General features: G+C 71.4%; 90 protein-coding genes, 2 pseudogenes and 1 riboswitch (2 of these 93 cut by a window edge). Of the genes and pseudogenes, 30 read left to right on the plus strand and 62 right to left on the minus strand.

Annotation, left to right across the window (positions count from 1 at the left end; genetic code table 11):
* The 6 genes from O7595_RS07530 to O7595_RS07555 form a co-directional block, all read left to right on the plus strand.
* Positions 1-721, plus strand: the 3' portion of a protein-coding gene (locus O7595_RS07530) for a class I adenylate-forming enzyme family protein (protein WP_269727954.1). It extends 824 nt beyond the left edge of the window; only the last 721 of its 1545 coding nucleotides appear in the window; the start codon falls outside the window, past its left edge; its stop codon occupies positions 719-721.
* Positions 718-1485, plus strand: coding sequence for a methyltransferase domain-containing protein (locus O7595_RS07535; protein WP_269727955.1), 768 nt, complete (start codon positions 718-720; stop codon positions 1483-1485). Before O7595_RS07530 ends, O7595_RS07535 begins: the two co-directional genes overlap by 4 nt.
* A gap of 128 nt (positions 1486-1613) precedes the next feature.
* A complete protein-coding gene (locus O7595_RS07540) occupies positions 1614-3173 on the plus strand; it encodes a class I adenylate-forming enzyme family protein (protein ID WP_269727956.1) in 1560 nt (519 codons plus the stop codon).
* An 8-nt stretch (positions 3174-3181) separates the two neighbouring features.
* Positions 3182-4126 carry a UbiA family prenyltransferase gene (locus tag O7595_RS07545; RefSeq protein ID WP_269727957.1) on the plus strand — a complete coding sequence of 315 codons (945 nt, stop codon included), beginning with the start codon at positions 3182-3184 and terminating at the stop codon, positions 4124-4126.
* Between the two features lie 117 nt (positions 4127-4243).
* Complete coding sequence (locus O7595_RS07550; RefSeq protein WP_269727958.1) at positions 4244-5608, plus strand: cytochrome P450; 1365 nt, start codon at positions 4244-4246, stop codon at positions 5606-5608.
* Positions 5609-5672: 64 nt separating this feature from the next.
* Positions 5673-7829 carry an MMPL family transporter gene (locus O7595_RS07555; protein ID WP_269727959.1) on the plus strand — a complete coding sequence of 719 codons (2157 nt, stop codon included), beginning with the start codon at positions 5673-5675 and terminating at the stop codon, positions 7827-7829.
* 109 nt (positions 7830-7938) lie between these two features.
* On the opposite strand, the gene O7595_RS07560 is transcribed toward O7595_RS07555, so the two are convergent.
* A complete protein-coding gene (locus O7595_RS07560; RefSeq protein ID WP_269727960.1) occupies positions 7939-9009 on the minus strand; it encodes a helix-turn-helix transcriptional regulator in 1071 nt (356 codons plus the stop codon).
* A 697-nt stretch (positions 9010-9706) separates the two neighbouring features.
* On the opposite strand from O7595_RS07560, the gene O7595_RS07565 reads away from it, so the two are divergent.
* Positions 9707-10741, plus strand: a complete 1035-nt coding sequence (locus O7595_RS07565) for a polyprenyl synthetase family protein (protein ID WP_269727961.1) — start codon at positions 9707-9709, stop codon at positions 10739-10741.
* Positions 10742-10856: 115 nt separating this feature from the next.
* Positions 10857-11015, plus strand: a complete 159-nt coding sequence (locus tag O7595_RS07570) for a transposase (protein ID WP_269727962.1) — start codon at positions 10857-10859, stop codon at positions 11013-11015.
* Positions 11016-11210: 195 nt separating this feature from the next.
* Here O7595_RS07570 and O7595_RS07575 read toward each other — a convergent pair whose 3' ends face one another.
* Positions 11211-11654 carry a DUF3995 domain-containing protein gene (locus tag O7595_RS07575; RefSeq protein WP_269727963.1) on the minus strand — a complete coding sequence of 148 codons (444 nt, stop codon included), beginning with the start codon at positions 11652-11654 and terminating at the stop codon, positions 11211-11213.
* A 238-nt stretch (positions 11655-11892) separates the two neighbouring features.
* A complete protein-coding gene (locus tag O7595_RS07580) occupies positions 11893-12120 on the minus strand; it encodes a hypothetical protein (RefSeq protein WP_269727964.1) in 228 nt (75 codons plus the stop codon).
* 274 nt (positions 12121-12394) lie between these two features.
* Between O7595_RS07580 and O7595_RS07585 the strand changes: the two genes are divergently transcribed.
* Positions 12395-12637 (plus strand): DUF6191 domain-containing protein, encoded by a 243-nt coding sequence (locus tag O7595_RS07585; RefSeq protein WP_269727965.1) that lies wholly within the window; start codon positions 12395-12397, stop codon positions 12635-12637.
* A gap of 225 nt (positions 12638-12862) precedes the next feature.
* Positions 12863-13696: a cation:proton antiporter gene (locus tag O7595_RS07590; protein ID WP_269727966.1), complete on the plus strand. Its 834-nt coding sequence runs from the start codon at positions 12863-12865 to the stop codon at positions 13694-13696.
* Here O7595_RS07590 and O7595_RS07595 read toward each other — a convergent pair.
* From O7595_RS07595 to O7595_RS07630, 8 genes and pseudogenes are all read right to left on the minus strand, one after another.
* A pseudogene (locus tag O7595_RS07595) lies at positions 13605-14296 on the minus strand (IS30 family transposase); the annotation flags it as partial. The gene O7595_RS07590 and the pseudogene O7595_RS07595 sit on opposite strands and share 92 nt — an antisense overlap.
* A 179-nt stretch (positions 14297-14475) precedes the next feature.
* Positions 14476-14691, minus strand: a complete 216-nt coding sequence (locus O7595_RS07600) for a hypothetical protein (protein ID WP_269727967.1) — start codon at positions 14689-14691, stop codon at positions 14476-14478.
* A gap of 421 nt (positions 14692-15112) precedes the next feature.
* The gene (locus O7595_RS07605) at positions 15113-16405 is read right to left on the minus strand and encodes a TIGR02679 family protein (protein WP_269727968.1); all 1293 of its coding nucleotides are present in this window, start codon (positions 16403-16405) and stop codon (positions 15113-15115) included.
* Positions 16402-20541, minus strand: a complete 4140-nt coding sequence (locus O7595_RS07610; protein ID WP_269727969.1) for a TIGR02680 family protein — start codon at positions 20539-20541, stop codon at positions 16402-16404. Before O7595_RS07610 ends, O7595_RS07605 begins: the two co-directional genes overlap by 4 nt.
* The gene (locus tag O7595_RS07615; RefSeq protein WP_269727970.1) at positions 20538-21881 is read right to left on the minus strand and encodes a TIGR02678 family protein; all 1344 of its coding nucleotides are present in this window, start codon (positions 21879-21881) and stop codon (positions 20538-20540) included. The genes O7595_RS07610 and O7595_RS07615 overlap by 4 nt, the downstream gene beginning before the upstream one ends.
* Positions 21878-23428 carry a TIGR02677 family protein gene (locus O7595_RS07620; protein WP_443071580.1) on the minus strand — a complete coding sequence of 517 codons (1551 nt, stop codon included), beginning with the start codon at positions 23426-23428 and terminating at the stop codon, positions 21878-21880. The genes O7595_RS07615 and O7595_RS07620 overlap by 4 nt, the downstream gene beginning before the upstream one ends.
* 464 nt (positions 23429-23892) lie before the next feature.
* Positions 23893-24156: a DUF397 domain-containing protein gene (locus tag O7595_RS07625; RefSeq protein WP_443071581.1), complete on the minus strand. Its 264-nt coding sequence runs from the start codon at positions 24154-24156 to the stop codon at positions 23893-23895.
* A complete protein-coding gene (locus O7595_RS07630) occupies positions 24092-24970 on the minus strand; it encodes a helix-turn-helix domain-containing protein (protein ID WP_269727972.1) in 879 nt (292 codons plus the stop codon). Before O7595_RS07630 ends, O7595_RS07625 begins: the two co-directional genes overlap by 65 nt.
* A 147-nt stretch (positions 24971-25117) precedes the next feature.
* Between O7595_RS07630 and O7595_RS07635 the strand changes: the two genes are divergently transcribed.
* Positions 25118-25588 (plus strand): ATP-binding protein, encoded by a 471-nt coding sequence (locus O7595_RS07635; protein WP_269727973.1) that lies wholly within the window; start codon positions 25118-25120, stop codon positions 25586-25588.
* A 204-nt stretch (positions 25589-25792) separates the two neighbouring features.
* On the opposite strand, the gene O7595_RS07640 is transcribed toward O7595_RS07635, so the two are convergent.
* On the minus strand, positions 25793-27121 hold the full coding sequence (locus O7595_RS07640) for a class I SAM-dependent RNA methyltransferase (RefSeq protein WP_269727974.1): 1329 nt from the start codon (positions 27119-27121) through the stop codon (positions 25793-25795).
* A 116-nt stretch (positions 27122-27237) separates the two neighbouring features.
* Positions 27238-29286, minus strand: coding sequence for an APC family permease (locus O7595_RS07645; protein ID WP_269727975.1), 2049 nt, complete (start codon positions 29284-29286; stop codon positions 27238-27240).
* 293 nt (positions 29287-29579) lie between these two features.
* On the opposite strand from O7595_RS07645, the gene O7595_RS07650 reads away from it, so the two are divergent.
* On the plus strand, positions 29580-30248 hold the full coding sequence (locus O7595_RS07650) for a potassium channel family protein (protein WP_269727976.1): 669 nt from the start codon (positions 29580-29582) through the stop codon (positions 30246-30248).
* The gene (locus O7595_RS07655; RefSeq protein ID WP_269727977.1) at positions 30248-30931 is read left to right on the plus strand and encodes a potassium channel family protein; all 684 of its coding nucleotides are present in this window, start codon (positions 30248-30250) and stop codon (positions 30929-30931) included. The genes O7595_RS07650 and O7595_RS07655 overlap by 1 nt, the downstream gene beginning before the upstream one ends.
* A gap of 122 nt (positions 30932-31053) precedes the next feature.
* Here O7595_RS07655 and O7595_RS07660 read toward each other — a convergent pair whose 3' ends face one another.
* The 7 genes from O7595_RS07660 to O7595_RS07690 form a co-directional block, all read right to left on the minus strand.
* A complete protein-coding gene (locus O7595_RS07660; RefSeq protein WP_269727978.1) occupies positions 31054-31797 on the minus strand; it encodes a DUF3159 domain-containing protein in 744 nt (247 codons plus the stop codon).
* A gap of 3 nt (positions 31798-31800) precedes the next feature.
* Complete coding sequence (locus O7595_RS07665) at positions 31801-32208, minus strand: OB-fold nucleic acid binding domain-containing protein (protein WP_269727979.1); 408 nt, start codon at positions 32206-32208, stop codon at positions 31801-31803.
* A 112-nt stretch (positions 32209-32320) separates the two neighbouring features.
* A complete protein-coding gene (locus O7595_RS07670; protein ID WP_269727980.1) occupies positions 32321-33007 on the minus strand; it encodes a response regulator in 687 nt (228 codons plus the stop codon).
* 50 nt (positions 33008-33057) lie between these two features.
* Entirely contained in the window at positions 33058-35604 is a 2547-nt protein-coding gene (locus O7595_RS07675; protein ID WP_269727981.1) for a sensor histidine kinase, read from the minus strand.
* Between the two features lie 310 nt (positions 35605-35914).
* Positions 35915-36691: a DUF3710 domain-containing protein gene (locus O7595_RS07680; RefSeq protein ID WP_269727982.1), complete on the minus strand. Its 777-nt coding sequence runs from the start codon at positions 36689-36691 to the stop codon at positions 35915-35917.
* A gap of 1 nt (position 36692) precedes the next feature.
* Complete coding sequence (dut, locus tag O7595_RS07685) at positions 36693-37214, minus strand: dUTP diphosphatase (RefSeq protein ID WP_269727983.1); 522 nt, start codon at positions 37212-37214, stop codon at positions 36693-36695.
* The gene (locus O7595_RS07690) at positions 37214-37789 is read right to left on the minus strand and encodes a PaaI family thioesterase (protein ID WP_269727984.1); all 576 of its coding nucleotides are present in this window, start codon (positions 37787-37789) and stop codon (positions 37214-37216) included. The genes dut and O7595_RS07690 overlap by 1 nt, the downstream gene beginning before the upstream one ends.
* 58 nt (positions 37790-37847) lie before the next feature.
* On the opposite strand from O7595_RS07690, the gene O7595_RS07695 reads away from it, so the two are divergent.
* Positions 37848-38330 carry a DUF3093 domain-containing protein gene (locus O7595_RS07695; protein ID WP_269727985.1) on the plus strand — a complete coding sequence of 161 codons (483 nt, stop codon included), beginning with the start codon at positions 37848-37850 and terminating at the stop codon, positions 38328-38330.
* A 50-nt stretch (positions 38331-38380) separates the two neighbouring features.
* On the opposite strand, the gene O7595_RS07700 is transcribed toward O7595_RS07695, so the two are convergent.
* The 4 genes from O7595_RS07700 to O7595_RS07715 all read right to left on the minus strand — a co-directional run bounded on the left by O7595_RS07700 (position 38381) and on the right by O7595_RS07715 (position 41985).
* Positions 38381-39352 carry a hypothetical protein gene (locus O7595_RS07700; RefSeq protein WP_269727986.1) on the minus strand — a complete coding sequence of 324 codons (972 nt, stop codon included), beginning with the start codon at positions 39350-39352 and terminating at the stop codon, positions 38381-38383.
* Between the two features lie 13 nt (positions 39353-39365).
* Positions 39366-39662: a DUF4193 domain-containing protein gene (locus O7595_RS07705; RefSeq protein ID WP_017946571.1), complete on the minus strand. Its 297-nt coding sequence runs from the start codon at positions 39660-39662 to the stop codon at positions 39366-39368.
* A gap of 422 nt (positions 39663-40084) precedes the next feature.
* Entirely contained in the window at positions 40085-41329 is a 1245-nt protein-coding gene (locus O7595_RS07710; RefSeq protein ID WP_269727987.1) for a sensor histidine kinase, read from the minus strand.
* Between the two features lie 2 nt (positions 41330-41331).
* Positions 41332-41985, minus strand: coding sequence for a response regulator transcription factor (locus O7595_RS07715; RefSeq protein ID WP_138052671.1), 654 nt, complete (start codon positions 41983-41985; stop codon positions 41332-41334).
* Positions 41986-42334: 349 nt separating this feature from the next.
* Here O7595_RS07715 and O7595_RS07720 point away from each other — a divergent pair, with 349 nt between their 5' ends.
* A complete protein-coding gene (locus tag O7595_RS07720; protein ID WP_171052881.1) occupies positions 42335-42508 on the plus strand; it encodes a hypothetical protein in 174 nt (57 codons plus the stop codon).
* A gap of 93 nt (positions 42509-42601) precedes the next feature.
* Here the strand turns inward: O7595_RS07720 and O7595_RS07725 are convergent, their stop codons facing one another.
* Entirely contained in the window at positions 42602-43402 is an 801-nt protein-coding gene (locus O7595_RS07725) for an inositol monophosphatase family protein (RefSeq protein WP_269727988.1), read from the minus strand.
* 171 nt (positions 43403-43573) lie between these two features.
* Positions 43574-44716 (minus strand): ferrochelatase, encoded by a 1143-nt coding sequence (locus O7595_RS07730; protein WP_269727990.1) that lies wholly within the window; start codon positions 44714-44716, stop codon positions 43574-43576.
* Positions 44717-44823: 107 nt separating this feature from the next.
* Here O7595_RS07730 and O7595_RS07735 point away from each other — a divergent pair, with 107 nt between their 5' ends.
* Together O7595_RS07735 and O7595_RS07740 are read left to right on the plus strand one after the other, a co-directional pair.
* Entirely contained in the window at positions 44824-46068 is a 1245-nt protein-coding gene (locus tag O7595_RS07735) for an MFS transporter (RefSeq protein ID WP_269727991.1), read from the plus strand.
* Positions 46025-47356 (plus strand): D-arabinono-1,4-lactone oxidase, encoded by a 1332-nt coding sequence (locus O7595_RS07740; RefSeq protein ID WP_269727992.1) that lies wholly within the window; start codon positions 46025-46027, stop codon positions 47354-47356. The genes O7595_RS07735 and O7595_RS07740 overlap by 44 nt, the downstream gene beginning before the upstream one ends.
* Positions 47357-47416: 60 nt before the next feature.
* Here the strand turns inward: O7595_RS07740 and O7595_RS07745 are convergent, their stop codons facing one another.
* The gene (locus O7595_RS07745) at positions 47417-48298 is read right to left on the minus strand and encodes a hypothetical protein (RefSeq protein ID WP_269727993.1); all 882 of its coding nucleotides are present in this window, start codon (positions 48296-48298) and stop codon (positions 47417-47419) included.
* Positions 48299-48733: 435 nt separating this feature from the next.
* Between O7595_RS07745 and sepH the strand changes: the two genes are divergently transcribed.
* Positions 48734-49804, plus strand: coding sequence for a septation protein SepH (sepH, locus tag O7595_RS07750; protein WP_269727994.1), 1071 nt, complete (start codon positions 48734-48736; stop codon positions 49802-49804).
* A gap of 161 nt (positions 49805-49965) precedes the next feature.
* Here sepH and O7595_RS07755 read toward each other — a convergent pair whose 3' ends face one another.
* Complete coding sequence (locus O7595_RS07755; protein WP_269727995.1) at positions 49966-50820, minus strand: sulfurtransferase; 855 nt, start codon at positions 50818-50820, stop codon at positions 49966-49968.
* Between the two features lie 238 nt (positions 50821-51058).
* Between O7595_RS07755 and O7595_RS07760 the strand changes: the two genes are divergently transcribed.
* A complete protein-coding gene (locus O7595_RS07760) occupies positions 51059-51838 on the plus strand; it encodes a VOC family protein (protein WP_269727996.1) in 780 nt (259 codons plus the stop codon).
* Positions 51839-52165: 327 nt separating this feature from the next.
* Here the strand turns inward: O7595_RS07760 and O7595_RS07765 are convergent, their stop codons facing one another.
* The 4 genes from O7595_RS07765 to O7595_RS07780 form a co-directional block, all read right to left on the minus strand.
* Positions 52166-52816 (minus strand): thymidine kinase, encoded by a 651-nt coding sequence (locus tag O7595_RS07765; RefSeq protein WP_269727997.1) that lies wholly within the window; start codon positions 52814-52816, stop codon positions 52166-52168.
* A gap of 56 nt (positions 52817-52872) precedes the next feature.
* A complete protein-coding gene (locus O7595_RS07770) occupies positions 52873-54063 on the minus strand; it encodes an alkaline phosphatase family protein (RefSeq protein WP_269727998.1) in 1191 nt (396 codons plus the stop codon).
* On the minus strand, positions 54063-54656 hold the full coding sequence (locus O7595_RS07775) for a DUF5998 family protein (RefSeq protein WP_093651748.1): 594 nt from the start codon (positions 54654-54656) through the stop codon (positions 54063-54065). The genes O7595_RS07770 and O7595_RS07775 overlap by 1 nt, the downstream gene beginning before the upstream one ends.
* 79 nt (positions 54657-54735) lie before the next feature.
* Positions 54736-57858 (minus strand): bifunctional acetate--CoA ligase family protein/GNAT family N-acetyltransferase, encoded by a 3123-nt coding sequence (locus O7595_RS07780; protein WP_269727999.1) that lies wholly within the window; start codon positions 57856-57858, stop codon positions 54736-54738.
* 175 nt (positions 57859-58033) lie between these two features.
* Between O7595_RS07780 and O7595_RS07785 the strand changes: the two genes are divergently transcribed.
* Positions 58034-58315: an HPr family phosphocarrier protein gene (locus tag O7595_RS07785; protein WP_269728000.1), complete on the plus strand. Its 282-nt coding sequence runs from the start codon at positions 58034-58036 to the stop codon at positions 58313-58315.
* 148 nt (positions 58316-58463) lie between these two features.
* On the opposite strand, the gene O7595_RS07790 is transcribed toward O7595_RS07785, so the two are convergent.
* The 4 genes from O7595_RS07790 to O7595_RS07805 form a co-directional block, all read right to left on the minus strand.
* Positions 58464-59141, minus strand: coding sequence for a GntR family transcriptional regulator (locus O7595_RS07790; protein WP_269728001.1), 678 nt, complete (start codon positions 59139-59141; stop codon positions 58464-58466).
* Between the two features lie 176 nt (positions 59142-59317).
* Positions 59318-60091 carry a M23 family metallopeptidase gene (locus O7595_RS07795; RefSeq protein WP_269728002.1) on the minus strand — a complete coding sequence of 258 codons (774 nt, stop codon included), beginning with the start codon at positions 60089-60091 and terminating at the stop codon, positions 59318-59320.
* A 13-nt stretch (positions 60092-60104) separates the two neighbouring features.
* Positions 60105-60268, minus strand: a riboswitch (cyclic di-AMP (ydaO/yuaA leader).
* Between the two features lie 230 nt (positions 60269-60498).
* Positions 60499-61881, minus strand: coding sequence for a M16 family metallopeptidase (locus O7595_RS07800; protein ID WP_443071827.1), 1383 nt, complete (start codon positions 61879-61881; stop codon positions 60499-60501).
* 17 nt (positions 61882-61898) lie between these two features.
* Positions 61899-63248: a M16 family metallopeptidase gene (locus tag O7595_RS07805; RefSeq protein WP_269728004.1), complete on the minus strand. Its 1350-nt coding sequence runs from the start codon at positions 63246-63248 to the stop codon at positions 61899-61901.
* Positions 63249-63440: 192 nt separating this feature from the next.
* Here O7595_RS07805 and O7595_RS07810 point away from each other — a divergent pair, with 192 nt between their 5' ends.
* A complete protein-coding gene (locus O7595_RS07810) occupies positions 63441-65888 on the plus strand; it encodes a DNA gyrase/topoisomerase IV subunit A (protein ID WP_269728005.1) in 2448 nt (815 codons plus the stop codon).
* Between the two features lie 112 nt (positions 65889-66000).
* Here O7595_RS07810 and O7595_RS07815 read toward each other — a convergent pair whose 3' ends face one another.
* Positions 66001-67083 (minus strand): CobW family GTP-binding protein, encoded by a 1083-nt coding sequence (locus tag O7595_RS07815; protein WP_269728006.1) that lies wholly within the window; start codon positions 67081-67083, stop codon positions 66001-66003.
* A gap of 701 nt (positions 67084-67784) precedes the next feature.
* Between O7595_RS07815 and O7595_RS07825 the strand changes: the two genes are divergently transcribed.
* Positions 67785-69428, plus strand: coding sequence for an ATP-binding protein (locus O7595_RS07825; RefSeq protein WP_269732413.1), 1644 nt, complete (start codon positions 67785-67787; stop codon positions 69426-69428).
* Positions 69429-69785: 357 nt separating this feature from the next.
* On the opposite strand, the gene O7595_RS07830 is transcribed toward O7595_RS07825, so the two are convergent.
* From O7595_RS07830 to O7595_RS07840, 3 genes are all read right to left on the minus strand, one after another.
* A complete protein-coding gene (locus tag O7595_RS07830; protein WP_269728007.1) occupies positions 69786-71378 on the minus strand; it encodes a solute symporter family protein in 1593 nt (530 codons plus the stop codon).
* On the minus strand, positions 71375-71941 hold the full coding sequence (locus O7595_RS07835) for a DUF485 domain-containing protein (RefSeq protein WP_269728008.1): 567 nt from the start codon (positions 71939-71941) through the stop codon (positions 71375-71377). Before O7595_RS07835 ends, O7595_RS07830 begins: the two co-directional genes overlap by 4 nt.
* Positions 71942-72074: 133 nt before the next feature.
* Entirely contained in the window at positions 72075-74192 is a 2118-nt protein-coding gene (locus O7595_RS07840; RefSeq protein ID WP_269728009.1) for a DNA gyrase/topoisomerase IV subunit B, read from the minus strand.
* Between the two features lie 435 nt (positions 74193-74627).
* On the opposite strand from O7595_RS07840, the gene O7595_RS07845 reads away from it, so the two are divergent.
* Complete coding sequence (locus O7595_RS07845) at positions 74628-74858, plus strand: DUF7455 domain-containing protein (protein ID WP_269728010.1); 231 nt, start codon at positions 74628-74630, stop codon at positions 74856-74858.
* 227 nt (positions 74859-75085) lie between these two features.
* Here O7595_RS07845 and O7595_RS07850 read toward each other — a convergent pair whose 3' ends face one another.
* The 6 genes from O7595_RS07850 to O7595_RS07875 all read right to left on the minus strand — a co-directional run bounded on the left by O7595_RS07850 (position 75086) and on the right by O7595_RS07875 (position 84348).
* Positions 75086-75919 carry a S1 family serine peptidase gene (locus O7595_RS07850; protein WP_269728011.1) on the minus strand — a complete coding sequence of 278 codons (834 nt, stop codon included), beginning with the start codon at positions 75917-75919 and terminating at the stop codon, positions 75086-75088.
* A gap of 282 nt (positions 75920-76201) precedes the next feature.
* Complete coding sequence (locus tag O7595_RS07855; protein ID WP_269728012.1) at positions 76202-77773, minus strand: RNA polymerase sigma factor; 1572 nt, start codon at positions 77771-77773, stop codon at positions 76202-76204.
* A 345-nt stretch (positions 77774-78118) separates the two neighbouring features.
* A complete protein-coding gene (locus O7595_RS07860) occupies positions 78119-79006 on the minus strand; it encodes a FadR/GntR family transcriptional regulator (RefSeq protein WP_269728013.1) in 888 nt (295 codons plus the stop codon).
* Positions 79007-79165: 159 nt separating this feature from the next.
* Positions 79166-81157: an ATP-binding cassette domain-containing protein gene (locus O7595_RS07865; RefSeq protein WP_269728014.1), complete on the minus strand. Its 1992-nt coding sequence runs from the start codon at positions 81155-81157 to the stop codon at positions 79166-79168.
* 160 nt (positions 81158-81317) lie between these two features.
* Positions 81318-82076, minus strand: coding sequence for an NUDIX hydrolase (locus O7595_RS07870; protein WP_269728015.1), 759 nt, complete (start codon positions 82074-82076; stop codon positions 81318-81320).
* A gap of 502 nt (positions 82077-82578) precedes the next feature.
* Positions 82579-84348 (minus strand): DUF4192 domain-containing protein, encoded by a 1770-nt coding sequence (locus O7595_RS07875; RefSeq protein WP_269728016.1) that lies wholly within the window; start codon positions 84346-84348, stop codon positions 82579-82581.
* Between the two features lie 112 nt (positions 84349-84460).
* On the opposite strand from O7595_RS07875, the gene O7595_RS07880 reads away from it, so the two are divergent.
* Entirely contained in the window at positions 84461-86632 is a 2172-nt protein-coding gene (locus tag O7595_RS07880; RefSeq protein ID WP_269728017.1) for a RecQ family ATP-dependent DNA helicase, read from the plus strand.
* A gap of 220 nt (positions 86633-86852) precedes the next feature.
* Entirely contained in the window at positions 86853-87482 is a 630-nt protein-coding gene (locus O7595_RS07885; protein WP_269728018.1) for a hypothetical protein, read from the plus strand.
* 293 nt (positions 87483-87775) lie between these two features.
* Here O7595_RS07885 and O7595_RS07890 read toward each other — a convergent pair whose 3' ends face one another.
* On the minus strand, positions 87776-88393 hold the full coding sequence (locus O7595_RS07890; RefSeq protein WP_269728019.1) for a hypothetical protein: 618 nt from the start codon (positions 88391-88393) through the stop codon (positions 87776-87778).
* 103 nt (positions 88394-88496) lie between these two features.
* Positions 88497-89207 carry a ribonuclease HII gene (locus O7595_RS07895; RefSeq protein WP_269728020.1) on the minus strand — a complete coding sequence of 237 codons (711 nt, stop codon included), beginning with the start codon at positions 89205-89207 and terminating at the stop codon, positions 88497-88499.
* Positions 89208-89720: 513 nt separating this feature from the next.
* Between O7595_RS07895 and O7595_RS07900 the strand changes: the two are divergent.
* Positions 89721-90291 (plus strand): annotated as a pseudogene (locus O7595_RS07900) (MFS transporter); the annotation flags it as partial.
* Between the two features lie 104 nt (positions 90292-90395).
* Here the strand turns inward: O7595_RS07900 and O7595_RS07905 are convergent.
* From O7595_RS07905 to O7595_RS07920, 4 genes are all read right to left on the minus strand, one after another.
* Positions 90396-92198, minus strand: a complete 1803-nt coding sequence (locus tag O7595_RS07905; RefSeq protein WP_332328129.1) for a DUF4153 domain-containing protein — start codon at positions 92196-92198, stop codon at positions 90396-90398.
* A gap of 547 nt (positions 92199-92745) precedes the next feature.
* Positions 92746-93654, minus strand: a complete 909-nt coding sequence (locus O7595_RS07910) for an ADP-ribosylglycohydrolase family protein (protein ID WP_269728021.1) — start codon at positions 93652-93654, stop codon at positions 92746-92748.
* 12 nt (positions 93655-93666) lie between these two features.
* Positions 93667-94326 (minus strand): histidine phosphatase family protein, encoded by a 660-nt coding sequence (locus O7595_RS07915; RefSeq protein ID WP_269728022.1) that lies wholly within the window; start codon positions 94324-94326, stop codon positions 93667-93669.
* Positions 94327-94490: 164 nt separating this feature from the next.
* Positions 94491-95096, minus strand: a complete 606-nt coding sequence (locus O7595_RS07920) for a YdbC family protein (RefSeq protein ID WP_269728023.1) — start codon at positions 95094-95096, stop codon at positions 94491-94493.
* A gap of 217 nt (positions 95097-95313) precedes the next feature.
* Between O7595_RS07920 and O7595_RS07925 the strand changes: the two genes are divergently transcribed.
* Positions 95314-95844, plus strand: a complete 531-nt coding sequence (locus O7595_RS07925; protein ID WP_269728024.1) for a TerD family protein — start codon at positions 95314-95316, stop codon at positions 95842-95844.
* A gap of 250 nt (positions 95845-96094) precedes the next feature.
* On the opposite strand, the gene O7595_RS07930 is transcribed toward O7595_RS07925, so the two are convergent.
* Positions 96095-98986 carry a vitamin B12-dependent ribonucleotide reductase gene (locus tag O7595_RS07930; RefSeq protein ID WP_269728025.1) on the minus strand — a complete coding sequence of 964 codons (2892 nt, stop codon included), beginning with the start codon at positions 98984-98986 and terminating at the stop codon, positions 96095-96097.
* Between the two features lie 162 nt (positions 98987-99148).
* Positions 99149-99661, minus strand: coding sequence for a transcriptional regulator NrdR (nrdR, locus tag O7595_RS07935; protein WP_269728026.1), 513 nt, complete (start codon positions 99659-99661; stop codon positions 99149-99151).
* A 524-nt stretch (positions 99662-100185) separates the two neighbouring features.
* Here nrdR and lexA point away from each other — a divergent pair.
* On the plus strand, positions 100186-100980 hold the full coding sequence (lexA, locus tag O7595_RS07940; protein WP_093651710.1) for a transcriptional repressor LexA: 795 nt from the start codon (positions 100186-100188) through the stop codon (positions 100978-100980).
* 166 nt (positions 100981-101146) lie between these two features.
* Here the strand turns inward: lexA and O7595_RS07945 are convergent, their stop codons facing one another.
* From O7595_RS07945 to O7595_RS07965, 5 genes are all read right to left on the minus strand, one after another.
* The gene (locus tag O7595_RS07945) at positions 101147-103147 is read right to left on the minus strand and encodes an ATP-dependent DNA helicase (protein WP_269728027.1); all 2001 of its coding nucleotides are present in this window, start codon (positions 103145-103147) and stop codon (positions 101147-101149) included.
* 64 nt (positions 103148-103211) lie between these two features.
* On the minus strand, positions 103212-105011 hold the full coding sequence (locus tag O7595_RS07950) for an IucA/IucC family protein (protein WP_269728028.1): 1800 nt from the start codon (positions 105009-105011) through the stop codon (positions 103212-103214).
* Between the two features lie 59 nt (positions 105012-105070).
* Positions 105071-105865 carry a GNAT family N-acetyltransferase gene (locus O7595_RS07955; RefSeq protein ID WP_269728029.1) on the minus strand — a complete coding sequence of 265 codons (795 nt, stop codon included), beginning with the start codon at positions 105863-105865 and terminating at the stop codon, positions 105071-105073.
* Between the two features lie 106 nt (positions 105866-105971).
* Complete coding sequence (locus O7595_RS07960; protein ID WP_269728030.1) at positions 105972-107951, minus strand: IucA/IucC family protein; 1980 nt, start codon at positions 107949-107951, stop codon at positions 105972-105974.
* 28 nt (positions 107952-107979) lie between these two features.
* Positions 107980-109356, minus strand: coding sequence for a diaminobutyrate--2-oxoglutarate transaminase family protein (locus O7595_RS07965; RefSeq protein WP_269728031.1), 1377 nt, complete (start codon positions 109354-109356; stop codon positions 107980-107982).
* A 300-nt stretch (positions 109357-109656) separates the two neighbouring features.
* Here O7595_RS07965 and O7595_RS07970 point away from each other — a divergent pair, with 300 nt between their 5' ends.
* Both O7595_RS07970 and O7595_RS07975 read left to right on the plus strand, forming a co-directional pair.
* Positions 109657-110877, plus strand: a complete 1221-nt coding sequence (locus tag O7595_RS07970) for a trypsin-like serine peptidase (RefSeq protein WP_269728032.1) — start codon at positions 109657-109659, stop codon at positions 110875-110877.
* A 74-nt stretch (positions 110878-110951) separates the two neighbouring features.
* Positions 110952-111149, plus strand: a complete 198-nt coding sequence (locus O7595_RS07975) for a hypothetical protein (protein ID WP_443071582.1) — start codon at positions 110952-110954, stop codon at positions 111147-111149.
* A gap of 143 nt (positions 111150-111292) precedes the next feature.
* Here O7595_RS07975 and hflX read toward each other — a convergent pair whose 3' ends face one another.
* The 3 genes from hflX to O7595_RS07990 form a co-directional block, all read right to left on the minus strand.
* On the minus strand, positions 111293-112783 hold the full coding sequence (hflX, locus tag O7595_RS07980) for a GTPase HflX (protein WP_269728033.1): 1491 nt from the start codon (positions 112781-112783) through the stop codon (positions 111293-111295).
* A 258-nt stretch (positions 112784-113041) separates the two neighbouring features.
* Positions 113042-114541 carry a M1 family metallopeptidase gene (locus tag O7595_RS07985; RefSeq protein WP_269728034.1) on the minus strand — a complete coding sequence of 500 codons (1500 nt, stop codon included), beginning with the start codon at positions 114539-114541 and terminating at the stop codon, positions 113042-113044.
* 125 nt (positions 114542-114666) lie between these two features.
* A protein-coding gene (locus tag O7595_RS07990; RefSeq protein WP_269728035.1) for a RelA/SpoT family protein crosses the window boundary here: on the minus strand, positions 114667-115343 show its 3' end. 1444 nt of this gene lie beyond the right edge of the window; the window shows 677 of its 2121 coding nt (coding positions 1445-2121); the start codon falls outside the window, past its right edge — the gene reads right to left on this strand; its stop codon occupies positions 114667-114669.

Consider the following 115343-nt stretch of genomic DNA (forward strand, 5'->3'; position numbering starts at 1 on the left):
GCGCCATGACGTGTCCTCGCTGCGGTGGGGGGTCTCGGCCGCGTCACCGCTGCCCGCGGCGCTGTTGGAGCAGGTGTACGCCGTCCTCGGTGTCGAGATGCTGTTCATTTACGGCTGCTCGGAGGGCTTCTACACCTTCACCACCGACCGCGCGGACATCGAGGCCGGTTCGGTCGGTCGCCGGCCGATGGACGGGCCGGCGGGCACTCCGGCCGACGGACACGTGGAGATCGTCGCGCTCGACGGTACGGGGTCCGTGGCCAGCGGCGTGCTCGGCGAGATCGTGTACCGCGCGAAGGTCCCGGTGCGTTACTGGGGACAGGAGAGCGTGGGTGTCGACGGGTGGTACCACACCGGTGACCTCGGGATCGTCGACGACGAGGGCCGGCTGCACGTTCGCGGTCGGACCAAGGAACTCGTCAACCGGGGCGGTCTGAAGGTTTCGTGCGTCGAGGTCGAGACGGCTCTGGGGGCGCTGCCGGCCGTGGCCGACGCAGCGATCTTCCCCGTCCCCGACCAGGTGCTCGGTGAGGCGATCGGTGCCTGTGTGGTGTCGGCCGATCCGGGCGCCCCGATCGATCTGGAGGGGTTGAAGGCCGCCCTGCGCACGTCGCTCGCGCGGCACAAGATGCCGGACCGGCTGTGGACCGTGGACGCCATCCCGCGGACCAAGCTCGGCAAGATCGACCGGGCAGCCCTCTCCGCGACCGTGGCGTCATGACCGTGCGAACCGACCTTCCTCCCGCACTGCGACGCGCGACCGAGCTGCTCGCCGTGCGCGGGATCGATCCGCTCGTCCAGGACGGCTACCTCGATACCCTTCGGCAACCACCCGGCAGCATCGCCGACGCGGAAGGCGCAGGAATCCAGGCGTTCTGGGCCTCCAAGGCCGGCGCGGGTGTCTATCAATTCGCCCAGGCGCTGGTGCGGGCAGTGCTGAAGGGATCCCGGACTCCGACCGAGTGGCTGGTGCTGCCGTCCAACGGCGTGATCCTCGATGTCGGGTCCGGGCTGGGGCATGTCACCGGAGTCCTGGCCGACAGCGCCGGAGGGGATGTCGTCGTCCTGGGCGTCGACGTCTCCGCGCCGATGCTGGCCAGGGCGGCCAGAGCGTGCACGGACTCCCGGGTCGGGTTCCTGCTGGCCGACGCGGGCCGGCTGCCCTTCGACGACGGCTGCGTCGACGGGGTGGTCTCCACCGCCGTGCTGCAACTCGTCGCGGATCGTGCTGCCGCGCTCGCGGAGATGGTCCGCGTGCTGCGGCCGGGTGGCGTCCTCACGGTGATGATCCCCAGCACCAAGCACGGTCCGGCCAAGCTGATGTCGGCGCTGCCGGGTGGTGGAGTCCATTACTTCGACGACGACGAACTCCCCGGCATGTTCGCGGCACATGGGCTCACCGACGTCCACGTCCGTCGCAAGGGCTCGTTCCAGTGGGTCCGCGGTGCCAAGAACCCAGCGGCCGGAAACGCACCAGTTCGCTGACGTCTCGATGGAACACCGAACCGGTACCTGAAGGCTCGGCCGACGCGTACGGCGGCTGCGCCGGATCACCGGTCTCCGGCTCTTCCCCGAACCGCGGACTTCGAGAACAACGATGCATGGGAGGGATCATGGCGCGCAATCATCGTCTGCTCTTCGACGAGCTGATGGCAGTGCGGCGGGACGCGGAGCCGTGGATCGTCGACCACCAGCCGATCGCGGTGGCGGCGGAGGACGACAAGATCGCCCCGAGCGACATCGCCGACGCGGCGGCACGGGCGGCGACGCTGTTCGAGTCCGAGGGCGTCGGTGTCGGTGACCGGTGCGTGGTATGGCTCGACTCCGTTGTGGATGTGCTGGTGGTGGTCTCCGGTCTGTCTGCGGTGGGCGCGGTCCCGATCCTGATCAGCCCGACCCTGGATGCCGAAACAGTCGGGCACATGCTGGCTCCGACCACGGGCGTCGGCCGGGTGATCACCACGGGCACACGTGTCGCGTCGTATGCCGCTGTCGGGGACGGTCGGCGGCTGGACGACTGGTCGGTGCAGGCCGGGCGGATGGCGACCGTGTCTCCGCGGACGACCCCTGCCGTGGCGCTGCCGAATTCGGCGCCGTACGTGGTCACGCACACGTCGGGAACGACCGGTGTGCCCAAGCTCGTCGAGTACACGAGAGCTGTGATCGACTATCATGGCTGTCTGCGTGCGCTGGGGCACCGAGTCTTCCGCATGAAGGGATACTCCGTCTTCGCCCTGTCGCCCTCGCACGGCGCCACGGTGGTCGCCCTGCTGTTCTCGTTGCGGCGGAATTCTCCGTTGATTCTGCTGGCCGGCACGGATCCGGTGACCGTCAGCCGCATCGTGGGGACGTGGCGCCCGACGTTCCTGGAGACGGTTCCGAACACGTACATGGTGTGGGAGGACCTGGCCGACGCGGGCGTGTTCCGATCGGTCAGATGGTTCTATGCCACGTTCGACGTGCTGCATCCGGCCACCGTGCAGCGCTTTCTGCGCGGCAGCGGTCGAAAGTTCGCTGCCTTCTTCGAGTTGTACGGCCAGTCCGAACTGGGCGCCATCTCGGCTCGTATGCACGTGAAGGGGTTCAGCCGGAGCCATAAGCGCAGTGATCTCGGCCGAAGGATGAAGGGCCATCCCGTGGGCCGGGGAGTTCCCGGTGTCACCCGGATCCGGATCGTCGACGCCGACGGAGCCAAGGTGTCCGCGGGTACGCCGGGGCGCATTCAGGTGCGCACCAAGGCGCTGTTCTCCACCTACCTGAATCGACCGGAGGCCGCGCGCGCCGGGCGCAGCGAAGGCGGGTGGTGGGACACCGGTGACTGGGGCGAGAAGGACCGTTTCGGCCGGCTCACGCTGATCGATCGCCAAGTGGACCGCGTGAGTACGGTGCCGAGCTCGATCGCCGTGGAAGACCTGTTGCTGGAGCGGATGCCGTGGCTGCTCGAGGTCGTCGTGCTCGAGCAGAACGGCCGGATCGTGCCCGTAGCGGCGACCCGGGAGGGCGTCTTCGACGAGAACGCGTGGCGGGAAGCGGTTGCGGATCTGTCGGGATTTGACTCCCCCGTAGTAGTTGATTTCGCGAGTCTGCCGAAGACGGCGACCGGGAAGATCCGTCGCTCGGTGCTCGCCGCCCGAATTGCCGATGTTTCCGGATCTCCGGCAAGCCCGAAGTGAGTGGTGTCGTGACTGTCCCTACCGAAGCAGCGAACCCTGCCCGACCCGCGCCGAAATGGACGACCTATGTGCAGCTTGGAAAGCTGCGTGTCTACCATCGGTTGTACCACTGGATCATTCTTCTCGCGCTGCTGTACTCCGATTCGGTTTCCCTGGACGGGGCGATACCGGCGCTGGTGCTGGTTCCGCTGCTGTTGCTGTCGATCCAGAGCTCGGCATGTGCGATGGACGACATCATGGGCTTCCGGGACGGTTGCGACATAGCGAACTATGGCGCGGCCGACTATCCGACCATGATTCGCAAGCCCCTGGTCGCGGGGCTGCTGACGGTGCGGCAGGCGGTTGGCTTCGTGGTCACCGTCGTCATGGTCGCCACCCTCGCCGTCGTCACCACGGCGCTGTCGTTGGGCATCAATGTCCTGCTGGCACTGGCGGTCTGGGCAGTCGTGATCGGTATCGCGCTGCAGTACTCCGGCGGTCTGAAGTTCAGCTACGTTCCCGGCGGGCTGGAGTTGTTCATCTCCGGCCTCACGGTCGTCGTCACGGTCATCCCGTACCTGATGATCGCGCATACCGTGACCAGCACCGCGGTCCTGATCGGGCTGCTCACTGGCAGTTGGTTCCTGATGCCGGTCTCGTACGGCAACGTGGCCGACCGCGCCGGAGACGGGGCCGCGCACCGCCGGACGCTGGCCGTCGTGCTGAACCCACGGACGTTCCAGGGGGTCATCTGGCTCCTGTACGGCTACAGCGTCGTGCTCACGGTGCTCCTGTTCACGGTGGGAGACCTGAACCCGCTGACCGCGCCACTGCTGCTGCCCGTGGTCGTGATGCACGCTGTGCAGCATCACCAAGGGAACGTCAAAGGCCAGGTTCGGAAGGCCATGAAGTTCGGTTTCCGGTGCATCGATGTCGGGATGCTCGGTTTGACCGCGGCGATTCTCCTGTCGTGAGGGCACGGCTCCGCCCGCCGATGAGGGTCTGGAGCACACACGGACGCCCGCGCCGTACCTGAGCGCCGGGAGGGCATCTCGGGCTCGTCCCGGCACGACCAGATGGAGATCCGCACTGTGACGGCAATCAATGAACGGCAGGCGTCGCGCAGCGCTCCCACCGCTCCGGGGAGCCTGCCGTTGCTCGGCCACGCGCTGCGCCTCGCACGGCGCCCGCACCAGTTTCTGTCGACACTGTCAGCGCTCGGGCCGGTGGTGCGGATCAAGATCGGCGGGTACGTCGGGTACGTCGTGACCGAGCCCGGACTGATACGCAAAGCCTTTGTCACCCATTCCGATCAGGGTGTCCTGGTCGAACGCACCAGGGCGCTGACCGGCGAGGGCGTGATCGTCCTGCAGGGGCAGAGGCATCGCCAGGAACGCCGGCTGATCGCGCCGGCGTTCGCCAAAGCCCGCATCGCCCACTACGCGTCGGTCATGGCACGGCAGGGAGCCGAGTGCTCGCAGACCTGGCGGGACGGCCAAGAGATCCTCCTCAACGAGGAGATGCACGAGCTGGCCGTGCGCACCATGGCGGCGACGCTGTTCCAGGGCACGCTCGGCGCTGAGACGGCCGGGCACATTCACCGGTTGTTGCCGCCGGTGATGACGCTGCTCGTGCGACGAGGCACCCGGCCGGCCTGGACGGACCGACTGCCACTGCCGTCGAATCGCCGGTTCGAGATGATGCTTGCCGAGTTGAAAGCCGTGACCCGCAACATCATCACGAGTCGACGAGCGGAGCTGGCCGCCGATCCCGAGCAGGATCCGGGGGATCTGCTGGGCGCCCTGCTGCAAGCCCGTGATGACGAGTCAGGCGCCATGCTCAGCGACACTCAGGTGCACGACGAGCTGCTCAATTTCCTCGTCGCCGGCACCCAGGCGGCGGCGGCCACACTCGCTTGGATCTTCCACGAACTCAGTGCCGATCCGAACGTGGAGGCGGCGCTGCATGCCGAACTGGACGCAGTGCTCACCAACGGGCGACCGGCCGAGTTCGCTGATCTGGAGCGGCTGGATGTCACCAGGCGTGTGGTGTCGGAGTCTTTGCGGAAGTACTCGCCCTGGTTGACGCTTCGGCAGATCACCGAGCCGACGACCCTCGGTGACGTCGAGATCCCCGGCGGGGTGTTGCTCTTCGCCTGCCCGATCGCCGTACACCGCGATCCGGCCTTCCACCCCGATCCGATGCGGTTCGACCCGGATCGGTGGCTGCCGCAGAACAGGGCACGCATGTCACCCGACACCTACATCCCCTTCGGCATGGGAGCGCGTCAGTGCCCGGGAAACGTCTTCGCGCTCACGCAGATCACGCTGCAGATCGCGACCATCGCCGCGCGCTGGCGCTTCCGGACGATTCCCGGCAGCAAGGTGAAGGAGGTTGCGATCGGCGCATTCATCCAGCCGACTCGTATGCCGATGCGAGCCGAGGCACGATTCTGATCGCCGCATTGCCGCGACACTGCGCCTACCGGTCCGCAGCCGGCAGGGATTCGAAAGAGGAGAAATGATCAACCGTCTGGCAGGATTCGCCATACGCGCCCCGAAACGCGTACTGGCGCTGGTCCTCCTGGCCTTCGTCCTGTGCGGTGGGCTCGGATCGAAGGTCCCCGATCGGCTGTTGGCCGGCGGATTCCAGGACCCCGGCGCGGAATCCACCCGCGCTGCGAACGTACTTGCCGACGAATTCGGCCTGTCCGGCGCACAGTTCCTTTTCACGATTGAATCCGCTTCGGGCGCCACGGATGCCAAGGCCACGGCCCGGGCCAAGGACATCGTCGCTGGAATGCGACACGACTCGCGCGTGCAGACGGTCGTTTCCCCGTGGACCGAGCCGCAGGGCGGTGCGCACCTGATCAGCCGCGACGGCCACGTGGGGCTCGTGGTCGCCACGCTGAAGGGCGACGACAACGCCGCGCAGAAGACCGCCAAGGCCTTGTCCGACCGTTACACCGGTGAAGCCGACGGGGTCACCGTCACCGCGGGCGGTCAGGCCATGGCCTTCTCGGAAATAGCCACGACCTCTGCGCGTGACCTCGGCGTGGCCGAATCGGTCGCGATCGTGCTGACATTCCTCCTGCTGGTCTGGTTCCTGCGCAGCTGGGTGGCGGCCGCGATCCCGCTGGTGGTCGGAATCATCGCCATCGTCTGCACCACGGCGCTGCTGTATCTGCTGACGCTGGTGACCGACCTGTCGGTGTTCGCGATGAACATCACGACCGGGCTCGGCCTGGCGCTGGCGATCGACTACTCGCTGCTCATCATCGGACGGTTTCGCGAAGAAATCGCCCGGGGCAGCGGACAGCAGGAGGCCATCGCGATCGCGCTGCGGCGCGGTGGCCGGGCGGTTGTGTACTCCGGGCTGGTCGTCGGTATCGCGTTGATCGGAATGACGTTCTTCCCCCTCTACTTCCTGAAGTCGATTGGGTACGCCGGCGCGGCGGTGGTCGCTCTCTCGATCGTGCTGACGTTGACCGTGGTTCCCGCGTTGCTGAGCCTTCTGGGCACCCGGATCAACCGCAAGCCGCTGCGTGAGACGGACGCGGTCGAATCCTCGTGGCTTCACAGGGTGGCGGTGTCGGTGCAGCGCCGACCGATCGTGTTCGCCCTGCCCGTCCTCGCTGTGCTGTTGGTGTCCCTTGCACCGGTCTTCGGTTTGCGGCTCGGCCTCCCCGACGACCGAGTCCTCCCGGTCAGCGCGCAGTCGCACCAGGTGGGCGACACGATCCGGGACGGATTCGACGAGAATGTCGTGGGCACGGTGCGGATCGTCGTGGAGGGTGTCGACGATCCGGCCAAGGTCGAGTCGTACGCCACGGCCCTGTCGCGCGTGGAATCCGTGAAATCCGTCGTCGCTCCGGCTGCCACGTACAGCGACGGACAGCGTGTGGGTCCGGGCGCGCCGGCAGCGACGAAGGCGAGCGTGGCCTATCTGACGGTGCAGACTCCGCTGAACCCGTACTCCTCCGCTGCGGCACAGCAATTGGATGCGCTGCGTATGGTTCCCGCTCCGGGCCACACTCTGTTCGACGGCTTGGGTCCGCAGACCCGTGACACCTCCGCGAGTATCGCCCGGGGCATACCCAAGGCACTGGCCTGGATCGCCGTCACCACGTTCGTGCTGTTGCTGCTGCTCACCGGTAGCGTCGTGATGCCGCTGAAAGCCCTCGTTCTCAACGCGCTGTCGCTGACCGCGAGCTTCGGTGCGATGGTCTGGATCTTCCAGGACGGTCATCTCGGCGCTCTCGGCACAACGAGTACGGGCTACACCACCGCCACGGTTCCGGTGTTGTTGTTCTGCATCGCGTTCGGGCTCTCCATGGACTATGAAGTGTTTCTGCTTGCCCGGTTCAGCGAGGAGTGGGAGAAGTCAGGACGTACCAGGGCCGACAACGACACCGCGGTGGCGGTCGGTCTGGCACGGTCCGGCCGGGTGGTGACGGCAGCCGCGGTGATGATGGCCGTCGTATTCGCCGGGATGGCCACCAGCGGCGTCTCCCTCATGCGGATGCTCGGTCTCGGACTTGCGCTGGCCGTCCTTGTGGACGCAACGCTGGTTCGTGTCGTTCTTGTACCGGCGTTCATGCGCATCGCGGGAACCTGGAACTGGTGGTCTCCGCGTCTGGCGCGCGGTGTGCTCGAGCGGCTTCGCCTGCGGGAGTGAATTCGCCGGTTGACCGTTCGGTCGGCCGCGGCGGCGCCCAGGACTGCATTGAGCCCGGGCGTCGCCGCGGCGGGTGCGTCCGCTCGTTACCGATCGGCGGACGAACCGGTCAATTGAGAAGACCCGAACGTGCGGCGACCATTCCCGCTTCGAATCTGGTACTGACGCCGAGTCGTCGCATCAGCGTCGCGGTGGTCCTGCGAAGCGTTCTGGGTGAAACCTGCAGTTCTCGCGCAATGGCGGTATCAGGTCGACCACTGGCCCAAAGACGCAGCACCGTCAGCTGGTCCGGTGCCAGATCCGGTACGCGTGGCCGGCTCACGTCGGCCTCGGGATGCCCGGAGCCACAGATCCCCAGCGTCGGTTGCGCTGCGGAATCGCTGGCAGCGTCCCAGCAGAACTCGAAGACGCGACGCATACACCCGACAAGATGTGGATTCGTGACCAGCAGCATCTTTTCTGGCGGCCCGTCGGCGTCTGTCGAGATAAACGATAAAGTGTCATCGACTACGGTGGCCTGGAAAGGGATCAGAGGTGACGTGCGTACTTGGCAGCCCAGTGATGCGATCTGCCGGAAGTGTGAACGGAATCGCAGACTGGTGTGCAGTTGCTGCTGAATGCATCGGACCGTTACCCCGCGGGTCCGGGCGGACTGGAAACGTTCCAAGTCCCGGTTCATATCGTCTGGCGATCCAAATGCGGGGCGCAACAGCATGATTTCGTCAGCGGGCAGCTCGACGATGCTGTCCTGGATTTCTGCTATCCGATCGGCATCCTTCACGATCTCCTGTTCTGATGCCTGGTGCAGGGGAGGCCACATGCACGACGCCAGTGCGGAAACCTGCCTCTGCAGTGACCGGGTATATTCCGAGCACGATGCTATGGACTGCTCTTGCAACTCGATGAGCCGGAGCAGTCGCCTAATCGGCTCATCGACCTCAGTCGTTGCACGCAATTCTCGCTGTGCGTTGATCATATCCCCCGTACTTTCACGCGCAATGCGGTTCAAAAACAGTTTGATGACTTCAGCTGCGATGACGGTGTGTTGAACTGCGGATGGCTGCGATCGTCGCCGCCGGGTGCGGACTGCGACCGAGTCGTCGGGAGAGGAGCTGAAGCCGCCGCTCGAGCGGCGGGTGTGAGCAGCAGACCGGCCGCGCTGGCCCGTCGTCGAGGCCATCCGTGTGTGGTTCGCACCTCACGACGGCCTCGTCATCCACTGCGCCCTGGCATGTGGGACGTGGACGAACTCGCAGCAGTGGAGCACAACTTCATCACCGGCGTGCGGCTCATTCCTGCCCTCCCCCGAAGCTACTCGGCCGTAGCCCGCTGTGGCCACAACATGTCACGCCGTCAGCCCGGCTGTACACGCGGTTTCCCGTGATCTCGGCCACGGTTGGCTTACACGGCAATGCTCTGCGCGGTCCTGTCCGACCCGGTCTGCCGTGCTCTGTCCGGCCGCACCCCCACGGCGCACCGGCTGCCTCCGGGAGCCTTGCTCCCGAAGGAGGACACCGTCGTCATTGGTCCCCGCGTCACTCCATCACCGGCTACCGGCGCCATGCGAAGTAGCCGCATGACAACGCGACTCCAGTGCATATTCGATAACCGTCTGACCGCTTGCGGCCACGGCCTGAATCGGCGTCATCTGACGTGCAGTTGACACTTGTTGATCTTGTCTCTATCAAGCCTGGCTGATACGGTCCCCAATACCGTCACCAGACGGTCGAAACTCACGCGGGCAACTACTCCGTTAAGGTCGCCGCTCCGGGTGAGCATTGCGCGCGGCGACAAGGCAAACAACAAGGTGATCTCCTTTGTTCACCGGCTGTCGAGGGCACGTCCTCACGTCCGAAGTAGGGGATGAGAGAATCAACGTGAACAGTATTTCCGCGCAACGCGACGCACTGGAGATGATGGCCGAGGCGCGTGAGCTGATCTCCCCCCTGCATCGCGCCACCGTGGCCGCCCTGCCGGAAGAAACCAGCCACATAGTCGGCTACCACATTGGCTGGTGGGACGCGAACGGTCGGCCGTGCGACCAAACGGGAAAATACATCAGGCCGGCCCTTGCCGTCGCCTGCGCTCGCGCGGTAGGCGGCGAGGCCGCGGTGAAGTCGGCCCTCCCTGCCGCTGTGGTGGTCGAGTTGGTCCATGACTTCTCCCTCCTCCATGACGATGTGATGGACAAGGGCACGGTCCGCCGTCACCGGCAGACAGCATGGTCCTTGTTCGGGACCTCCAAGGCCGTACTGGCAGGCGACCTGCTCGTCGCTGAGGCATACCGGCTGCTCGCGTCCTCGGGCTATGACGACCCAGGGCGATTGGTGAAGATCCTGGCGCAAGCCGTCCACGGTCTTTGCGTCGGGCAAGCCATGGACCTCGCGTTCGAGGACCGCGTCGAGGTGACTCTCGCTGAGACCAAGGCGATGGTGTCGGGCAAAACCAGCGCGTTGATCGCCGCCGCTTGTGAACTCGGTGCGCTCACAGCAGGAGCGGACGCCGAAGCCGCGGCTGTCATGCGCGCCTTCGGTGGTCACCTGGGCATGCTGTTCCAGCTGGTTGATGACATTCTCGGCGTGTGGGGAGACCCTCGTGTGACCGGGAAGCCTGTCGGCGCGGATGTGGCATCGCGAAAGAAGAGCCTCCCCGTTGTCGCCGCGTTGGAGGCAGGAACCGATGCGTCGCGCAGCCTGGCCGCCCTGTACCGCAGTGCCGACCCTCTCACCAGCGCAGACGTGGCCAAGGCGACACAGTGGGTCGAGGAGGCCGGTGGGAGGGCATGGGCTGAGGCGGAGGCCACCCGTCTGCGTCAGGCCGCCCAGGACTGCCTCGAACAGGTGGGAGCGGATGCCTGGGCGTTCAATGACCTGCTGTCATTGATGCGTTTTCTCGTGGAACGGAATGCGTAACCGCAGCCCCGAGCGCCCCCTGCCGTGCTCCGGGCGTGAGCGAGGCATGGTTCTCCAAGCACCGCACCCGCCGGCCCACCCGGCGTGAGCTGCGCAGACAGCGTCGATCGAAGCGGTGAAGGAGGAGTTCGACGACTCCGGCGGCACCTACGGCTCGCCGAAGATCTGGATCAGGCTGGCGAGGCAGGGCCGGCGGGTCTCGGTGAACACCATCGCGAGAATCATGTCCGAGTCCGGTCTGGTCGCGCGGAGGGTGCGCAGACGACGGGGCTGACCCGGCCGGGGAAACGGCCGGCCGCCCCGGACTTCGTGCGGCGGGACTTCACCGCCGAGCGCCCGACCTGGTCTGGTGCGGGGACATGACGGAGATCGAAACCGGCCAAGGGCAAGTTCTATCTGGCCACGGTCATAGAACGTCACTTCCCCCGTATCGCCGGATACCGTCTTGCTTTGAGGCTGTGCCAGTCGGTCAGTGCGTGATTGCGGCTCTGTCCGCCGTACAACCCGCCATGCCCTTGCCGAAGCTGCGTGCCGCCAGCCCGAACAGCACGCCGCCGAGAACGAACCAGGGGTTCCACAGGGTGAGCGTCCAGAACTTCTGCGCGGCGCTGATCTCGCCGGTGGCCGAGACCCCGGCGATGAGCAGCACCTCGATGGCAAGCCCCCGGGTCAGCAGCAGTGCGCAGACCGCGACGCCAATCCACCGGAGCACACGCCACCGCCGCCCGCGCACACCGCGCCGCTGCAGCCCGATCGCCACAGCGGCGCCGATCAGGCACAGGAATCCCACTCCCCAGAGGCCTCCGGCCACGAACCAAGTCGGCCGCTCGGACGCGAGACGTTCTCCGGACGAGACGTCCAGCCCCGCTTCCCCGCCGAGAGCCCAGAAGAAGTGCAGACCGGCGAAAGCCACCGCCCAACCGGCAGCAAGGTACCCGTACCAGCGCGACGCACTGAACCGCAACTCACAACCCCCGTTTTGCAACCGCATCGCGGCACTTGCAACACTGCCGAGTCCTTGTCGGCGGCATCAGGGCCGCACAAGCATCCTAGTCAGTTCCCGCCTACGACACACAAACAACTTCCCGCGCTGGGCGTTAAGTTGGACGACGAACCAAGTGTCGTGCTTGTTCTCCGCCGTTACGCGCTCCTCATCGATCGGTCGCCGAAAGCCGTGCCCGCAGAGTCCGGGCGATCTGCGCCAGCACCTTCGGCTCCGTCATCTGATTGTGTTCGCAATCGATCTCGACGTCCGTGATCCGGCCCGTGATCAAAGACTGCCAGCTCAAAGCGAAGTCCGGCTCGCCGGGGTGGGAGCGCCTTGCGGTGAAGAACAGCAGATCGGTGTCGACCGCACGGTCGAACGGCTCCCTCAGCATCGCGGTCTGCCTGCCGAGGATCTCCGGCAGCGCGGCCAGGCTCTGCTCGCTCAGACCGGCCAGCGGGTGGTCGACTCCTGCCGGAGCGGGCCCCGGTTGACGGATAGCCTCAACTCGTCAGCAGGAGGCATATCCGATGTCAGTTGTCTGGAGCGAAGCCCTTCTCCCGGGGCTCGCGTTATTGCTGTTCATATGCTGTGGGACGGAACTGGTCCTGCGCCGCTTCTTCAAGGGACGCACCATCCTCTTCCGGCGGAGCAGTGCACGGCGCCCTTTGACCGGTCACGCATTCGACGAGTTCAACATGATCTTCAACGCCAACAGGCTGGTCGAGATCGAGCAGCAGCAACTGCAGGAAGTGCTCCGCGACGACGAGGGCGACGGCGCCCCGCCGCGGACGCGCATCGACCTGGACCAGGGCATCGCCAGCATCGTCATGCCCAGCGAGGACGGGACTACCGGTCCCCGGCCGACGGCCGAAGACCGGTCGGAGGCCGGAGACGGTCCCGCCCGGTGACGCCGTCGCAGACGCTCCACCCGCTCCTGGGCCTGGCCCTGATTCTGGCGCGTGTTCTGGGGGTGGCCGCACGGGCGTGTGGCCAGCCGGCGGTCATCGGCGAGATAGTCGCAGGCGTGCTGCTGGGGCCCACCCTGCTCGGGGCACACTTCACGGGGTCCTCTTCCCCGCCGAGGTGCGAGCCGCTGCCGAGCGCGCTCGCCGGCGTGGGGCCTGGCCCTGTTCATGTTCGCCGTCGGGTTGGAGATCGACCTCGGCGTCCTGCACGGAGGGGGCCGGGTCACCCTGTGGGCGACCGCCCTCTCGACACTGCTGCCGCTCGGTCTGGGTGCCGCACTCGCGTGGCTGCTGGCGGATTCGCACCGCCAAGGCCCGCTCCCGGCATTCGTGCTGTTCTTCGCGGCCGCCATGGCCGCGACGGCGTTCCCCGTACTCGCCCGGATCATCGCCGACCGCGGACTGACCCACAGCCGGATCCGTACGACCACCCTGACGTGCGCGGCCATCACCGATCTGCTGGTCTGGATCCTGCTGGCCGTGGCGGCTGCCCTGGCCGCGGGGACGCACCTCGACTGGCGTCTCGTGCTGCTGGTGCCCTATGCCGTCCTGATGATCACTGTCGTCCGCCCCCTGCTCCGCAAGGCAGGCGAACTGAGCAGGCGCAGGAAGGCCCAGGGCACGGAATCCGGCGGCTCCGGCGCGAGCAAGAACGTCCTGGTTCTGGTGTTGGCCGGGCTCCTCCTGTCGTCGGCCTGCACCGAGTGGATGGGCCTGCACTACATATTCGGAGCGTTCCTGTTCGGTGCCGTCGTTCCGCGGGACGGCGACAGCGCACTGCGCGACTGCGCGCTGCAGCGGATGGAGTCGCTGTCCAGACTGCTCCTGCCGCCCGTGTACTTCGTGATGGCCGGGCTCAAGGTCGACCTCTCCCGACTCGCCCTTGCGGACCTCGGCACCCTGGCCGCCATCCTCGTGGTGGCCATGACCGGAAAACCGTGCCTCGCTGCCATGGGCTGTGGGGATCGGCGAAGAACACGGGGATACCAGTCTCGACCCTGAACTGCGTATGCGCCGACATCTCCTTGCCCACGGTCCCATGTCAGCGACCGCGTCAGCTGCTCGGGGAGCATCGACATCGTGTTGGCGAGTGCCTTCTTCATAGAGATCGCTCCGTAGCCGGCCAGTGCGGGGCCGTTCTTCGTTCGAGGGATCGTGCCGTGTTCCTCTTCGCGAGGCAGATGAACCAGCAAGGCGAACCGGGTCGACCGCTCGACAGCGGTGCCGATCGCGGAACGCTCCAGCCCGATGATCAAATCCCCTTCCCAGTGGCCGGGGACAGCGCTGTCCTCGGCCTCGGCGGGCCTCTCGCCGATCAACGCTTCCGGCATGACGAGGGCGCCCAGGTCTTGCGCCGTGAACGCGCCCGCGGCGCCCTCAGAGCGCGGCCGGTCCGAAGGCACAAGATGAGTTCGCGTTTCAGCGCCCCGCGGCCCTGGATATAGAGGGCCTGGTAGATCGCCTCGTGACTGATGCGCATGGATGCATCATCCGGGAATCAACCTTGATCCGGTTCGCGATCTGCTCTGGGCTCCATGCCTGAACCCACGCGCGATCCTTGCGATGCGGCTTCCCCTTGGCGATCTCCGTCCAGAACGCCGCCTCGACATGACGCTGATACTTCGCATTCCCAGGAGACCTCAGCTTCGGACGCAGCGCCCGGTCCGCTGCCTGCTGACGACGCACCATCCAACACCTCCATGCATACGAGGTGTTGCGACGACCAGTTGATTTCGCCCTGCGAGCCGCGATCGCTGTGCAGAATGCACCCGTCGACGTATTCACATCGGGCCACGGCGATGTCCAGGGCGGTCACGGCCAGGGGGGGACTTCATCCGCGCGTCGATGGAGTAGCCCACGATCCCGTTGCTGAAGACGTCCTTGACCGCGCAGAGGTACAACTTCCCCTCACCGGTGGCGCGCTCGGTGATGTCGGCGAGCCACAGCCGGTCCACACAGGTCGCGGTGAAGTCACGGCGGACCAGGTCGTCATGCACCGGCGGCCAGCCTTCCTGCCCTTGCCACGCTTGCCGAACACGCTCCACCAGCGGTCGTCCCGGCAGATCCGCCACGCGGTCCGGTCCGCCATCGGCCCCGGCACCACGCGCTTCGTCGGTCAGGAAGCGGTAGCCGAACTCCGGGTCGTCCCGGTGCGCGTCGAACAGCGCGTTCGCGATGTGCCTCCTCCAGCACGGTGTCGGTCACCGGCTGGTCCAGCCCCATCTCAGCGTCGAGATATCGCCCGCAACGCCACAGTGCACATAATGCGCACCGGCAAAGGTCAGGCGCCTTCCCGAACCGGCTCAAGAATAGCCACGCACTCCACGTGATGCGTCATCGAAATGACGTAGCAGAAAGAGGGGGAGAATAATCGCAGGTCAGCGCACGTACGCGGCCGCTCGGAGCGTCGAAAGAGCGTCACGTCGGGCCAGAGGGACACCCCTGCTGAGCCATGCCGGCGAGGTCTTCCAACAACGTTTCAGCCACCAGTTCCTCGACCACGGCGGTACCGTGCTCTGCCATGACCTCGGTCAGCTCAAGGTCCCAGGGTGCCTCGGTGATGCGCCCCGGGTGAGGGCCGCGTGGATTGCGGGCGACCGCGGCACGGTAGTCCGCTGCCGTCATGCGCCAGGGCCGCGCAGGCGTCTTGTCCAGGACGTACGCGGCGATGCGGATGCCTTCGCCGTCGAAGTCGCCGTGGTAGCGCAGAGCCGCGCCGTGGTCCGCAAGCATGCGCAGGAGCTGGATCGCGGCGCTGTTGGGCCAGCCGGACGTACAGACGAGCGGCGGGCAGCAGGACCCGAAGCGACGTAGGGCCAGTGCCAGGACGCTGGGGTTCTCCACGACGTGGACGACGGGTACGGGGGCCTCGGCAAGGATGAACCCGCCCGGGTACCGGACGTGGGCGAGGGTCAGACAGGCGGCCTGGCCGGCCTCCGCGCACGCCGTGGCCACCCGGGCGAGCAGGCCGTCGCCGGCCGGGCGCAGACCGCCGACGAGGACGGTGGCGGACAGCTCGTCGTCGGCGACTCCCGCGCGGGTCCACAGGGCGCGCCGCTGCGCGGCGGACTGCGGGGGGACGGTGTCGTACAGGGTCGCGAGGGCGCGCAGGACGAGTGCGGACAGGGGTGTGCCGTCGTCGAGTGCGTGCGCCTGGCCGCTCAGGACCCGGGCGGCGAAGACGGGCAGGGGTTCTGCCTGGCCGGGCAGTTCGGCGAGCACCTTGAGCGCGTCCGTGAGCAGCGTACGGGTGTGTTCCGCCGAGCCGGAGACCACGCCGGCTGCCCGGCAGGAGGCTGCCCAGTCGGAGAGCACCGGCTGGGCCCTCACCGTCTCGTGCTCGGCCAGCCAGGTCCACAGCCGGGCCCGCTCGTCCTTCTGGCGGCGCCGTTCGCCGGCTCTGTCGCTGAGCGGGCCGACGAGTTCGGTGACGACTTCTCGTACGGTGCGGCCGGACAGTTCGGTGACGGCCTCCTCCAGGCGGGTCAGGGGGACGGAGGGGCGTGCGTCCGGCAGGCGGTCGAGGCCGAGGAGGTCGGCGAGCGCCTCGCGCTGGGGGTCGTCGAGCGGTCCGAGGCGTACCCGTGTGACGGGGCGGCCGGAGGACAGGCGGCTGTGGAGCGTGTCCCAGAGGGGGCGCAGTTCCGGGCGGCGCAGGGTGGCATCGCCCGGGGCCGGTTCCGTGGGGATCGTCGCGTCGGTGCTGGTCATCCCGTTTCCAGGTCGCTGCCGTTCCAGACGAAGCGGGCGCTGGTGACCGCGTCGTCGTCCCCGCCGGTGAGGAGTTGGTGGACGGCGATGCCGGGCAGTTCGCCGTAGGTGCACCATTCGTGGTCGGAGGTGACCATGAGGTCCAGGTCGAGGGCGGTGAGCAGCGCGAAGACCTGTCCGCGGTTGACCGTGTCGACTCCGACGAAGACCTCGTCCAGCAGGATCGGCCGGGGTGCCAGGGGCACGGCCTCGTAGTGGGCGGCGACGGCGGCGAAGAGGGGCAGGTGCAGTGCGATGGCCTTCTCTCCGCCGGAGAGCGCGCCGTGCAGCTTCTTGGTCAGCGGCTGCCAGCCGGTCCCGTTCGCCCGGTCGAGGCGGACGGTGAAGCGGTGCCAGGCGGTGTAGTCGAGCACCTCACCGAGCTGTTCCTCCCAGCTCGCGGCCGTCTCACTGCCCTTGGCCTCCTCGATGCGGGCGCGGAAGAAGACGTGCAGGGCCTCCCGGTCGCTCTCGGTGACCCGGCCGGGGTCCTTGAGAAGCAGCTGACGGGCCGTGCGGGTGCTGTCCGGAAGGTCCGGGCGGACGTCCCAGACGAGTTGGACGGCGACGTTGGAGGCGGTGCGGACCCGCTCCAGGTGCCCGTTCATGCGGTCGACGAGTTCGCCGGCCTGGCGGATGCGGGCCGCGAGGTGGCGGCGGATGTCGCCGGTGAGGATCTGGTCGAACAGGTGCCGTTCGGCGGCCGTGATGTCGTCCCGGCTGCGGTCCCGCTCCTGGGTGAGCGTGCTGAGCAGGGCCGTCGCCCCCACGCACACGCCGTCCAGGGTGGCGGTGAAGAGCTGGATGTCGTCGTCCGGTTCCAGGTCCAGGTCGGCGCGGGCGCCGAGGCGCTGGCGGGCCTCGTGGACCGCTTCGGACAGGCGGGTCGCGGCGTCGCCCAGGTTGCGTGGGGCGTGCGGGAGGTCCGGCCACTTCGCCGCTGTGGCGCGGGCGGCCTCCAGGGTGGCCTTGGTGCCGTCCCCGGCGTCGGGTGCCGGTGTGACGCCGGCGTCCTCGGCCAGTCCGGCCAGGCACAGGTGCCGGTACCGATGCGCCGCCGCGTCCCTGGTCGCGACGGCCTGTTCCCGTCGTTCGGCGTCCTGGCCGCTGGTGGCACGCAGTTCTCCGACCTGCCCTTCCAGGCGCAGCAGGACTTCGGCGGCCCGGCGGGCCTCCTCACGGCAGCGGCGCAGCTCGGCGCGCGCCTCGGCGAGGCGTGCGACGATCTGCCGGTAGTCCGCGCCGACGGTGGCTTCCACTGCCTCCAGGCGCGCTTTCAGCCCCGTTGCCTCCGCTTCGGCGGCGGCCGCGTCCTCGGCGCGTTCCTCGGCGGTCCGGCGCGATCGGTCCGCCTGGGCGGCCCGCTGGCGGGCCCGGTCGGCGGCGGCGGTCGCGGCGAGCCGGGCGTCCACCCAGCTGTCGGCGGTGTCCCGGAACCTGTCGATGGCGTCGGAGAGCGTACGCAACCGGGCGCGGTCGGTGGGCAGTCCGTGTTCGGCGGCTCGGCGGTCGAGCGTGCGCAGAGCGCCCGCCACCGCCCTCTCGCACCGCGCCAGGCGTCCGGCGACGTCACGCACGGCGTCGTCCCGAGCCGCCACGGTGTCCTCCGCGCGGTCCCGGTCACGCCGCCGGGCGTCGGGTTCCAGGTGGTCGGGGCGGGCGGAGCGGTCGGCGTCCAGCCGGGCGCGGCGGGCGGCGAGGCCGCGCAGCCGGTCGTCGAGTCCGGCGAGGGAGGCGTTGGTCTCGCCGATGCGGTCGGCCAGTTCGCCGATCATGCGTTGCCGGGCACGCTGACGTGCCGGGGCGCCGATGTGGGCTGGTTCCGGCTTGCTCCATGTCCCGGTGGCGAGCGCGAGACGCCAGGCGCCGTCGGCGGAGACGGCAGCGGGGTGCCCGCCCGGCAGAGTGGGGCCGTAGGCGATGCCGGCGAGGATGCGGGTCACGGTGCCGGCCGGGACGGGGAGGTCCTCCTCGGGCCTCAGCACCTCCAGCAGGCTGGGCTCCGGGGCGGTCGCGGCCAGGGCGGCCTCGGCGCGGGTGTCGTGACCCGGCAGCGCGATTCCGTCGTAGGGACTGACCCAGGCGTCCAGGAGACCCGACGCCTCCAGTGCGGCCTCCACCGCGGACTGGACGGGGAGCGGGACGCCTTCGCGGAAGGCGACCAACCGCCACAGGGGTGCTCCCGCCGTCGCCGTACGGACGGCGGTGCGGGTGGGCGGGGGCGCGGGCGGCAGGTCGGTCTCACCGCTCAGCCGTCGCAGCTGCTCCTCCAGTCGGTTCCGCTCGTCCCGCAGGCCTTGGCGTGCGGCTCGGGTGGTGGCCTCCGCCGTGGCGATCTCCTGTTCCAGCGGGCGCGCGGCGGCGTCGGTCAGGGCCGTCACCTCGGCCTCCGCCGCTGCTGAGGCAGCGAGTGCGTCGAGGTCGGTGATGCGCAGTTCCGTGCAGTCCTCGGCCCAGGCGAGCAGGCGTTCCACCTGTGCGGCAAGGGCGTCGTCCCAGGCGGTGGACGCCTCGTCCCGCCGGGTGATCGCCTCCGCGAGGCGGGTGCGGGCCTGGTCCAGCAGTTCCTCGGCGGCGCCCCGGTCGCGTACGGCGCGGTCGTGCTCGTCGATCGCCTCGGTGACGAGGGTGACCTGCTGCCGTCGGGCGGTGTCCGCGCCGCGCAGCAGCCGACGGGCTCGTCGCGCGCTGTTCTCGCCCGTCGTGCGGGGGACGCCGCCCTGGTCGCGTCCGGTGCTGTGGGGGAGGGCCACCGCGGGATCCGCGTCGAGGACCGTCCTCACCTCGTGGTGGATGGACTCCAGCCCTGCTGCCCTGGCCGCCCTGTGTGCGTCCCCGGCGGCTTCGCGCGCGTGCTCGCCGAGGGTGCGGGCCTGGTCCGCCGCCTCGTCGGCGTGCCGCCGGTCCTCCTCCGACCGGGCCTGAGCGGCCTGGGCGGCGGTTCGCTGCCTCTCGGCGGCGGCTGCCACGTCCTCGGTGCGGCGGCGGAGCCGGTCGAGTTCCTCGCCCTGCCGGTACGCGTCGCTCTCGCGCAGGCCCTCGACGGTCTCGTCCAGCGCATGCGCGCGCAGCTCCTGTTCCTCGCGCCGGGCCTGGGCCGACTCGCGTTCCGCCAGCGCCTGTTCGAGCTCCTCGGCGCTCTGGCGGGCGACGCGGGTGAGGTTGTCCATCTCGGTGGTGGCCGAGATGAGCGCGGCGGAACTCGCGCGCAGGACCCGCCGCGCGTAGGCACGCTGCCGGGACGCGACGGTCTCGGCGGCCGTCACCTCGTCGTCGAGCCGTTTGAGGTGTTCGCGCTGCCGGTCGAGCCGTTCGAAGCCCTCGGCGAGTTCGGCGATCTCCCCCTCGCCCAGCGGGGGCAGGGCACGGGACAGCAGGGTGGAGAGCAGGGACGGGTCGAGCCGCTCGGACAGTTTGGGCTGACGCAGCTGGAGCAGCGCCGACAGCAGCGACTCATAACGCTGCTCCCCCATGCCCGCGAAGAGTTCACGCCGTACGGCCGTGCGGTAGTCGGAGGCCGAGGCATGGAGGTCGCCTCGGTCGCGCAGGGCTTCGGCGAGGGCGGCCCGGGTCAGTGGCTGTCCCGCGTCGTTGACGAGGAGCACACCGCCGGGACGGGCGATTCCGGAGCCGGTGGTGAAGTAGTCGGCGTGTACCCCGCTGGTGTGCACGCTCGCCTGCAGGCGCGCCCCGCAGCCGAACCACTGCTCGGTGCCGTCGTCGCCGACGCGGCGGAACTCCATCCACACGTATCCGACGCGGGTCTTGCCGGAGGCGCCCTCGCCCAGCAGGTTCCAGTGCATGGTGCGTTCCGAACCGCCGAACGTGGACAGGCGGTTGGGGCGGAGGCTGGCGTCGAAGAGGAACGGCAGCAGCAGTTCCAGGGCCTTGGACTTGCCCGAACCGTTCTGGCCGCGCAGCAGCAGGCGGCCCTGGTGGAAGGTGAACGTCTCGTCGTAGTAGCGCCAGACGTTGAGGATGCCGGCGCGGTGGGGCTGCCAGCGGCTGCCGATGGCATCGGCCGCTCGGGCGGCCCCTGCCACGGCCGGTCCGGTCGGCTCCGGCCGCCGGGGGAAGGGAAGCTCGGTCACGCTCACTGCTGGTCTCCTTCTGCGGCGACACGCTCGGCAGCCGTGCCGCCTGCCGCCCTGGGGGCGGCGTCCCCATCCGGTCCGGGCTTGTCGTCCCGGTCCGGACTCGTCGTCTGTGTCAGGCGGTAGCGGTAGGCGGCCGGGCACGCGACGACGCGGCCCCCGGTCCGGCGGGCCAGGCCGATGTCACGCAGGACGCGTACGGCGTCGTCGGACAGCCGGGCCGCGCCGTCCTCGGACTGGTACGCCCTGGCCCACCGCGGGAAGCGCCGCAGCAGGTCCTCTCCGGCCTCGGCGAGCTGCTCGGGCAGCAGTCCGGCGGGCGCGGCGCACAGCGGCTCCAGGAGGAGCAGCGCGGCGACCCGGGCGGTGGACGTGTCGTCGGGGAAGCGGACGTCGGTGGCGAGCCCGTCCGGGTCCACGAGCAGGAAGCCCTCGGCTCGTTCCTCCAGCAGGAAACCGGCCTGCTCGACGGAGCGGCGCAGGATCTGGCGTCCGGTCAGGGAGGTGACGTAGCCCAGCTCGTCGTCGGTGAGGTCCGTCCGGTACAGCACGGGGTCGTCGAAGAGGCGGCGCAGCACCGAGTGGCGCAGCCTCAGGTTGCGTTGCGCGTCCGTGGCGGCCCGCTCGCCGTGCTCCTCGTCCGCCGTGCCGTCGGCGACCGCGCCGCCGTAACGGCGCTCGCGCACCAGACCGGTGAGGAGTTCCCCGAACCGCGCGGGCACCTCGTCCGGGGGTACGGCGAGCCGGGAGGCGCCGACGGGCGCGGCGGGCAGCCGCATCAGCAGCGTGGTGTCCACCCGGTAGAGGACCTTCGCCTCGGCTGACTCGACGTACGCCTCGGTGGTCCCGTCGACCGCGCGCAGCACGTCGTACGACTCCAGCAGTTTCAGGACGTCGACGAACGCCATTCGCTCCGGCTTGTGCACCGGGTCGAACGCGGTGAGCGCCCGGTCGGCCGCCGTGGCCTGCACGACACGGTCGGCGAGCATGCCGATGGTCGTCATCGGCATGGACAGCAGCTCGGCGGCGGTCACGCACAGCAGCACGTAACGCCGGCGGTCGAACGGGGCCCGGCCGGAACGGGCCCTGCGGGCCGGCCGGGTGCCGTCCGGGTCGGCGCGGACCTTGGTGAGGCGGGCGTAGCCGCGGCGCGGTTCCACCACCAGGCTCCAGCCGCAGGTGTAGTCGAACCACTGGGCCAGCGGCTCGCGACGGCGGCGTACCAGTTCGAAGCCGGCCGGGTCGGTGGCCTCGGTCAGCAGGGGCCGGGCCAGCAGGAGACGGATGGCACGGGCGACCTGCTCCCTTTCCGCGGCGGCGAGTTGGTTGGCGAGGGTGCTCATCCGGCGGCCTCCCGCCGCGCGGCGCCCGGCCGTGGCAGGGCGCTCGCTCCGGCCGCTGTGACGAGCACGAGGTAGTCCGGTCCGGCGAGTGTGCCCTTCGTCGTGCGCAGTACGGCGGTGCGCTCGTCGGGAGGTGGGGACAGCGCGATCTCCACCCGGCCGTCCCCCGTCGTGGCGCGGCGTGAGCCGGTCGTGTCCGGCCGGGCGGCCAGGGCCCGGCCCACCAGGTCGAGCAGCCGCTCGAAGACGGCGGGATCCAGGGTGCCGAAGGAGGACAGGCGCACGGGGCCGTCCGTCTCCAACGCCTGCCAGGCACGCGCGAGTTCCGCCCGCTCCGCGCGGGCCCGCTCCGCGCGTTCGGCCCTGACGGCCGTGACGTCCCGGACCCTGGCCGTGCGGGTGAAGCGCTCCGTCCGTCCGCTGGTGCGCAGCAGCGCCGACACCTCCACGGGCGGGGCCTCGGACCAGGAACGGGACGACGGGATCAACTCCGGGTCCGGGTGGGCGAGGTGGGCGTGGCGCGCCGGGCCGAGTCCGAAGGCGGCCGACCACAGCCGGTGCAGGTCCTCCTCCGCCGGGGCGGCCGCGAACCAGCGCGCCAGTTCCCGGAAGTCCTGCACGGCGCTGGAGGAGCGGCGCCGTGACTCGTTGATCCGCTCCAGGACCTGCAGCAGCGAGACGATGGCGCGCCGGGCGATGTCGTGCAGCTGCTCGATCCGGGGCCGTGCCCCGTCGTCCGGCAGGAACCACGCCCGCAGGCCCGCCCAGCGCGCCCGCCTGCGCTCCAGCCAGCCGGCCGCGGGGTCCTCACCGGCGACCGGGGGCAGTTCGGCCCCGCGCAGGGCCCGCTCGCGCAGCACGGCGGTCCCCCGCTCCTCCACCCGGGCCACGGCGGCGGCGACCGCCTGCCCGCGCCGGTCGAGGTTGACCAGGAACTCCTGCAGATACGCGACAGTGGCGGCCTTGACCTCGCGGAAGACCTCCAGGTCCGCCCCCTCGGCGCGCAGGAGGCGCTGCAGTTCGCCGTTGAACGCCTTGGTGTTCTCCACCAGAGCCTCCAGATGGCCCTCCAGCTCGCGCAGCGTGCTGAAGATCCGCCGGTCGGCGGAGGCGGGTTCGCCGGACAGCAGGCACAGCTCGTCCAGCCGGTCGGCGATGGCCTCCAGCACGGCCGTCTGCAACGCCCCCGTGGAGGCCAGCACCTCGAGCGCGTGCCGCACTCCGGCGAGAGCCGCCTCACCCCGGCGGGTCAGCGAGTACTGGAGGTTGCGCCGCTCGTACTCCTCGGCCGTACGGTAGTTCTCCGCGTGGTTGTGCACGACGTCGAGGAGCTCCCACTTCACGAGCCGGGCGAGCGCGTCGTGCAGTTCCCCGTCGTCGACGTCCGCCACCCAGCCCACCGGGCGCAGTCGCTCGCGCACCGCGTCGGCCCCCAGCGTGGTTTCGAGGTGCTCGCCGGCCACGCCGAAGGCGTCCAGCACCGCCCCGTACAGGTCGGCCTTCTCCCCCGTCGTGAACCGGAACATCTCCGGTGGCACCCTGCGCACGCCTGTCGTCCCTCCCCATCGCCCCGGCGGCATCGGCGATCTCCACCGTAGAGGGCGGCACCGACATCACGGGCCCGGTCACGGAAGAGGGGTGTGCGCCCCGGTCTGGGGAATGGGCGGCGACCGGCCTCCCGCGGGCACGGGCGGTGGTCTAGCGTGACCGTGGACACCGGTTCCGCCCGATTGTGAGGCCCTTCGTGCACATCGCGCCCCTCGGCCCCGACGACCCTTCCGAGCTGGGCGGATACGAGCTGCTCGGCCCGAACGGACCGAAGGTGATCGACTTCGGGCTCGCGGTGGTCGCCGAGTCGAGCGTGTCGCTGACCGTGCCAGGCGCGGCTCGACGCCGAGATCGCCGCGGGCCGCCGAACCCCGCCCGCCCGCGAGAAGGCGAAGGCGTAGTCGGCCAACGCGGCCTGACACAGGTCCGCCCCCGGCATGAGAACCGGGGGCAGACCTCTCGCCTACTGAGCAGCGAAGCCGACGAACGCCGCCCAAGCGGAAGCAGCGACCGAGAGAGCAGGTCGGCTTGTGTCCTTGGAGTCACGGACACGAACGACTCGGGCGCAGTCGGCGACCTCGACGCACTCTCCTCCGGCCCCACCGCTGTAGCTGCTCTTACGCCAGCGCAGTTCGCCCACCGCACTCAGGGTCTCGTTCACTTCACACCTCTCCAAGCAGCTTCTCAACGAAGGCCATTGACTCGCGCGGAGTGAGAGCCTGCGCACGGATGATGCCGTACCGCGACGCGATTCCCTGGACCTCCCGCCGGTCGCTGACCATTGTGCTGCGTCCCTGCGCTTCCAGGTAAGCCACTTGATCGCCACCAGCGCGGTACAACAGGGTAAACGGCCCGTCCACGCCTGCGTTGTCCTCACGGTCGAGCGGCATGATCTGAATCTCGACGTTCCGGTACACGCTGACCAGAATCAACTGCTCCAGTTGACCGCGCATGACCGGCCAGCCGCCCAACGGCCGACGCACAATCGCCTCGTCGATGACGAAGCTCAACAGAGGGGCTGGCCTGCGCTCGAAGACACTCTGGCGCGCGAGCCGGGCCACGACCCGCTGCTCCAAGGTCTCCTCGTCCAGCAACGGCCGCCACATGCCGAACACCGCCCGCATGTACTCCTCAGTCTGAAGCAGTCCCGGCACCGCTTGAGTCGCGTACACCCACAGCTCGACCGCCTCCCCCTCCAACCGCGCCGCATCCCGGAAGAACGCCGGATACTGCGCCCGGGCCACCTCCTCCTTCATCTCCTGGAGGACCCCGCCCGCGTCCAGCACCTCGTCCGCCCGGTCGATGAACCTCGGCGGCGGCACCCGCCGCCCCTGCTCGTACGCGGCGATGGTCGACACCGAGTACCCCGTCAGCGAGCCGAACTCGGGCCGCTCCAAGCCCGCCCGCAACCGGAACCGCTTCAACTGCCGCCCGAAGACCCGCAGGACCCCGGAGCCGGAGCCGGCGTCCGATTCCGGATGCCGCTCCTCACCCTCGCCGCCCCCGGACGCCCCGTCCACCAGCCCCGTAGGTTCACTCATCCCCGTACTACCTCCCTCGGCCAACGCGCCCCCGCGCCGACCGTCACGCTCCGTCCCGCCTACACACGCACACCAGCCACTTACAGCGACGCTCCGTGTGCGAGCCGTATCTGGTCACGCTAGGACGGCAGCGGCAGCGTGGGCCACATGAACAGCCGAATCTCCACCCCCGGGGTGGACGCCCCCGGCGTCGAGGCCGAAACCGCCCATCCCCTGCACGAGTTCGAGATGGCGTTCACCTCCTCTCCGCGCGGCGCCCGCCTCGCCCGCAGACTGGTCTCGCACCGGCTCGACACGTGGGGGCACCCGTACGGCGGCCAGGTCAACGACACGCTCACGCTGATCACCGCCGAGCTGGCCGCCAACGCCGTCCGGCACGGGCGTGTCGCCGGACGGGACTTCCACGTCCGGCTCACCCACGCCACCGGCACCGTGCGCGTCGAGGTCACCGACACCCGGACCGAACGCGTGCCCGTGCTCACCGACACGGAACCGCCGGGCGACGCGGAGTCCGGGCGGGGTCTGCTGATCGTCGCGGGACTGGCGACCCGCTGGGCCGTGGCGCCGCGCGAGGGCGCGCCGGGCAAGACGGTGTGGGCGGAACTGCGCCTGGCGTGAGAAAGGCACGACTTGGCGGCCCGCTCAGCCGCCGGGCAAGCTCCGCACGACGTACGTCATGTGCTGAAGGTTGCCCGCCCGCAGCCACTCCGTGGGCCCGTCGGCCGAGAGCGGGCCGTTCGCGCAGTCGCTGAGCCCCGTTCGCTCGACCCGGTGCAGGCAGCTAAACAGGTCGAGCGAACCATCCAGACCGCAATCCGCGGGTCAGGAGCCCTTTTCGGCAGGCTCAAGGATCGCCACGCACTCCACATGATGCGTCATCGGGAACAGGTCGAACGCCCGCAGCGTCCGCGGCCGGTAGCCGTTCTCGCGGAAGTACGCCAGGTCCCGTGCGAGGGCCGCCGGGTCGCAGGCGACGTAGGCGATGCGGCGGGCGCCGAGGCCCGAGACGTACTCGACGGTGGAGCGGCCGGCGCCCGCGCGGGGCGGGTCGAGGACGACGAGGTCGGCGTCGGTGATGCCGGTGCGGGGCAGGACGGACTCGACCTTGCCCTGCTCGATGCGCACCCGCGGCAGGTCCTGGAGGTTGTGGCGGGCGTCCTCCACCGCGCGCTTGCCGGACTCGATGCCGAGTACCGCGCCCTTCTCGCCGACGCGTTGGGCGATCGCTCCCGCGAACAGGCCGACGCCGCAGTAGAGATCGAGCGCGGTGTCGCCCTTGCGCGGCAGCAGACCCTGCATCACGGCCTCGACGAGCATCTGGGCCGCCTTCGGGTGGACCTGCCAGAAGCCGCCCATGCCGACCCGGTAGGTGCGGTCGTCCGCACGCTCGCGGACGAAGGGGCGGCCGTGGACGCGGTGCACACTGCCGTCGCCTTCGTGGACGCGCAGGACGGAGACCGGCCGGTCCAGTTCCACGATCGGGAGCCGGGCACCGGGCCGCGGGGTGAGGATCACCTGGCGGTCCTGGGAACCCGTCGCGGCGATGGCCTCGATCGAGGCCATGCCCTTCCAGCTCCGCTCCTCGATGCCGAGTTCCGAGACCCCGGGCGCCGCGATCATGCAGTGCTCGACCGGTTCCACATCGTGGGAGCGGTGCCTGCGCAGCCCCGCGCGCCCCTCCGTGTCGACGGCGTACTGCACCCTCGTGCGCCAGGCCGGGACCTGGCCCGCGGGCAGCTTGTCGCCCTCCGCCGGAACGACGGTGCCGTCCCAGCCGGCCTCCTCCGGGGTGAGGCCCGCGAGCCGCTTCAGCTGCTCCGCGACGACCTCGCCCTTGAAGCGCCGCTGCGCACCCGGCTTGGCGTGCTGCCAGTCGCAGCCGCCGCACCGTCCGGGCCCGGCGTAAGGGCACGGCGCCTCGACGCGGTCCTTGGACGACTCCAGGATGCGCACGGCGTCGGCGCGCAGATAGCGGGAGCCCTCCTCACCCTCGGTGATCCGGGCCACGACCTTCTCGCCGGGCAGCGCGTGCCGGACGAAGAGGACCCGGCCGGCGTCGGTGCGGGCGATGCAGTGCCCGCCGTGCGCGACGGGGCCGACCTCGACCTCGTACTCCTCCCCGGCGAGCGAGGCATCGGAAGCGTTCGGCATGGCGGGATGACTCCAGGGATACGAGAGGGGGCCGTCGCCCGTCCGCGGACGACAGCCCCCCAGTCTACGTGGGCCGGAGGGTGCCCCGGCCCGTCCGGCCGGTGCCCGTACCCGTGTCAGCTCCGGCCGCTGGGCTCCTTGGTCTGGTCGCTCACCGGGCCACGGCGCACCGATCCGGGCGCGTTCCACTCCTGGCGCTTCCTGGCCCGCTTCTTGGCCAGCTCGGAGGACTGGAGCTGGTAGGGGACGGAGGTGACCATGACGCCCGGGGTGAACAGCAGCCTGCCCTTGAGGCGCAGGGCGCTCTGGTTGTGCAGCAGGTGCTCCCACCAGTGGCCGACCACGTACTCGGGGATGATCACGCTGACGGCGTCGCGCGGGCTCTCCCGCCGCAGGCTCCTCACATACTCGATGATCGGCCGGGTGATCTCCCGGTACGGCGAGTGGAGGATCTTCAGCGGGATGTTGATGCCGCGCCGGTCCCACTCGTCCTTCAGCGCCTTGGTCTCCGCCGGGTCGACGTCGATGCTGAGGGCCTCCAGCTTGTCGGAGCGCATGAGCTTGGCGTAGGCGAGGGCCCGCAGGGTCGGCCGGTGGACCTTGGACACCAGCACGATGGAGTGGACCCGGGAGGGCCGGACGCTGTCGTCGGAGGGCTCGACGGGTGCGGCGATCTCGTCGGACACCCGGTCGTAGTGGCGGCGGATCGCCGACATGGTCCCGTAGAAGATCACCATGCCCAGGAGCGCCACCCAGGCGCCGTGCGTGAACTTGGTGACGAGGACGACGACCAGGACGAGACCGGTGAAGAAGGCGCCGAAGGCGTTGATCGCCCGCGAGCGGATCATGCGGCGCCGTGCGGCCGGGTCCCGCTCCGTCCGCAGATGGCGGTTCCAGTGCCGGACCATGCCGGTCTGGCTGAGGGTGAAGGAGACGAAGACACCGACGATGTAGAGCTGGATGAGCTTCGTGGAGTCGGCGTCGTAGACCCAGACCAGCAGCATGGCCGCACCGGCGAGCAGCACGATGCCGTTGGAGAAGGCGAGCCGGTCGCCGCGGGTGTGCAGCTGGCGCGGCAGGTACCGGTCCTGGGCGAGGATCGAGCCGAGCAGCGGGAAGCCGTTGTACGCCGTGTTGGCGGCCAGGAAGAGGACGAGTGCGGTGGCCGCGGCGAGCAGGACGAAGAAGAAGGTCTGCTCGCCGAAGACGGCTGCCGCGACCTGCGAGATCACCGGGTCCTGGACGTAGTCGGGGCCGACCGGCTGTCCGTTCTGGATGAGGTCGTGGGCGGGGTTCTCGGCCATCCGCACGTCGCTGGCCATGGCCAGGCCGATGATGCCGCAGAACATGGTGACCGCGAGCATGCCCATGAGCAGCAGTGTCGTGGCGGCGTTCCGGCTCTTGGGCTTGCGGAAGGCGGGGACGCCGTTGCTGATGGCCTCGACTCCGGTGAGCGCGGCGCAGCCGGAGGAGAAGGCGCGCAGCAGCAGGAAGACCATGGCGAAGCCGGCCAGGCCCTGCTGCTCGGGCTTGATCTCGAAGTCCGCGGTCGGGGCGCGCATGGTGTCGTCGAGGACGAGGCCCTTGAAGGCGCCCCAGGCGATCATGGTGAAGACGCCGAAGACGAAGACGTAGGTGGGGATCGCGAAGAGCTTCCCGGACTCCTTGACCCCGCGCAGGTTCATCAGGGTCAGCAGCAGGATGATGACGACGGCGCTGAGCACCTTGTGCTCGACCACGAAGTGGACCGCGGAGCCCAGGTTCTCCACTCCGGAGGAGATCGACACGGCCACGGTGAGGACGTAGTCGACGAGGAGGGCGCTGGCGACGGTGAGGCCGGCCCTCGGGCCGAGGTTGGTGTTCGCCACCTCGTAGTCGCCGCCGCCGCTCGGGTACGCGTGGACGTTCTGCCGGTAGGAGGCGACGACGGTGAACATCAGGACCACGACGGCGGCCGCGATCCAGGGGCTGTACTGGTAGGCCGACACACCCGCGATCGAGAGGACCAGCAGCACTTCCCCGGGTGCGTAGGCCACCGAGGACAGCGGGTCGGAGGCGAACACCGGGAGTGCGATCCGCTTCGGCAGGAGCGTCTCGCCCAGCCTGTCGCTCCGCAGCGCCCGGCCGATCAGGATGCGTTTGGGCAGGTCGGTCAGTTTGGACACGGAGAGGATCGTAAGGGGTTCCTCTTGACGGCGCCCACCCGTGGGCCCCTCCGCCACGAAATCGCCTCTGGTCGGCCACGCTGCGGCAACGCCCCGGCCACGGAGTGCTACGTCATCGGGTCTACCGGCGGTATCGGTACCTCGGATGAGGGCAACGCGCGGAGCGCGTCATAAGCTCGTCTGGGGCGGCAACCGCACTCTGAGCCCCGTCGTTGCCCGGCAGAGCCGAGAGAGAAGAGTGAGCAGGGTGTTTGCGCAGGTCATCGGGATGACCAGGACTGCGGGGTAGATAGGTGCACATCGTGATCATGGGCTGTGGGCGCGTGGGAGCCGCGCTCGCGCAGACCCTGGAGCAACAGGGGCACACCGTCGCCGTCGTCGATCAGGACCCCACCGCCTTCCGTCGTCTGGGCTCCGGGTTCGGCGGGCGCCGGGTCACCGGCGTCGGCTTCGACCAGGACACGCTCCGCGAGGCGGGCATCGAGGAGGCCGGTGCCTTCGCGGCGGTCAGCAGCGGTGACAACTCCAACATCATCGCCGCGCGGGTGGCCCGCGAGATGTTCGGGATCGAGAACGTCGCGGCCCGTATCTACGACCCGCGGCGCGCCGAGGTCTACCAGCGGCTGGGCATTCCCACCGTGGCGACGGTCCGCTGGACCGCGGACCAGATGCTCCGCCGGCTGCTGCCCTCCGGGGCGGAGGAGCTGTGGCGGGACCCGAGCGGCGCGGTACAGCTCGCCGAGGTCCACACCTCCCCGGCCTGGATCGGCCACAAGGTCAGCCGGCTGCAGGAGGAGACGGGCGTGCGGGTCGCGTTCCTCACCCGGCTGGGCGAGGCGGTCCTGCCGACCTCGCAGACCGTGCTGCAGGAAGGCGATCTGGTGCACGTGATGATGCGCACGGACGAGATCGAGAAGGTCGAGGCGGCGTTCGCCCAGGGTCCCGAGGGGGGCGGTCACTGATGCGGGTCGCGATTGCCGGGGCCGGCGCGGTGGGCCGTTCCATCGCGGGAGAGCTGCTGGAGAACGGGCACGAGGTGCTCCTGATCGACAAGGCGCCCACCGCCATCTCGGTGGAGCGGGTGCCGCAGGCGGAGTGGCTGCTGGCCGACGCCTGTGAGATCACGTCGCTGGACGAGGCGGCGCTGCAGCGCTGCAACGTGGTGATCGCGGCGACGGGTGACGACAAGGTGAACCTCGTCGTCTCCCTGCTCGCGAAGACCGAGTACGGCGTGCCGCGCGTGGTGGCCCGGGTGAACAACCCCAAGAACGAGTGGCTGTTCAACGAGTCGTGGGGCGTCGATGTCGCGGTGTCCACGCCGCGTCTGATGTCGGCGCTGGTCGAGGAGGCCGTGAGCGTCGGCGATCTGGTGCGGCTCCTCCGCTTCAGCCACGGCGACGCCAACCTCGTCGAGCTGACCCTGCCGCCGGAGTCGGCGCTCGCCGGCACGCAGGTGGGCGATGTGGCCTGGCCCGAGGACACCTCGCTGGTGACGATCATCCGGGGGCCCCGGGTGCTCACCCCGCACGACGAGGAGACCCTGGAGCCGGGCGACGAGCTCCTCTTCGTGGCCGCGCAGGCGCGGGAGGAGCAGCTGGAGGACCTGCTGTCGGTCCGCCGCGAGGACCCGACGACGGCGGGCTGACTCCGCACGGACCGCGGAGGGCCGGTCGCCGGACGGGCCGGGGATCCGGTCCGTCCGGCGACCGGCCCTCCGGCTGCCGGCGCCCAGGGAGTCGGTGCCGGGGGCCGTGTGCGTCCGGGCGGTTACGCCTCGCCCTCGCGGGTCGCGGCCGCCTTGCGGGCCTCCTCGGCCCGCTCCTGCTCCTCCATCTCGGCGAAGACATCGATGGGCGGCGGGGCCTTCGCCAGGAAGACCCAGGTCAGATAGACCGCCAGCAGGAACGGCGGGATCTTGAGCGCGACCAGCACCCAGCCGAGCTGGGTCGTGTCCGCCCACCAGTAGAGCGGGAAGAGGATCGCGCACTTGGCGAGCAGGATCAGGCCCCATGCCCAGCTGGCCTTGGCGTAGGCCTTCTTGCGGCCGGGGTTGCGGGTGCGCCAGGAGAGGTTCTCCTTGAAGACCGGCCCGAGGATGAGGCCGATCAGGGGGACGCCCGCCAGGGTCGTGATGATGTACGTGAGGGCGAGGCCCAGCGTGTACAGCATGCCCGGCAGGTAGAAGTCCTTCGCATTGCCGGTCATCATCGCGAACACGACGCCGAAGGCCACACCGAAGACGCCGCTGAAGGCGTGCTTCACGGTGTCCCGGCGGACGAGCCGGACGGCGACGAGGACCAGGGACAGCCCGAGGGCCGCGATGGCCGAGAGGTGCAGGTCCTTGTTGATCGTGTAGATCGTGACGAAGAGTAGTCCGGGCAGGACCGTCTCGACCGTGCCCCGGATACCGCCGAAGGCCTCGAACAGGGCCGCTTCCGTCACGGCCCTGGCGTGCCGGCCGTGGCCGTCTTCGTCCTGTTCCTGCGTGGTCGGCTTGTCGAGGGACGTCACCGGCTACTCCTGTCCGAGCGGTCGGAGCTCGTATTTGGGATTGAACAGCACCCGCCGGCCCTGGCTCATGGAGATCCTGCCGGAGGCGATCATCTTGCGGCCCGGTTCTATGCCCACGATGGAGCGCCGGCCCAGCCACACCACGTCCAGCGCCGCGGAACCGTCGAAGAGTTCCGCCTCCAGGGCCGGGACTCCGGCCCGCGGACGCAGGGTGACCGTGCGCAAGGTACCAGTCACCTTCACGATCTGCCGGTCGCCGCAGTCGCAGATCGGCGTGCAACCCGATGCCTCCGCGTCCTCCTTGAGCTCCGCGGACTCGAGTTCCTGCTGGGAGCTGGACAGACGGTCGAGCATCCGCCGGAAGCGGCCCGCCGGCTTCTCGGCGTTCCCGGATCGAGGTACAGCACTCATGGTGAAAGCGTACCGGGGCGATGTACGGGCACCGTCAAGAGCCGTGTGGTGCGGACCGGCCGAAACGGTGGTCTCCGCCGTCCCACCCCGGGGGGTGCGGCGGCGGAGGCCCTCAGCGCTCGAAGCGGTAGCCCATGCCCGGCTCGGTGACGAAGTGCCGGGGGTGCGACGGATCGGCCTCCAGCTTGCGGCGCAGCTGGGCCATGTAGACCCGCAGGTAGTTCGTCTCGGTGCCGTACGAGGGCCCCCACACCTCCTGGAGCAGCTGCTTCTGGCTGACGAGTCGGCCGGTGTTGCGGACGAGGACCTCCAGGAGGTGCCACTCGGTCGGGGTGAGCCGGACGTCCCTGCCGTCCCGGTCGACCTTCTTCGCCGCGAGGTCGACGGTGAAGCCCTCGGTCTCGACGACCACGATCTCGTCCTCGTCCCCGCCGGCGGGCTCGGCACGGCGCACGGCGGCCCGCAGGCGGGCCAGCAGCTCGTCCATGCCGAACGGCTTGGTGACGTAGTCGTCGGCACCGGCGTCGAGGGCCTCGACCTTCTCGTCGGAGGTGTGCCGGGCGGAGAGGACCAGGATCGGCACTCGGGTCCAGCCCCGCAGGCCCTTGATCACCTCGACGCCGTCCATGTCGGGCAGCCCGAGGTCGAGGACGACGACATCGGGGTGGCGCGCCGCGGCGACCTGGAGGGCCGTCGTGCCGTCGGGGGCGGCGTCGACCTCGTACTTGCGCGCCTTCAGGTTGATCACGAGGGCGCGTACGATCTGCGGCTCGTCGTCGACCACGAGCACTCGGGTCATGAGTGCCTTCCTTCCGTCTCTCGTCCGTTCGTCGGGGTTGGCGTGCGGGGTCAGCCGGCGACCCGCGTGGTGGGGGTCCCGGTGCCCGTCGCGGCGGTGCCGGATGCCGTCCGGAGGGTGAGGACCATCGTCAGGCCGCCGCCGGGGGTGTCCTCCGCGGACAGTGTGCCGTCCATCGCCTCGACGAAGCCCCGGGCCACGGCGAGGCCGAGCCCGACCCCGGCGCCGCGCGGGGCGTCGCCGTAGCGCTGGAAGGGCTCGAAGATGCGGTCCTTGGCGTCGTCCGGGACGCCGCGGCCGCGGTCCACGACCCGTACCTCGACCCGGCCGCCGTGGGCGCTCGCGGAGACGACGACGGGGGTGTCGTCGGGGCTGTACTTGACGGCGTTCTCGACGATGTTGGCGACGGCCCGCTCCAGCAGGCCCTTGTCCGTGCGCACCATCGGCAGGGTCTCGGGGATGTCCAGCTCGACGCTGCCCTCCGGAACACCGACGAGGGCCATGGGGACGACCTCGTCGAGGTCGATGCCGCGGATGAGCGGGGTGACGGTGCCGGTCTGGAGCCGGGACATGTCGAGCAGGTTGCCGACCAGGTGGTCCAGCCGGTCGGCACCGGCCTCGATGCCTGCGAGGAGTTCGGCCCGGTCGTCCTCGGACCACTCGACGTCGTCGGAGCGCAGCGAGGAGACGGCCGCTTTGATGCCTGCGAGCGGGGTGCGCAGGTCGTGGCTGACGGCGGCGAGCAGCGCGGTGCGGATGCGGTTGCCCTCGGCGAGCTTGCGGCCCTCCTCGGCCCGGTGGACGAGCCGCTGCCGCTCGAGGACGACGGCGGCCTGGGCGGCGAACGCTCCGAGCACGCGCCGGTCCTCGGCGGGCAGGACGCGGCCGGACAGCGCCAGGGCCATGTCCTCGCCTACGGGCATGTCCACGTCGGCGTCCTCGGGACGGCCGACGGGCCGGGGCCCGACGCTGCCCGCACAGGTCCAGGGGTCCACGTCGCTCAGGCGTTCCAGCAGGGCCACGGACTCCATGCCGAAGGTCTCACGGACCCGTTCCAGCAGGGCGTCGAGGGCCGTCTCGCCGCGCAGCACACTGCCCGCGAGGAACGACAGGATCTCGGATTCCGCGCGCAGGCGGGCCGCCTGCTGGGTCCGCCGGGCGGCGAGGTCGACGACCGACGCGACGGCGACTGCGACCCCGAAGAAGACCGCGATGGCGACGATGTTCTTCGGGTCCGAGATCGTGAACCGGTGCAGCGGCGGCGCGAAGAAGTAGTTCAGCAGCAGCGAGCCGAAGGCGGCGGAGGCCAGGGCCGGCAGCAGACCGCCGAGCAGAGCCGCGGTCACGGTCAGCGACAGGAACAGCAGCATGTCGTTGGCCAGCCCGAGGTCCGCGTCGGTGTGCGTGAGCAGCAGCGCCAGCAACGCCGGGCCCGCGACGCCGACCAGCCAGCCCGCGGCGATCCGTGCGCGGCCGAGCCGGGCGCCCCGGGCCACGGGCAGTCCGCGGCCCTTGGCGGCCTCCTCGTGGGTGACGATGTGGACGTCCAGGTCGGGGCCCGACTCCCGGGCGACTGTGGCGCCCACACCGGGGCCGAGGACGTACTGCCAGGCCTTGCGGCGCGAGGAGCCGAGCACGATCTGGGTGGCGTTGACCCCGCGGGCGAACTCCAGCAGCGCGGAGGGGATGTCGTCGCCGACGACGTGGTGGAAGGTGCCGCCGAGGTCCTCGACGAGCGTGCGCTGGACGGCGAGTTCCTTGGGCGAGGCGGAGGTCAGCCCGTCGCTGCGGGCGATGTAGACGGCCAGCACGACCCCGCCCGCGCCCTTCTCCGCGAGGCGCGCGGCGCGCCGGATCAGGGTGCGTCCCTCGGGGCCCCCGGTGAGGCCGACGACGATGCGCTCGCGGGCCTGCCAGGTGGAGCGGATGTCGTGCTCGCCGCGGTACTGCTGGAGGTACTCGTCGACGCGGTCGGCGACCCACAGCAGGGCGAGCTCGCGCAGGGCCGTGAGATTGCCGGGGCGGAAGTAGTTGGACAGTGCCGCGTCGACCTTGTCGGGCTTGTAGATGTTGCCGTGTGCCATGCGGCGGCGCAGTGCCTGGGGCGACATGTCGACGAGCTCGATCTGGTCGGCACGGCGGACGACGTCGTCGGGGACGGTCTCCCGTTGCCGCACGCCGGTTATCGACCCGACCACGTCGCCGAGCGACTCCAGATGCTGGATGTTGACGGTCGAGATCACGTCGATGCCGGCGGCGAGGAGTTCCTCGACGTCCTGCCAGCGCTTGGTGTTGCGCGAGCCGGGCACATTGGTGTGGGCCAGTTCGTCCACGAGGGCGACGGCTGGCCGGCGGGCCAGGACGGCGTCCACGTCCATCTCGGTGAAGACGGCCCCCCGGTGATCGAGCTCGGCGCGGGGGACCTGCTCCAGACCGTGCAGCATGACCTCGGTCCGCGGCCGGTCGTGGTGCTCCACGAAGCCGACGACGCAGTCCGTGCCCCGCTCGACGCGCCGGTGCGCTTCGGAGAGCATCGCGTAGGTCTTGCCCACCCCCGGTGCGGCCCCGAGATAGATCCGTAGCTTGCCGCGCGCCATGGCCTCATCGTCCCTCACCGGCAGCCGGGCACCGGCTGCTGCGCGCCCGCCGTGGACGCCTTGCCGAAACTACATCCAGGAAATCGGACATGTCGGACCGCATGCTCTGCCGAGGGACGTATTGATGCGATTCTGACGCACCGGACCCCTGGTCGGGAGGGCCCTGACGGTCCCCCGCCCCGGGACGACGGACCGGTATCGGCCGGAACGGCCCCGGGGAGCGAGGAGGTCGAACGGCGGTGGGCCGCACCCCGCCCCGGGGTGCGGCCCACCGCACGCTGCCACGGCCCACGGCCGTGGAGGATCCGCCTCAGCGCACCTCGGTGATCTCCGGACCGCGCTGCAGCTGTCCCATGCCTCCGGAGAAGCGGGATGTCTCCTGCTCCTCCTGCTGGACGCCCTCGGGCACCATCTGCGCGTCGTTCGGCAGCTTCAGGACGATCGGGTCGCGGGGCGCCATCGGCCCCTCGCCGCGGACCACGACCGTGTCCCGGAAGATCTGCTCCAGCAGGCCCGCGGCCTGCGGCTGCACGGCGCCCTGCCCGGAGATCACTCCGCGCAGGAACCAGCGCGGCCCGTCCACGCCGACGAAGCGCACCAGCTGCACGCCACCGGTACCGTCGGGCAGCTGGACCGGGACCTGGGCCCGGAGCTCCCAGCCCAAGGGGCCCTCGACCTCGTCGATGACGCCGCCCTGCTGGGTGATGCCGGAGGCGATCTCCTCCCGGACCTCGCCCCAGATGCCTTCCTTCTTGGGAGCCGCGAACGCCTGCAGCTGGATCGCGCTGTCGCGCAGCACGACGGTGGCCGCCACGATCGCGTCCCCCGCGACCTCCACGCGCAGCTCCATGCCCTCGACCCCGGGCACATGGAGACCGCCCAGGTCCACGCGGCCCTCCTCGGGCCGGGAGACCTCGGAGACGTCCCAGGGGCCGTCGGGCCGCGGCGCCGGCGGAAGGTTCACCCGGCGGGGCTCGTCCTGCTCCGCCGCGTCGTCCGCGTCGAGCTCGTCGACGACCTGCTCGGCCTCGCCCGCCACGTCCGCTGCTTCTCCAGCGGGACTGCTCTTCTTGCGACGTCCGAACACGTCACTGTCCTTCCCGGTCGGATACGACCGAAGCGTATCGATTCCCACCCTGTGAGCCGCCCGGTCCGTCCACGGCGGCATGACCGCCGGTGGACCCGAAGCCCCCCTCGGCCCGCGCCGAGCCGGGAAGCTCCGCCACCTCGTGGAAGCGCACCTTCTCGACCTGCTGGACGACCAGTTGAGCAATCCGGTCGAACCGCTCGAACCGCACGCTCTCGCGCGGGTCCAGATTGACCACGATCACCTTGATCTCCCCACGGTACCCGGCATCCACCGTCCCCGGGGCATTCACGAGCGCCAGTCCGCAGCGGGCCGCCAGGCCCGACCGCGGGTGCACGAAGGCCGCGTACCCGTCCGGGAGGGCGATGGACACCCCGGTCGGCAGCACGGCGCGCTCCCCCGGCGCCAGCTCGGCGGCCCGGGTGGTCACCAGATCGACACCCGCGTCGCCCGGATGTCCGTATTGCGGAATCGGCACCTCCGGGTCCACGCGCCGGATGAGTACGTCGACGGGTTCGCGCATCAGGGGTTCACCTCGAAGGCGCGGGCGCGCCTGACCTGGTCGGGGTCGGCCATGGCCGCCTGGATCTCCTCCGGACGGCCGTTGTCGATGAAGTGGTCGACCTTGACTTCGATGAAGAGGGCCTCGGCGCGGACCGCGACGGGGCCCTCCGGGCCGCCGATCCGGCCGGTGGCCCGGGAGTAGATCTTGCGGCCGGCGACCGCCGTGACCTCGGCCTCCAGGAACAGCACCGTGTCCACGGGGACGGGACGGACGAAGTCGGTCTCCAGGCGTCCGGTCACCGCGATCACCCGCAGCAGCCAGTTGAGCGAGCCGAGTGTCTCGTCCAGCGCGGTGGCCAGGACGCCTCCGTGGGCGAGGCCCGGCGCTCCCTGGTGGGCGGCGGTCACGGTGAACTCGGCGGTGAGACTGACGCCCTCGCCGGCCCGCGCCTCCAGGTGCAGCCCGTGGGGCTGCCCGCCACCGCAGCCGAAGCAGTACTCGTAGTGCGCGCCCAGGAGCTCACCGGGAGCCGGCGCGTCGGGGTGCCGTACCGGCGCCGCGGCGTCGGCGGGAGGGGTCAGTGCAGTACTCACAGCCGCAGACCTTACCCGCGGGGCAACCTGCTGGTCGCGCCGTGCCAAGCTTGGGTTCATGCAGCCCTCCGCCACACCGTCCGGCTCCCCCGCGGCACCCCGTTACGACGAGCGTCTCACCGTCCCCCGCTCCTGGTGGCTGATCACCGTTCTGGTGGCGGTCTCGGGCGGTCTGGTCCTGCTCCCGCTGGGCACGGTGCCGATGCTCGGCGGGCTGATCGCGGCGGGCGCGCTGACGGCGGCCGGTGTGAGCTCGTACGGCTCCGCCCGGATCAGGGTGGTGGCGGACTCGCTGGTGGCGGGCGACGCCCGGATCCCCGTCCCGGCGCTCGGCGAGCCCGAGGCACTGGAGGCCGAGGACGCCCGGGCCTGGCGTTCGTACAAGGCGGATCCGCGTGCCTTCATGCTGCTCCGCAGCTACGTGCCGACGGCGGTGCGTGTGCCGGTCACGGACCCGGAGGACCCGACGCCCTACCTGTATCTGTCCACGCGGGACCCGAAGGGCCTGATCGCCGCGCTCGAGGCCGTCAGGGACCGCTGACGGGCGGCGACGGCCGCCCGCGAGCGCGGACGCGCGTCCCGTGCGTGGAGTCAGCGGTCGAGTTCGCGGCGGAGCTCGACGGGGATGGTGTGCGGCAGCTCTCCGGGCTGTTCCAGCCGGGGCTGCGGGGGCAGCGCGTCCCAGGGCACCTGCCTGGCGCGCAGGTCCTTGCGGATGCGCTCGGCCAGCTTCCTGGTGTCCCGCCGGTTCATCACGGCGCCGACGGCGGCACCGATCATGAAGGGCATCAGGTTCGGCAGATTGCGGACCGTGCGCTTCATGATCTGCTGCCGGAGCTCGCGCTTCATCCGGCCGCCCAGGGCTGCGTTGATCGTCGACGGTTCGGACACGTCGATGCCGCGCTCCTCCGACCAGCTGCCCAGGTAGGCGGTGGAGCGCTCCGTGAGGTTGCCGGGCGGGCGCAGGCCGTAGACCTCGTGAAGTTCGGCGATCAGCTTCAGCTCGATCGCCGCGACGCCGATGATCTCCGTCGCCAGCTCGGCCGGGAGTGCGGGCGGCACCGGCATCATGGCCGCCGCGCCGATCCCGGCGCCCACGGTCGACGTGCCGTTGGCCGCACCCGCGATCAGTTTGTCCGCGATCTGCTCCGGGCCGAGGCCCGGGAACTGGGCCCGCAGGGTGGTGAGATCGCGGACGGGAATCCGCGGCGCGTACTCGATGAGCCGGTCGGCGACGAAGCCCAGCGCGACCTTGGCGGCGTCGCCGCTCTTGCGCACGCCGGTCATGGCGGCCGCGCCGCTCCTGCGGACTCCCTGCCTGACGGCGTCCAGGCGCCGGGCCCTGGTCGGGGACCCCGCCTGAGCTGCGGCCTCGAGCGAGGCCGGCAGGCCTCGCTCGTCGTCACGCGTTTCACCGGGAGAGGGCAGGCGGGCAGGCTCGTCCCGCCCGTCCGACGGCTTCTCGCCGTCCCACGGGCCGGTACCGCCCGGATGTGCGTCCGGGGGACCCTTCCGGCGGAAGCGCCGCTTCGCCGGCCGGTCCGCCGGTCCGTCGCCTGCCACGGCCGACCGGACCTCAGTCGCAGTCGCGGCAGATCGGCTGGCCGTTCTTCTCGCGGGCCAGCTGGCTGCGGTGGTGGACCAGGAAGCAGCTCATGCAGGTGAACTCGTCAGCCTGCTTGGGCAGCACCCGTACGGCCAGCTCCTCGTTCGAGAGGTCCGCTCCGGGCAGCTCCAGGCCCTCCGCGGCCTCGAACTCGTCGACGTCGACCGTGGAGGTCGTCTTGTCGTTCCGGCGCGCCTTCAGCTCTTCGAGGCTGTCGGAATCGATGTCGTCGTCGGTCTTGCGTGGGGTGTCGTAATCCGTAGCCATGTCGCTCTCCCCCTCTGGGTGTTTGCGGTGTCTCCAGCGCACGTAACGCGTGAGAGGCCGGACTTGTGCCCGACCTGAGGCGGAGATTTTGCCTCACATCAAGGTCTGTTACTCAATCGACACCCAACCCGACCCCTCATGAGTGATCAGCTTGGATGGCGATCAGGACCGTACACGGTCCTAATGTCGCACTTCACGGGCGCCACCCCGTGTACTTCCCGTCATTCCGACCCCCGGAAACCCGGACGTTCCCGGCGTTCCACAGGATCTTTGACGACGGAGAGTACATGGCCGGAAATTCGCCTCTGTGATCGATCACACAGCGAACCTCCGGGCGCGGGTCCCGAAAATTCCGCGTAAAGCGAACAGAGGCGTTTCCCTCGGCGGCCCTTCGGTGTCATCCGCGGCCCTGAAGCATGTCCTCAGAGCGGCAGGGTGACGCGCATGACGAGGCCGCCGCCCTCGCGCGGCTCCGCGATGATACGGCCACCGTGGGCCCTCGCGACGGACCGCGCGATCGACAGGCCAAGCCCGACCCCCCTGTCACTGCCGGTGCGCTCCTGGCGGAGCCTCCGGAATGGCTCGAAGAGATTGTCGATCTCGTACGCGGGCACCACCGGCCCGGTGTTCGTCACCACCAGCACCGCCTGGCCGTGCTGGACCTCGGTGGTGACCTCGACCCAGCCGCCGTCCGCGACGTTGTACCGCACCGCGTTCTGCACGAGGTTCAGGGCGATCCGCTCCAGCAGTACGCCGTTGCCCTGGACGACCGCGGGAACTCGCTCCCCGCGGATCTCGACGCCCTTGGCCTCGGCCTCCGCCCTCGTCTGGTCCACGGCGCGGCCGGCGACCTCGGCCAGGTCGACGGGCTTGCGCTCCACGATCTGGTTCTCGCTGCGGGCGAGCAGCAGCAGCCCCTCCACGAGCTGCTCGCTCCGTTCGTTGGTGGCGAGCAGGGTCTTCCCGAGCTGCTGCAGCTCGGCCGGGGCACCCGGGTCGGAGAGGTGCACCTCCAGCAGGGTCCGGTTGATCGCCAGGGGCGTGCGCAGCTCGTGCGAGGCGTTGGCGACGAACCGCTGCTGTGCGGAGAAGGCCCTCTCCAGCCGCTCCAGCATTTCGTCGAACGTGTCCGCGAGCTCCTTCAGCTCGTCGTCCGGGCCCTCCAGCTCGATCCGCCGCGAGAGGTCCGTGCCGACGACCCGGCGGGCGGTGCGGGTGATCTTGCCGAGCGGGGACAGGACGCGGCCGGCCATGGCGTAGCCGAAGGCGAACGCGATCACGCTGAGGCCGAGGAGCGCGAAGAGAGAGCGGGTCAGGAGCTCGTCGAGGGCGTGCTGGCGCTGCTCGGCGATGCACAGCTTCAGCGCCGCGTTCCGCTGGCCGTTGTCGACCAGGTCGTTGATGCGGGGGCACGTCGGGCTGGTGATGGTGACGTTCGCGCCGGGCGCCGCACCGACCTCGACGGACTGGCGGATGCCGTCGTGCAGCGCCTGCGCCGTCAGCAGATAGATGATCGACAGCAGCAGGATGCCCGCGATCAGGAACATCCCGCCGTACAGCAGGGTGAGCCTTATCCGGATGGTGGGACGCAGCAGCGGCCCGACGGGCTCTCTCGGGTCCCAGGTGGGCTTGGGGGGCGCCGTGGGGGGCGCGGGTGCCGTCGCCACGCTCAGATCCGGTAGCCGGAGCCCGGGACGGTGACGATCACCGGGGGCTCCCCGAGCTTGCGGCGCAGGGTCATGACGGTGACCCGGACGACATTGGTGAACGGGTCCGTGTTCTCGTCCCACGCCTTCTCGAGCAGCTGTTCGGCCGAGACGACCGCGCCCTCGCTGCGCATGAGGACCTCCAGCACGGCGAACTCCTTGGGGGCGAGCTGGATCTCCCGGCCCTCGCGGAACACCTCGCGCCGGTTGGGGTCGAGCTTGATCCCGGCGCGCTCCAGGACGGGCGGCAGCGGTACGGTCGTGCGCCGGCCCAGCGCGCGCACACGCGCGGTGAGCTCGGTGAACGCGAAGGGCTTGGGCAGGTAGTCGTCCGCCCCGAGCTCCAGTCCTTCCACACGGTCGCTGACGTCGCCGGAGGCGGTCAGCATCAGGACGCGCGTGGGCATGCCGAGTTCGACGATCTTGCGGCAGACGTCGTCGCCGTGGACGAAGGGGAGGTCGCGGTCGAGGACGACCACGTCGTAGTCGTTCACGCCGATGCGTTCGAGGGCGGCGGCGCCGTCGTACACGACGTCGACCGCCATGGCCTCCCGGCGCAGTCCGGTGGCCACCGCATCGGCGAGCAGCTGCTCGTCCTCGACGACGAGTACGCGCACGAGGCTGGTCCTTCCTGTGTGACCGCCCGGTACCGTGACCGGGCAGGTCGGCGGTGACCTCGGGCGGGTCGGTGGTCGAATGATGGTTCGTTCTGTCTCCATCCTGCCCCTTACGCGCGTAAACCGGCCGTAAGACGGAGAAGGCGCACCCCGGGGGCACCAGGAGTGCACCGGGAATTCACGCGGTTCCCGGTGGAGTTGAGGTTTCCCTGAGGATGGCCCTGGGGAGGACGACTGCACACCCCGCGATCACGCCGTGTATGTGGCATGCCACACCCCGTCTCTCTGTCCCCCAGAGGGTGCGCGTGATCCACCACCCGCCACCGACCCACGACGAGGGGGCGCGACCATGGACGCATTCACCGCAGGTCTTCTGCAGCGCATCAAGGCCACGGAGACCGACCTCACGCGGGCCCGTGAGGACGGCGACGACTTCCTGGCGGAGGTCGAGCAGGCCGAGCTGGAGGACCTGCACCGTCTCGCGGCGGAGCACGGCGTGAAGTTCGGCGCCGTCAGCGCCTGACCGGCCCGTGGGGGCCCGGTGCCGTGGGACGGCACCGGGCCCCCACGCATGTGCGGACCCGTGCCGGCGCCGTGGTCGGCCGCCCGGCCCGCCTCAGTCGTGCCAGGCGCCGAGCTCGTCGAGCAGGCGCTGGAGCGGGGTGAAGACGCCCGGCGACGCCGCGACGGCCAGATCGCGGTTCGGCGGTTCTCCCGGGCGGGACCCGGTGAGGGCCCCCGCCTCGCGGGCGACGAGGTCGCCCGCCGCGAGGTCCCAGGGGTGGAGGCCCCGCTCGTAGTAGCCGTCCAGACGGCCGGCGGCGACGTCGCAGAGGTCCACCGCGGCCGAGCCGCCGCGCCGGATGTCGCGGAACCGCGGGATCAGCTGCCGTGCCACTTCCGCCTGGTGACGGCGCACGGACTGGACGTAGTTGAACCCCGTCGAGACCAGTGCCTGGTCCAGCGGCGGTGCGGGGCGGCACCGGAGCGGGCGGTCGCCGCAGAAGGCGCCGCCCCCGCGCACGGCCCGGTACGTCTCGCCGCGCATCGGCACCTCTACGACGCCCACGACGGTCTCCCCGTCCCGCTCCGCCGCGATGGAGACGGCCCACGTCGGCAGGCCGTAGAGGTAGTTCACGGTGCCGTCGAGCGGGTCCACCACCCAGCGGACACCGCTCGTCCCCTCCGTGGAGGCCCCCTCCTCACCGAGGAAACCGTCGTCCGGCCGGGCACCGGTGAGGAAGCCGGTGATCAGCTTCTCGGCGGCGATGTCCATCTCGGTCACGACGTCGATCGGGCTGGACTTGGTCGCGGCGACGGCGAGATCGTCGGGCCTGCCGTCCCGCAGCAGCTCACCCGCCCGGCGCGCGGCCTCCAGCGCGAGGGAGAGCAGTTCGTCGAGCAGAGGGTCGGTCACGGAATGGCTCCCAGGATGCGTGGCTGTGTCATGTGCCGGGACGTGCGGGCAGCGACCGCACCCCCCTTCCGTACGACGGCTCTCCGTCCGTACGTACGGGTCCGCCCGCTCCAGTGCCGCGTCGGGCGACGCCCGCCCCGTCGCGACGGGCGAACCCTGCCCGACGCGGCACTACGCGTACGGGCTGTCCGCGCCGGCCGCCGCCGGGCGCTCCGACCGCGCCGGGCAGCATCCGATCGGGCAGAGGTCGTGGGACGGCCCCAGCTCACCGAGCGCACACCGCTCCACCACCTTCCCCCGCTCGGTCGCCGCCCGCTCCAGGAGCAGGTCGCGGACCGCCGCCGCGAAGCGCGGGTCCGCCCCGACCGTCGCCGACCGACGGACCGGGAACCCCAGTTCGGCGGCCCTGGCGGTGGCCTCCGTGTCCAGGTCGTACAGGACCTCCATGTGGTCCGACACGAAGCCGATCGGCACCATCACGGCGGCCGGGACCCCCTCGCCGTGCAGCTCCTCCAGGTGGTCGCAGATGTCCGGCTCCAGCCAGGGGATGTGCGGGGCACCGCTGCGCGACTGGTACACGAGACGCCAGGGGTGGTCGGTGCCGGTCTCCTCCCTGATCGCGTCGACGATCACCCTCGCCACGTCGAGGTGCTGCTTCACGTAGGCCCCGCCGTCGCCGTGGTCGGCGACCGGACCCGAGCTGTCCGCGGCCGCGTCCGGGATCGAGTGGGTGGTGAACGCCAGGTGCGCGCCCGCCCGCACGTCCTCGGGCAGGTCGGCGAGCGACGCGAGCACGCCCTCCACCATCGGGGCGAGGAAACCGGGGTGGTTGAAGTAGTGCCTCAGCTTGTCGACGCGCGGCAGCGGCAGCCCCTCCGCCTCCAGCGCGGCGAGCGCGTCCGCGAGGTTCTCCCGGTACTGCCGGCAGCCCGAGTACGAGGCGTACGCGCTGGTGGCGAGCACGGCCACCCGGCGGCGCCCGTCGAGGACCATCTCGCGGAGGGTGTCCGTCAGGTACGGCGCCCAGTTCCGGTTGCCCCAGTAGACCGGCAGATCGAGGCCGGCGCCGGCGAAGTCCTTGCGGAGCGCGTGCAGCAGCGCCCGGTTCTGGTCGTTGATCGGGCTGACCCCGCCGAAGAGGAAGTAGTGCCGGCCGACTTCCTTCAGGCGCTCCTTGGGGATGCCGCGGCCGCGCGTCACGTTCTCCAGGAACGGGACCACGTCGTCCGGTCCTTCGGGACCGCCGAAGGAGAGCAGCAGCAGGGCGTCGTAGGGGGCTGGGTCGCGCGGGGCGGGATCGTGCTGTTCGGCCATGGTGCGATCCTCCCACCAGCCTCGGACAGCGGAAAAACCGCACTGGAGTAAGGGTTGCCTCACCAGTAAGCTGTACCGGCCACTCACATTCCTTACGGAGCGCCGTCTTGCCCAGTCCCTACCGCGCCCTTTTCGCGGCCCCCGGCACCCTGGCGTTCTCCGCCGCGGGCCTCTTCGGGCGCATGCCACTGTCCATGATGGGCGTCGGCATCGTGGCCATGGTCTCCCAGCTGACGGGGCGCTACAGCCTCGCCGGTTGGCTCTCCGCGACCCTGGCGCTCTCGGCGGCGGTGCTCGGCCCCCAGGTGTCCCGGCTGGTCGACCGGCACGGGCAGAGCAGGGTGCTGCGCCCCGCCCTGCTGATATCGGTCGCCGCGGTGGGGGGACTGCTCGTCTGCGCCCGTCAAGGGGCGCCGAACTGGATGCTGTTCGCGTTCACCGCCTGCGCCGGATGCATTCCGGCCGTCGGCGCGATGACGCGGTCGCGCTGGGCGGCGATCTACCAGGGTTCGCCCCGCGAACTGCACACCGCGTACGCCTTCGAGTCGATCGTCGACGAGGTGTGCTTCATCGTCGGCCCGATCATCTCCATCGGTCTGTCCACGGTCTGGTTCCCCGAGGCGGGCCCGCTGCTGGCCACCGCCTTCCTGGTGATCGGCGTGCTCTGGCTCACGGCGCAGCGCGCGACCGAGCCCGCGCCGCACCCGCGTACGTCCGACAGCGGCGGTTCCGCGCTGCGCTCCCCCGGTCTGCGGGTGCTGGTCGTGACCTTCGTCGCGACGGGCGCCATCTTCGGCTCGATCGACGTGGTGACGGTGGCCTTCGCCGAGGAGCAGGGCAGCAAGGCCGCGGCCAGCCTGGTCCTGGCGGTGTACGCGCTGGGCTCCTGCCTGGCAGGAGCGGTCTTCGGCCTGCTGCACCTGAAGGGCGAGCCGGCCCGCAGGTGGGTACTGGGCGTGTGCGCGATGGCCGTGAGTATGATCCCCCTCCAACTGGCCGGGAACTTGGTGGTCCTGGCCGTGGCGCTCTTTGTCGCGGGCCTGGCCATCGCGCCCACCATGGTGACGACCATGGCCCTCGTCGAAGCGCACGTACCGCGCACCAAGCTGACCGAGGGCATGACCTGGACCGGTACCGGGCTCGCGGTCGGCGTCTCGCTCGGCTTGTCGGCCTCAGGATGGGTGGTTGACGAGTACGGGGCCGGTGCCGCGTACGCGGTGCCCGCGGTGGCGGGAGCGCTCGCGGTCGTGGTCGCGTTCCCGGGGTACAACCGGCTGCGCAGGCCGGTGCCGACGCGGGAGGGGCGGGATGACGAGCACATCCGGGACCACGACGAGGAACGCGTGGCGTAACTGGGCGGGCACGGTGACCGCCCGTCCGGTGCGGGAGGTCACTCCGGCCTCGGCGGGGGAACTGGCCGAGGCCGTGCGCCGCGCCGCGGAGGACGGTCTGCGGGTGAAGACGGTCGGCACCGGCCACTCGTTCACCGCGATCGCCGCGACGGACGGCGTGCTGGTGAGGCCCGATCTCCTCACGGGCATCCGGGAGATCGACCGTACGGCGATGACGGTGACCGTCGAGGCCGGCACCCCGCTGAAGCGGCTCAACGCCGCGCTCGCCCGCGAGGACCTGTCGCTCACGAACATGGGCGACATCATGGAGCAGACGGTCGCGGGTGCCACGAGCACCGGGACGCACGGCACCGGCCGGGACTCCGCCTCGATCGCCGCGCAGATCCGGGGGATCGAGCTGATCACGGCGGACGGTTCGGTGCTGACCTGCTCCGAGAAGGGGACCGGCGAGGAGCGCGAGCTCTTCGCCGCGGCCAGGATCGGACTCGGCGCACTGGGCGTGATCAGCGCGATCACCCTCGCCGTCGAGCCGATGTTCCTGTTGACGGCCCGCGAGGAGCCGATGTCCTTCGACCGGGTGACTTCGGAGTTCGACGAGCTGCACGCGGAGAACGAGCACTTCGAGTTCTACTGGTTCCCCCACACGGGCAGCTGCAACACCAAACGCAACAACCGCAGCTCCGGTCCCGTCGCCCCGCCCGGAGCGGTCAGCGGGTGGATCGAGGACGAATTCCTCTCCAACGGACTGTTCCAGGTGGTCAATTCACTCGGACGTGCGATACCGGCCACGATTCCGGCGATCGCGAAGGTCTCCAGCCGCGCGCTGTCCGCTCGCACGTACACGGACATTCCCTACAAGGTCTTCACAAGTCCCCGCCGGGTGCGCTTCGTCGAGATGGAATACGCGCTCCCGAGGGAGGCCGCGGTCGCCGCGCTGCGTGAGCTGAAGGCCATGGTCGACCGTTCGCCGCTCCGGATCAGCTTCCCCGTGGAGGTGCGGACGGCACCCGCCGACGACATCACGCTGTCCACCGCGTCCGGGCGCGAGACCGCGTACATCGCCGTGCACATGTACAAGGGCACGCCGTACCGCTCGTACTTCACCGCGGTGGAGCGGATCATGACCGCGCACGGCGGCCGGCCGCACTGGGGCAAGATCCACACGCGCGACGCGGAGTACTTCGAGAGCGTGTACCCGCGGTTCGGCGAGTTCCTGGCGCTGCGCGACCGGCTGGATCCCGACCGGGTGTTCGGCAACGACCATCTGCGGCGGGTACTGGGCGCCTGAGGGCCTGCAGGGGACCGAGGTCTTGTTTCCCTGCATGCCCTCGGGGCGCCGGCGCCTGCGCTAAGGGGCGTCCGGCGCCGTCCCTCGCGTGGATCCGGCCGGCGCGGGCGCGGAGGGCGCCGAGTCCTGCGGCGCCGCCGGGGCCTCGTCATCGGCGGAGGCGGAAGGGCCGGAGGACGGCCGGTCCCCTTCACCACCGTCATTCCCCGGACCGGAGCCCGACGCGGAGCCGGAGCCGCCCCGACCGTCGCCCTCGGTGCCGCTCCCACCCCGGTCGCCCGCACCGCTGCCCGCTCCGGAGCCGTCGTCCGTTCCGGAAGTGCCGTCGTGTTCACCGCCCCGCTGCCCGTACCGCCCGCCGTCCCGGCTCTGCTGTGGGCCCGGCGGCGAGGGCGACTCGTCTCCGGCCGAGGACTCGCCTCCGCCGCGGACGGCCGTACCCACCGTGGTGCCCCGCCCGCCGCCGAGGTCCCGGCCGGACGCGAGTTCGTACCCGGTGATGCCGAGCATCGCGACGGCGAAGACGACGGCGGCGGCGAGCAAGCACCGCTTCCGGCCGCGGGCGCGAGTGCCGTGGACGGTCGCCGCGCCGAACTCCCCGTGACCGCGCGGCTCACCGTACGCGGCGGGCTCCGGTTCCGGGGAACCGGCGGGCGGCCGGCGGCCCTTGGAGCCGGTTTGCCGCGTGACATCGCGGATCTGTTCGCCGGTCCGCCGGAACAGGTGCTGGAAGAGAGAGCCGCCGCAGGTGGCCACCACACTCATCACTCCGGCGCCCAGAATCGTTCCGTAGACGCCGAGTCGAGAGGCGAGGACGGCCGCCGCGACCGCCGCGAGGGCACTGCCCGCGACCTGCGGAACGCTCAGGTCCAGTCGCCGCTCCTTCCGCTCCGCCGCGCCGTCGTCCCTCGTGTGATGCATCTCCGGCCTCTGCTTACCCATCTGTCCCACCGTGCACCAGGTAGGGACATATGGGCGAATCGAATAGTTCCGATTCTGTGGATTCTGTGAAGCTTGCCACCCCCGAATCCGGGGTAGAGGAACGGAACTTGCGGCCTACGCGACAAGTTCGGCGGCGCGCCGGTCCACCCCGATGGCCCGAATGGAGTACTGTGACGAGCCCTGGGTCCGGTCTCTCTCACGGGTGCACGGCCCCGGGGACAGGGGGCCGAAAGCGGCACTCGAACCGGCGGCGCCGTGGCACCGCGCGGTCGCCTGCTGTAAAGGGTGGCGATGCTCGTCACCCTGCGTTGCAAACAGGTAACCGTGCCATAACGGCGGTCCAGGGCCCATGCCCGACACGCCGGGCAACTCGGCAAGGTTGTGGCAGGCTGCACCCGGGCAGGCCACACTCGACTAGCGGAAGCAGCGACGCACGTGACGTCGGCAGGCACCACCCGGGAGGTCCCCATGCCCGAACTGCGTGTCGTGGCCGTCTCAAACGACGGCACACGACTGGTGCTGAAGGCTGCGGACAGCACGGAGTACACGCTTCCGATTGATGAACGGCTGCGCGCCGCCGTCCGCAACGACCGCGCGCGCCTCGGCCAGATCGAGATCGAGGTCGAGAGCCACCTCCGCCCGCGCGACATCCAGGCGCGCATACGAGCAGGCGCGTCCGCGGAGGAGGTCGCCCAGCTCGCCGGCATTCCCGTGGAACGGGTACGCCGGTTCGAGGGACCCGTCCTCGCGGAGCGCGCGTTCATGGCGGAGCGTGCGCGCAAGACGCCCGTCCGCCGTCCCGGGGAGAACACCGGGCCGCAGCTCGGCGAGGCCGTGCAGGAGCGCCTGCTCCTGCGGGGTGCCGAGAAGGACACCGTCCAGTGGGACTCCTGGCGGCGCGACGACGGCACTTGGGAAGTGCTGCTGGTCTACCGGGTGGCGGGAGAGCCGCACTCGGCGAGTTGGACGTACGACCCGCCGCGCCGGCTGGTCCAGGCCGTCGACGACGAGGCCCGGGCGCTGATCGGGGAGACGGACGACGCCATCGGCGTCACCCATGAGCCGAGCTTCCCGTTCGTACCGCGCATCGCCCGGCTTCCCCGGGACCGGCCGCTCGACCGCGCCCCGGACCGCCCCGCGCAGCTCCCGGCGCCGGAGCCCGAGGCCGACGAGACCGGGCGGGACTCGCTGACCAGCCTGCTGGAGGCGGTCCCGAGCTTCCGCGGCGACCTCGTCGTGCCGGAGCGGCCGGCGCCGGAGACGCCGGCCGCCGAGCCCGTACAGGAACCCGAGGCCGAGGAGCCCCCCGCGCCCGCGGCGTCCGCCGGCGCCGGCTCGGCGTACGCGGACGTCCTGATGCCGCGTTCGGTCACCGGCCACCGTGATCGCCTCACCGGAACCACGGACCGGCAGGCCGAGGCCGACGGCGTCCGCCCGGGCCGCCGCGCGGCGGTTCCGAGCTGGGACGAGATCGTGTTCGGCACCCGCCGGAAGAAGCAGGAGTAGCCCCCTCCGGCCATCGCGGTGGAGGGCTCATACGGGTTTCCGTATGAGCCCTCCACCGTTCTCCGGTGCCGCATCAGGCGAGTTCGCCCCGTCGCGAGGCCCGGCACGGCGAACCGCGGCGTTGCCGAACCAGCCGAGCGTGTCGGTCCGGCCCCTGCCCGCTATCGCGGGTCGGGGCCCGTGGCGACCGGCCGGGTGGGATCGGAGGACCACTCCGACCAGGAACCGGCGTAGAGCGCCGCCGGGATTCCGGCGATCGCCAGAGCCAGGACCTCGTGCGCGCCGGAGACGCCGGAGCCGCAGTAGACACCGACCTCGCGAGCGTCCTCGGCGCCCAGTCGCTTGAAACGGGCGGCCAGTTCCTCGCGGGACAGGAAAGTGGTGGCGCCCTCCGAGACGTTCTCCGTGGTCGGAGCCGAGACCGCGCCGGGGATGTGCCCGCCGACGGGGTCGATCGGCTCGACGTCGCCCCGGTAGCGCTCGGCCGCCCGGGCGTCCAGCAGCAGTCCGGACCGGGCGAGGGCCGCCGCGCCGTCCGCGTCGAGCAGCGGCAGTCCGCCGGGCACGGGCGTGAAGTCACCCGGAGCCGTGGGAGGGACGTCCGTGCTCAACGGGCCGTCCCATGCCGCGAGACCCCCGTCCAGGACACGGACATCCGGGTGTCCGGCCCACCGCAGCAGCCACCACGCCCGCGCCGCGCCCCAGCCCTGTCCCCCGTCGTAGACGACGACCGGGACGCCACCCGACACGCCCGCGCGGCGCATCGCCGCGCCGAAGGTCTCCGTGTCCGGTAGCGGATGCCGCCCGCCCCGCCCGGGCGGTCCCGCCAGTTCGGAGTCGAGGTCGACGTACACGGCCCCGGGGATGTGACCGGCCTCGTAGGCGGCCCGGCCGTCGAAGGGTGCGGAACCGGCGGCCTTGGCCAAGGTGAGCTGCCAGCGGACGTCGAGCAGCACCGGAGGCCGCTGACCGGCTGACTCGCCGGCGAGTTCGGTAGCGGTGATGATGGGCTTCATGACGCCATCCTCGCGCAAGGGCCCGTCGTGCCCTCGGCAGCGACGTCAATGGCCGCACCGAGGATGGAAGGTGCGGGAACGGGCATCCTTCCCCGGGGGATCCCCGGGAAGAGCGGCGCGGCCGTGACGCGCGGCGCGCCCGGTGGTGCGAGCATCTGCACGGGGTGGGGCCGTCCCGTACGACGGCCGCCGGTCCCCCGCACGGCCACGACGACGATGGTCCGAGGAGAGAGTGACGATGACGACCGAGGCGACTCGGCGCAGACCCGGCGAGCCCTGCTGGGTGAGCCTCATGGTGCACGGACTCGACGCGACGCAGGACTTCTACCGGGAGCTGTTCGGCTGGGACTTCCTCCCCGGGCCGCAGCAACTCGGCCCGTACGTCCGGGCGCTGCTCGACGGCAAGGAGGTGGCCGGCATCGGCCGACTCCCGGCGGACCGCCATCTGCCGATCGCGTGGACGCCGTACATGGCCTCGGACGACGTCGACGAGACCGCCGAGCAGATCAGGATGTGCGGCGGCACGATCGGGGTCGGGCCGCTCGACGCGGCGGACGCGGGACGGCTCGTCATCGCCGCCGACCCGGAGGGCGCGGTCTTCGGCGCCTGGCAGGCCGCCGCGCACACGGGCACCGCCCTCTTCGGCACCCACGGCACGCCCGTGTGGAACGAGCTGATGACGCGGGAGACGTCGGCGGTCGGCAAGTTCTACGAGTCGGTCTTCGGCTACGACCTCGAGCCCTCTGTCCCGGCCGGCTCCGACCGGCTGACGCTGCGCCTGGACGACCGCCCGGTGGCCTCGATCCACGGGGTGGGCCACGCGCTGCCGCGGGACAGGGGCTCGCACTGGATGACCTACTTCGAGGTCGAGGACCCCGACGCGATCGCGGACGCGGTGGTGGGGCTCGGCGGCCACGTCGTGCGTGAACCGCACGTGGGCACGAGCGGCCGGCAGGCGACTGTGGCCGACCCCGAGGGCGCGGTCCTCACGATCGTGCGGACCCCACGACGGGCCTGACCCGGGCGTCGGCCGTCGCGGGCCGAGCCGGCCTCCTCCGGGGGCGTTGCCCGCGGCCGCCCCGCCTCTACCTGGTCGTCGGACGTGCCGTGGGACCCGTGGCCGTGGGAGACCCCGGAGCCGACCCCCGCCGGTCGACGCCGGGACCGCGGCGCGGCCCGTCGCCGTCGGGCCTGCCGGGAGCCCGCTCCCCCACGGACGCCATGGCGCACGTCCCGGCTGGGGTTGGCCCGTCCCGGAGCCCGTTGCCACTCCATGGGACGGCGCGCGTCCCCGGCGGGGTACGGCCCCGACGGCCCCGACGGGAGGCGCCGTGGGCGTCCGCGCTCAGTCGGCGGCCACGGGAAGCACGTCGGGCGACAGCGCCGCGGCCCGCGCGGAAGCGGCGGTCGTGCGCCGCCGGTGATGCAGCCGGCACAGCACCTCGTAGCCGATCTCGTCCAGCGACTGGTTCACGTCGCCGACGACGACCTGGGCGCCCTCGACGACCATCTCCCCACCGATCGTACGGGCGTTGTGGGTGGCGCGGGCCCCGCACCAGCACAGTGCCTCGACCTGCAGCACCTCGACCCGGTCGGCCAGCTCCACCAGCCGCTGCGATCCGGGGAACAGCTTGGACCGGAAGTCCGTCGTGATGCCGAACGCGAACACGTCGAGCCGGAGGTCGTCCACGACCCGCGCCAGCTGGTCGATCTGCTCCGGGGCGAGGAACTGGGCCTCGTCCGCGATCACGTAGTCGCAGCGTCCGCCCCGGGAGAGGTGGGCGACGAGGTAGGCGTAGAAGTCGAAGCCCTCCGCGGCCTCGATGGCGTCCGTCACCAGTCCCAGCCGGGACGACAGCTTGCCCTCGCCTGCCCGGTCGTCACGGGTGAAGATCATGCCCTGCAGTCCCCGGGCGGACCGGTTGTGCTCGATCTGAAGAGCGAGGGTGCTCTTTCCGCAGTCCATCGTTCCGGAGAAGAACACCAGCTCGGGCATGAGGACGTGACAGCCTTTCAGTTGTTGCCGGGGGACGCGGTCGGGGCGGTCGGACGTCAGGAGCGTACTTCGAGCAGGGGGACGAGCTGTTCGACGGGGGTCATCGAACCGTGCATGCCGACCATGGCCGACTCGTTGGGCTCGTTCACCGAGGCGGTGATCACGACGTCGTCGTGGGCCGCGGCGACCACGTCCCCGATGCGCCGGTAGACGCGCTCGTCGGTCTGCGGGCCGAACCAGCCCGCCGCGATGGCCTCGTCCCGGCTCGCGATCCAGAACCGGTCGCCGAGCACCTCGCGCCAGACGGCGAGCACATCGGCCTCGGCGCCGGGGACGGCGTAGACGTGGCGGGCGCGGCCCTCGCCGCCGAGCAGGGCGACGCCCGCGCGCAGCTCCCAGTCCTCGTCGAAGTCGATCCGCGACTCCTCGCCGAACGGGATGTCGATCATGCCGTGGTCGGCGGTGACGTACAGGGCGGCGCGGGGCGGCAACTGCTCGGCGAGGCGCTGGACGAGACGGTCCACGTACATCAACTGGCCGCGCCAGGCGTCGGAGTCGATGCCGAAGCGGTGGCCCTTGCCGTCGAGCTCGCTGTAGTACGTGTACACGAGCGACCGGTCCCCCGCGGCGAGTTGCTCCGCGGCGAAGTCCATCCGCTCCTCGCCGGTGAGCCTGCCGTGGAACGTTCCGCCGCTCAGCGCGATCTTGGTGAGCGGGGTGTCCCGGAACGTGGGGGACGACACCTGGGCGGTGTGCACCCCGGCCTCGTCGGCGAGCTGGAAGACCGTCGGGTACGGCTGCCAGACGCGCGGCGAGGTCCACGGCTTCCAGCGCAGCTGGTTCATCAGCTCACCGGTCTCCGGATTGCGGGCGGTGTATCCGGGCAGGCCGTGGACGCCGGGCGGCAGTCCGGTGCCGAAGGAGGCCAGCGAGGTGGCCGTCGTGGCCGGGAATCCGGCCGTCAGCGGCCGGCCGGTGCCGCCGAGGGAGCCGGCGAGGAGTGAGGTGAGGTACGGCGCGTCCTCGGGATGGGCCCTCAGTTGCTCCCAGCCGAGGCCGTCGATCAGGAAGACGCAGTTCCGGTCCGCGGGCGTGAGCTCCTCGATCGCGGCGTGCAGCCCCGGTACGCCCTGCCCGGCGGCGAGCGTCGGCAGCAGATCTGCCAGCGAGGCCGTGCCGTAGGCGGGGACGGGAGCCGTGTCGAGGCCGAGCGGAACGACGTCCTCGGGCCAGTCGGGACGGACCATCAGCGGGTGGCCGCCGTGGCGGCCGTCGCCTCTGACAGGGCCTGGGCGAAGGCGAGCGTCTGACGGACCGCCTCGGGCCCGTCGCCGGCCTCGCTGACCCGCAGGCTGAGGTCGTCCGCGGTGGAGCTGCCGGTGTAGCCGTGGTCGGCATCGCAGTTGGGGTCGCCGCAGGCGGCGGGCTCCAGGTCGATCCGGGAGACCGCGCCCCAGCCGATGGTGAGGACGACCTCGCGGGGCAGGGTGCCCGGGGTGTACGACTCGGGGTTGGCGACCACGCGGCTGACCACCACGGACGAGATCCTCGGGAGCTTCACCGACTCGGTGGAGGTCGTCGCGTAGGGGGTCGGGGAGCTGCTGTCGGCCGCCTGCTCGTCCGTGTGGCTCACGATGAAGCGGGCGCCGGTCAGCACGAGGACGGTCACATGGCGGCGCACCTCGTTGGAGTCGAAGGTGGTCTCCTGGTGGACCAGGTACGACGAGATCTGCTCGCCGCCCACCGCGGCCTCCACCGCTTCGGCCACGAGAGCCGGGTAGTAGCCGCTGCGCTCGATCGCCGCGCGCAGCCCCTGGGTCGTCGTACCGGTCTTCGCCATGGGCTCCATCCTACGGGGCCCGGGGACCCTGGAGTGCGCTCCGTGACCGCCCGGCCCGCGACCCCGGGGCCCGCCGGGTTCAGTAGCTCGGGAGGGTCCTCGGGCCCAGGTCGGTACGGGGCGGCGGCGGGGCGAGCCGTACGGAGGCCCCGAGCACGGAGAGGCCGTGCTGGGCGACCACGACGGGTTCGAGGCCGACGCCGACGACTTCCGGGTGGTCGTCGACCAGCCGGGAGACGCGCAGCAGCAGCTCTGCCAGCGCGGCGGTGTCGACGGGCGCGGAGCCGCGCCAGCCGAAGAGGAGCGGGGCGGTCCGGACGGACCGGATGAGGCCCGCCGCGTCGCGGTCGGTGACGGGGACGAGACGGTGGGCCGTGTCGCCGAGCAGGTCCGTGGCGGGGCCCGCGAGCCCGAAGGACAGCACGGCGCCCACGGCCGGGTCGATCGCGGCCCGCACGACGGTGTCCACCCCTCGCGGGACCATCGGCTGCACCACGGGCTGGAGCTCCTCCGGCTTGCCGAGGCTCTCCGTCAACTCCGCGTAAGCCTGGCGGACCTGCCGCTCGTCGGCCAGGTCGAGACGTACGCCGCCGAGGTCGGGGCGGTGGCGCAGGTGCGGCGCGGTCGTCTTGAGGGCGACCGGATGGCCGAGCCGGGCGGCAGCCCGGGCGGCGGCTTCCGCGTCGGGGGCGGGCAGCACGGGGACGACGGGGATGCCATAGCGCTCCAGCAGCCTCCGCGCGTCGTCCTCGGGCAGAGTGACGCCGCGCTCGCCGGGGGCGGCGTCGAGCAGGCCCTGGATGAGTCCGGCCGCACCGCCCTCGTCGATGTCGTCGTACTCCGGCACCTTCCCGGGCTCCGCCGCGTCCCGGCGCCACTGGGCGTACCGCACGGCCTCGGCCAGGGCGCGCACGGCCCGTTCGGCGGCGGGGTAGGCGGGGATGCGGGCGGCCTCCCCGCGGGCCGCCGCGGGGTCGCCGTCCCCGGCGGTCCGCGCGGCTCCGTCGCGGGGGTCGGTGCGGGCATGCGCTCCCGGCACCGGCGCCGGTACCCCGGGCGCCGCGGTGGCGGCCGCCGCCGCGGAACCTCCCGTGGCCGGGCCCACTCCGTCCGGACCGGCCGCGGGGGCCGGACCGGGCCACGGTCCCCGGGCGGTCGTGGAACCACTCGCACGGGCCACGACGCTCGGCGCCGACGCGGTGCCCGTGCCGGCGCCGGACGCTGTGCGCGCGCCGGGGTGCGGCGCGGCGCCCGCGGGCGCCGGTCCCGGGTCCGCACCCGGCCCGGGGTCCCCGGCGGTGTCGGGGCCGCGGTGCGGGGAGGCCGGGGCCGAGCTGCTCGCCGCGGCGAGGGCGTCGGCGAGTCCGCCGAGTTCGACGTGGACGACGAGCACGGGCTTGGCCGGTGCGGAGGCCGTCGCGGCGCGGAGGGCCGCCGCGAGGACCTCGCCGTCGCCGGACTCGGTGACGCCGTTCTCCCCGACCCACGGGATCGCGTTGACGACGACCGCGTCGCACGCCTCGTCCCGCAGCGCCCCGGCCAGCGCCTCGCAGAAGTCGTCCGGCGTCGCGGCCGTCGTCAGGTCGCGTGGGCGCAGTGGTCGCAAGCCTTCCGTCAGGCAGGCGTCGTACGTCAGCAGGCCCAGGGACTCGGAGTTGCCCAGGATCGCCACCCGCGGTCCCGCGGGCAGCGGCTGGCTCGCCAGCAGCGCCCCGGCGTCGACGAGCTCGGTGACGGTGTCGACGCGGATCACACCGGCCTGCCTCAGCAGCTCCGAGACCGTCGCGTACGGCACCCGGGTCGTCGGCACCGCGTGTCCCGGCGGAGCACTGCCGGTGTGCCGGGCACCCTTCACGACGACCACGGGTTTCACCTCCGCCGTGCGCCGTGCGAGCCGGGTGAACTTCCGCGGGTTGCCGATCGATTCGAGGTAGAGCAGGACGACGTCGGTGTCCGGGTCGTCGTACCAGTACTGGAGGAAGTCGTTGCCGGACACGTCGGCACGGTTGCCCGCGGAGATGAACGACGACAGCCCGGTGCCCCGCCGGTGCAGTCCGCTGAGGAGTGCTATGCCGATGGCGCCGGACTGGGTGAACAGCCCGGTCCGGCCGCGCGCGGGCGACTCCGGAGCGAGTGAGGCGTTGAGCCGCACCCCGTCCGCGGTGTTGATGATCCCGAACGCGTTCGGCCCGATGATCCGCATCCCGTACGAGCGCGCCTGGCGTACCAGTTCGCGCTGCCGTTCCAGCCCCTCCGGGCCGCTCTCCGCGTACCCCGCGGCGAGCACGACGAGTCCCTGCACGCCGTGCTCGCCGCAGTCCTCGACGACCTCGGGCACGCGTTCGGCGGGGACGGCGACGACCGCCAGGTCGACGGGCTCGCCGGTCGCCGCGACGATCTCCCCCACCGAGCGGTGGGCGGGTACCCCGTCGATCTCGTCCATGTCGAGGACGAGCGAACGGTTCACCGCGTACGTCCGCCCGGTGTACCCGGCGTCGATCAGATTGCGCAGCACGGCTCGCCCCACCCCGCCGGGCGCACGGCCGGCGCCGACCACCGCCACCGAGCGGGGTGCCAGGAGTCGCTGGACGGAGCGGGCCTCGGCCCGCTGTTCGCGGGCGCGCTGGACCGCGAGGGACCGGGCCGTCGGTTCGAGGTCGAGCGTGAGGTGGACGGAGCCGTCCTCGAAGCTGCGCCGCTGGGTGTACCCGGCGTCGGTGAACACCTTGATCATCTTGTTGTTGGCGGGCAGCACCTCCGCCGCGAACCGTCTGATCCCGCGCTCCCGCGCGACGGCAGCGATGTGTTCCAGCAGGGTGGAGGCGACACCCCGACCCTGGTGGGCGTCCTGCACCAGGAAGGCGACCTCGGCCTCGTCCGCCGGTGCGGACGCCGGCAGGCCCTGCGCGTCGATGCGGTCGAAGCGGACGGTCGCGATGAACTCGCCGCCGACGGTCACCGCGAGTCCCACCCGGTCCACGTAGTCGTGGTGCGTGAACCGGTGCACGTCCTTGGCCGACAGCCGTGGGTAGGGTGCGAAGAACCGGTAGTACTTGGACTCGTCCGAGACCTGCTCGTAGAAGCTGACGAGCCGCTCGGCGTCCTCGGTGGTGATGGGCCTGATGTGCGCGGTGCCACCGTCACGCAGCACCACGTCGGCTTCCCAGTGGTCGGGGTACGCGTGATCCGACGGGGTCTGCATGGGGCAAGGGTAAGGCTCCGGCACGGGTCGCGTTCCCCGAAGTGCGGGGGCAGGCTGGGAGGGCCGGCCCCGGCCCCGCACGGGCCGGGGCCGGTGGCCGGGTGCTCCGCACCTCATGAGAGACTGGTCTAGACAACCCGCCAACGCTTCCCGCTGAGACTCGAAGGGCACCACCATGGCTGAGCGCCGCGTCAATGTCGGCTGGGCCGAGGGCCTGCACGCCCGCCCCGCGTCCATCTTCGTTCGTGCCGCCACGGCTTCCGGCGTTCCGGTGACGATCGCCAAGGCCGGTGGCACCCCGGTCAACGCCGCCTCGATGCTCGCGGTGCTCGGCCTCGGCGCCCAGGGCGGCGAGGAGATCGTGCTCGCCTCGGACGCGGAGGGCGCGGATGCCGCCCTGGAGCGTCTGGCGAAGCTCGTCGCCGAGGGCCTCGAGGAGCTTCCCGAGACCGTCTGAAACCGATGAATTCATGTGCGGGCCGCGGTGCCGGAGAATTCCGGCACCGCGGCCCGCACATTCCCCCCGGAATTTGCCCTGGTTGCTTTTCCGGCAGCAGTAAAGACCCCCGGGCGCGCAATTGCTCTCTTTGTATACGGCGCGACTGTTAAATGCGGTCGCCCGCCGTGTTTACGGAATGTTGCGAAACCCTCACGCCTGCGGGAATCCGCAGCCGGTGCGCGCCGGTCGTCCGCTCCGCGTGCAGCGCCGTGAGCGCGCGGGCACGCTCCGCGTCGCCGCGTGCCACCGCGTCCACGATCGCGCCGTGCTCGGCCCATGCCTCGACGGGACGGGCGGGCCGCTCGATCGCGTACATCCACGCGATCTTGTGCCGGAGCTGGGTCAACAGCGCGGTGAGCCCCGGACTCCCGCACGCCTGGGCCAAGGTCTCGTGGAACCAGGCGCCGAGCGAGCGCAGATCCTCGCCCTGACCGCGCCGGGCCCGGTCCTGACCGAGTCTGACCAGCCCGCGCAACACCTTGAGGTGCGCCTCGGTGCGCCGCTGGGCGGCCCGGGCGGCACCGAGGGGCTCCAGCAGCAGCCGGATCTCCAGCAGGTCGGCGGCCTCCTGCTCGGTGGGCTCGGCCACGCACGCTCCGGCGTGCCGGCGGGTGACGACGAAACCCTCCGACTCCAGGGTCCGCAGCGCCTCCCGGACCGGGACGCGTGAGACGCCGTAGCGTCGCGCCAGCTGTTCCTCGGTGAGGCGACTGCCGCGCTCGAACACACCGGAGACGATGTCGTCGCGGATCGCCGTGCATACCGAGCGCGCGGGAATGCGCATACCGAACCTCCGCTTTAATCGCCGCGAAACCCCGTCGAGCGACGTCTGTTTCGGTGACTCTATGGCAGGTGGCCGGAATTTCCGAAGACCCATGGTAATCCATGGATATCTTTTGGCCTGAATACGCCGAGGCCCCCGCTCGGAGAGCAGGGGCCTCGGGCGGAAGGGTCTGTGCGTCAGACGCGGACGCCGTGCGAGCGGAGGTACGAGACCGGGTCGATGTCCGAACCGTAGTCCTCACCGGTGCGGGCCTCGAAGTGGAGGTGCGGACCGGAGGAGTTCCCGGTCGACCCGGAGAGGCCGATCTGCTGGCCCGGGGCGACCTGCTGGCCGACCGAGACGCTGATCGAGGACAGGTGGCCGTACTGCGTGTACGTGCCGTCGTGCATGCGCAGGACGACGTTGTTGCCGTAGGCGCCGCCCCAGCCCGCCTCCACGACGGTGCCCATGCCGACGGCGACGACCTCGGTGCCGGAGGCGGCATGGAAGTCGACGCCGGTGTGGCTGCCGGAGGACCACTGGGCGCCCCCGGCGTGGTAGTCGGTGCTCACATAGGAGCCGGCGACCGGGAGCGTGTACGTCATCAGCCGCTTGCGCTCGGCCTCGCGGGCGGCACGCTCCGCGGCGTCACGAGCGGCCTTCACCCGGAGCTCGGCCTTGCGCTTGGCCTCTGCCTCGGCCTTCTCCTGGGCCGCGACCAGGGCGGCCTCCTGCTGCTGGGCCTCCGCCTGCGCGTCGATCTGCTCGGCGAGCGAGTCGGCGGCGACGGCCTGGGTCAGGCCGGTGTCCTCGACGGGGGCGGAGACCTCGGCATCGGCCGCGAAGGCCGGGGAGGCGAGGGTACCGACGACGCCGGTGGTGGCGATGGCCGCGACGGAGGCGACGCCCGCGCTCTTGCGCGACAGGCGGCTCGGACCACGGTGCTTCCCGGTGGCACGGGTGAACGCCATCAAGTGGCTGATCCTTTCCTTCCTTCTCGCCTACCGGGTTAGCTGACGGGTTCGGAGCAGGAAGGTCTCCTACGGGCCCCTCCGCGCGGCGGCGAAGGCACCCGATTCACCCCAGGGGACATATGGGTCCCCGGCTCCCCAGGCTCGCGCCGGACGGGGACTCGGCGATGGCTGCCCGATGCCGCGGGTGCGGCGCGTGCAACTGGCGGACAGCGCAGAAGACGCTAAGCCGATCTTCGCTCAATCACCAAACAGACACGGATATTTGTAGTGCACGCCACAGGGCAGACACCACTCCTCCCCATCAAACCGGACATAGGGGAGGGTCGTTCCGGGTACGCGAAAGGGCCCCGTCGGCGCGAAACCGACGGGGCCCTTTCGTGCGCGCCGGAGGCGCCGGCGGTCAATCAGCCCGTGACAACGGTCACTTCACCGATTCCGAGCGCCCGGACGGGCTCCTCGATCTCGGAGGCGTCCCCCACGAGGACCGTGACGAGCCGGTCCACGGGGAAGGCGTTGACGACCGCGGCGGTCGCCTCCACCGTGCCGGTCCCGGCCAGCCGCGCGTACAACTGGGCCTGGTAGTCGTCCGGGAGACCCTGCTCGACCTGGTCGGCCAGCGTGCCCGCCACGGAGGCGGCCGTCTCGTACTTCAGCGGCGCCACGCCCACCAGGTTCTGCACGGCGACATCGCGCTCCGCGTCGGTCAGGCCCTCCGCGGCGAGGGTGCGGAGCACCTTGAAGAGGTCGTCGAGCGCGGGACCGGTGTGCGGGGTGTCGACCGAGCCGCTGATGGCGAGCATCGAGGCGCCGGAGACCCCGCCAGGCGACGCCGGGATGTCCGAGCGCAGCACCTGACCGAAGGCCCGCACGCCGTAGGTGTAGCCCTTCTCCTCGCGCAGCACGCGGTCCAGGCGCGAGGTGAGCGTGCCGCCGAGGCAGTACGTACCCAGGACCTGGGCGGGCCAGACCCGGTCGTGGCGGTCGGGGCCGATCCGGCCGATCAGCAGCTGGGTCTGCACGGCGCCGGGTCGGTCGACGATGACGACGCGGCCCGTGTCGTCGGCGGTGATCGGTGGCATCGGGCGGCTCTCGGCCGAGTCGCCCGTCCAGGCGCCGAGCGTGTCGGTCAGCACGGCGTCCAGGTCCACCCCTTCGAGGTCACCGACCACCACGGCCGTGGCCGTGGCCGGGCGGACGTGCGACTCGTAGAAGGCCCGGACCGCGGCGGAGTCGATGCGCTCGACGGTCTCCTCCGTGCCCTGCCGCGGCCGCGACATCCGGGAGGACGCCGGGAACAGCTGCCGGGAGAGCTCCTTCGCCGCCCGGCGTGCCGGGTTCGCCGTCTCATGGGGGATCTCGTCCAGCCGGTTGCGCACGAGCCGCTCGACCTCGCTGTCGGCGAACAGCGGGGCGCGCAGCGCCTCGGCGAGCAGGCCGAGGGCCTTCGGCAGCCGCGAGACCGGCACCTCCAGGGAGATCCGCACCCCCGGGTGGTCGGCGTGCGAGTCGAGCGTGGCGCCGCAGCGCTCCAGCTCGGCGGCGAACTCCTCGGCCGAGTGCTTGTCCGTGCCCTCCGACAGTGCGCGGGCCATGATCGTGGCGACGCCGTCCAGCCCCTCGGGCTCGGCGTCGAGCGGCGCGTCGAGGAAGATCTCCACGGCCACGACCTGCTGGCCGGGACGGTGGCAGCGCAGCACGGTCAGCCCGTTGCCGAGCGTGCCGCGCTCGGGCGCGGGAAAGGCCCAGGGCCTGGCCTCGCCGGGCCGAGGCTGCGGATGGAGGTCCATGGTCACGGCAGCGTCGGTCACTGGTCCGTCCCTTCTGCGTCGTTGTCCTCGGCGTTCCCGGCGTCGGCTCCCGCGACGGGCTCGTACACGAGCACGGCCCTGTTGTCCGGGCGCAGCCGGGCCTTGGCGACGGCCTGCACCTCGTCGGCGGTGACGTCGAGCACCCGCTTGACGGCGGTGAGCGCCAGCTGCGGGTCACCGAACAGCACGGCGTACCGGCACAGCTCGTCGGCGCGGCCGGCGACGGTGCCGAGGCGGTCCAGCCACTCGCGCTCGAGCTGGGCCTGGGCGCGCTCCATCTCCTCCGCCGTGGGCCCCTCGGCGGCGAAGCGGGCCAGCTCCTCGTCGACCGCCGCCTCGATGTCGGGGACCTCGACGCCCGCGGACGTCTTCACGTCCAGCCAGCCCAGCGAGGGGGCGCCGGCCAGGCGGAGCAGGCCGAAGCCGGCGGCGACGGCCGTGCGGTCGCGGCGGACCAGCCGGTTGTGCAGCCGGGACGACTCGCCGCCGCCGAGGACCGTCAGAGCCAGGTCGGCCGCGTCGGCCTCGCGGGTGCCGTCGTGCGGCAGGCGGTACGCGGCCATGAGCGCCCGGGCCGGAACCTCCTCCTCCACGACCTCGCGCAGCTGTTCGCCGATGACCTCCGGGAGCGAACCGTCGCGCGGCGGCTGCTTGCCGTCGTGCATGGGGATGGATCCGAAGTACTTCTCGATCCAGGAGAGCGTCTGCTCCGGGTCGATGTCTCCGACGACGGACAGCACCGCGTTGTTCGGCGCGTAGTAGGTGCGGAAGAAGTTCCGCGCGTCCTCCAGCGTCGCCGCGTCCAGGTCGGCCATCGAGCCGATCGGGGTGTGGTGGTAGGGGTGCCCCTCGGGGTAGGCGAGCGCGGTCAGCTTCTCGAACGCGGTGCCGTACGGAACGTTGTCGTAGCGCTGGCGACGCTCGTTCTTGACGACGTCCCGCTGGTTCTCCATGGACTCGTCGTCGAGGGCGGCCAGCAGGGAGCCCATGCGGTCGGCCTCCAGCCAGAGCGCGAGCTCCAGCTGGTGGGCGGGCATGGTCTCGAAGTAGTTGGTGCGCTCGAAGCTCGTGGTGCCGTTCAGCGAGCCGCCGGCCCCCTGCACCAGCTCGAAGTGGCCGTTGCCCGGCACCTGGGCGGAACCCTGGAACATGAGGTGCTCGAACAGGTGGGCCAGGCCGGTGCGGCCCTCGACCTCGTGGCGGGAGCCGACGTCGTACCAGAGGCACACCGCGGCGACCGGGGTCAGGCGGTCCTCCGAGAGCACCACGCGCAGGCCGTTGGCCAGGCGGTGCTCGGTCGCTGTCAGGCCTCCGGAGCCGGCCCGGGCTGTGGCCGTGTGACCCATGGGCATGTGGTCCCTTCGATCGCGTTGCAGGATGTCCTGCCACTGTATGCAAACCGTGCAGGTAAGCGGCGAAGTTCCCGCGGCTTCCACTCCCTGTTCCGGGTCGCGGTCCGCGTTGTCGGTGCGACGGTCCACAATGGTCGGCGTCAGATCCCGTTCATGGTTCATGTTGGTGAAGGAGCCGCAGCAGCGATGGCCCGCCGCAGCACGAAGACGCCGCCGCCCGACGACTTCGAGGAGAGGATCCTCGACATCGACGTCGTCGACGAGATGCAGGGCTCCTTCCTCGAGTACGCGTACTCGGTGATCTACTCCCGCGCCCTGCCCGACGCCCGCGACGGCATGAAGCCGGTGCACCGCCGGATCGTGTACCAGATGAACGAGATGGGGCTGCGCCCCGACCGGGGCTATGTGAAGTGCGCCCGTGTCGTCGGCGAGGTGATGGGAAAGCTCCACCCGCACGGTGACGCGTCGATCTACGACGCTCTGGTGCGCATGGCCCAGCCCTTCTCCATGCGACTGCCGCTGGTCGACGGCCACGGGAACTTCGGTTCGCTGGGCAATGACGACCCTCCGGCGGCGATGCGTTACACCGAGTGCCGGATGGCCGACGCGACGAGCCTGATGACCGAGTCCATCGACGAGGACACGGTCGACTTCGCGCCGAACTACGACGGCCAGGAGAAGGAACCCCTGGCGCTGCCCGCCGCGTACCCGAACCTGCTGGTGAACGGCGCCTCCGGGATCGCGGTCGGGATGGCGACGAACATGCCGCCCCACAACCTGGGCGAGGTCATCGCCGCCGCCCGTCATCTGATCAGGCACCCGGGCGCGGACCTGGAGACGCTGATGCGTCACGTGCCGGGTCCGGATCTGCCGACAGGCGGCCGGATCGTCGGTCTGTCCGGGATCAGGGACGGGTACGAGACCGGCCGCGGCACGTTCAAGATCCGTGCCACGGTCACGGTGGAGGACGTGACGGCGCGCCGCAAGGGACTCGTCGTCACCGAACTGCCGTTCAGCGTCGGCCCGGAGAAGGTGATCTCCAAGATCAAGGACCTGGTCGGCCAGAAGAAGCTGCAGGGCGTCGCCGACGTCAAGGACCTCACGGACCGCGAGCACGGGCTGCGCCTGGTCATCGAGATCAAGAACGGTTTCATCCCCGAGGCCGTCCTCGAGCAGCTGTACAAGCTGACGCCGATGGAGGAGTCCTTCGGCATCAACAACGTGGCGCTGGTCGACGGCCAGCCGCTGACCCTGGGCCTCAAGGAGCTGCTGGAGGTCTATCTCGACCACCGCTTCGACGTGGTGCGCCGCCGCAGCGAGTTCCGCCGCGGGAAGAAGAGGGACCGCCTGCACCTGGTCGAGGGCCTGCTCGTCGCGTTGGTCGACATCGACGAGGTCATCCGCCTCATCCGCTCCAGCGAGAACGCGGCGCAGGCCAAGGAACGGCTGATCGAGCGCTTCTCCCTCAGCGACGTCCAGACCCAGTACATCCTGGACACTCCGCTGCGCCGGCTCACCAGGTTCGACCGGATCGAGCTGGAGGCCGAGCGCGACAAGCTCAAGGCCGAGATCGCCGGACTGACGACGATCCTGGAGTCGGACGCGGAGCTGCGCAAGCTCGTCTCCTCCGAACTGGCCGCGGTGGCCAAGAAGTTCGGCACCCCCCGGCGCACGGTCCTGCTGGAGTCCACCGGCACCCCGGCTCCGGCCGCCTCGCTGCAGGTGGCGGACGACCCTTGCCGGGTGCTGCTGTCCTCCACGGGCCTGCTGGCACGCACGGTCACCGGCGAGCCGCCGGCGGACGGGGGGAGGCGTACCAAGCACGACGTGATCGTCTCCTCGGTGGGGGCGACCGCACGGGGCGAGGTGGGCGTCGTCACCTCGGCGGGCCGGCTGCTCCGGCTGTCGGTGATCGACCTCCCGCAGCTCCCGGAGACGGCCCAGGCGCCGAACCTCTCGGGCGGTGCCCAGGTCTCGGAGTTCCTGTCGCTGGAGGCGGACGAGACGGTCGTCTGTCTGACCGGTCTGGAGGAGTCCTCCCCGGGTCTTGCGCTGGGCACGCTGCAGGGCGTGGTCAAGCGGGTGGTGCCGGACTACCCGGCCAACAAGGACGAGCTCGAGGTCATCGCGCTCAAGGAGGGCGACAGGGTCGTCGGCGGCGCCGAACTGCGCACGGGTGAGGAGGACCTGGTCTTCATCACCTCCGACGCACAGCTGCTGCGCTTCCAGGCGTCGCAGGTCCGGCCGCAGGGCAGGCCGGCGGGCGGCATGGCGGGCATCAAACTCGCGGAGGGAGCCGAGGTGATCTCGTTCACCGCGGTGGACCCGGCCGCGGAGGCGGTGGTCTTCACCGCCGCGGGTGCCGCCGGGACGCTGGACGACTCGGTGACGACGGCGAAGCTGACGCCGTTCGACCAGTACCCGCGCAAGGGCCGGGCGACCGGCGGTGTGCGCTGCCAGCGCTTCCTGAAGGGTGAGGACAAGCTGGTCTTCGCCTGGGCGGGTGCGACCGTGGCGCACGCGGCGCAGAAGAACGGCTCGCCGGCCGAGCTTCCGGAGATCGACCCCCGCCGGGACGGTTCGGGCACGCCGCTGGCCAAGCCGGTCGCGGCGGTCGCGGGCCCGCTGCCGTAGGCGCGCGACCGCCCGCGGTCGTGTGCCGGTTGGTCCCCGAGTGGGGCAACCGCCCCCCTTCCACCCGAGAGCGGAGGGGGGCGGATCGGCCGCGGGCGCCGACCGGCCCGGATCAGTCCCCGGGCGGTTCCTCCGGGGCGTCCCGCTGCTCGGGCACGTAACGCAGCACGCCCCACATGCTGTGCTCCTCCGGGCGGTCGTCGGCGCCGGTGGTTCTGGCCGCGCCGAGCCGGCCGAGCAGCGCCCCCGTGTCGGTGCCCGAGCCGATGAGCACGAGCCGGGTGGCCTTCTCGGTTCCGTCGGCGGGCCAGGGCTCCGGGTGGAAGCACAGGAAGCGGCCCACCGCGTGGATCGCGTAGCGGTTGCGGGGGTCGGCCTCGCCGAAGTCCACGAACCCCTTGATCCGGTACAGCCCTTCGGGCCGTGAGTCCAGGAAGTCCAGCAGCCTGCGCGGGTGCAGGGGCTCGGACGTCTCGAACGACACCGTGTCGTAGGCCGCGTGCAGATGCTCGTGGTGACCCCCCGCGTCGATGTCGCCGTGCTCGCCGTCCTCGTGGAGGTCGTCGAAGGACAGTTGCCCCACCCGCTCACCGGGTGGACGGCATTCGAAGAGCAGCTCGGGGTCGACGCGTCCGTACGTCGCCTCGACCACGGCGGAACCGCGGGCCAGTGAGGTGATCCGCTCCCTCAGTCGCTGCCGCACTCCCGGGCCGACCCGGTCCGCCTTGTTGACCACGACCAGGTCGGCGATCCCGAGGTGCCGCTCGATCTCGGGGTGCCGCTCGCGGGTGGCGTCGAACTCGGCGGCGTCGACGACCTCGACGAGGCCGCCGTACACGATCCGCTCGTTCTCGCTGGCGAGGACCATCCTGACCAGTTCCTGGGGCTCGGCGAGCCCGCTCGCCTCGATGACGATCACATCGAGGCGAGCGGCGGGCCGGGTGAGCCTTTCCAGGAAGACGTCCAGCTCGCTCGTGTCGACGGCGCAGCACAGACATCCGTTGCCGAGGGAGACCGTGGAGTCGCCGAGCTGGCCGGCCACGGTCATGGCATCGATCTCGATGGCCCCGAAGTCGTTGACGATCGCGCCGATCCGGGTACCCCGGCTCGCTCGCAGGAGATGGTTGAGCAGCGTCGTCTTGCCCGATCCCAGGAAGCCCGCGAGGACGACGACGGGGATCTGCGGACTGCTCAAGACGGGACCTCCTGGGGCGTTCGTGCGTCGGCCCCAGGATATGGGCACGACACGGGCCGTTCAGGAGGCCTTCGGGAGCGGCTGCGGCGGCTGCCGGTCCCACACAGCGCGCGGCAGGTCGGATGATCGCGCGCACCTCGTCGGGCAGCCGGCGCAGGGCGGCCGTCCCGGCGCGGAACGCCCCCGTCGTTACCGACGAGGAGATCGCCGACTGGCTCTGGCGGCACCCTGGAGCGTGGGATCCGGTTCACCGCCCCGTCCGAACCCCTCGCCGCGGCCCGTCGGGCCGTCGAGGCCCTGCCCGCGCACAGCGGTTCCACGGATCGGCTGCGGGCGGCCGCCGTCGCTGCGGCGGCAGCCGACCCCTCCGCTTCGACCTCGGTCCGTCCGCCGCGACCGGCGTCGGGCGCACACTCGTCCCGACGTTGGTCGACGCCCTGCCGGTGGCCGGCACCGCCCTCCGCGGCGAGAGCCGGCTCGCCGGGCGGCGGCCTGCCCGCGGCATCGGACACGTGGCCGGAACGCCTCCGCCTGCGCAGATCCGGTCCGCTCGGACCCGTGGCCGTACCGCCGTGTCGGGGATGCGGTCCGCCGGGCCGGCGACGGCGGGCGAAGCTCTCGGAATCCGTCGGCCCACCCCGCGGGCGGCACCGGGAGGGGGAGTTCCCGAAGGCCGTCCCGGACGCTTACCGTGCATGCGTATGAGCCCCGCATCGACCGGCCCCGCCGACGTGACCCCGAGATGGCGGCGGTTGGGCCGGCCGCGGCGGGTCTTCGCACAGGTCCTGCTGATGCAGTTGGCCGTCGCCACCGGTGTCACCGTCCTGGCCACCGGCCTCTTCCTGGCACCGCTCAGCTCCCAGCTGGACGACCAGGCGATGCGCCGCGCGCTGGCCATCGCCGAGACGACCGCGTCACCGCGGGTGGCCGCGGGCCTGCTCGCCTCGGAGCCGTCCGCGAGCGGCCCCGTCCAGGCCGAGGCGGAACGGATCCGGCGCAGCACCGGTGCCGAGTACGTCGTGATCATGGATCGGCGCGGGGTGCGCTGGTCCCACACCGAGCCGGCGGCCATCGGCGAGGTCGTCTCCACCGACCCCAGCCAGGCGCTCGCCGGCAGGCATGTGATGGGTATCGAGAGCGGGACGCTCGGCCGCTCGGCCCGGGGCAAGGTGCCGCTGCGCGACGACGACGGACGGATCGTCGGCGCGGTCTCCGTCGGCATCGAGTACGACAGCGTCCGCGAGCGGCTGCTCGACGCGATCCCCGGGCTCCTCGCCTACGCGGGCGGCGCCCTCGCCGTCGGCGCCCTGGTCGCCTACATGATCTCCCGCCGGCTCCAGCGGAAGACCCATGACCTCGCCTTCTCCGACATCTCGGCGCTGCTGGCCGAACGTGAGGCGATGCTCCACGGCATCCGGGAAGGGGTGGTCGCCCTCGACGGGGCGGGCCGGATCCGGTTGATGAACGACGAGGCCCAGCGACTGCTCGGGCTCGGCCGGGAGGCCGGCGGCAGGCTGCTCGAGGACGCGCTCGGTCCTGGCCGCACCGCGGACGTGCTGGCCGGCCGGGTCATGGGCGAGGATCTGGTCACGGTACGGGGCCATCGCGTCCTGGTCGCCAACCGGATGCCGACGGACGACGGCGGCGCCGTCGCGACGCTGCGCGACCGCACCGAACTGGAGCAGTTGGGCCGTGAACTGGACTCCACCAGGGGACTGATCGACGCCCTGCGCGCCCAGGACCACGAGCACGCGAACCGGATGCACACCGTGCTCGGGCTGCTGGAGCTGGAGATGCACGAGGAGGCGGTCGCGTTCGTGACCGAGGCCGTGGGCGTGCACCGGGCCACGGCCGAGCAGGTCACCGAGAAGATCCACGATCCCCTCCTGGCGTCCCTGCTGGTCGGGAAGGCTACGGTGGCGGCCGAGCGGGGCGTCTCGCTGCGGATCGCGTCCGGCACGCTGCTGCCGGACCGGCTCGTCGACCCGCGCGCTCTGGTGACCGTCGTCGGCAATCTCGTCGACAACGCGCTGGACGCGGCAGCCGTGTCCGAGGACCCGCGCATCGAGGTCGGGATTCGCGTCGAGGACCGCACGATCGTCCTGCGGGTCTCGGACAGCGGACCGGGCGTACCCGACGGCAGCCGCGAACTGATCTTCACCGAGGGCTGGTCCACGAAGGAGCCGCCGGTGCACGGCAGGCGCGGGCTCGGACTGGCACTGGTCCGGCGCTTCGCGGAACGGCAGGGCGGCAGCGTCCGGGTGGCCGAGGCCGGCCCGTCGACGGGCGGCGGCGCGGAGTTCACCGTCGTCCTGCCCGAGGCGCTGGCCGAGCAGCGCCTCTGACCGGGGCCCACGACGGCGGGTGGGACGCGGTGACGACGGGGTCCGAGAGGCGGATCGAGGTTCGGGTCGTGGACGACGACACCGAGTCGCCGAGATCAACGGGCATATGTGGCCGAGGTGCCCGCGTCCGCCCCGGCGCACTCGGCGGCCGAGGCGATGGCGTGATCGCCGCGAGCTCGGTCGGCCTGATCCTGCTGGGCCACTGCCCGCCGCCCACGTCCGACTCAGCCTCCGCCAGGGCGAGACGAGTCGCCCGGTGCACCGCCGCACCTGGACGACGAGCGGGGACGGCGATGGGACGGCCGGAGCTGACCCCCGGACACCCGGCCGCTGATGCGGTCGGCACCCCGGACTTGCTCAGACCGCACCCGCGCCCGTCAGCGACCGGACCTCCGTCTCCGCGTGCTTCGCCTCGTCCGGCTCCTCCGAGGACGTCACGGTGCCCAGCCAGCCGGCGAGGAAGCCGAGCGGGATGGAGACGAGGCCCGGGTTCTGCAGCGGGAAGCACCGGAAGTCCAGATCGGGAAACAGCGACTCGGGGCTCCCCGACACCACCGGTGAGAGCAGCACCAGCAGGACCGCCGGGATCAGGCCGCCGTACACCGACCACACGGCGCCGCGGGTGGTGAACTTCCGCCAGAACAGCGAGTAGAGCAGCACAGGGAGGTTCGCCGACGCGGCGACGGCGAAGGCGAGCCCCACCAGGAACGCCACATTGAGGTCACGGGCGAGCAGGCCGAGCGCGATCGCCGCGGCGCCGATGACCGCGGCGGCGACCCGTGCCACCGCCACCTCGCTGTATCCCTTGCCGTGCCGCCTGCTCAGCGACGCATACAGGTCGTGGGCGACCGACGCCGACGAGGCGAGCGTGATGCCGGCGACGACGGCGAGGATCGTCGCGAAGGCGACCGCGGCGACGACGGCGAACAGCACCGTGCCTCCGGTGGAGCCCGCTCCACCGCCGAGGTCGAGGGCGAGCAACGGGACCGCCGTGTTCCCCGCGGCGTTCGACGAGCGCACCTCGTCGGTGCCGAGGATCGCCGCCGCGCCGAATCCGAGCACGATCGTCATCAGATAGAAGCTGCCGATGAGCCCGATGGACCAGACGACCGAGCGGCGGGCCGCCCGGGCCGTGGGCACGGTGTAGAAGCGGGACAGGATGTGCGGCAGACCGGCGGTCCCGAGCACCAGGGCGAGCCCGAGGCTGATGAAGTCCAGACGCGCGGTCCAGTCCGTGCCGTACCGCAGTCCCGGCGAGAGGAAGTCCGTGCCGTGCCCGCTCTGCGCGGCCGCGGTGTCCAGCAGTTCGTTGAGGTCGCCGTGGAAGCGGGTCAGGACCAGCACGGTGAGCGTGGTGGCGCCGGCCATCAGCAGTACGGCCTTGACGATCTGGATCCAGGTGGTGGCCCGCATCCCTCCCATCGACACGTAGACGACCATCAGCGCGCCGACGCCGACGACGGTCCACGAGCGCGCGGCCTCGCTCGTCCCGCCGAGGAGCAGGGCCACCAGGCTGCCCGCCCCCACCATCTGCGCGACCAGATAGAGCACGGACACGGCGACCGAGGAGGTTCCCGCCGCGATGCGGACGGGGCGCTCGCTCATCCTGCTGGCGACGACGTCGGCGAGAGTGAAGCGGCCGCAGTTGCGGACCAGTTCGGCCACCAGGAACAGCACGACCAGCCAGGCGACGAGGAAGCCCACGGAATAGAGCATGCCGTCGTAGCCGTAGAGGGCGATGAGCCCGGAGATGCCGAGGAAAGAAGCGGCCGACATGTAGTCGCCGGCGATGGCGAAGCCGTTCTCCATCGGTGAGAAGAGCCGTCCGCCGGCGTAGAACTCCTCCGCCGAGCCGTGCCGGTTGCGGCCGACCCAGGTGGTGATGGCCAGTGTCACCGCGATGAACGCGCTGAACAGCACGAGGGCCAGGGTCTGGTGATCGCCCGTCACTGGTCCTTCTCCCGCGCCGCGTCGGCCTGTCCGGGCAGGGGGAGCCCTTCGGCGGGACCCGTCTGCCGGAAGTCGTCACCGGGCTCCGCTTCCGCGTCCCGTGTCCGGTCGAAGACCGCCCAGCGGAGATCCAGTGCCGCACGGTCCCTGCGCAACCGGGCGTGACGGGCATAGGCCCAGGTCAGCAGGAAGGTGCTGAGGAACTGGCCGAGCCCCGCCACCATCGCCACGTTCACGGCGCCGATCACCGGCCGGGCCATCAGCGCGGGTGCGGCCGTGGCCGTGACCACGTACGCCACGTACCAGATGAAGAACGCAGTGGTCGCCGGCACGACGAACCGCCGGTAGCGGCTGCGGACCTGCTGGAAGGCCGCGCTGCGGTGCACTTCCAGATAGATGTCGCTCGCCCGGTGACGGTGGCCGCCGGCGCCCCCGGCCGCTGCCGCCGAGGGTACGGACGCCTCGTCCGCACCGCCCGGCTCACCCCAGCCGGAGGCCAGCGCGTCGTACCACGGGTCGTCGATGCGGACCGCACCGTCGTCCCGGCCTTGCTGCTTCTCCACGCTCAGTTCTCCTTGTCAGCAACCGTTACGGCCGCGTGCCCAAGGATGGACAGAACGGGGGGATCCCGGACTCTTCTCTTGTTCTCTTCACCCCATCAGGTGACGGAGGCCGGCGCTCCGCCCGGGCGGGGTGTCACGCGTCGATGCGCGAGCGGTCCAGGGTCGCCGCGGAGCTGGTGATGAACTCCTTGCGCGGTGCGACCTCGTTGCCCATGAGCAGGTCGAAGATCTGCTCCGCCGCCTCCAGGTCCCCGATGTTGATCCGGCGCAGCGTGCGGTGGCGCGGATCCATCGTGGTCTCCGCGAGCTGGTCGGCGTCCATCTCTCCGAGGCCCTTGTAGCGCTGGATGGAGTCCTTGAAGCGGATCCCCTTGCGCTGGAACTCCAGCAGCGTGGTGCGGAGTTCGTTGTCAGAGTACGTGTACACGTACTTGTCCTGGCCCTTCTTGGGCTGGACCAGCTCGATCCGGTGCAGCGGCGGGACGGCGGCGAAGACCCGGCCGGCCTCGACCATGGGCCGCATGTAGCGCTGGAAGAGCGTGAGCAGCAGACAGCGGATGTGCGCACCGTCGACATCGGCGTCCACAAGCAGGACGATCTTGCCGTAGCGGGCGGCGTCGATGTCGAACGTACGGCCCGAGCCCGCCCCTATGACCTGGATGATCGAGCCGCACTCGGCGTTCTTGAGCATGTCGGAGACCGACGACTTCTGGACGTTGAGGATCTTGCCGCGGATCGGCAGCAGCGCCTGGAACTCCGAATTCCGGGCGAGCTTGGCCGTACCGAGTGCCGAGTCGCCCTCCACGATGAACAGTTCGCTGCGCTCGACGTCGTCGCTGCGGCAGTCCGCGAGCTTGGCGGGCAGCGAGGAGGACTCCAGGGCCGTCTTCCGACGCTGCGCCTCCTTGTGCTGGCGGGCGGCGATCCGTGTGCGCGCGGCGGCGACGGCCTTCTCCAGCACGGCCCGTGCCTGCGCCTTGGCGTCGCGCTTGGTCGAGGTCAGAAAGGCCTTGAGCTCCTTGGCGACCACATTGGCGACGATGCGGTTGGCCGCGGAGGTGCCGAGGACCTCCTTGGTCTGGCCCTCGAACTGCGGCTCGGCGAGCCGGACTGTCACGACGGCGGTCAGTCCCTCGAGGGCGTCGTCCTTGACGATGTCGTCCTCGGCCACCCGCAGCAGCTTGGCGGAGCGCAGCACCTCGTTGATCGTCTTGGTGACGGAGCGCTCGAAGCCGGTGACATGGGTGCCGCCCTTGGGGGTGGCGATGATGTTCACGAACGACCTGAGGGTCGTGTCGTAACCGGTGCCCCAGCGCAGCGCGATGTCGACGCCGAGTTCACGGGTGACCTCGGTCGGGGTCATGTGGCCCCGGTCGTCGAGGACCGGCACGGTCTCCTTGAACGTGCCGTGACCGCTCAGGCGCAGAACGTCGCAGACCGCCTTGTCCTGGGCGAGGTACTCGCAGAACTCGCTGATGCCGCCGTCGAAGCGGAAGATCTCCTGCGACTTGCCCTCGCCCTCGAGGTCGCGCTCGTCGCGCACCACGATGGTGAGGCCGGGCACGAGGAACGCCGTCTGGCGGGCGCGCTGGTGGAGCGTCTCCAGCGAGAGCTTGGCGTCCTTGAGGAAGATCTGTCGGTCCGCCCAGTAGCGGACCCGGGTGCCGGTGCGGTTCTTGGGCACCCGCTTGCCCTTGATCAGCCCGTTCGCCGGGTCGAACGGCGCGTCCGGGCCGGACTCCGTGAAGATGCCGGGGACTCCGCGGCGGAAGCTGATCGAGTGGGTCGCGCTGCCCCGGTCGACCTCGACGTCGAGGCGGGCGGAGAGTGCGTTGACGACGGAGGCGCCCACGCCGTGCAGACCACCGGACGCCGCGTACGAGCCGCCGCCGAACTTGCCGCCGGCGTGCAGCTTGGTCATGACGACCTCGACGCCGGACAGCCCGGTCTTGGGCTCCACGTCGACCGGGATGCCGCGACCGTTGTCGCGGACCTCGACCGAGCCGTCGTCGTGGAGGACGACCTCGATGTGGTCGCAGTGGCCCCCGAGGGCCTCGTCGACCGAGTTGTCGATGATTTCCCAAAGGCAGTGCATCAGGCCACGGCTGTCGGTCGACCCGATGTACATGCCCGGCCGTTTGCGAACAGCCTCGAGCCCCTCGAGGACGAGCAGGTGCCGCGCGGTGTAGTTGGAACCGTCACGGTCTGCGGTCAGCAGCGCACTGGACGGCACGGACGTCTCGGCGGTCACGCGGTTCGCTCCTCGCTGAATTTGAATGTGGCCGTGTGGGGGTAACGGCCCGGCGTCGGTCGCCGGTCAGAGGGTACCGAGGCCTGGTAGAGCCGATGTAACGCCACCCTCATGATTCAACATGCTAGTCCAGAGTCGCATACATGTTCGATCCCTCGATGGAGTGACGCGCACATCACGTTCCCTTCCAGGCATGAACCATTTAGGCTCCGGGCACGTCCTCATGAACAACCGGCAACCCAGCCGGGAGGATCCAATGCCCAGAGAAGCAAGCGAAACCGTAAAGCTAAGCAATACGGCACATTCGCCGCCAACCGGCAGCAGACAGCCACCTTGACGAAGAAGTTTCAGGGACAAGGCGCGAGCGGGAACGTTTTCGGCCTGGTTGGATGTTGACCCTGGTACGACAGCTCGTCGAGCTAGAGAAGAGGCGACGTGACTACTGTTCTGACCCCCGCGAGCCCGCTGACGGCCGCTGACCGCTGCGACCGCTGCGGCGCCCAGGCGTACCTGCGCGTCGTCCTGACAAGCGGCGGTGAGCTGCTCTTCTGTGCCCACCACGGGCGCAAGTTCGAGCCGGAACTCAAGAAGATCGCCGCTGAGATACAGGATGAGACGGACCGCCTGACGGCCGTACCGGCCGGCGCCGGAGACGACGAGCGCTGAGGTCGCATCCCACGACGAGCCAGGGGCCGGTCCAGGACCGGTCGACGGGCGGCCACTCCCTCCGGGGGTGGCCGCCCGTTCTCGTTCTCGCGTGCCGTACCCGGTGACGCGGGGTGCGCACGCAACCACGCCTGGCGACAGGGTCGACCTTCGAGCCGGTCAGCAGGGCGGGATTCGCGTCGCTCCATGGCCGAAATCATTCGGTCCATCACCAACTGGCGCACGTCTCACTGTTTGTCGGCCACCGTCGGCAGTACCTCACCGACCCGCGTGTAGACCCCGGGAGAGTCCGCCCGGCCGCATCCGCTGCCCCAGGAGACGATCCCGATCAGCCTGCCCCCCGCCACCAGCGGGCCGCCGCTGTCACCCTGGCAGGCGTCGTGACCGCCCCTGGCGTCACCGGCGCACATCATCGTGGCCGGCAGGTAGCGGCCTCCCATCACGCTGCCGGGGTACGCCTGCGCGCACACCGAGTCCGGCTGCACCTGCACCTGCGCGGCGCGCAGCGTCCGGGCGTACGTACCGGCCCCCGTCGTGTCGCCCCAGCCGTAGACCGTCGCCGCCGTGCCGGGCCGGTACGCCTCGTCGCCCCGACGGGCCGTCGCGATGGCGTACTGCGCGGGCAGGGCGCTGCCGAGCGTGAGCACGGCCAGGTCCGAGGAACTGGTCACGGGATCGTACCCGGGTGCGAACCGGACCTTCCTCACGGGGATCTCCTGGCCGCCGGTGCCGCGCAGGTCCTCACGCCCCGCGATCACCCGTAGATCGCGCACCTCGCCCACCGGCGCCCCCAGCACCTCTCGGCTGAGGCAGTGGGCCGCGGTGAGCACCTTCGTCGGTGCCACCACCACGGCGCCGCAGAACTGCCCGGCTCTGGTACCCCCGAACCGGTCACGGCTGGCCAGGGCGACGACCCAGGGGATCTCCGAGGACCGCACCGCCGACCCTCCGATGATCACACTGTCGGCGGCCGCCGGAGCCAGGGAGACGAACGGGGTCAGAGCCGCCGCGGAGGCCAGGGCCAAGGCCGCCGTCAAGGGTCGGGTGATGGGACGTCGCATGCGCTCTCCTGACTCTCCGGTGCTCTCCGTCCACTCAGCGTCGACCAACCGGACGCGGTCCGCACCCGCGCGGGTGCGGCGCGCGAGCACCCGGGGAGCCGATGGGCGGACTCCCGACCGGAAGAGGCCCGGACACGCCGGCGGGCAGGCGGCGCGGGCCGGGCGAGGAGACCGGTCGACCACCGCCTCCGGGCCCGGAGAACGCCCGGGGCAGCGGACAGGCGAAGGGCCCGGCTCCACCGGGATACCGGGCCCTCCGCCTGTGCGAGTGTCGTCCTCGTCCTAGTCCAGGTAGTCCCGCAGGACCTGGGACCGGGACGGGTGCCGCAGCTTGGACATCGTCTTGGACTCGATCTGGCGGATGCGCTCACGCGTCACGCCGTAGACCTTGCCGATCTCGTCGAGTGTCTTCGGCTGGCCGTCGGTGAGGCCGAAACGCATGGAGACGACACCGGCCTCACGCTCCGAGAGCGTGTCGAGCACCGAGTGCAGCTGCTCCTGGAGCAGCGTGAAGCTGACGGCGTCGGCCGGCACGACGGCCTCGGAGTCCTCGATAAGATCACCGAACTCGCTGTCGCCGTCCTCACCCAGCGGGGTGTGGAGCGAGATCGGCTCGCGACCGTACTTCTGGACCTCGATGACCTTCTCCGGGGTCATGTCGAGCTCCTTGGCCAGCTCCTCCGGAGTGGGCTCGCGGCCCAGGTCCTGGAGCATCTGGCGCTGCACGCGCGCGAGCTTGTTGATGACCTCGACCATGTGCACCGGGATGCGGATGGTGCGTGCCTGGTCGGCCATGGCACGGGTGATCGCCTGACGGATCCACCAGGTGGCGTACGTGGAGAACTTGTAGCCCTTGGTGTAGTCGAACTTCTCGACTGCGCGGATCAGACCGAGGTTGCCCTCCTGGATCAGGTCCAGGAAGAGCATGCCGCGGCCGGTGTAGCGCTTGGCCAGCGAGACGACCAGCCGGAGGTTGGCCTCCAGCAGGTGGTTCTTGGCACGGCGGCCGTCCTCGGCGATGATCTCCAGCTCGCGCTTGAGCTTCGGGGCCAGCTTGTCGGAGTTCGCCAGCTTGTCCTCGGCGAACAGGCCCGCCTCGATACGCTTGGCCAGCTCGACCTCCTGCTCCGCGTTGAGCAGGGGGACCTTGCCGATCTGCTTCAGGTAGTCCTTCACCGGGTCGGCGGTGGCGCCGGCCGCGGCGACCTGCTGCGCGGGGGCGTCGTCCTCGTCCTCGTCGGACAGCACGAAACCGGCGCTCTCGGCGCCCTCGGGCTCGTCGCCGCCCGCCTTGCCGGCCTGCGGCTCCTCGAGCGCCTCCTCGCCCTCGATCAGCTCCTCGGCGTCCTTCTTGGCCGCCGTCGTCTTCTTGGCCGCCGTCGTCTTCTTGGCCGCGGTCTTCTTCGCGGCGGTCTTCTTCGCGGCCGTCGTCTTCTTGGCCGCGCTCTTCTTGGCGGGCGCGGCGGTCTCGCCGGCGGGCGCCGCGGTGCTCTCGTCGTCGGCGGCGGCCGACGCCGCGGTGGAGGCGGCGACGGTCTTGGCCGTGGCCGTCTTGGCCGCGACGGTCTTGGTGGCGGTGCGCTTCGCCGGGCTCTTAGCTGCGACGCTCTTGCGGGTGCGCTTGGGCGACTCCGCGGCACTGACCATCAGCGTCACACCCTCTTCCTCGAGGATCTGGTTGAGGCTGCGCAGAACATTCTTCCACTGGGTTGGCGGAATCTGGTCAGCCTCGAAGGCCCGACGCACGTCATCGCCGGCGATCTGCCCATCAGCCTTTCCCCGCTCGATGAGCGCCATCACAGACTCGGACTCGGCGATCTCCGGCGGGAGCGTACGGGATGTGCTGGCCGACACGAACAACCTCTCGGAACGATGGAAACGGCTTCCGGCCCCGCCCATGATCGGGCCGGAGCCGACGACCGTCGGCTGGGGATGTACCGACGGCGCGGGCTGGACCTCGGAGAGTGAACAGCGCCGCGATCGGCGCCCGTATTCCCTCCTCGGCTGTCACCTCTTAGGTCATCGCACTGTCTCGAGGAGTGTTACGCCCAATCCGCGTGGCCCGAGTCACACCCCATTGACGACAAAACGACCAAATGGGGGTTCAATCAGCATTCGGCTCCACAATCGTGTCGCCGGACCCCAGGGTCCGGCGACACACGATGGGTACGCCTCGAACGCCCCGGCCGCAGCCGCGGATCAGTGCTCGCGCGGAGCCGGGACCACGCGCTCCACCTCGGGGTGGGTCGTGAGAAGTTGCCGCATGGCCGATTCCGCACCGTTCGCGTCGCCGGCGGCGAGGGCGTCGACGATCCGCGCGTGGTGCGCGAGGGAGGCCTCGGAGGGGCGGTCGCAGCCCGCGGCGGGCCCTCCCGAGACCTGGAGGGCGGCGGCGACGATGCCGGACAGGTGCTCGAGCATGCGGTTGCCCGCGACCTGGATCAGGAGCGAGTGGAACTCGGCGTCGGCACGGGTGAAGGTGATCCCGTCGCCCTGCGCGAGGGAGTGGCTCATGATCTCCACCATGTCACCGAGGCGCTGCTGCACGTCCTCCCTGCCGTGCCCGGCCGCCAGCCGGGCGGCGAGCGGCTCGATCGTCCAGCGGAGCTCGGCCAGCTCACGGCGCTGGTCGTCGCGCTGAGGGCCGAAGGCGCGCCACTCGATGATGTCGGGGTCCAGCAGGTTCCAGTCGCTGACCGGACGGACCCTGGTGCCGACGTTCGGGCGGGCGCTGACGAGACCCTTGGCCTCGAGGACCCGCAGCGACTCGCGGACCACGGTGCGGGACACCTCGAAGCGCTGGCCGATCTCCTCCGGCACGAGCGGACGGTCGGCCCCGAGGTCCCCGGAGACGATCATCTGGCCGAGCTGCTGGACGAGTTGACCGTGGAGCCCGCGGCCCCGGCTGCCCGCGGCACGGCGGCCGGCGCGGCCCAACTCGCTTTCCGCGGTGTCCCAGGCCGGAGGGCCGACCCGGTCGACGCCGGGCACCTCCGGGTAGGGGTATCGGTCGAGATCGCCCGGGCCGGCGAGGCCGGACTCGACGGGGCGGGCGGCGGTCATCATGGTGTGCGCAAGGGTACTCACGCATCCTTTGTCGGCGCGCCCTCAGCCACCCTTGAGGTCTTTGGTGAAAAGCACACGAAAGGGTGATCGGCGCCCGCCCTGCAATTGACGCCTTATCGGGAAGAAACGGTCATTCTTCGGGGAGTTACGGGCAGCTCATCGCATCGTGATCGAATTTGGTCAGCAACGAACTCTGTCGCGAAGACCGATGATCAGATACGAGCAGAACAGAATAGAGAGCGACAACGCCAGCGCCGTTCCCACTGGTTGGACGAGCGCCCGCAGCGCCGTGAGCAACCAGCGGTCCACCTCATACGGCCACTGCAGCCAGGTCAGCTCCCTCAAGCGCCCGGGAAATCCCGCTACCGAGCGCCCGGACGGCCTCGCGTACGCCTGCTGCACGAGGGGGACCACCGCCATCGGGACGGCGAGCACGGCGGCCACGCCGGCTGCCGTGAGGCGGAAGGTGCCCGCTGCGAGCAGGCCCGACCATGCGCAGCCGACCAGGAGTCCGACCCAACTGAGGCCGAGGGCGGGCCAGTTCCGGAACACGGGCAGGGGGTCGGACCCGTAGAGGAGCCACAGCGCCTGGGCGTCGAGCACGACGACGGCACCACCGATCACGAGAGCCGCCACGGCCGTCACCGTGAGCTTGGCGAGGAGCAGGCCCAGCCTGCGGGGGACTGTTCCCCGCGCGGCCGCCAGCGCGGGATAGCGGAACTCGTCCCCGAAGGAGAGAGCGCCGAGGACACCCGCCCCGAAGGCGGCGGGCGGCAGGGGCCATGCCTCGGGCCAGGCCGCGAGCAGGTCCCGCAGCGGGGTTCGGCCCGCGTACGCGAGCAGGACGGAGAGAACGGCGGACGAGACGAGAACGGCCGCCGTGATCAGATGCGTCGTCCGGACCCCGAGGAAGCGGCGCAGCTCGTACCGCAACGGCTGGAGCGGCTGCGACGGAACCCGCCCGGCGCGGGACGGGCCGCGGCCCGCACGGGAAAGGGGCGGGGTGGCCGGGGCCGGGCCGGCGGAGCGTTGCCCGGCCGGGGAGAAGGAGCCCACCCGGTGCGGCGCGGCCGAGGGGTGGTCGAGGGCGTTCGGGGCCGCGGATCGAGGGACCGGATCGTGCGCCGCCGCATGCTCCTGGGCGCCGTCGGGGCACGCCCGAGGGGCGGCGTTGCCCTGTTCGGTGCCCCCTCGGCCGACGGCACCTCCCGGGGCGGAGGCCGCGCCGGTTGCGGGCAGGTCGAGGACGGCGCCGGTCGCTTCATCGGCCCCCTGAGCGCGAGCGGGTACCGCGCGGGGTCCCGCGTCACCGATCTCGTCGGCGAGTTGGTGGACGAGAACGCCGTGGCGGAAGGCGGCGTCACCGATCTCCGCGCAGCTGCTTCCGTACACGGAGAGCCGGTTGCCGCCTTCGGCGACGACCTCGACGGAGCGGCGCGCCGCCCGCGACTCATGACTCAGCGCAGCGGCGAGCCGGACGGCGTGCGGGCTCAGGACGGCGACGCGCGGCCGGAGCCGGGTCCGGGCGAAGTCGGCCACGTCCTGATCGGCGACGAGCCGGCCCTTGTCGACGGTGACCACGCGATCCGCGGTCCTCGCGGCCTCCTTGGGGTCGGCGGTCGTGTAGAGGACGGTCCCGCCGTGCGCGGCGTGAGCACGCAGCAGGCCGAACAGCCAGCTGTGCTCACGCGGTGACAGCCCCCGGGAGGGGGCGTCGAGCAGCAGGGTGTGCGGATCCCCCAACAGCGCGGAAGCCAGGCCCAGTCTGCGGTCCATGCCGAGGGACAGCGAACCGAGGCGTGCGTCCCGCAGCGCGGCGATGCCCACGAGGTCGAGCATGTCGTCCGCGCGGGACACGGGCACTCCGGCGGCGGCACAGAGCATCCGGAGCTGGCCTCGCGCGGTACGGGCGGGGTGCCCGGGCACATCTCCCAACAGCACGCCCACCTCCCGGGCGGGGTTCGCGATGGCATGGAGGGGACGTCCGCGGAAGTACGTGATGCCACGGCCCTCCTCGAGTCCGAGCATCAGCAGCAGGGCCGTGCTCTTGCCCGAACCCCGTGCTCCGAGGAGGGCGGTGACGTCGCCCGGTCTTGCCTCGAAGGTCAGATCGTCCACGGCGGGCGCGAGGTACCGGCGGGAGGTGCTGGTGAGTCCGATGGCCTGGAGCATCGCTTCCCCTGCGGAGGTGAGACCGCTCGGCGACCGGGCGGGTGCACGGCGGGTGCGGATACCGCAGCACGATAACGCGATATTTCGGACTTTCTCGGCAGCCTCGTGACGCCGGGTGTCAGGGCGAGGGCACGGCTCACGAGCACAAGCCGCCCGGACGTCAGACCTCGGGGCGCAGCATCGGCGGATTGAGCAGGGTCGCGCCGCCGGCCCGGAAGAGCTGCGCCGGGCGCCCGCCCTGGCGGGTCGTCGTGCCGCCGGCGGGCACCAGGAAGCCGGGGGTTCCGGTCACCTTGCGATGGAAGTTGCGCGGGTCCAGGGCGACACCCCACACCGCCTCGTACACCCGCCGCAGCTCGCCGACCGTGAACTCCGGCGGACAGAACGCCGTGGCCAGCGACGAGTACTCGATCTTGGAACGGGCCCGTTCCACACCGTCCGCCAGGATCTGCGTGTGATCGAAGGCCAGCCGACCGGACTGGTCCTCGTCGCGCGCGCCCCCCTCCGGGCTCAGCAGCGTCCCGACGGGCGCCCAGCGCGCGTTGCTCGCGTCGCCTCCGGCCCGCGGCGCCGGGAGGTCCGGCGCGAGCGCCAGATGCGCGACGCTCACCACACGCATCCGCGGGTCCCGCTTCGGATCGCCGTAGGTGGCGAGCTGTTCGAGGTGGGCGCCGTTGTCGGGCGCGGGTGAGTGGGGGTCGTGCACGCAGAGCCCCGTCTCCTCGACGAGTTCGCGCGCCGCCGCGGCCGTGAGATCCTCGTCCGCCCTGACGAAACCCCCGGGCAGCGCCCACCGGCCCTGGTACGGCTGCTCGCCGCGTCGTACGACCAGAGCGCACAGAGCGTCGCGCCGCACGGTGAGCACGACCAGGTCGACGGTGACAGCGAAGGGCGGGAAGGCCGACGGGTCGTAGGGCATGCCGCGATCATAGTCGTCTTCCTGACGATAAACACTCCCTTCCTGATCGGAACCGCGACTTCTTGGTGCTCCGGATCGGCGGCCGCTCCGTGCGCCGACCGGTCCTCGTCCCCCCTCAACTTCGCCCCCTGGGGAGGCTCTCCCCTCCTCCTGGCCCGGCTCCCCCGATGCCCGGAGGACCGAGCCGTGCCGGGCCTTCGCCGGCCCCGCCCGGACGAGTCCGGGGCGAGTCCGGGCCCTGTCCGACCGGGGCCCGGACCGACCCGGGTCCGACGACGGCTCCGAAGCGGACGCAGCCGGTGAGGCGTCGGCACGGGACCGCGCCAGGAACGGAGCCGGGAGGAGTGAGCCGGCACCGGGCGGTGAGGGGCCGGGCTGTGATGGACCGGAACAGCGACGGGACGGAACCGGGCGGTTCGGCCGCGCGGACCGGGCGCCGGGTCACGCGGCCCTTACGAGGCACCGCTTCCCAGGATGGAGCGCCTGCGGCGAGGCCGGCCGATCACGCTCCGCCGCCGGTTCCCCTTTCCGCCGTCCCCCGACCGCCCGGGCGGGCCGGGCTCGGTGACGTGGCGTCGCCCTCGACGTTCGAAGCGCGCCGCCTGGTGGCCGAGGCCGCTCCCGGAACGGCCGGACCGGGTGCGCCCCTCTTCCGGCCTGCCGGACGCACGTGAGCCCCCGGCCGCGACAGTCCGGGGCGGGGCCGGGGCCGCCGCGTCCCCTCGGTCCGGTGACGCGGGGAGTGCGCGGGGGCGGCTGCGGACACGTCCTCCGCCGCCGCCGCGTCCGCAGCCGGCCCCGGACGAGCGGGCGGACCGGCCGTTGTGTCCTGGCCCGGCGCGGAGAGCCCGACCGCGGGTGCGGTGCCCGGCGCCGAGGCCGCCGCGGGCGTGGGATCCGGTGCGGCCGCCCGTGCAGCGACCGACTCCGTGGAGGGTCCTGCGGAAGCCGGCTCGCCCCCGACCGTGGGCTCCGCGGCGGCCGGCCCACACCCCGCGGAACCGGCCGTGAGCTCAGCGGTATCCGGCCCACACCCCGCGGAACCGGCCGTGGGCTCCGCGGCAGTCGATGCGCTCCCCACCGAACCGCCCGCGGAACCGCCCGAGGACATCACCGGTGCCGGAGCGCCCGGCACCGGCATCGTGCCGTGGGTCCGCAGGCAGCGGCGCAGTTCCTCGGGGTCCAGCCCGTCGTTGCACGCCTGGTGGAGGAGGCGCGCGAAGACGTACTCCGGATCCGAGCGGAGAGCGAGGCTGAGGGCGACTCGGGCGCTCGGCTCGTCGCCCGTGGACCAGGAGACCCAGCCGGCCAGCGAGAGCGGGGCGGCCGCATGCTCCGCGTAGGGTCCGACGCAACGACGGGCCAGCGCCCGCCACAGCCTGAGCGCGCGGTGGGCCTGCGGACCCTCCATCCACGCGGCGGCCCGGTCCCGGGTCTCGCGGTCCTGGATCCCGAGAATCACCGCGGCCGCCTCGGCGTGGGAGATCAGCCCGTCGTCGCGTGCGTCCGCCGAGGACGGGTCCATGTCGAGCGTCGCCCTCTCCCCCAGGCGCTTCATCAGCCGGCGGGCGAGCCTCAGGGTCTCGGTCCCGACCTGCTCCCTGCTCCCTCCGTGCAGGATCCTCGGGAGCAGGGCCGCGCCCGCGGAGTCCAGGGCCCGCTCCTGGTCGGCCATGGACGGGGTCCGCAGCGGCTCGAGGCGCGACTCCATCTCCCGCAGCGAGCCCCGGACCTGGATGCCCGCGTACGCCGCGGCCGCGGCCATGACCGAGGTGCCGGAGATCGCCATCGCCGTCCCCTCCGCCGGGCAGCAGCGGGAATCGGGGCAGCAGTAGCTCCAGAAGCGGCCGCCGGAAACGCACAGTGCCTCGGGGACCGGGACGTCCAGCGCGCCGCAGGAGGTGCGCAGCCACTGTGCGAGGGGACGCAGCCGCTCCATCACCGCCCGGCCGGTCTCCCCCTCCGCGGGGTCCTGGCACAGGAAGACGACGATTCCGTCCGGCCGGGAGCCCCGGCGCTCGCTGCCCTCGACGAGGCACTCGGCGAGGTGCTGGGCGACGGGCAGCCACTCGTGCGGGGATTCGGGGATGCCCAGGCGGAGCCGCCCGCCGAAGCGGCCCCGCCTGCCGTGGAGTGCGACGAGCACGATCGAGTCGGTCGGGTGGAAGCCCAGCATGTACGGCAGGGCGTCGACGAGTTCGGCCGGCCCGCGCAGGGTGATCTGCTGCTGCTCGCCGTCGGCCGGACCGGTGGGTTCGCGGTGCTTGTTCATGGCACGACGGTCCCGCGGACGGTCCTGGCCCCGCGACCCCTGTGGATAACGTTATCCACAGGCTGACCGGCTCGTTCGCGGAATGTCCTCGTCATCGGGTTGCATGGGGGGCATGACCAACGCAGACCGCGCAGCACTCAGGGCATCGGCCGACGCCGTACTCGCACGTCTCGTCGGGGACACCACCGGCGCCGCCGAACTGCGCGAGGACCAGTGGCGGGCCATCGAGGCGCTCGTCGCCGACAAGCGCAGGGCGCTGGTCGTGCAGCGGACCGGCTGGGGCAAGTCCGCCGTGTACTTCGTCGCCACGTCACTGCTGCGTGAGCGGGGCAGCGGTCCGACGGTGATCGTCTCGCCCCTGCTCGCGCTCATGCGGAACCAGGTGGAGGCCGCCGCCCGGGCGGGTGTCCGGGCCAGGACGATCAATTCGTCGAACACGGAGGAGTGGGAGACCGTCCAGGACGAGGTGGCCGCCGGTGCGGTGGACGTGCTGCTGGTCAGTCCCGAGCGGCTGAACAACCCGGACTTCCGGGACCAGGTGCTGCCGAAGCTCGCCGCGGCGACCGGCCTGCTCGTGGTGGACGAGGCGCACTGCATCTCGGACTGGGGCCATGACTTCCGCCCCGACTACCGGCGGTTGCGCACGATGCTCGCCGATCTGGCGCCCGGTGTCCCGGTGCTGGCCACGACCGCGACGGCCAACGCCCGTGTGACCGCCGACGTGGCTGAGCAACTGGGCACCGGCGCGGGTACCGACGCGCTGGTGCTGCGCGGGCCGCTCGACCGGGAGAGCCTCAGCCTCGGCGTGCTCCAACTCCCCGACGCCGCCCACCGGCTGGCCTGGCTGGCCGATCATCTCGGTGAGCTGCCCGGCTCGGGGATCATCTACACGCTCACGGTCGCGGCCGCCGAGGAGGTGACGGCTTACCTGAGGCACTGCGGACACACGGTGGCGTCGTACACGGGCCGTACGGAGAACGCGGACCGGCAGCAGGCGGAGGACGACCTGCTCGCCAACCGGGTCAAGGCCCTGGTCGCCACCTCCGCGCTCGGGATGGGGTTCGACAAGCCGGACCTCGGATTCGTGGTGCACCTCGGATCGCCCTCCTCGCCCATCGCCTACTACCAGCAGGTGGGCAGGGCCGGTCGCGGTGTGGAGCATGCCGAGGTGCTGCTCCTGCCCGGCAAGGAGGACGAGGCGATCTGGCAGTACTTCGCCTCGGTCGCCTTCCCGTCCGAGGACCTCGTGCGCCGCACCCTCGACGTGCTGGAGCAGGCGGAGCGGCCCCTGTCCCTCCCCGCGCTGGAGCCGCTCGTCGAGCTGCGCCGCACACGGCTGGAGACGATGCTCAAGGTCCTCGACGTGGACGGAGCGGTGCACAGGGTCAAGGGCGGCTGGACGACGACCGGCCGGCCGTGGGTGTACGACGCCCAGCGCTACGCATGGGTGGCGCGTCAACGCGAGGCCGAGCAGCAGGCGATGCGTGACTACGCGTCGGCTGTGGCCTGCCGGATGGAGTTCCTGCGCCGGCAGCTGGACGACGAGGAGGCCGCCCCGTGCGGCCGCTGCGACAACTGCGCCGGCTCCCGCTTCGACGCCTCGGTGTCCGCCGCCGCACTGGATGCCGCGCGCGGTGAACTGGGGCGCCCGGGCGTCGAGGTGGAGCCCCGCAAGATGTGGCCCACAGGTCTTCCGGCGGTCGGCGTGGATCTGAAGGGGCGCATTCCCGTGGGCGAACAGGCTTTCACGGGCCGGGCGCTGGGCCGGCTCTCCGACATCGGCTGGGGCAACCGGCTGCGTCCGATGCTCTCCGCGCAGGCCCAGGACGGTCCGGTGCCCGCCGATGTGGCCGATGCGGTCGTCAGTGTCCTGGCCGACTGGGCCAGGGGCCCGGGTGGTTGGTCCTCCGGGGCCGCCGACGCACCTGCCCGTCCCGTCGGCGTGGTGACCGTCGCCTCGCGCCGCAGGCCGGGCCTCGTCGGCTCGCTCGGAGCCCGCATCGCGGAGGTCGGGAGGATGCCTCTCCTCGGCGCCGTCGAGTACACGGCCGGTTCGGAGGACCGGCACATCTCTCGCACGAACAGCGCTCAGCGGGTGCGGGGGCTGCATGAATCCCTCGTCGTCCCACCGGATCTGGCACGGACGGTGGCCGAGGCGGGCGGTCCGGTGCTGCTCGTGGACGATCTTTCGGACAGCGGCTGGACCCTCGCGGTCGCGTCACGTCTGTTGCGCCGAGCGGGAGCTGAGGGGGTGTTTCCGCTGGTCCTGGCAGTTCAGGCGTGAGGGGAGAGTGACAGCGTGCAGCGGCGGGCAGGGATATGAGCACCATTTCTGCCCATTCCCGTCAGCAGCCTCAATTGCTCGTTGCCGCCCGCCCCTGAGCCCGCAAGAATTGGAACCACCGCCCTCCGCCCGGTCCGGTCGCGGTCCGCAAAGGGCTATGCCGCGGTGCGCCCTCACCCGACTCTGCCCTCATTGTGGGCGCGTATGCGAAGGGAGGACCGTGACCTTCGGATTCGCCTCGTCCGCAGCCACTGCGTTCAATGGATCGGCCGGCTCCGCCAGTCGCCTCGCCAGACTGCTGGAACCCGCGGAGTGGGCGGAAGCGGGGATACCTCTCCTGCGCAACCCACGCGAGGTCGTGAGCGGCCTGCACGTCCGCCATGAGCCCACGCCGACGACGGCGGTCGTCGCCGTGCTGGACACCGAGGAACGGCTCATCGCCAGCGCCTCGTTCGTCCGGCGGGCCGCCCCGGCCGACGGCTGGGATCTCCGCAACGCGCTGCTGGCACAGTTGCGGCGGGTCATCCCGCACGACCTGCGCCGCCGTTCACCGGTTCGCACCGCCGTGCTGCTCTACTGCCGTGAGGGCGACGAGCGTTGGACGGAGGAGGACGGCGCCTGGATGTGGGGACTGCGAGACGCATGCACCTTGCACGGCCTGCGCTGCGGCGCCTACATCACGCTGACGCGGGGCGGGTGGCAGGTGCTGGGCGAAGGACGCGGCGGCCGTCGGCCCAGCTCCGAGTCGCGGTCGAGCGGTTTCGCGGATCTGGTTCCGGGGACGGGGGCCGCACCCTTGCGCACGGCGAGCGGCGCCGCCGAGGCGCTGCGCCGTACGGCGGCCCGCTGAGACGCACGGGCAGCACGCTTCCCGGCCCGGCGCCGGCGACCCGACCTCGGGCGGCGTCCCGGCACCGCCCCCGTGCGACGGCCACGACCCCGTACGCGCGACTCGGCGACGTGCGGGGGCGCAACCCGCGGGCAAGGCAGCCGGCGCCCACCCGTCGGCGGTGCCGCACACGGGGCACGACACACCACCCCCGCACCGCGCAGGGCCGTAGGACGGCGCCGGGGCGGGCAGAGCGTCGCACCCGGACGGGCTCTGTGCCGCGCCCGGTCCGGATGTGCGCGCCGCCGTCCGGCTCAGACGCCCGCGCCGAGCGCCGCGTTGATCCGCTGAGGATCACCGCACACGATCAGCAGCGCACGCGCGCGCCGCATGGCGACGGGCAGCGCCCGCACCGCGTCGTCGTCGTTGCCGCCGTTCACGGCGACGACGACCACGGGCCGGGACGAGGCACGGTCCACAGAGGCGGCGTCCGCGTAGAAGACGTCGTCGGCGGCGTCGTGCTGGGCCCAGTAGGCCGTCTCGCCGAAGGACAGCTCATGGGCAGCCCAGGGGTGCTGCTCACCCGTGGTCAGCACGAGGATCTCGCCCGGGGCACGCCCCGAGTCGAGGAGCAGGTCGACGGCCTCACCGGCGGCGTCGAGCGCGCCGTCGGCGGAAGCGGGGATGAGCTGGATCTGCGGCGCGGAACGATTCTCCTGCCGCGGGGACGCCGTGGCGGTGGAGCCGTGCGCGCGCTGCGCGGGCGGAGCGGGCCTGGCCGGACCGGGGCCGGGGCGCCCGGGACGGGGAGCGGCCGCGCCACGCGGACCGGGTACGGGACGAGGGGTCGGCGCGGTGCGGCCTGCGGCCGATGCAGCGCGGGGACCCTGGGCACTCTCGTGAATCTGAGGCTCCTCGGGGATGAGAGGCATGGGTGGATATCTATCAAACGCCGGTGCGACGAGCACCGGCGGGTGGCACATAAGTGCGACCGGTCGTGAGGCCGGTCGGCACAGTACTCCCGGTACGGCCGGTTCAGAAGTCGAAGCCGAGTTGGCCCCCGCTTTCCAGAGCGGCCGCCTCCACCGGGAGCCGGACCTTCTTCAGATGCCGCCAGCGCGGCATCGCGTCGAGGTAGGCCCAGGAAAGCCGGTGGAAGGGGGTGGGACCGAGCTCGTGCAGCGCCGCCTTGTGCACCGGCGACGGGTAGCCGGCGTTCTCGGCGAAGGCATACGGCTCGAACGCCGCCGCTTCCAGTCCGAGCTCGGCCATCAACGCGTCCCGCCGCACCTTGGCGATCACCGAGGCGGCCGCCACGGCGACACAGGACTGATCGCCCTTGATGACCGTCCGGACCCGCCAGGGCGCGCCGAGGTAGTCGTGCTTGCCGTCCAGGATGACCGCGTCGGGCCGGACGGGGAGCCCGTCCAGAGCCCGCACGGCCGCCAGCCGCAAGGCCGCCGTCATGCCCAGGTCGTCGATCTCCTCCGGGGAGGCGTGCCCGAGCGCATGGCAGGTGACCCATCTCTCCAGCTCCGCGGCCAGGACGGCGCGGCGCTTGGGAGTGATCAGCTTGGAGTCGGTCAGCCCCTCGGGGGGCCTGCGCAGACCCGTGACGGCCGCGCACACCGTGACAGGACCGGCCCACGCCCCTCGCCCGACCTCGTCGACACCGGCGATGATCTTGGCACCGGTGGTGGCGCGGAGTGAGCGCTCAACGGTGTGGGTGGGTGGTTCGTACGGCATGGCGCCAGACAGATTACGCCGCGCGGCGCGGCCGCGACACCCCGGCTCCCCTTCTCCCGGGAGCGCCCGCCGTCAACCGTCGCGCGGACACAGCAGCGGGCATCACGACCCGATCGATCGCGCAGGCGATGCCCACGTCCCGACATTCGCTTCCGCACACTTTGGATCGGTACAGCATCATCGCCGAATCGCGTCGAAGGCCCTCTGGTCCATCGCGTCCGGACGCACGCCACTCCGGGCCACACTCCGCCCCACGACCTGCCGGAGGAGATGCATCGACGGCCCGATGACGCCGCCGACGATGGACCCAAGAGGCGCCCGGCCGTCGGCATGTCGCATTCGTGAAGGACCGCACGCAGGGCACATACCGGCTTCGCGTACAGCACCGCCCGTGTCCGGCGGACCAGTTGACGGAGGTTCTCACGCACTTCCGTGATCCGGCGCGCACCCCAACGAGGGGGACCCGGCCTCGAGGACGTCTGCGACCAGGTACCGGGCCGGCGGCATCCTCCTCGGCGCCGGCTGCTCATGACCGGCAATCTGCTCCTCGCGCTCGCCTCGCTCCTGGCCGGACTCGCCCAGGAGCCCCGGTAGTTGCTCGCGGCGCGTGCGCTCCGGGGCGTCGGGGGCTCGATCGCCTCGCCGACGCCACTCGCTCTGGTCACGACCGCAGTGCCCGAAGGCCCCGAGCACAACCGGGCGTTCGGCATCCTCGCCGCCGTCTCCGCCTGCGGCGGCACCATAGGAACGCTCGCCGGCCGGACGCTCACGGAGTGGCTCGACCGGCGCCGGGCGCTGTTCGTCAACGTACCCGTCGGCCCCTGATCGCCTTCCTGGCTCCGCTGCACATCAGCGAGTCCCGGCTCACCCGGACAGGTTCGACGGGGCGGGCGCGCCGACGTCCCTCGCCGGTACGGCCCCGCTGGTCCACGGAATCATCCGTTCCTCCGAGAGGACCGGCGGGACACGCTCACGCTGGGCTCGGTGCGGAGCGGCGGTGCTCCTGCTCGGCACGTTCGCCCTCGTGGAGTCGCGGTCCGGGAAGCCCGCCACGCGGCTCAGGACGTCCGTCGACCGGAACCGTCCGGCCCATACGTGGGGAGCGGACCGCGCCTCGTGGCAGGCCGGAGGGTGGGCGGGCGGCGGCGCACCGGGCAGCGCCGGGACGCGCCCGGGCGGACGGCGCCGTCAGTCCATGCCGGTACCGGGGTCGAAGTCGTCGAGGTCGGCGTCCTCGCCGTACCCGTCACGGGTGTACTCGTCCCCGTCCCCTCCGTACCGCACGTCGTCCGGGCAGGACGGCCCGCCTGCCGATGCCGGCCGCTTCTCCAGGATCTCCCTCGCCCGGGTCTGCCCCCAGCTCGTCTCGTACCAGGACTGCTCCGTCTCCCGCAGGTCGCGTTCGATGTCCTTCAGCGCGCAGGAGCGCACCGGCTCGGGAAGGGCGTCGAGAGCGGGAACGGCGTCGGCCGAGAGGTCTCGGAGATACCGGACGTCGATCTTCCCCGTGCTCTCGAAGCGCTGGACGTTGCGCTCGGCGACCAGCGCGTCGGGCGAGCCGAGGCCGAAGGCCAGGACCGCGGCGGCGGCACTGCCCGCGACGGCGCGCGGCAGCCAGCGGCTCCCGAGGAACCCCGCGGCGATGATCAGCACCAGCACGAGTCCGAGCCACAGCTCCATCGCGGCGACCGAGATCCGCAGCCGCGTCAGCCCGTACGCGTCGACGTAGAGATCCATCCGGCGCAGCGCGGAGGCCACCACCACCAGGGTGAGCACGCACAGCGTGCCCAGCACCGCGCGGACGAGGGCGCTGTCGCGAACCCCTCCGCGTGGGGCCCAGCGCAGCGCCAGCCCGATGACGGCGAGAGTGAGCAGAGTGGCCCACAGCAGCTGCCAGAAACCCTGCCGCGCGTACTCGGCGTAGGTGAGTCCCGTCTCGCTGAGCACCTTGTCGTACCCGCCGAAGAGGACGGCGAGCTGGACGGCTATGAAGGCCGCGAAGAGCAGGTCCAGGACGATCAGGGGAAGGGCCCACTCGACTCGGCCCCTCGCACTGCCCTGTCGCAGGGTGAGCCGGTCCCAGCGCAGCGGCGCCGCGGCGGTGTGCGCCGCCGCGAGTGCCCCGGCCAGTCCGACGAGGAACAGCAGGAGGCGCCAGGGGGCGTCGATTCCCGAGACGTCCGGCGTCAGCTCGCCGAGCAGATCGGCGAACGCCGCGTCGGCGCTCGCGAACAACGCGCCGAACACGAGGAGCAGGAAGGCGGCCACCGCGCTCGCGCGCAGAACGGGGCCCCAGCGGCCCCTCGAACCGTCGGCACGTTCGCGGAGTCCGCGCCACCCCCACACCGGTCCGGTCACCAGCGAGTCCAGAACGCCGACCGGGCCGAGGACGACGCCCGGCCAGGTGCGCCCCCCGTGAAGTGCGAGCGAGCCGACGGCCATCGCCGAGACGACGGCCAGGAACGTCGGCCAGCCCGCGTCGCGCAGGGCCGGGACCAGCAGCAGTGCGAGGCCGCCGACCGCCCAGACACCGATCCAGGGGCGCAGCCGTCGGCCCGCGGCCCTGGCGGCGAAGTACGCGGCGAGCGTGGCAGGCACCGCGACGATCAGCAGATTCACCCCGAGCCCGTCACCGAGCAGCAGAGCGCTGAGCAGTGCGGTGGCGAGGGCGCACCAGAGCGTCGCCGCACGAGCGGGCTCGCGCCGGGCGGGCCGGATGGAGGCGAGCCAGGGTTCTGGCCGTTCGACCGATGGACGCCACGGCTGTCCGTGCTGCGTGTGCGTGTGCGCGTGGGCGCGGCCGGGGCCGGCCCACGAACCGTGGCCCTGTGCGGCCCCGCGCGTGCCCGGTGGTCCAGGGGACCCGGCGCCCGGAGCACCGGCACCGCCGACGGCGTCGCGCGGTGCGGCCCCGAGCGGACGGCCCTCCCCCGGCGCATCGCCGGACGGGGACCCGGCTGTCGCGGTGTGCCCGCCCGGCTCCGATGACACTCCCGATTCCGGTGGCCTTCCCGACCCGAGTGACCGCTCCGACCCGAGTGACCGTTCCGACTCGGGTGGCCTTCCCCCAACTCCGCGAGGCCGGGCGTCACCGGCATCGTGGGCGGTCCGCTCGCGGCCGCCGTCCGAATGCCGCTCCCGCGCCCCTGCCGACGTCACGGCCGGGGTCCGATCCGCGGGCGTCCCGGTGCCCTCGCCCGGATCGACGTCCCGCTCCGGGACCCGGTCCTGCGCGAACGATTCTTCCCCGGATCCGGCTCGCTCCTCCGGCCCGGGCCCGGTGTCCGGGGCTTGCGGTGTGGACGGTACGTCTGGCACGGGACCCCCTCCCGACCGGGCACCGCGGGTGGGGCAGATAGGGCCGTCCCGCTGTCCCGGCGTCTCGTCGGCGCACGCTCGTCATGATCAACGTTGCGGCGTGGCCGACAGGTTAGCCCCGGACACCGGGCAACGCCCCGTCGCTGCCGCGTTGTGGCAGGACCGTGACAGTGCGGCGGGGCGGCCGGGGGCAAGGCCCCGGCCGGGCAGCCTCCGCCGGTCAGGCCACCCGGGCGGGCAGCCAGTCGGGCAGGGTCTCGGTCTGTGCCAGCCACACCGCGGGCGGCGCCCCGGCCTCGGCCGCCGCGACCACTCCCCCCGCGATGGCGCAGGTCGTGTCGACGTCCCCGCCGACCTGCGCGGTGGTCCAGAAGGTCTTCTCGAAGTCCCCGAGCGCCCGTGCCGCGGACCAGAGCGCGAACGGAACGGTGTCGTGCGCGCTCGTGCGCCGTCCCCGGCCGAGCACGGCCGCGACCGTGCCGGCATCGCCGTAGTCGAGCATGTCGCGCGCCCGGCGGAGCCCCTGCCCCACCGCGCTGCGCGGCACGAGTGCGATCACGCCGTCGAGCAGGTCGGCGGGCGTCGGAGGCCCGCCCGGGGCGGCGGCGAGCGCCGCGGCCGCCGCGACCGCCATGCTGCCCACGACTGCCTCGCGGTGCTGGTGCGTCGTGTACGCGGAGATCTCCGCCTGATGGGTGGCCTGCTCGGGGTCGTCGGCGTACCAGGCGCCGAGCGGGGCGATACGCATCGCCGCGCCGTTGCCCCACGAGCCCTGACCGTTGAAGAGCTGCGAGGCCAGCTCGCGCCAGTCGCCGCCCTCGCGGACAAGCCGCAGCATCCGGTTCACGGCGGGCCCGTAACCCCGGTCGAGGTCGTGGTGGTCGGCGAAGGACCGCGCGAGGGCGTCCTGGTCGATCCGGCTGTGGGCGGCCAGCACGGCCACCACCGAGCAGGCCATCTCGGTGTCGTCGGTCCACTGCCAGGGCCCCGACGGCAGCGCGCGCCGTTTCAGCAGCGGATAGTTGGAGGGTACGAAGAACTGGGAGCCCAGGGCGTCTCCCACGGACAGCCCGCGCAGGCTGGCCAGGGCGCGTTCGAGGCGCCGGTCGAGAGAGGAGTCAGCGGTCATCGCACCGCCACTCTAACCGGTGATCCCGTACCACTCGGGAGTGCACCAGCGCTCGAAGGGCCTGTCCAGCGTGTACCGGCCGTCCTCGCCGAGCAGCAGCACCCGCGTCTCGCCGTTGTCGGGATTCGACAGCGACTCGAATTCGGGCACCGTCCAGTGGAACCAGCGCATGCAGAAGAGGCGCATGGTCAGTCCGTGGGTGACGAGCAGGACGTTGGGCGGGTGCTCGGGCGATTCGAAGCTCCGGTAGAGGCTCTCCAGGAACGCCCCCACCCGGTCGTACACATCGGCTCCCGACTCGCCCTGCGGAAAGCGGTAGAAGAAGTGGCCGTAGGCGTCGCGGTAGGCCTTCTGCAACCGCACGGCGTCCCTCTCCTGCCAGTTTCCCCAGTCCTGCTCGCGCAGCCGCGGCTCCTCCCTGACCCGGACGAGCCGGGGGTCGAGACGGAACGCGTGGAGGGTCTGGTGGGTACGTCGGTAAGGCGACACATAGACACTGACGCGCTCGTGGCCGAACAGCCCGCGCAGCCGGTCTCCGGTCTCCTCGGCCTGGCGCCACCCCCGGTCGGTGAGGCTCAGCGCATGGTCGGGCTTGCGCTCGTAGACCGAGTCGTCGGCGTTGCCCTCCGACTCGCCGTGCCGGACGAGGACGATGCGCCGTGGTCGTGCCATAGGACAAACCCTAGATCGGAGCGGCCCCGCACGCGGAGCCCGGTGGCACGGCCGCGGCGTGTCCTCACATGACGCGCACACGTCCGTGCGTCCGGGCCGGTCCGGAGCGGGCTCGGCCTTCCCTCCGCGGCGGCCGACGGCGGATCTCCCTGTCCGCCGGGCGGTCACACCGTCCAGGACGACTGAAGCTCCACGACGTCGCCGGCCAGCGCCGCGATGTCCGCCTCCGTCTGTGCCCTCAGGGAGAGCCGTTCCACCCGCTCCACCCGGTATTTGCCGTGCTCGGCGGCCGACCGCCACATGGACAGCACCAGGAACTCGTTCCCCGGCGCCTCGCCGAAGAGCCCCCGCACCATGCCCGGGGACCCCGCCATCGCCGGGTTCCACACCTTCTCCTGCATCAGGGAGAAGTGCTCGACCCGGTGCTCGTGCACCTTGCAGTGCGCCACCCGCACCACGTCCGCGTCCGTGAAGCGCGGCTCGAATCCGGTCTTCACGTCGAAACGATGGTCGAAGAGCTTCGCCTGGAGGTTCCGGTACGTGCCCGACTGGGCGGACGCGAGGCGGTCGTGCGACCGCGCCATGAAGGAGTCGTAGAACGCTCGGGTCTCCCAGAACGCGAACACGTGCGCGACGTCCGGCCGTCCCCTGCTCCAGCCGCCGCCCTGCCCCCGGAAGCCCGGCTCCCCCAGCAGCCCCGCCCATTTCCGCTGCCCGCGTTCGAACCCCCTACGGTCCACGACGGTGCAGCGAATCCACTTGACCAGCACCGCGCCATCGTACGGCCAGGGGACGTGGCCTTGGTCACTCTCCCGGGTGAACGTACGCCTCCGGTCACCGACCCGACCGGTTCGAGCCGCCCCCTCCCGGCCGCCCCCGGACGTCGGCGGTCACATGACACGATGACAACTCGCACGTGACGCGGGGAGTTGACGGCCGGTCCACCGTCCTGGCGGGCCTCGGCCGTCCACGAGGAAGGGAATTCGGGTGAGCAGTCTCAGCAAAGGGCTCCGGAAGGTCCAGGTGACGCTGAAGTGGGACCCCAGCCCCATCGGAGCGGCCGCCCATGACCTCGACATCGTCGCCGCCGCCTACAGGGCGGACGCCCCGCACGGCGGGCCCGCCTATCTCGTGCACTTCGACAGCCGGTCGCCCGACGGCACCATCACCCTGGACCGGGACAGCCGCACCGGGCAGGGCTTCGGCGCGGACGAGGTGATGACCCTCGAACTCGAACGGCTGGCGGCTGCCTACGCGAGGGTCGTGGTCGGTGTCGTCATCCAGCAGCGGAACGCGGAGAAGTCCTTCTCCGACGTCCCGAACACCGGGGTCCGGATACTCGACGGTCCGGTGGAGCTGGCGAGCCACGACCTCTCGGCCGTCCCGGACGCCTCGGCAGCCACGGTCGCGGAGTTCACCCGGGACGACGCGGGAGCATGGCAACTGCGTCCGGTCCTGCACGGCTTCCGCGCCGACCCGGCCGAGTTCGCCGAGCTGATGGGCACGGCACCGGCCTGAGCGGAGTCTTCCCGGCGGGCCCGGTCCGGCCCACGCCCGAGCCGCCGCACCCGCCCCGGGGGACCGGTGTTGCCCGTCCCTCGTCGCCCGGGGACCGTCCGGCGCCGGCCGGTCCGTCTGACCGGCCCGGTCGCCGTGCGAGGGAGACGAGCGCGGGAGGGACACCGGCGACGAGCCGGTGTCCCTCCCGCGGATCACGCCTCGGGTTCGGACGGCGCCGGGCGTGGCACCCGGCGCGGGCCGCCCGGTATCAGCTGCAGCCGCTCGTCGAGCCGCAGCCCTCGCAGATGTAGCAGGAGCCCGCACGCTGCATCTTCGTGCCGCAGGAGAAGCACAGCGGCGCGTCCGCGCTGATGCCGAGCTGCATCTCCACCAGTTCCGCGGAGGTGTGGGCCTGCTGCGGGGCCGGGGTCTCGGCCTTCGGGTCGGAGACCGGCTTCAGGCTCTCCTGCCGGCGCGGGGCGGACTGGGCCAGGCCCTCGACGTCCACCTCGTCCTCGGCGGGCTCGTACGAACCCGTCTCCAGGTGCCGCTGGCGCTCCTCGGCCGAGTGGATGCCGAGCGCCGAGCGGGTCTCGAAGGGCAGGAAGTCGAGCGCCAGGCGGCGGAAGATGTAGTCGACGATCGACTGCGCCATCCGCACGTCCGGGTCGTCCGTCATGCCGGCCGGCTCGAAGCGCATGTTCGTGAACTTCGAGACGTAGGTCTCCAGCGGCACGCCGTACTGCAGACCGACCGAGACGGCGATGGAGAAGGCGTCCATCATGCCCGCGAGGGTGGAGCCCTGCTTCGACATCTTCAGGAAGACCTCGCCGAGACCGTCGTCCGGGTAGGAGTTGGCGGTCATGTAGCCCTCGGCGCCGCCGACCGTGAAGGAGGTCGTGATGCCGGGACGGCCCTTGGGCAGGCGCTTGCGGACCGGGCGGTACTCGACGACCTTCTCGACCGCGGTACGGATGGTCTCCTCGGCCTTCTCGGCGATCTCCTGCTTATTCTCCTTCTTCTTGGCGGAGAGAGGCTGACCGACCTTGCAGTTGTCGCGGTAGATCGCAAGGGCCTTGACGCCCATCTTCCAGGCCTCGAAGTAGATCTCCTCGACCTCCTCGACGGTCGCCGTCTCCGGCATGTTGACCGTCTTGGAGAGGGCGCCGGAGATCCACGGCTGGATCGCGGCCATCATCCGGACGTGGCCCATCGGGGAGATGGCGCGCTCGCCCATCGCGCAGTCGAAGACCTCGTAGTGCTCGGTCCTCAGGCCCGGGGCGTCGATCACGTTGCCGTGCTCGGAGATGTGGGCGACGATCGCCTCGATCTGCTCTTCCTGGTAGCCGAGACGGCGCAGCGCCTGCGGCACGGTGCCGTTGACGATCTGCATCGAGCCGCCGCCGACGAGCTTCTTGAACTTGACCAGCGCGAGGTCGGGCTCCAGGCCGGTGGTGTCGCAGGACATCGCGAGACCGATGGTGCCGGTCGGGGCGATGACGGACGCCTGAGCGTTGCGGAAACCGTTCTTCGCGCCGAGGCGGACCACGTCCTGCCAGGCCTCGGTGGCCGCGGCCCAGACCGGGGTGTCCAGGTCGTCCATGCGGACGGCCGTGGCGTTGGCGTCGGCGTGCTGCCTCATCACCCGCTGGTGCGGTTCGGCGTTGCGGGCGTAGCCGTCGTACGGGCCGACGACCGCGGCGAGCTCGGCGGAGCGCCGGTAGGAGGTGCCGGTCATCAGCGAGGTGATGGCACCGGCCAGGGCGCGGCCGCCGTCGGAGTCGTACGCGTGGCCGGTGGCCATCAGCAGGGCGCCCAGGTTGGCGTAGCCGATGCCGAGCTGGCGGAAGGCGCGGGTGTTCTCGCCGATCTTCTGGGTCGGGAAGTCGGCGAAGCAGATGGAGATGTCCATCGCCGTGATGACGAGCTCGACGACCTTCTGGAAGCGCTCGACGTCGAAGGACTGGCTGCCCTTGCCGTCGTCCTTCAGGAACTTCATCAGGTTCAGCGAGGCCAGGTTGCAGGACGTGTTGTCCAGGTGCATGTACTCGCTGCACGGGTTCGAGCCGTTGATCCGGCCGGACTCGGGGCAGGTGTGCCAGTGGTTGATGGTGTCGTCGTACTGGATGCCCGGGTCGGCACAGGCCCACGCCGCCTCGGCCATCTTGCGGAAGAGCGACTTCGCGTCGACCTCCTCGATGACCTCGCCGGTCATCCGGGCACGCAGGCCGAACTTCCCGCCGGACTCGACGGCCTTCATGAACTCGTCGTTCACGCGGACGGAGTTGTTGGCGTTCTGGTACTGGACGGACGTGATGTCGTCGCCGCCCAGGTCCATGTCGAAGCCCGCGTCGCGCAGCGCGCGGATCTTCTCCTCCTCCTTGACCTTGGTCTCGATGAAGTCCTCGATGTCGGGGTGGTCGACGTCGAGGATGACCATCTTGGCGGCCCGCCGCGTCGCGCCACCGGACTTGATCGTTCCGGCGGAGGCGTCGGCCCCGCGCATGAAGGAGACCGGCCCGGAGGCGTTGCCGCCGGAGGAGAGCAGTTCCTTGGAGGAGCGGATCCGGGAGAGGTTCAGGCCGGCACCGGAGCCGCCCTTGAAGATCATGCCCTCTTCCTTGTACCAGTCGAGGATCGACTCCATGGAGTCGTCGACGGACAGGATGAAGCAGGCGGAGACCTGCTGCGGCTGGGGAGTGCCGACGTTGAACCACACCGGCGAGTTGAAGCTGAAGATCTGGTGCAGGAGGGCGTACGCCAGCTCGTGCTCGAAGATCTCCGCGTCGGCGGGCGAGGCGAAGTACTTGTAGTCCTCACCGGCCTTGCGGTACGCCTTCACGATGCGGTCGATGAGCTGCTTCAGGCTCACCTCGCGCTGCGGGGTGCCGACCGCGCCCCGGAAGTACTTGCTGGTGACGATGTTGACCGCGTTCACCGACCAGAAGTCGGGGAACTCGACGCCACGCTGCTCGAAGTTGACCGAGCCGTCGCGCCAGTTGGTCATGACGACGTCACGGCGCTCCCAGGCCACCTCGTCGTACGGGTGCACGCCGGGGGTGGTGTGGACGCGCTCGACACGCAGGCCCTGCCGGGCCGCGGCAGCCTTGGATCCCTTGGCTCGGGAACCTCGTGCCGGGCCGCTCGTCGTCTCTGTCATGCCGCCTCCCATATACGGGCGAAAACGCCCTGAAGTGCCCAGATCTTCCCGTGGCACAGTCTCTGTCTGATGTCATGGGCGCAGCGCCGTGCGCCGTACCCGTGACAGGTCTCCACTGCCGCTCCGCGGCCGATCCCCGCCCCGCCCCCGCGGGCCGTTCGATCAGTCGGCGGCCCTGGCGGGCTCGGGGACCTCCTGGGTCGCACCGGGCCCGCTCTCCTCTGCTGGTGGCCGCTGCTCGCGCAGCTCCGCGATGGCGGCCTCGAAGTCTTCGAGCGAGTCGAACGCTCGGTACACGGACGCGAATCGCAGGTACGCGACGAGGTCGAGCTCCTGCAGGGGGCCGAGTATGGCCAGACCCACGTCGTGGGTGGTCAGCTCGGCACTGCCGGTGGCGCGCACCGCCTCCTCGACCCGCTGGCCGAGCTGGGCGAGGGCGTCCTCGGTGACGGGTCGCCCCTGGCACGCCTTGCGCACGCCGGAGATGACCTTGTTACGGCTGAAGGGCTCGGTCACCCCGCTGCGCTTGATCACCATCAGCGACGCGGTCTCGACCGTCGTGAATCGACGGGAGCAGTCGGGGCACTGGCGGCGGCGGCGGATCGACGTGCCGTCGTCCGTGGTCCGGCTGTCGACGACACGACTGTCAGGGTGCCTGCAGAAGGGGCAGTGCATGGTTCCCAACCCTCCTTCACAGCACGACTGAACAGCCCCGCAGGGGCGCATCGGCCCCCTCGAAGCAGCCACAAGCATAGGCGATCGCCGCGGCCTTGATGGACCGGGGACCACAACTTCTGGGCGGCCGGGACAATCCAACCACTAGATCTGGGGTTTGGTCGCCAATCCCACCCGGAAGCGTGTCGCGCCACGGGAGAGGGCGCCCCGCGGTCCGCGGCCGCCCGCCGGGCCGGCCACGAGACTACGGGAGGGGCCCGGCGCATCCGATTCCGGGGGGCCGCGGTCACCTCTTTCCGGCACCCCGGATGACAGACTGGCGGTGGACACCCCCGCAGCTCACGCCCGGCCGCGAGGGCCGGCGCGACGCCCCGGACCCCCGGCGCGATCGCGACCTCCTATACACCCAGCCACATGCGAGCGTAAGGTGATCTGCGTTTTTTCACTCGAACGTGTGTTTGGCGCAACCTTTCGAAAGCAACTACCGTTGTCCAGCTAGGGAGACCATCTCGAGAGGGGCCGACGTGACCACCACCGCTGACAGTGCCACCATCACTGCCCAGGACCGCTCCCAGAACCGATTCGAGCCGGTGCATGCCATGAATGACGCAGCCACGACCCCGGAGGGCGCAGAGCCCGCGCGCCCCGCTCGTTCGCTGCCCGGTCGACCTCCAGGGATCCGCGCGGACAGCTCCGGCCTCACAGACCGCCAGCGCCGGGTCATCGAGGTGATCCGTGACTCGGTGCAGCGCCGTGGATACCCGCCGTCGATGCGTGAGATCGGCCAGGCGGTGGGCCTCTCCAGCACGTCGTCCGTGGCCCACCAGCTCATGGCCCTGGAGCGGAAGGGCTTCCTCCGGCGCGACCCCCACCGGCCCCGGGCCTACGAGGTGCGCGGTTCGGACCAGCCGGCCACGCAGCCCACTGACACCACGGGCAAGCCCGCCGCCTCGTACGTGCCCCTGGTCGGCCGTATCGCCGCCGGTGGCCCCATCCTCGCCGAGGAGTCGGTCGAGGACGTCTTCCCCCTCCCCCGGCAGCTGGTCGGCGACGGCGAGCTGTTCGTCCTGAAGGTCGTCGGTGACTCGATGATCGAGGCCGCGATCTGCGACGGCGACTGGGTCACGGTCCGCCGTCAGCCGGTCGCCGAGAACGGCGACATCGTGGCAGCCATGCTGGACGGCGAGGCCACGGTCAAGCGCTTCAAGCGCGAGGACGGCCACGTGTGGCTACTCCCCCACAACGCCGCATACCAACCGATCCCCGGCGACGAGGCGACGATCCTCGGCAAGGTGGTGGCGGTGCTTCGGCGGGTGTGAGCACACTCCGTCGCTCTGGCCGGGCCCCGGGACCCACTGCGCCGGTCCCGGGGCCCCGTTGCGACGGCGGGGAGGCCGCACCCTGTCCCGCAGTCCCCGTCGCAAGGAGCGCCCGCGCCGCCTCACGGAGCGACCTCGGCGCCTGCCCGCCTCTCCTTCTCCCGGCCTATTTCCCGTCCGCCCTCGCCGTCGCGTCGATGGCCGCAAGGGAGCGCCGCACCTGATTACGGTCCGTGGTGTACCAGAATTCGGGCAGTGACGCCTTCAGATAGCTCCCGTACCGCGCCGTGGCCAGCCGCTGGTCGAGCACGGCGACCACACCACGGTCTCCCGTTGCCCGTACGAGCCGGCCGGCGCCCTGGGCCATCAGCAGCGCGGCATGCGTGGCCGCCACGGCCATGAAGCCGTTCCCGCCCGCCTCCTCCACGGCCTTCTGGCGGGCGCTCATCAGGGGATCGTCCGGGCGTGGGAAAGGAATCTTGTCCATCACCACCAGCTGGCAGCTCGGACCGGGGACGTCGACCCCCTGCCAGAGGGAGAGCGTGCCGAACAGACACGTCTTCGGATCGGCCGCAAAGTTCTTGATCAGCTCCCCGAGCGTCTCCTCGCCCTGAAGCAGGACCGGGAACTCGGGAATGCGGGAACGCAGCTCCTCGGCCGCGAGCTGGGCCGCCCGCATCGAGGAGAACAGGCCGAGCGTGCGGCCTCCGGCCGCCTGGATCAGCTCGGTGAGCTCGTCGAGCATGTCGTCCCGTCCGCCGTCCCGCACCGGACGGGACAGATGCCTCGCGACATAGAGGATGCCCTGCTTCGGGTAGTCGAACGGCGAGCCGACGTCGACGCCCTTCCAGACGGCGAGGTCCTCGCCCTCGGTGCCCTCGGGGGCCAGCCCGAGCGACGCGCCCACACCGTTGAAATCGCCGCCCAGCTTGAGCGTCGCGGAGGTGAGCACCACCGAGCGGTCGGCGAAGAGCTTCTCCCGCAGCAGACCCGAGACCGACAGCGGGGCGACCCGCAGGGACGCTCCGAATCGGTCGTGGCGCTCGTACCAGACCACGTCGAACTCGGAGCCGTGGCTGATCCGCTCGGCGACCTCGTGGACGGACTCGACCGAGGCGAGCGCCTGCTTGCGGACGGCGTCCTCGTCCTGGACCGACTTGTCGCGGGTGGCGCCCAGCGCCGAGATCACCGTGCGGGCGGCATCGCGCAGCGCCAGCAGTGCGTACCCCAGGTCCTCCGGGATCTTCTCGAGGCGGCCGGGCAGTGCGAGCTCCATCAGCCTCTCGAAGCCCTCGGCGGCCGTCTGGAGCTGATCGGCCGCCTTCTCGTTGACCAGTTTGGCGGCGCGTCGCACCGCGCGATTGACCTGGCCGGGAGTGAGTTCGCCGGTGGCGACGCCGGTGACACGCGAGACCAGTTCATGGGCCTCGTCCACGATCAGCACCTCGTGCTGCGGGAGCACCGGGGCGCCCTCGATCGCGTCGATGGCGAGCAGGGCGTGGTTCGTCACGACGACCTCGGCGAGCTTGGCGCGCTCCCGCGCCATCTCCGCGAAGCACTCCGCCCCGTAGGCGCACTTGCTCGCGCCGAGGCACTCCCGGGAGGACACGGAGACCTGCGACCACGCCCGGTCGGACACCCCGGGGGTGAGGTCGTCCCGGTCGCCGGTCTCGGTCTCGTCGGACCAGTCGCGCAGGCGCATCAGATCCTGGCCCAGCTTGCTGGTGGGGCCGGTGGCCGAGGTGGGGTTCCCCGTGCCGAAGGCAAGGGGAGAGTCGAACAGCCCGTCCTCCTCTTCCTGGGGGACGCCCTCGTGGAGCCGGTGCAGACACAGATAGTTCGACCGGCCTTTGAGCATGGCGAACTCCGGTCTGCGGCGGAGCAGCGGGTGCAGGGCGTCCACCGTCCGCGGAAGGTCCCGCTCCACGAGCTGGCGCTGCAGCGCGAGCGTCGCCGTGGCGACGACCACGCGACCCCCGTGGGCCAGCGCGGGGACCAGGTACCCGAGCGACTTGCCCGTACCGGTGCCGGCCTGGATGAGCAGATGGGACCCGTCGTCGATGGCCTCGGACACGGACTCGGCCATGGTGACCTGGCCAGGCCTTTCGACCCCGCCGACGGCGGCGACCGCGGCGTGGAGGAGCTCGGGGAGGGATGGCTTCGTCATAGACCGCCCACCCTACGGGGCGCCGCTGACAGCGCGGTCCGGTCCCGGCCGGAGCGCTGCGCCATCACATGCTCAGCGGGTTGCGGACCGTGCCGTGGACGGCGGCGTGCGGACGCTCGGAGCGGTCGCGGTAGCCGTCGAGGTGGAGCCGGTTGCGGTTCAGGCAGAGACGCTCGATACGCGGAGTGAGCAGGTCGAACAGCTCGTAGCGGTCCTTGAGCTCGGGGAAGCGGGACTGGTGGCGCAGGATCTCCGCGCGGACGAGGGACCAGAACTGGGACTCGGGTACGCCCAGTTGCTCCTCGCACAGCGGGGCGAGATGGCGGAACACCCCGATGAAGAGACCGGAGTGGATGAACTGGGTGAGGAAGCCGGGCTCCTCCGTGAGCAGGACCGCTCGCACGTCGTCGGGCATGGCGCCCAGCTCCGGCAGGGCCCTGGCACTGACGTTCACGTCGTCGACGAAGTCCTTGATCGCGAGACGTACGGGCACGTCGTGGTGGTCGAAGACGACGATGGCGTTCTCCCCGTGGGGGGAGAAGACCGTGCCGTAGCGGTAGAGGAAGTGCAGCAGGGGCGGGAGCAGGGCGGCGAAGAGGTGCCGCAGCCAGGTGGCGGGAGCCAGCCCGGAGCGTTCGACCAGTTCGGCGCAGAAGGCGCGGCCCGCGGGGTCGGTGTGCAGGAGCGAGGCGAGGGTGCGCGCACGCTCCCCGGCGGGCAGCCGCAAGGGCTCCCGCCAGATGGCGCCGAGCAGTTCCCTGTACTGGTAGGGCACCTCGGGCAGCCGGTCGTAGTGCGGGTGCTCGACGGTGACCGAGGCCACCTCCCCCAGCAGGATCACTCGGCACTCGTCGCGGAGGAAGGGGTCGTGGTCGCTCAGTCCGTGGACCCATGAGGTGACGGCGGGCGCGGCCAGCGTGCGCTCGGTGGGCAACCCCCGCCAGACGAGGGTGTTGAGCACGGACAGCGGGAGCTTGACGGTGTGCCGGTCGGGGCGGCTGGTGTTGAGGAAGGTGCGGATGGACTGCTGCGGGAGCCGCAGGTCGCCGTCCGTGGTGAGCGGGACGATCTCGCCGCGGGCGATGGAGGGGGCGTAGAGGGGCAGGAGCACCTGGTCCCACTGCCAGGGGTGCACGGGCAGCAGGAGGTAGTCGGAGGGGTCGAGGCCGCGGTCCGTCAGCGTGGCCGTGAAGGCCCCGCGCACCGGAGCGTCGAGCTCCGCGGCGTAGAGGAGTTCGGGTGTGTCGAGTCCCCGCACGCCTCGGTAGGCGGCGAGGCGGGTACTGACGGCGATCCACGGGAGTCGTGCCGGATTCCGCGCCTCGGGGGCCCAGCGGGCGGTGTCCCGGGCGGAGAAGCCGAGGCGGCCCTTGTTGAGGACCAGCCAGGGATGACCGGTCTGGTGGCCCTCCAGGGAGGCGTAGTCGAGGTCGGCGAGCCGGGCGGCGGGGAGTGCGGTGTGGTCGAGCCTGCAGTCGGCGGCCAGGGTCGTGCTCAGCTCGCGTACGAGGTGGCCGAGCGTGGCGCCGTCGAGCGCGAGGAGGTGGCGGGCGGCCGTCAGGAAGCGGAGCGGATCGGTGAACGGGGTTCCGTCGCACCGGACGGAGTCGGGGTCGACCCTCCAGCTGCCGTATGCGCCGCGCCGGGCCCGGAAGGTGAGGTTCTCCCCTTCGTCGAGGCGGAGTGCGTAGCCGTCGTCGTGGCCCTGGGGCAGCGGCTCGATGATCTCTTCGTAGGCGAACTCACCGAGTGTCTTGGCGAGCAGACGGGCCGACGCCCGTTGCCAGGATTCCGGGTTGAGCTCGGCCGGCGCGAGCAGGGCGGTCGGCTCGTCGGAGTCTGGGGTGGCAGGGGACTTCGGCACGGGGACTCCTCGTATGGAACCGATGCGGTTCGAGCGGTGTATGTAGGGCAGCGGGTCGGTCACAGCACTTTGCCCAGCGCTCTGTCGCGGACCATGAGCGCTGCTCGCTTGTCGGGCAGGTCGACCTCCGCGGAGAAGCGGAAGCCGGCGCTGAGGAAGGCGGAGACGGAGGGGGTGTTGCGCAGGTCGGGTTCGGCGACGACGCGTCCGCAGCGGGGCCGGTGGTCGAGCACGTGATCGGCCGCGGCCCGGAGCAGGATCGTGCCGACGCCGCGGCCGCGGTCGGCGACGCCCCCGATGAGCAGGTGGATGCCGGTGTCGTGGGGCCGGGCCGGGTAGTGACGTGCGAGCGGGTCGAGGTCGGCGCGGTAGATCTCGAAGTAGCCCGTCGGCACACCGTCGAGCACGCCGAGGCAGGGGACGCTGCGCCCGTCTCCCGCCAGCTGACTCCCGAGGTGGGCCTCGGTGACGGACTCCGGCCCGGCCAGCTCCCAGAAGGCCGCGACAGCGGGGTCGTTCATCCAGCGGCTGATCAACCGCAGATCGCGCTCGATCAGGACGGGCACGAGCTGGAAGGAGCCGATGGGGGTGGGGACTGCACCCCAGTCGGAGAGGGCGTCCAGCAGGTCCTCGCCCGGGAACGGCGCGTGGTCGGGGCGCTTGCCCCCGGGGCCTTCCCCGGGCGCCGCGCCCGGGGAGCTCTGCTCCACCGGCGCCCGGGAGCCCGGTTGCCGGTCCTGTTCGAAGAGCGCCGCGAGTTCGTCGGGCAGCCGCAGTTCGAGGGTGTCCTCCACCCCACCGCCGGTGGAGGGGGTGGAGCCGCTGGTGTCGGCGCTCGCGTCGGTGGGAGGCATGGGTGGCGCTCTCCTCTCGGCAGTTCGGACAGGTCGGTCGTCGGGGGTGCCCGTCCTGGCCGGCCGGTGCCTACGGAGACGGGATCCCCTCGGGGACGGACGACGTTCAGGAGTGGAGGGGGTTGGTGATGGTGACGTAGACGGACTGGGTGTCGACGGGACCGACGAGCTCGTCGAGGCCGTGCAGCCGGGTGAGGAGATTCGCCTTGCATCGCAGGGTGGGGCACTCCAGGAGCTGCGCGGGCAGCGGCGAGCCGAGGTGACGGACGGAGTCGAGGAAGCGGCGGAAGGCGGCCACGAGCACGCGTTCGTCGGCGAGCCGTTGCGATCCGAAGGCGCCGATGAGACCGAGGACGTTGTTGATGCCGAGGTAGTAGGCGAAGCGTTCGTCCGTGACGGCGTCGTCGACGAAGGTGTCGCTGAGAGTGCCGATGCCGGGAAGCCGGCGGTCGAGTTCGGCGCGGCGCGACTCGCGGAAGTAGTAGCCCTGGTTGTCGCGGTAGCGGCCGCCGGCGGGCCAGCCCTGCGGGTCGATGATCACCAGGGTGTTCTGCTGGTGGGCCTCGAGGGCGACACCGGCCGTGGCATCGAGCCACAGCACCGGGCGCACGACCTGGTCGAGGTAGCGCAGGAACCACTCGGCGGCGACGGCACCGGTGGGGCGGCCCGTGCGGGCGGCGAGGCCGCCGATGACCTCGGCGAGACGCGAGTGGCTGCCCGTCCGGCCCGGCCAGGGCCGGGGTGCGGTGAGGCCCGCGAGGCAGACGGCGTCGTCACCGGCGCCGAACGGGTTGTGCCGGATCATGACGTCGAGTCCGGGCAGTGGCGCTCCGTCCGGGGTGTCCACTGCGAGCCACGCGGGGTCACGGACGATGTCGAAGCGGGGGTGCGCGGTCCGCCACTGTGTGCCCAGGCCGCTGCGGAGAAGGCGGTGGACCTCGACGCCCCGGTGGAGTTCCTTGCGGAGGTTCTCACGACGGGAGTTGGTGATGCGTACGCCGAGCGAGAGCTTGAGCATGGCCGGTGCGCCGGGCTGATGCACGGTGCGGACGGACGAGGTGGGGTGCCAGGGTTCACCGGCGGGGCCCAGGTCGCGGAGCAGTCCCGCGTCGAACAGCGCGGCGGCTTCGGGGCGGTGGGTCACTTCGCGGGCCTGCCAGGGGTGCAGCGGCAGGGCGACGGTTCCGGGAGGGAGGGCGAGGCCACCGGCGAGCCGGGAGGTGAGCTGCTCTGCGGGCACCGTGCGGCCCTCTTCCGTCCAGGCCGAGTCGCCGGACAGTACGTCCCGGTCGACGGCCAGCCAGTGGAGCGGGAAGGAGCCGTACAACTCCGGTGAGTAGAGCCGGGCTTCGGCGTCGGAGAGCCCTTCACGGCTCTTGGGGGTGGGATGAAGCGGATGGCCCAGGATCAGTGACTGTTCGGCGGTCAGGAAGAGGTCGGCTCCGTGCTGAGGGGCGGGGCGCCGCCGTCGGTCGTCGATGAAGCCGGCCGTGCGGCGGACGGAGTCCGCGACGCGTCCGGCGAGGTCGACCGCTTCGGACCGGCGGCCTTCACCGTCCTTTCGCACCAGGCCCCCGGATCCGGGTGCGCCGCCGTCGGCGCCCGGCTCACGGGTGAGGAGGACCGCGACGGTGACGGCGTCGGCCGGAGGGGCGTCCGCCGGAGCACCCTCCAGTACGGGCGGTCCGAAACGGTGCCAGCCGGTGAGGGACCAGTGGAGGACGGGGACGAGCAGTGCGGTACCGCTGGCCCGGAGCGGAATGCGCAGGGACCCCCCGGTGGGCCTGGGCAGGTCGTTCTCCCTGACCCAGCAGCGCAGGAGGTTCTCGACGGCGCCCGCGTCGGCGGCCGTCAGCGGATCGGGGTGGTCGAGCGGGTCGGCCGCGGTGCCCGGCGTGGCTGCGGCGGGGACTTCCGCCGGGCCCGACGCCGTTCCCGGCCGGGGATCGGCGTCCTGGTCCTCGGACGGCCCCGAGGCCTGCCGCGGTACCGTCACCGGCTCGACCGTGAGGGGGTGCCTCGGGTGGTGGTCCGCGGTGGGACGGGCGCCGGGCTCTGGGGTGTCGGCAGCGGGGGTGGGGTTCACGGGGACTTCCTTGTGGTGTCGTCCGGGATCACAGAGAGGGTCCGGTGTCGTTGCGGCGGTGCGGTGCGCAGACGGCCGCTTCCAGGGAGTCGGCGAAGCGGTCGAGGACCGCTTGGGCCTGCTCGTCGGTGAGCGTGAGGGGAGGCAGCAGTCGGACGACCCCGGAGTGGCGTCCGCCGAGTTCGACGATGAGCCCGCGGCGCAGGCACTCCCGCTGCACGGCGGCGGCGAGGACGGGGTCGGCCGGCGGGACGTCGGCCTGCGGGTCGTCGACGTCGGGATCCACCAGTTCGACACCGATCATCAACCCCCGGCCGCGTACGTCGCCGATGGACCGGTGGGTGGCGGCGAGGCCCTGGAGCTGCCCCAGCATGCGTGTGCCGAGGGTGGCTGCCCGCTCCGCCAGCCGGTGCTCCCGTACGAAGGCCAGGGTGGCCGCACCCGCCGCCATGGCGAGCTGGTTGCCCCGGAAGGTGCCGGCGTGGGCGCCGGGCTGCCAGACGTCCAGATCGGCGCGGTAGACGATCACGGCGAGCGGGAGGGAACCGCCGATGGCCTTGGACAGCACCATCACGTCGGGGACGATCCCGCTGTGCTCGACCGCCCAGAAGGCTCCGGTGCGGCCCACCCCCGTCTGCACCTCGTCGGCGATCAGCGGGATGGAACGGGACGCGGTGAGCTCGCGCATCCGTCGCAGCCAGCCGTCGGGGGCGGGGATCACACCCCCCTCGCCCTGCACCGGTTCCAGGATCATGCCGGCGGGCGACGGGACACCGCCCTTGGGATCGTCCAGCAGGTTCTCGGTCCAGCGGGCTGCGAGCTCGGCGCCCCGTTCGCCGCCGACGCCGAAGGGGCAGCGGTAGTTCTGCGGATAGGGCAGCCTCGTCACCCGGACGTCCGCCGCACCCCCCGACGCGTCGAGGGCCCCGGCCGTCATGCCGTGGTACGCGCCGGTGAACGCGAGCAGTCCGGTGCGGCCCGTCGCGGTGCGGACCAGTTTGAGGGCGGCTTCGACGGCGTCCGTGCCGGCCGGCCCGCAGAACTGGATGCGGGCGTCGTCGGCGAACGGTCGCGGCAACGTGGCGAACAGCTCGGTGGTGAAGGCGTCCTTGACCGGAGTGGCGAGATCGAGGACGTGCAGCGGCGCTCCTGAGGCGAGCACCTTCTTGATCGCTTCCAGTACGACGGGGTGGTTGTGGCCGAGGGCGAGGGTCCCGGCGCCCGAGAGGCAGTCGAGATACCGTCGTCCGTCCGCCCCCTCGATCGTCAGGCCGCGGGCCCGTACCGGGACGATGGGCAGCGAGCGGGCGTACGTCCGCGCCGCCGACTCACGGAGCGACTGGCGGCGCAGGATTCCTTCGTGTGCGACGGGCTGTGCCGGCGGAGCGGGTTCGGTCACGGCCACGGTTGTTCGTCCTCCGACTGTCACGGTTGTGTCGCGCCTCGGTACGGCGGTCGACCGCCGCGGCACGACGGTGAACGCTGGAAGCCTGCGTCCCCCGTCCGTACCAACGACGCCGGAAGCGGGGGATCACGGTCATTCCGGAAGATCCTTGAGCCCGGGAACCACGGCCCTGCCGCCCACCGTCCCCAACGGCACCGGCATAGTGGGGGCCGCGTTGCGGCACCGGCAGCGTCGCCGGGGTGCGCGCAGGCAATCCCGTTCGTACGCACGTAACTGATGAAGTCCCAGGGGGATCACCACATGCGACCCAATCGCCCGATCTTCGCCGCACGCCGGGGGGAGAGCGCCACTCGCAGGCCGATATTCGCGGCGGGCGCGCTCGCGGCCGCGCTCGCGCTGACGGCAACGGCCTGCGGCCCCGGTGAGGACGGCGCTGCGGACAAGCCGAGTGCCCCGGCAACGGCGGCCGACGGTGCCACCGACGGGAAGATCACGATCCCGGACGACCTCAAGGACCGGCTCAAGGAGCACGGGATCGACCTGGACAAGTGGCGCAACGGCGAGTGGAAGAACTGGGACAAGGACACCTGGCTCCGGGAGGCCAAGGACTTCGTCAACCCGATCATCGAGGACCTCTGGGACCCGGACCGGATGCGTGAGGCCGAGGAGCCCGACAAGCCGGTCGAGGAGGAGGACATCTCCGGTGACGAGGGCGTCACCGACCCGACGCCGCAACCGGTCGAGGCCGCGCCGGTCGCCGCGCCCTACCACGGCAACGCCCCCGAGGCCGGGAAGGTCTTCTTCGACGGCCCCAAGGGCTCGATGGTCTGCTCCGCGACCGTCGTGAAGGACCCGGCCAACCCCGGAAAGTCCAACATGGTGTGGACCGCGGGCCACTGCGTCCACGCGGGCAAGGAGGGCGGCTGGTACCGCAACATCGCCTTCGTCCCCTCGTACAACAACAGCGCGAAGACCTCCACCAAGGGGGACTCGAAGGAGCAGGTGGCCCCTTACGGCGTGTGGTGGGGCGACTGGGCGCAGACCTCCGAGCAGTGGATCTCGCAGGGCGCCGCCACCGGCGGCCAGGGCGCACCGTACGACTTCGCCGTGATCCATGTGACGCCCGAGAAGGGCGGCAACGGCAAGTCCCTCGAGGAGACGGTCGGTTCGGCCCTGCCGGTCGACTTCGACGCCCCGGCCGTGCCGAAGGTGGGGAGCGTGAGGGCGACGGGCTTCCCGGCGGCGCCGCCGTTCGACGGCGAGCGGATGTTCCAGTGCGAGGACAAGCCCGGCCGGCTGTCGCTGAAGGCCGAGGAGCCGACGATGTACCGCATCGGCTGCACCATGACCGGCGGTTCCTCCGGCGGTGGCTGGGTGGCGGCCGGCAAGGACGGCAAGCCCGCGCTGGTCTCGAACACGTCGATCGGCCCGGTGACGGCGGGCTGGCTCGCCGGACCGCGCCTCGGCGAGGAGGCCAAGGGCGTCTACGACGCGGTCAGCAGGAAGTTCGCGGGCCGATAGTGCTGCTCGGGGGCCCCGGACTCTCCGGGGCCCACCGGCACGGCCGCGGACGGTACCTGGTTCCAAGTCGCGACGTGGGGCGCATCGGCTGCACCATGACCGGCGGTTCCTCCGGTGGCGGCTGGGTGGCGGCCGGCAAGGACGGCAAGCCCGCGCTGGTCCCGAACACGTCGATCGGCCCGGTGACGGCGGGCCGGCTCGCCGGACCGCGCCTCGGCGAAGGGGCGAAGGGGATCTGCACGCCGATGAGCGAGAGGTTCGCGGGCGGGTGACCCGCGAGCCGAGGGCCGTGCTGTCCGGCGAGCCCAGGCCCTGCCCCGAATGTCTGGTACACGCACCCCGTGGACCACGAAGGCCCGCCCCGGGCGGGGCGGGCCTTCGCAAGGGGCGTCGCGCGGTGCGGACCGCGGACGGCTCAGCGCGTCGCCGGGACGTACGGCCCCAGCGCGGCCGCGAGTTCCTCGTGCACCCGCGCCTTGAGCAGCGTGCCCTCGGAGGTGTGCTCCTCCGACAGGACCTCGCCGTCGGCGTGGACGCGCGAGACGAGCGCTCCCTGTGTGTACGGCAGCAGGACCTCGATCTCGACCTGCGGGCGCGGCAGTTCGGCGTCGATGATCGCGAGGAGTTCGTCGATCCCGGCGCCCGTACGGGCCGAGACGGCGATGGCGTGCCGCTCGATGCGCAGCAGGCGCTGCAGCACGAGCGGATCGGCCGCGTCCGCCTTGTTGATCACGACGATCTCCGGCACGTCCACCGCGCCGACGTCCCGGATCACCTCGCGCACGGCGGCCAGCTGCTCCTCCGGTGCGGGATGCGAGCCGTCCACCACGTGCAGGATGAGGTCGGACTCGCCGACCTCCTCCATCGTGGAGCGGAACGCCTCGACGAGGTGGTGGGGAAGGTGCCGGACGAATCCGACGGTGTCGGCCAGCGTGCAGAGCCTGCCGCTCGGGGTCTCGGCCCGTCGCACGGTCGGGTCCAGGGTGGCGAACAGCGCGTTCTCCACCAGGACACCGGCGCCGGTGAGGCGGTTGAGCAGCGAGGACTTGCCCGCGTTGGTGTAGCCGGCGATCGCCACGGACGGAACCCTGTGGCGCTTGCGCTCCTGCCGCTTGATCTCGCGGCCGGTCTTCATCTCCGCGATCTCCCGGCGCATCTTCGCCATCTTCTCGCGGATCCGGCGCCGGTCCGTCTCGATCTTGGTCTCACCGGGGCCTCGGGTGGCCATGCCGCCGCTGCCGCCGCCCATCTGCCGGGACATCGACTGGCCCCAGCCGCGCAGCCGGGGCAGCATGTACTGCATCTGCGCCAGGGCCACCTGCGCCTTGCCCTCCCGGGACTTGGCGTGCTGAGCGAAGATGTCGAGGATCAGGGCGGTCCGGTCGACCACCTTGACCTTGACGATGTCCTCGAGGTGGATCAGCTGGCCCGGGCTGAGCTCACCGTCGCAGACGACGGTGTCGGCCCCGCTCTCGAGCACGATGTCGCGCAGCTCGTTGGCCTTGCCCGAGCCGATGTACGTGGCCGGGTCCGGCTTGTCGCGGCGCTGGATCACACCGTCGAGCACGAGGGCTCCAGCCGTCTCGGCGAGGGCGGCCAGCTCCGCGAGGGAGTTCTCCGCGTCCTGGACGGTCCCGGAGGTCCATACGCCGACGAGCACGACGCGCTCGAGGCGCAACTGCCGGTACTCGACCTCGGTGACGTCCTCGAGCTCGGTGGAGAGTCCCGCCACACGCCGCAGCGCGGCACGGTCGGAGCGGTCGAACTGGTCGCCGTCCCGCTCTCCGTCGATCTCGTAGCTCCAGGCGACGTCCTCTTCCATCAGGGCATCGGCCCGAAGGCTCTCGGTGCGGGTGGTCTCCGCGAAGCTCTGCGCGTCCTGGGAAGTGGATGAAGAGGAGGTCATTGGATCCTTACGTCGATCGAAAGCTGATGCGGACCGTATGCGCTCGGCATGCTCCCGCGATTGTCACAACGCGTCACGGTCCCGGAACATTCCCGGTGTGCCGCGCCGGGGCGGAGGGACCGTCGGGCGGGTCCGTCCCCCCTTCGGGGGAGGCATGCCCGGCGGCGCCGCCGACCTGTCGATGGTCCCACGGCTCCGCCGCGGCCGTCACCCCGGTTTTCCCGCCCCTCCCCGGGCTCCGGGAGGGCCCGTGGAGACTCAGTGCTTCACGGCGGGCGCGGCATTCCGCTGGGCCGACGGGGCCTCACTGCGCCAGTCCGGGTGCCCGGGCATCCTCGGGGTCTTCTCCCCGTAGAGCCAGCCCCTGAAGAACCCGGTCAGGTCGCGGCCCGAGACCCGCTGGGCGAGGGCGGTGAAGTCCGCCGTCGTCGCCGTGCCGTCCCGGTGCTCGGCGACCCAGGCCCGCTCCAGCGTCTCGAACGCGTCCTTGCCGATCTCCTGTCGCAGTGCGTAGAGGACCAGCGCACTGCCCTCGTACACGATCGGCCGGAACAGCCCGAGCTGCCGGCCGGGTGCCGCGGGCTTCGGGGCGGCCGGTGGCCCGCCGGCGGCGCGCCAGCCGTCGGACTGCGCGTATGCCTCGCGCATCTGCTCCTCGAGCGGCTGCTCGGCGTGCTCCTCCGCGTACAGCGAGCCGTACCAGGTGGCGTGGCCCTCGTTGAGCCAGAGGTCCGACCAGGTCCGCGGCGTGACGCTGTTGCCGAACCACTGGTGGGCGAGTTCGTGGACCATGACCGACTCGACGTACCACTTCGGGTACCGGGCGTCGGTGAACATCGACGTCTCGAAGAGCGAAAGCGTCTGGGTCTCCAGGGCGAACCCGGTCTCGGCCTGCGCCAGGAGCACTCCGTACGTCTCGAACGGATAGCGCCCGACCTTGTTCTCCATCCAGGTGATGTGCCCGGGGGTCTTCCTGAGCCAGGGCTCGAGCCGTGCCCGCTGCGCTGCGGGGACGACGTCCCGTAGGGGCAGGCCGTGCGGGCCCTCGCGGCGGACGACGGCCGACTTCCCGATGCTGACCTGGGCCAGCTCGGTCGCCATGGGGTGCCGGGTGCGATAGACCCAGGTCCTGGTGGCGGACTTGGCGGTGGGCTCGGCGGCACCGGTCCGGGCGGCCGGGACCGGGAGGCCGTTGGCCACGGCGGTCAGCCCCGTCGGTGCCGTGATGCGGAACGTGAAGTGCGCCTTGTCTGCGGGGTGGTCGTTGCAGGGGAAGACGCGGTGGGCGGCGTCGGCCTGGTTGGCCATCGCCAGGCCGTCGGTCGTGCGCACCCAGCCGCCCGCCTCCCCACCCTTCGGATCGCTGGTGTGGGTGACGGTGATGGCGAGGGGGGTGCCTGCGTCCACGGCCCGTCGCGGGGTGATCACCAGGTCCTCGCCGGCGGTCGTGAACTCGGCACTGCTGCCGTTCACCTCGACAGCCCGTACGGTGCCGCTGGTGAAGTCGAGGTTGATCCGCTCCAGGTGCTTCGTGGCCCGTGCGTCGATCTTCGTCACGGCATCCAGCGGCCTGCTGTTGGCGCCCCGGTAGGTGAAGGCGATGTCGTAGGTGAGGACGTCGTACCCGGGGTTGCCCAGGTGCGGGAACAGCGGATCCCCGATCCCCAGCGGTTCGGGGCCGGGCAGTACGGCGGCGACCAGCGTGGCCGAGGCGGTGACGAGCAACGCCGCCCGCAGGCGTCGTGAGGTGATCAGCATGTCATCACCGCTACCAGCGCGGGGAACGCGGACCGCGGCGGCTCGCTCCGCGCACACCCGAAAGGGGTCAGGCGCCGGGGGCAGGGCGGTCGTCCGCGTCCTGAGAAGGACGGCGGCGGGCCTGCTCAGGCGGAGGCCGGGTGCTGGGCGCGGCTCACGTCGTACACCCCCGCCACCTCGCGCATCGCCCTCATCAGCGCGGGCAGCCCGGCGGCGTCCTGGAGCTGGAGCGTGTACGTGTGGCGTACGCGCTGTTCGCTCGGCGGTTCGACGGTGGCGGAGACGACCGCAGCCCCGGCCGTGGCGATGGCCTCGGTGAGATCCGCGAGGAGGCGGGGCCTGCCGAACGCCTCGGCGACCAGCGTGACGCGGCACTCCGCCGCCCGGCCCCAGCGCACCTCGACCGGCTCCCGCCCCATGGCGCGCATGCGGGACACGCCGGGACACTCGCCGCGGTGCACGGTGACCGCTCCGCCGCGGACCGCGAATCCGGTCACCACGTCGGGCGGCACCGGGGTGCAGCATCCGGCGAGCCGGACGGGGGCGTCGGGGAGGCCGGGCGCCTCCGCGACGGCGTTCGCGGCGGCCCGCCGGCCCCCGCCGGGGGACACGGGCGCCCGGGGCGCTGCGGCCTGCGGCTTGGCCGCCTCGGGGTGCTCGGCGAGCCAGCTGGTGATCGCGATCCGGGCCGCGGGAGTACGGGCGTGGTCGAGCCAGTCCGGCGAGGGCCCGGAGGCGGCGTCCTGGGCGAGCAGCGGCTGCACCGTGTCGCCGTCACCCAGCCGGGTGGCCAGCGCGGCGA

Source organism: Streptomyces sp. WMMC940, from assembly GCF_027460265.1.
GTDB lineage: Bacteria > Actinomycetota > Actinomycetes > Streptomycetales > Streptomycetaceae > Streptomyces.

What these genes read in the sequence shown, in the direction of transcription:
- O7595_RS07535 (WP_269727955.1), top strand. Translation starts at nt 718, where the DNA reads ATGACCGTGCGAACCGACCTTCCTCCCGCACTGCGACGCGCGACCGAG.
- O7595_RS07540 (WP_269727956.1), top strand. Translation starts at nt 1,614, where the DNA reads ATGGCGCGCAATCATCGTCTGCTCTTCGACGAGCTGATGGCAGTGCGG.
- O7595_RS07555 (WP_269727959.1), top strand. Translation starts at nt 5,673, where the DNA reads ATGATCAACCGTCTGGCAGGATTCGCCATACGCGCCCCGAAACGCGTA.
- O7595_RS07560 (WP_269727960.1), bottom strand. Translation starts at nt 9,009, where the DNA reads ATGGCCTCGACGACGGGCCAGCGCGGCCGGTCTGCTGCTCACACCCGC.
- O7595_RS07580 (WP_269727964.1), bottom strand. Translation starts at nt 12,120, where the DNA reads ATGCTGAGGGAGCCGTTCGACCGTGCGGTCGACACCGATCTGCTGTTC.
- O7595_RS07590 (WP_269727966.1), top strand. Translation starts at nt 12,863, where the DNA reads ATGTTCGCCGTCGGGTTGGAGATCGACCTCGGCGTCCTGCACGGAGGG.
- O7595_RS07605 (WP_269727968.1), bottom strand. Translation starts at nt 16,405, where the DNA reads ATGACCAGCACCGACGCGACGATCCCCACGGAACCGGCCCCGGGCGAT.
- O7595_RS07615 (WP_269727970.1), bottom strand. Translation starts at nt 21,881, where the DNA reads ATGAGCACCCTCGCCAACCAACTCGCCGCCGCGGAAAGGGAGCAGGTC.
- O7595_RS07630 (WP_269727972.1), bottom strand. Translation starts at nt 24,970, where the DNA reads ATGAGTGAACCTACGGGGCTGGTGGACGGGGCGTCCGGGGGCGGCGAG.
- O7595_RS07635 (WP_269727973.1), top strand. Translation starts at nt 25,118, where the DNA reads ATGAACAGCCGAATCTCCACCCCCGGGGTGGACGCCCCCGGCGTCGAG.
- O7595_RS07640 (WP_269727974.1), bottom strand. Translation starts at nt 27,121, where the DNA reads ATGCCGAACGCTTCCGATGCCTCGCTCGCCGGGGAGGAGTACGAGGTC.
- O7595_RS07655 (WP_269727977.1), top strand. Translation starts at nt 30,248, where the DNA reads ATGCGGGTCGCGATTGCCGGGGCCGGCGCGGTGGGCCGTTCCATCGCG.
- O7595_RS07665 (WP_269727979.1), bottom strand. Translation starts at nt 32,208, where the DNA reads ATGAGTGCTGTACCTCGATCCGGGAACGCCGAGAAGCCGGCGGGCCGC.
- O7595_RS07670 (WP_269727980.1), bottom strand. Translation starts at nt 33,007, where the DNA reads ATGACCCGAGTGCTCGTGGTCGACGACGAGCCGCAGATCGTACGCGCC.
- O7595_RS07675 (WP_269727981.1), bottom strand. Translation starts at nt 35,604, where the DNA reads ATGGCGCGCGGCAAGCTACGGATCTATCTCGGGGCCGCACCGGGGGTG.
- dut (WP_269727983.1), bottom strand. Translation starts at nt 37,214, where the DNA reads ATGCGCGAACCCGTCGACGTACTCATCCGGCGCGTGGACCCGGAGGTG.
- O7595_RS07695 (WP_269727985.1), top strand. Translation starts at nt 37,848, where the DNA reads ATGCAGCCCTCCGCCACACCGTCCGGCTCCCCCGCGGCACCCCGTTAC.
- O7595_RS07705 (WP_017946571.1), bottom strand. Translation starts at nt 39,662, where the DNA reads ATGGCTACGGATTACGACACCCCACGCAAGACCGACGACGACATCGAT.
- O7595_RS07720 (WP_171052881.1), top strand. Translation starts at nt 42,335, where the DNA reads ATGGACGCATTCACCGCAGGTCTTCTGCAGCGCATCAAGGCCACGGAG.
- O7595_RS07730 (WP_269727990.1), bottom strand. Translation starts at nt 44,716, where the DNA reads ATGGCCGAACAGCACGATCCCGCCCCGCGCGACCCAGCCCCCTACGAC.
- O7595_RS07740 (WP_269727992.1), top strand. Translation starts at nt 46,025, where the DNA reads ATGACGAGCACATCCGGGACCACGACGAGGAACGCGTGGCGTAACTGG.
- O7595_RS07745 (WP_269727993.1), bottom strand. Translation starts at nt 48,298, where the DNA reads ATGGGTAAGCAGAGGCCGGAGATGCATCACACGAGGGACGACGGCGCG.
- O7595_RS07755 (WP_269727995.1), bottom strand. Translation starts at nt 50,820, where the DNA reads ATGAAGCCCATCATCACCGCTACCGAACTCGCCGGCGAGTCAGCCGGT.
- O7595_RS07760 (WP_269727996.1), top strand. Translation starts at nt 51,059, where the DNA reads ATGACGACCGAGGCGACTCGGCGCAGACCCGGCGAGCCCTGCTGGGTG.
- O7595_RS07765 (WP_269727997.1), bottom strand. Translation starts at nt 52,816, where the DNA reads ATGCCCGAGCTGGTGTTCTTCTCCGGAACGATGGACTGCGGAAAGAGC.
- O7595_RS07770 (WP_269727998.1), bottom strand. Translation starts at nt 54,063, where the DNA reads ATGGTCCGTCCCGACTGGCCCGAGGACGTCGTTCCGCTCGGCCTCGAC.
- O7595_RS07775 (WP_093651748.1), bottom strand. Translation starts at nt 54,656, where the DNA reads ATGGCGAAGACCGGTACGACGACCCAGGGGCTGCGCGCGGCGATCGAG.
- O7595_RS07780 (WP_269727999.1), bottom strand. Translation starts at nt 57,858, where the DNA reads ATGCAGACCCCGTCGGATCACGCGTACCCCGACCACTGGGAAGCCGAC.
- O7595_RS07785 (WP_269728000.1), top strand. Translation starts at nt 58,034, where the DNA reads ATGGCTGAGCGCCGCGTCAATGTCGGCTGGGCCGAGGGCCTGCACGCC.
- O7595_RS07790 (WP_269728001.1), bottom strand. Translation starts at nt 59,141, where the DNA reads ATGCGCATTCCCGCGCGCTCGGTATGCACGGCGATCCGCGACGACATC.
- O7595_RS07795 (WP_269728002.1), bottom strand. Translation starts at nt 60,091, where the DNA reads ATGGCGTTCACCCGTGCCACCGGGAAGCACCGTGGTCCGAGCCGCCTG.
- O7595_RS07800 (WP_443071827.1), bottom strand. Translation starts at nt 61,881, where the DNA reads ATGGACCTCCATCCGCAGCCTCGGCCCGGCGAGGCCAGGCCCTGGGCC.
- O7595_RS07805 (WP_269728004.1), bottom strand. Translation starts at nt 63,248, where the DNA reads ATGGGTCACACGGCCACAGCCCGGGCCGGCTCCGGAGGCCTGACAGCG.
- O7595_RS07810 (WP_269728005.1), top strand. Translation starts at nt 63,441, where the DNA reads ATGGCCCGCCGCAGCACGAAGACGCCGCCGCCCGACGACTTCGAGGAG.
- O7595_RS07825 (WP_269732413.1), top strand. Translation starts at nt 67,785, where the DNA reads ATGAGCCCCGCATCGACCGGCCCCGCCGACGTGACCCCGAGATGGCGG.
- O7595_RS07850 (WP_269728011.1), bottom strand. Translation starts at nt 75,919, where the DNA reads ATGCGACGTCCCATCACCCGACCCTTGACGGCGGCCTTGGCCCTGGCC.
- O7595_RS07865 (WP_269728014.1), bottom strand. Translation starts at nt 81,157, where the DNA reads ATGCTCCAGGCCATCGGACTCACCAGCACCTCCCGCCGGTACCTCGCG.
- O7595_RS07870 (WP_269728015.1), bottom strand. Translation starts at nt 82,076, where the DNA reads ATGCCCTACGACCCGTCGGCCTTCCCGCCCTTCGCTGTCACCGTCGAC.
- O7595_RS07875 (WP_269728016.1), bottom strand. Translation starts at nt 84,348, where the DNA reads ATGAACAAGCACCGCGAACCCACCGGTCCGGCCGACGGCGAGCAGCAG.
- O7595_RS07880 (WP_269728017.1), top strand. Translation starts at nt 84,461, where the DNA reads ATGACCAACGCAGACCGCGCAGCACTCAGGGCATCGGCCGACGCCGTA.
- O7595_RS07890 (WP_269728019.1), bottom strand. Translation starts at nt 88,393, where the DNA reads ATGCCTCTCATCCCCGAGGAGCCTCAGATTCACGAGAGTGCCCAGGGT.
- O7595_RS07895 (WP_269728020.1), bottom strand. Translation starts at nt 89,207, where the DNA reads ATGCCGTACGAACCACCCACCCACACCGTTGAGCGCTCACTCCGCGCC.
- O7595_RS07910 (WP_269728021.1), bottom strand. Translation starts at nt 93,654, where the DNA reads ATGACCGCTGACTCCTCTCTCGACCGGCGCCTCGAACGCGCCCTGGCC.
- O7595_RS07915 (WP_269728022.1), bottom strand. Translation starts at nt 94,326, where the DNA reads ATGGCACGACCACGGCGCATCGTCCTCGTCCGGCACGGCGAGTCGGAG.
- O7595_RS07930 (WP_269728025.1), bottom strand. Translation starts at nt 98,986, where the DNA reads ATGACAGAGACGACGAGCGGCCCGGCACGAGGTTCCCGAGCCAAGGGA.
- nrdR (WP_269728026.1), bottom strand. Translation starts at nt 99,661, where the DNA reads ATGCACTGCCCCTTCTGCAGGCACCCTGACAGTCGTGTCGTCGACAGC.
- O7595_RS07945 (WP_269728027.1), bottom strand. Translation starts at nt 103,147, where the DNA reads ATGACGAAGCCATCCCTCCCCGAGCTCCTCCACGCCGCGGTCGCCGCC.
- O7595_RS07955 (WP_269728029.1), bottom strand. Translation starts at nt 105,865, where the DNA reads ATGCCTCCCACCGACGCGAGCGCCGACACCAGCGGCTCCACCCCCTCC.
- O7595_RS07970 (WP_269728032.1), top strand. Translation starts at nt 109,657, where the DNA reads ATGCGACCCAATCGCCCGATCTTCGCCGCACGCCGGGGGGAGAGCGCC.
- hflX (WP_269728033.1), bottom strand. Translation starts at nt 112,783, where the DNA reads ATGACCTCCTCTTCATCCACTTCCCAGGACGCGCAGAGCTTCGCGGAG.
- O7595_RS07985 (WP_269728034.1), bottom strand. Translation starts at nt 114,541, where the DNA reads ATGCTGATCACCTCACGACGCCTGCGGGCGGCGTTGCTCGTCACCGCC.